96 protein-coding genes, 3 pseudogenes and 1 other annotated feature (2 of these 100 cut by a window edge) are annotated in these 115343 nt (G+C 35.5%); of the genes and pseudogenes, 12 read left to right on the top strand and 87 right to left on the bottom strand.

Annotation, left to right across the window (positions count from 1 at the left end):
- Nucleotides 1-2746: the 5' portion of an SIR2 family protein gene (locus tag AB5M32_RS10080; protein WP_368024434.1), read on the bottom strand. It extends 431 nt beyond the left edge of the window; 2746 of the gene's 3177 nt are visible here — the first part of the coding sequence; the start codon lies at nucleotides 2744-2746; the stop codon falls past the left edge of the window.
- A 75-nt stretch (nucleotides 2747-2821) separates the two neighbouring features.
- On the bottom strand, nucleotides 2822-3604 hold the full coding sequence (locus AB5M32_RS10075; RefSeq protein WP_368024433.1) for a DUF3427 domain-containing protein: 783 nt from the start codon (nucleotides 3602-3604) through the stop codon (nucleotides 2822-2824).
- Between the two features lie 265 nt (nucleotides 3605-3869).
- Between AB5M32_RS10075 and AB5M32_RS10070 the strand changes: the two genes are divergently transcribed.
- Nucleotides 3870-5534, top strand: a complete 1665-nt coding sequence (locus AB5M32_RS10070; RefSeq protein WP_368024432.1) for a DNA/RNA helicase domain-containing protein — start codon at nucleotides 3870-3872, stop codon at nucleotides 5532-5534.
- A gap of 375 nt (nucleotides 5535-5909) precedes the next feature.
- Here AB5M32_RS10070 and AB5M32_RS10065 read toward each other — a convergent pair.
- The 9 genes and pseudogenes from AB5M32_RS10065 to AB5M32_RS10025 form a co-directional block, all read right to left on the bottom strand.
- Nucleotides 5910-6098, bottom strand: a pseudogene (locus AB5M32_RS10065) (tyrosine-type recombinase/integrase); the annotation flags it as partial.
- A gap of 154 nt (nucleotides 6099-6252) precedes the next feature.
- Nucleotides 6253-6654 (bottom strand): type II toxin-antitoxin system death-on-curing family toxin, encoded by a 402-nt coding sequence (locus tag AB5M32_RS10060; protein ID WP_053766865.1) that lies wholly within the window; start codon nucleotides 6652-6654, stop codon nucleotides 6253-6255.
- Nucleotides 6654-6896 (bottom strand): hypothetical protein, encoded by a 243-nt coding sequence (locus tag AB5M32_RS10055; protein ID WP_010718931.1) that lies wholly within the window; start codon nucleotides 6894-6896, stop codon nucleotides 6654-6656. Before AB5M32_RS10055 ends, AB5M32_RS10060 begins: the two co-directional genes overlap by 1 nt.
- A 58-nt stretch (nucleotides 6897-6954) precedes the next feature.
- A complete protein-coding gene (locus tag AB5M32_RS10050; protein WP_178286104.1) occupies nucleotides 6955-7290 on the bottom strand; it encodes a hypothetical protein in 336 nt (111 codons plus the stop codon).
- A gap of 168 nt (nucleotides 7291-7458) precedes the next feature.
- Entirely contained in the window at nucleotides 7459-7590 is a 132-nt protein-coding gene (locus tag AB5M32_RS10045) for a hypothetical protein (RefSeq protein WP_010718929.1), read from the bottom strand.
- 1386 nt (nucleotides 7591-8976) lie between these two features.
- On the bottom strand, nucleotides 8977-9138 hold the full coding sequence (locus AB5M32_RS10040) for a hypothetical protein (protein WP_143354163.1): 162 nt from the start codon (nucleotides 9136-9138) through the stop codon (nucleotides 8977-8979).
- A pseudogene (locus AB5M32_RS10035) lies at nucleotides 9131-9282 on the bottom strand (zeta toxin family protein); the annotation flags it as partial. The pseudogene AB5M32_RS10035 and the gene AB5M32_RS10040, both read right to left, overlap by 8 nt.
- A 706-nt stretch (nucleotides 9283-9988) precedes the next feature.
- Nucleotides 9989-10465, bottom strand: a complete 477-nt coding sequence (locus tag AB5M32_RS10030; protein WP_231105498.1) for a hypothetical protein — start codon at nucleotides 10463-10465, stop codon at nucleotides 9989-9991.
- 821 nt (nucleotides 10466-11286) lie between these two features.
- Entirely contained in the window at nucleotides 11287-12771 is a 1485-nt protein-coding gene (locus tag AB5M32_RS10025; protein WP_256736374.1) for a hypothetical protein, read from the bottom strand.
- Nucleotides 12772-14903: 2132 nt separating this feature from the next.
- Between AB5M32_RS10025 and AB5M32_RS10020 the strand changes: the two genes are divergently transcribed.
- Nucleotides 14904-15050: a putative holin-like toxin gene (locus tag AB5M32_RS10020; RefSeq protein WP_081186522.1), complete on the top strand. Its 147-nt coding sequence runs from the start codon at nucleotides 14904-14906 to the stop codon at nucleotides 15048-15050.
- A 460-nt stretch (nucleotides 15051-15510) separates the two neighbouring features.
- On the opposite strand, the gene AB5M32_RS10015 is transcribed toward AB5M32_RS10020, so the two are convergent.
- From AB5M32_RS10015 to AB5M32_RS09960, 12 genes are all read right to left on the bottom strand, one after another.
- Entirely contained in the window at nucleotides 15511-16533 is a 1023-nt protein-coding gene (locus tag AB5M32_RS10015) for an HNH endonuclease signature motif containing protein (protein WP_178286100.1), read from the bottom strand.
- 401 nt (nucleotides 16534-16934) lie between these two features.
- Nucleotides 16935-17126: a hypothetical protein gene (locus AB5M32_RS10010; RefSeq protein ID WP_010718919.1), complete on the bottom strand. Its 192-nt coding sequence runs from the start codon at nucleotides 17124-17126 to the stop codon at nucleotides 16935-16937.
- Nucleotides 17127-17721: 595 nt separating this feature from the next.
- Nucleotides 17722-18417: a hypothetical protein gene (locus AB5M32_RS10005; RefSeq protein ID WP_256736373.1), complete on the bottom strand. Its 696-nt coding sequence runs from the start codon at nucleotides 18415-18417 to the stop codon at nucleotides 17722-17724.
- Between the two features lie 227 nt (nucleotides 18418-18644).
- Nucleotides 18645-19397 (bottom strand): restriction endonuclease, encoded by a 753-nt coding sequence (locus AB5M32_RS10000; RefSeq protein WP_053766763.1) that lies wholly within the window; start codon nucleotides 19395-19397, stop codon nucleotides 18645-18647.
- Nucleotides 19398-19900: 503 nt separating this feature from the next.
- Entirely contained in the window at nucleotides 19901-22855 is a 2955-nt protein-coding gene (locus AB5M32_RS09995; protein ID WP_178286096.1) for a discoidin domain-containing protein, read from the bottom strand.
- Between the two features lie 16 nt (nucleotides 22856-22871).
- Nucleotides 22872-23789 (bottom strand): hypothetical protein, encoded by a 918-nt coding sequence (locus tag AB5M32_RS09990; RefSeq protein ID WP_161651420.1) that lies wholly within the window; start codon nucleotides 23787-23789, stop codon nucleotides 22872-22874.
- 543 nt (nucleotides 23790-24332) lie between these two features.
- Nucleotides 24333-25760 (bottom strand): alpha-L-fucosidase, encoded by a 1428-nt coding sequence (locus AB5M32_RS09985; RefSeq protein ID WP_178286095.1) that lies wholly within the window; start codon nucleotides 25758-25760, stop codon nucleotides 24333-24335.
- Between the two features lie 12 nt (nucleotides 25761-25772).
- On the bottom strand, nucleotides 25773-25952 hold the full coding sequence (locus AB5M32_RS09980; protein ID WP_094940596.1) for a hypothetical protein: 180 nt from the start codon (nucleotides 25950-25952) through the stop codon (nucleotides 25773-25775).
- Entirely contained in the window at nucleotides 25945-28104 is a 2160-nt protein-coding gene (gene gnpA / locus AB5M32_RS09975) for a 1,3-beta-galactosyl-N-acetylhexosamine phosphorylase (RefSeq protein ID WP_178286093.1), read from the bottom strand. The genes AB5M32_RS09980 and gnpA overlap by 8 nt, the downstream gene beginning before the upstream one ends.
- Nucleotides 28105-28120: 16 nt before the next feature.
- Entirely contained in the window at nucleotides 28121-29002 is an 882-nt protein-coding gene (locus tag AB5M32_RS09970) for a carbohydrate ABC transporter permease (protein ID WP_094940598.1), read from the bottom strand.
- A 19-nt stretch (nucleotides 29003-29021) separates the two neighbouring features.
- Complete coding sequence (locus tag AB5M32_RS09965) at nucleotides 29022-29927, bottom strand: carbohydrate ABC transporter permease (protein WP_240274102.1); 906 nt, start codon at nucleotides 29925-29927, stop codon at nucleotides 29022-29024.
- Between the two features lie 64 nt (nucleotides 29928-29991).
- A complete protein-coding gene (locus AB5M32_RS09960; protein ID WP_178286089.1) occupies nucleotides 29992-31341 on the bottom strand; it encodes a carbohydrate ABC transporter substrate-binding protein in 1350 nt (449 codons plus the stop codon).
- 140 nt (nucleotides 31342-31481) lie between these two features.
- Between AB5M32_RS09960 and AB5M32_RS09955 the strand changes: the two genes are divergently transcribed.
- The gene (locus AB5M32_RS09955) at nucleotides 31482-32297 is read left to right on the top strand and encodes an AraC family transcriptional regulator (protein ID WP_178286087.1); all 816 of its coding nucleotides are present in this window, start codon (nucleotides 31482-31484) and stop codon (nucleotides 32295-32297) included.
- Nucleotides 32298-32554: 257 nt separating this feature from the next.
- On the opposite strand, the gene AB5M32_RS09950 is transcribed toward AB5M32_RS09955, so the two are convergent.
- Nucleotides 32555-33925, bottom strand: coding sequence for an MFS transporter (locus AB5M32_RS09950; protein WP_368024431.1), 1371 nt, complete (start codon nucleotides 33923-33925; stop codon nucleotides 32555-32557).
- A 163-nt stretch (nucleotides 33926-34088) separates the two neighbouring features.
- On the bottom strand, nucleotides 34089-34619 hold the full coding sequence (locus AB5M32_RS09945) for a PadR family transcriptional regulator (protein ID WP_010718914.1): 531 nt from the start codon (nucleotides 34617-34619) through the stop codon (nucleotides 34089-34091).
- A gap of 274 nt (nucleotides 34620-34893) precedes the next feature.
- Between AB5M32_RS09945 and AB5M32_RS09940 the strand changes: the two genes are divergently transcribed.
- Entirely contained in the window at nucleotides 34894-35271 is a 378-nt protein-coding gene (locus tag AB5M32_RS09940; RefSeq protein ID WP_010718913.1) for a YccF domain-containing protein, read from the top strand.
- A 175-nt stretch (nucleotides 35272-35446) separates the two neighbouring features.
- On the opposite strand, the gene AB5M32_RS09935 is transcribed toward AB5M32_RS09940, so the two are convergent.
- The 11 genes and pseudogenes from AB5M32_RS09935 to AB5M32_RS09885 form a co-directional block, all read right to left on the bottom strand.
- Complete coding sequence (locus tag AB5M32_RS09935) at nucleotides 35447-36505, bottom strand: family 20 glycosylhydrolase (protein ID WP_251849160.1); 1059 nt, start codon at nucleotides 36503-36505, stop codon at nucleotides 35447-35449.
- A 17-nt stretch (nucleotides 36506-36522) separates the two neighbouring features.
- Nucleotides 36523-37875: an alpha-L-fucosidase gene (locus tag AB5M32_RS09930; protein WP_063627232.1), complete on the bottom strand. Its 1353-nt coding sequence runs from the start codon at nucleotides 37873-37875 to the stop codon at nucleotides 36523-36525.
- A complete protein-coding gene (locus AB5M32_RS09925) occupies nucleotides 37844-40081 on the bottom strand; it encodes a glycoside hydrolase family 3 N-terminal domain-containing protein (protein ID WP_063627233.1) in 2238 nt (745 codons plus the stop codon). The genes AB5M32_RS09930 and AB5M32_RS09925 overlap by 32 nt, the downstream gene beginning before the upstream one ends.
- Nucleotides 40074-40277: a glycosyl hydrolase-related protein gene (locus AB5M32_RS09920; RefSeq protein ID WP_368024452.1), complete on the bottom strand. Its 204-nt coding sequence runs from the start codon at nucleotides 40275-40277 to the stop codon at nucleotides 40074-40076. Before AB5M32_RS09920 ends, AB5M32_RS09925 begins: the two co-directional genes overlap by 8 nt.
- A 288-nt stretch (nucleotides 40278-40565) precedes the next feature.
- Nucleotides 40566-42415 (bottom strand): annotated as a pseudogene (locus AB5M32_RS09915) (alpha-mannosidase); the annotation flags it as partial.
- Nucleotides 42416-43210: 795 nt separating this feature from the next.
- Entirely contained in the window at nucleotides 43211-44650 is a 1440-nt protein-coding gene (locus AB5M32_RS09910; RefSeq protein WP_034866998.1) for an ABC transporter substrate-binding protein, read from the bottom strand.
- A 16-nt stretch (nucleotides 44651-44666) separates the two neighbouring features.
- Nucleotides 44667-45584 carry a carbohydrate ABC transporter permease gene (locus AB5M32_RS09905; RefSeq protein ID WP_010737756.1) on the bottom strand — a complete coding sequence of 306 codons (918 nt, stop codon included), beginning with the start codon at nucleotides 45582-45584 and terminating at the stop codon, nucleotides 44667-44669.
- Nucleotides 45585-45597: 13 nt separating this feature from the next.
- Complete coding sequence (locus AB5M32_RS09900) at nucleotides 45598-46566, bottom strand: sugar ABC transporter permease (protein ID WP_010718906.1); 969 nt, start codon at nucleotides 46564-46566, stop codon at nucleotides 45598-45600.
- Nucleotides 46567-46792: 226 nt separating this feature from the next.
- Nucleotides 46793-48310 (bottom strand): response regulator, encoded by a 1518-nt coding sequence (locus AB5M32_RS09895; RefSeq protein ID WP_010737757.1) that lies wholly within the window; start codon nucleotides 48308-48310, stop codon nucleotides 46793-46795.
- The gene (locus tag AB5M32_RS09890) at nucleotides 48307-50028 is read right to left on the bottom strand and encodes a sensor histidine kinase (protein WP_178286081.1); all 1722 of its coding nucleotides are present in this window, start codon (nucleotides 50026-50028) and stop codon (nucleotides 48307-48309) included. Before AB5M32_RS09890 ends, AB5M32_RS09895 begins: the two co-directional genes overlap by 4 nt.
- Nucleotides 50021-50704 (bottom strand): hypothetical protein, encoded by a 684-nt coding sequence (locus tag AB5M32_RS09885; protein WP_063627239.1) that lies wholly within the window; start codon nucleotides 50702-50704, stop codon nucleotides 50021-50023. The genes AB5M32_RS09890 and AB5M32_RS09885 overlap by 8 nt, the downstream gene beginning before the upstream one ends.
- 409 nt (nucleotides 50705-51113) lie before the next feature.
- Here AB5M32_RS09885 and AB5M32_RS09880 point away from each other — a divergent pair, with 409 nt between their 5' ends.
- Nucleotides 51114-51878, top strand: a complete 765-nt coding sequence (locus tag AB5M32_RS09880; protein ID WP_202606086.1) for a LytTR family transcriptional regulator DNA-binding domain-containing protein — start codon at nucleotides 51114-51116, stop codon at nucleotides 51876-51878.
- Between the two features lie 59 nt (nucleotides 51879-51937).
- On the opposite strand, the gene AB5M32_RS09875 is transcribed toward AB5M32_RS09880, so the two are convergent.
- The 6 genes from AB5M32_RS09875 to AB5M32_RS09850 form a co-directional block, all read right to left on the bottom strand.
- Nucleotides 51938-53200, bottom strand: a complete 1263-nt coding sequence (locus AB5M32_RS09875) for a sensor histidine kinase (protein ID WP_368024430.1) — start codon at nucleotides 53198-53200, stop codon at nucleotides 51938-51940.
- Nucleotides 53201-53712: 512 nt separating this feature from the next.
- Nucleotides 53713-55470 (bottom strand): hypothetical protein, encoded by a 1758-nt coding sequence (locus AB5M32_RS09870; RefSeq protein ID WP_178286077.1) that lies wholly within the window; start codon nucleotides 55468-55470, stop codon nucleotides 53713-53715.
- Between the two features lie 8 nt (nucleotides 55471-55478).
- A complete protein-coding gene (locus AB5M32_RS09865) occupies nucleotides 55479-56519 on the bottom strand; it encodes a DUF916 and DUF3324 domain-containing protein (RefSeq protein ID WP_096708956.1) in 1041 nt (346 codons plus the stop codon).
- Entirely contained in the window at nucleotides 56516-57226 is a 711-nt protein-coding gene (locus tag AB5M32_RS09860; RefSeq protein ID WP_178286075.1) for a WxL domain-containing protein, read from the bottom strand. The genes AB5M32_RS09865 and AB5M32_RS09860 overlap by 4 nt, the downstream gene beginning before the upstream one ends.
- Nucleotides 57227-57243: 17 nt before the next feature.
- Nucleotides 57244-57912 carry a WxL domain-containing protein gene (locus AB5M32_RS09855; protein WP_178286073.1) on the bottom strand — a complete coding sequence of 223 codons (669 nt, stop codon included), beginning with the start codon at nucleotides 57910-57912 and terminating at the stop codon, nucleotides 57244-57246.
- Nucleotides 57878-58219: an LPXTG cell wall anchor domain-containing protein gene (locus tag AB5M32_RS09850; RefSeq protein WP_063627244.1), complete on the bottom strand. Its 342-nt coding sequence runs from the start codon at nucleotides 58217-58219 to the stop codon at nucleotides 57878-57880. Before AB5M32_RS09850 ends, AB5M32_RS09855 begins: the two co-directional genes overlap by 35 nt.
- A gap of 508 nt (nucleotides 58220-58727) precedes the next feature.
- Nucleotides 58728-58965: a binding site (T-box leader), on the top strand.
- Between the two features lie 133 nt (nucleotides 58966-59098).
- On the opposite strand from AB5M32_RS09850, the gene brnQ reads away from it, so the two are divergent.
- Entirely contained in the window at nucleotides 59099-60457 is a 1359-nt protein-coding gene (gene brnQ / locus AB5M32_RS09845) for a branched-chain amino acid transport system II carrier protein (RefSeq protein ID WP_034698322.1), read from the top strand.
- Between the two features lie 147 nt (nucleotides 60458-60604).
- Here the strand turns inward: brnQ and AB5M32_RS09840 are convergent, their stop codons facing one another.
- Together AB5M32_RS09840 and AB5M32_RS09835 are read right to left on the bottom strand one after the other, a co-directional pair.
- Nucleotides 60605-60868 carry a hypothetical protein gene (locus tag AB5M32_RS09840; protein ID WP_053766748.1) on the bottom strand — a complete coding sequence of 88 codons (264 nt, stop codon included), beginning with the start codon at nucleotides 60866-60868 and terminating at the stop codon, nucleotides 60605-60607.
- A gap of 14 nt (nucleotides 60869-60882) precedes the next feature.
- The gene (locus AB5M32_RS09835; protein WP_178286072.1) at nucleotides 60883-62100 is read right to left on the bottom strand and encodes a radical SAM protein; all 1218 of its coding nucleotides are present in this window, start codon (nucleotides 62098-62100) and stop codon (nucleotides 60883-60885) included.
- A 788-nt stretch (nucleotides 62101-62888) separates the two neighbouring features.
- On the opposite strand from AB5M32_RS09835, the gene AB5M32_RS09830 reads away from it, so the two are divergent.
- A complete protein-coding gene (locus AB5M32_RS09830; RefSeq protein ID WP_096708954.1) occupies nucleotides 62889-63344 on the top strand; it encodes a helix-turn-helix domain-containing protein in 456 nt (151 codons plus the stop codon).
- 359 nt (nucleotides 63345-63703) lie between these two features.
- On the opposite strand, the gene AB5M32_RS09825 is transcribed toward AB5M32_RS09830, so the two are convergent.
- The 11 genes from AB5M32_RS09825 to AB5M32_RS09775 all read right to left on the bottom strand — a co-directional run bounded on the left by AB5M32_RS09825 (nucleotide 63704) and on the right by AB5M32_RS09775 (nucleotide 77266).
- Nucleotides 63704-64489: a glucose-1-dehydrogenase gene (locus tag AB5M32_RS09825; protein ID WP_126343682.1), complete on the bottom strand. Its 786-nt coding sequence runs from the start codon at nucleotides 64487-64489 to the stop codon at nucleotides 63704-63706.
- Nucleotides 64490-64688: 199 nt separating this feature from the next.
- Entirely contained in the window at nucleotides 64689-65624 is a 936-nt protein-coding gene (ribF, locus tag AB5M32_RS09820) for a riboflavin biosynthesis protein RibF (RefSeq protein ID WP_010718889.1), read from the bottom strand.
- A gap of 2 nt (nucleotides 65625-65626) precedes the next feature.
- Nucleotides 65627-66550: a tRNA pseudouridine(55) synthase TruB gene (gene truB, locus AB5M32_RS09815; protein ID WP_178286070.1), complete on the bottom strand. Its 924-nt coding sequence runs from the start codon at nucleotides 66548-66550 to the stop codon at nucleotides 65627-65629.
- Nucleotides 66551-67212: 662 nt separating this feature from the next.
- The gene (gene rbfA / locus AB5M32_RS09810) at nucleotides 67213-67560 is read right to left on the bottom strand and encodes a 30S ribosome-binding factor RbfA (protein WP_010718887.1); all 348 of its coding nucleotides are present in this window, start codon (nucleotides 67558-67560) and stop codon (nucleotides 67213-67215) included.
- A 19-nt stretch (nucleotides 67561-67579) separates the two neighbouring features.
- Nucleotides 67580-69934 (bottom strand): translation initiation factor IF-2, encoded by a 2355-nt coding sequence (gene infB, locus AB5M32_RS09805; RefSeq protein ID WP_053766744.1) that lies wholly within the window; start codon nucleotides 69932-69934, stop codon nucleotides 67580-67582.
- A gap of 12 nt (nucleotides 69935-69946) precedes the next feature.
- Nucleotides 69947-70258, bottom strand: a complete 312-nt coding sequence (locus tag AB5M32_RS09800) for a YlxQ-related RNA-binding protein (protein WP_010718885.1) — start codon at nucleotides 70256-70258, stop codon at nucleotides 69947-69949.
- A complete protein-coding gene (locus AB5M32_RS09795) occupies nucleotides 70255-70548 on the bottom strand; it encodes a YlxR family protein (RefSeq protein ID WP_010718884.1) in 294 nt (97 codons plus the stop codon). Before AB5M32_RS09795 ends, AB5M32_RS09800 begins: the two co-directional genes overlap by 4 nt.
- A 23-nt stretch (nucleotides 70549-70571) precedes the next feature.
- Nucleotides 70572-71759 (bottom strand): transcription termination factor NusA, encoded by a 1188-nt coding sequence (nusA, locus tag AB5M32_RS09790; RefSeq protein ID WP_010718883.1) that lies wholly within the window; start codon nucleotides 71757-71759, stop codon nucleotides 70572-70574.
- A gap of 21 nt (nucleotides 71760-71780) precedes the next feature.
- Nucleotides 71781-72254, bottom strand: coding sequence for a ribosome maturation factor RimP (rimP, locus tag AB5M32_RS09785; protein ID WP_010718882.1), 474 nt, complete (start codon nucleotides 72252-72254; stop codon nucleotides 71781-71783).
- A gap of 143 nt (nucleotides 72255-72397) precedes the next feature.
- Nucleotides 72398-76750, bottom strand: coding sequence for a PolC-type DNA polymerase III (locus AB5M32_RS09780; protein WP_178286068.1), 4353 nt, complete (start codon nucleotides 76748-76750; stop codon nucleotides 72398-72400).
- Nucleotides 76751-76900: 150 nt separating this feature from the next.
- Entirely contained in the window at nucleotides 76901-77266 is a 366-nt protein-coding gene (locus AB5M32_RS09775; protein ID WP_010737776.1) for a helix-turn-helix domain-containing protein, read from the bottom strand.
- A 131-nt stretch (nucleotides 77267-77397) separates the two neighbouring features.
- On the opposite strand from AB5M32_RS09775, the gene AB5M32_RS09770 reads away from it, so the two are divergent.
- The gene (locus tag AB5M32_RS09770; RefSeq protein ID WP_178286064.1) at nucleotides 77398-78240 is read left to right on the top strand and encodes an aldo/keto reductase; all 843 of its coding nucleotides are present in this window, start codon (nucleotides 77398-77400) and stop codon (nucleotides 78238-78240) included.
- A 16-nt stretch (nucleotides 78241-78256) separates the two neighbouring features.
- Nucleotides 78257-79051 carry an SDR family NAD(P)-dependent oxidoreductase gene (locus AB5M32_RS09765; protein ID WP_053766742.1) on the top strand — a complete coding sequence of 265 codons (795 nt, stop codon included), beginning with the start codon at nucleotides 78257-78259 and terminating at the stop codon, nucleotides 79049-79051.
- A gap of 196 nt (nucleotides 79052-79247) precedes the next feature.
- Here the strand turns inward: AB5M32_RS09765 and AB5M32_RS09760 are convergent, their stop codons facing one another.
- The 8 genes from AB5M32_RS09760 to rpsB form a co-directional block, all read right to left on the bottom strand.
- Nucleotides 79248-80951 carry a proline--tRNA ligase gene (locus tag AB5M32_RS09760; RefSeq protein WP_368024429.1) on the bottom strand — a complete coding sequence of 568 codons (1704 nt, stop codon included), beginning with the start codon at nucleotides 80949-80951 and terminating at the stop codon, nucleotides 79248-79250.
- Between the two features lie 69 nt (nucleotides 80952-81020).
- Nucleotides 81021-82289: an RIP metalloprotease RseP gene (gene rseP / locus AB5M32_RS09755; protein ID WP_010718876.1), complete on the bottom strand. Its 1269-nt coding sequence runs from the start codon at nucleotides 82287-82289 to the stop codon at nucleotides 81021-81023.
- A gap of 384 nt (nucleotides 82290-82673) precedes the next feature.
- On the bottom strand, nucleotides 82674-83474 hold the full coding sequence (locus tag AB5M32_RS09750) for a phosphatidate cytidylyltransferase (RefSeq protein ID WP_368024428.1): 801 nt from the start codon (nucleotides 83472-83474) through the stop codon (nucleotides 82674-82676).
- On the bottom strand, nucleotides 83471-84280 hold the full coding sequence (locus tag AB5M32_RS09745; RefSeq protein ID WP_010718874.1) for an isoprenyl transferase: 810 nt from the start codon (nucleotides 84278-84280) through the stop codon (nucleotides 83471-83473). Before AB5M32_RS09745 ends, AB5M32_RS09750 begins: the two co-directional genes overlap by 4 nt.
- A 229-nt stretch (nucleotides 84281-84509) precedes the next feature.
- Nucleotides 84510-85067, bottom strand: a complete 558-nt coding sequence (gene frr / locus AB5M32_RS09740; protein WP_010718873.1) for a ribosome recycling factor — start codon at nucleotides 85065-85067, stop codon at nucleotides 84510-84512.
- A 3-nt stretch (nucleotides 85068-85070) separates the two neighbouring features.
- On the bottom strand, nucleotides 85071-85793 hold the full coding sequence (gene pyrH, locus AB5M32_RS09735; RefSeq protein ID WP_010718872.1) for a UMP kinase: 723 nt from the start codon (nucleotides 85791-85793) through the stop codon (nucleotides 85071-85073).
- A 221-nt stretch (nucleotides 85794-86014) separates the two neighbouring features.
- On the bottom strand, nucleotides 86015-86896 hold the full coding sequence (gene tsf / locus AB5M32_RS09730) for a translation elongation factor Ts (protein WP_010718871.1): 882 nt from the start codon (nucleotides 86894-86896) through the stop codon (nucleotides 86015-86017).
- Between the two features lie 96 nt (nucleotides 86897-86992).
- A complete protein-coding gene (rpsB, locus tag AB5M32_RS09725; protein WP_010718870.1) occupies nucleotides 86993-87775 on the bottom strand; it encodes a 30S ribosomal protein S2 in 783 nt (260 codons plus the stop codon).
- A gap of 387 nt (nucleotides 87776-88162) precedes the next feature.
- On the opposite strand from rpsB, the gene AB5M32_RS09720 reads away from it, so the two are divergent.
- Nucleotides 88163-88642, top strand: a complete 480-nt coding sequence (locus tag AB5M32_RS09720; protein WP_178286058.1) for an arginine repressor — start codon at nucleotides 88163-88165, stop codon at nucleotides 88640-88642.
- 150 nt (nucleotides 88643-88792) lie between these two features.
- On the opposite strand, the gene argS is transcribed toward AB5M32_RS09720, so the two are convergent.
- The 4 genes from argS to arcA form a co-directional block, all read right to left on the bottom strand.
- A complete protein-coding gene (gene argS / locus AB5M32_RS09715; RefSeq protein WP_034698338.1) occupies nucleotides 88793-90484 on the bottom strand; it encodes an arginine--tRNA ligase in 1692 nt (563 codons plus the stop codon).
- Between the two features lie 416 nt (nucleotides 90485-90900).
- Nucleotides 90901-91851: a carbamate kinase gene (gene arcC, locus AB5M32_RS09710; protein ID WP_010718867.1), complete on the bottom strand. Its 951-nt coding sequence runs from the start codon at nucleotides 91849-91851 to the stop codon at nucleotides 90901-90903.
- 116 nt (nucleotides 91852-91967) lie between these two features.
- Nucleotides 91968-92987: an ornithine carbamoyltransferase gene (argF, locus tag AB5M32_RS09705; RefSeq protein WP_010718866.1), complete on the bottom strand. Its 1020-nt coding sequence runs from the start codon at nucleotides 92985-92987 to the stop codon at nucleotides 91968-91970.
- A gap of 88 nt (nucleotides 92988-93075) precedes the next feature.
- Nucleotides 93076-94305, bottom strand: a complete 1230-nt coding sequence (gene arcA / locus AB5M32_RS09700; protein ID WP_010718865.1) for an arginine deiminase — start codon at nucleotides 94303-94305, stop codon at nucleotides 93076-93078.
- Between the two features lie 474 nt (nucleotides 94306-94779).
- Here arcA and AB5M32_RS09695 point away from each other — a divergent pair, with 474 nt between their 5' ends.
- Nucleotides 94780-95481 carry a Crp/Fnr family transcriptional regulator gene (locus tag AB5M32_RS09695; protein WP_010718864.1) on the top strand — a complete coding sequence of 234 codons (702 nt, stop codon included), beginning with the start codon at nucleotides 94780-94782 and terminating at the stop codon, nucleotides 95479-95481.
- A gap of 92 nt (nucleotides 95482-95573) precedes the next feature.
- Here AB5M32_RS09695 and AB5M32_RS09690 read toward each other — a convergent pair whose 3' ends face one another.
- The 15 genes from AB5M32_RS09690 to galE all read right to left on the bottom strand — a co-directional run bounded on the left by AB5M32_RS09690 (nucleotide 95574) and on the right by galE (nucleotide 110361).
- Nucleotides 95574-96362 carry a glycosyltransferase family 2 protein gene (locus AB5M32_RS09690; protein WP_010718863.1) on the bottom strand — a complete coding sequence of 263 codons (789 nt, stop codon included), beginning with the start codon at nucleotides 96360-96362 and terminating at the stop codon, nucleotides 95574-95576.
- A complete protein-coding gene (locus AB5M32_RS09685; RefSeq protein ID WP_178286056.1) occupies nucleotides 96355-97635 on the bottom strand; it encodes an O-antigen ligase in 1281 nt (426 codons plus the stop codon). Before AB5M32_RS09685 ends, AB5M32_RS09690 begins: the two co-directional genes overlap by 8 nt.
- 79 nt (nucleotides 97636-97714) lie before the next feature.
- Nucleotides 97715-99544, bottom strand: coding sequence for a nucleoside-diphosphate sugar epimerase/dehydratase (locus AB5M32_RS09680; RefSeq protein WP_178286054.1), 1830 nt, complete (start codon nucleotides 99542-99544; stop codon nucleotides 97715-97717).
- An 81-nt stretch (nucleotides 99545-99625) separates the two neighbouring features.
- Nucleotides 99626-100294 carry a CpsD/CapB family tyrosine-protein kinase gene (locus AB5M32_RS09675; RefSeq protein ID WP_178287265.1) on the bottom strand — a complete coding sequence of 223 codons (669 nt, stop codon included), beginning with the start codon at nucleotides 100292-100294 and terminating at the stop codon, nucleotides 99626-99628.
- Nucleotides 100295-100322: 28 nt separating this feature from the next.
- Nucleotides 100323-101120, bottom strand: coding sequence for a YveK family protein (locus tag AB5M32_RS09670; protein ID WP_178286052.1), 798 nt, complete (start codon nucleotides 101118-101120; stop codon nucleotides 100323-100325).
- 19 nt (nucleotides 101121-101139) lie between these two features.
- Entirely contained in the window at nucleotides 101140-101994 is an 855-nt protein-coding gene (locus AB5M32_RS09665) for a hypothetical protein (protein ID WP_368024427.1), read from the bottom strand.
- A 212-nt stretch (nucleotides 101995-102206) separates the two neighbouring features.
- On the bottom strand, nucleotides 102207-102875 hold the full coding sequence (locus tag AB5M32_RS09660) for a class D sortase (RefSeq protein WP_088744932.1): 669 nt from the start codon (nucleotides 102873-102875) through the stop codon (nucleotides 102207-102209).
- Nucleotides 102876-102906: 31 nt separating this feature from the next.
- Entirely contained in the window at nucleotides 102907-103488 is a 582-nt protein-coding gene (locus AB5M32_RS09655; protein ID WP_034698353.1) for a hypothetical protein, read from the bottom strand.
- A gap of 493 nt (nucleotides 103489-103981) precedes the next feature.
- Nucleotides 103982-105010, bottom strand: coding sequence for a tRNA (adenosine(37)-N6)-threonylcarbamoyltransferase complex transferase subunit TsaD (gene tsaD, locus AB5M32_RS09650; protein ID WP_010718855.1), 1029 nt, complete (start codon nucleotides 105008-105010; stop codon nucleotides 103982-103984).
- Nucleotides 105007-105474 carry a ribosomal protein S18-alanine N-acetyltransferase gene (rimI, locus tag AB5M32_RS09645; protein ID WP_063627253.1) on the bottom strand — a complete coding sequence of 156 codons (468 nt, stop codon included), beginning with the start codon at nucleotides 105472-105474 and terminating at the stop codon, nucleotides 105007-105009. Before rimI (AB5M32_RS09645) ends, tsaD begins: the two co-directional genes overlap by 4 nt.
- A 9-nt stretch (nucleotides 105475-105483) precedes the next feature.
- Complete coding sequence (gene rimI / locus AB5M32_RS09640; protein ID WP_010737793.1) at nucleotides 105484-106023, bottom strand: ribosomal protein S18-alanine N-acetyltransferase; 540 nt, start codon at nucleotides 106021-106023, stop codon at nucleotides 105484-105486.
- Nucleotides 106007-106729 (bottom strand): tRNA (adenosine(37)-N6)-threonylcarbamoyltransferase complex dimerization subunit type 1 TsaB, encoded by a 723-nt coding sequence (gene tsaB / locus AB5M32_RS09635; protein WP_010718852.1) that lies wholly within the window; start codon nucleotides 106727-106729, stop codon nucleotides 106007-106009. The genes rimI (AB5M32_RS09640) and tsaB overlap by 17 nt, the downstream gene beginning before the upstream one ends.
- A 131-nt stretch (nucleotides 106730-106860) precedes the next feature.
- Complete coding sequence (locus AB5M32_RS09630) at nucleotides 106861-107841, bottom strand: LacI family DNA-binding transcriptional regulator (RefSeq protein WP_178286048.1); 981 nt, start codon at nucleotides 107839-107841, stop codon at nucleotides 106861-106863.
- A gap of 38 nt (nucleotides 107842-107879) precedes the next feature.
- Complete coding sequence (gene galT / locus AB5M32_RS09625) at nucleotides 107880-109364, bottom strand: UDP-glucose--hexose-1-phosphate uridylyltransferase (protein WP_178286046.1); 1485 nt, start codon at nucleotides 109362-109364, stop codon at nucleotides 107880-107882.
- A 7-nt stretch (nucleotides 109365-109371) separates the two neighbouring features.
- A complete protein-coding gene (gene galE / locus AB5M32_RS09620) occupies nucleotides 109372-110361 on the bottom strand; it encodes a UDP-glucose 4-epimerase GalE (RefSeq protein WP_034698360.1) in 990 nt (329 codons plus the stop codon).
- A gap of 233 nt (nucleotides 110362-110594) precedes the next feature.
- Here galE and AB5M32_RS09615 point away from each other — a divergent pair, with 233 nt between their 5' ends.
- Entirely contained in the window at nucleotides 110595-110762 is a 168-nt protein-coding gene (locus AB5M32_RS09615; protein WP_010718848.1) for a DUF3042 family protein, read from the top strand.
- Nucleotides 110763-110888: 126 nt separating this feature from the next.
- On the opposite strand, the gene AB5M32_RS09610 is transcribed toward AB5M32_RS09615, so the two are convergent.
- From AB5M32_RS09610 to AB5M32_RS09590, 5 genes are all read right to left on the bottom strand, one after another.
- Nucleotides 110889-112706: an FAD/NAD(P)-binding protein gene (locus tag AB5M32_RS09610; RefSeq protein WP_368024426.1), complete on the bottom strand. Its 1818-nt coding sequence runs from the start codon at nucleotides 112704-112706 to the stop codon at nucleotides 110889-110891.
- A complete protein-coding gene (locus AB5M32_RS09605) occupies nucleotides 112703-113068 on the bottom strand; it encodes a DUF488 domain-containing protein (RefSeq protein WP_025480161.1) in 366 nt (121 codons plus the stop codon). Before AB5M32_RS09605 ends, AB5M32_RS09610 begins: the two co-directional genes overlap by 4 nt.
- A 150-nt stretch (nucleotides 113069-113218) precedes the next feature.
- Nucleotides 113219-113929, bottom strand: coding sequence for a hypothetical protein (locus tag AB5M32_RS09600; RefSeq protein ID WP_178286042.1), 711 nt, complete (start codon nucleotides 113927-113929; stop codon nucleotides 113219-113221).
- 435 nt (nucleotides 113930-114364) lie between these two features.
- On the bottom strand, nucleotides 114365-114760 hold the full coding sequence (locus AB5M32_RS09595) for a rhodanese-like domain-containing protein (protein ID WP_010737800.1): 396 nt from the start codon (nucleotides 114758-114760) through the stop codon (nucleotides 114365-114367).
- Between the two features lie 14 nt (nucleotides 114761-114774).
- Nucleotides 114775-115343, bottom strand: partial view of an ROK family glucokinase gene (locus tag AB5M32_RS09590; RefSeq protein WP_010718843.1) — the 3' portion only. The gene runs 397 nt beyond the window's last position; the window shows 569 of its 966 coding nt (coding positions 398-966); its start codon lies beyond the right edge, outside the window — the gene reads right to left on this strand; it ends in the stop codon at nucleotides 114775-114777.

The following is a 115343-nucleotide window of genomic DNA, read 5'->3' as shown; positions in this document are numbered from 1 at the left end:
GAATAATAATATCAAGAATTTGCGAAAAATTAATTTCACTCCAGTTAATATCTATTGTTTTATCGCTAGGATCTATAGCACTTAAACAAAGCAAAAAGAGATTAGTTTTATTAAAATCATTAACATACCCTTTTTTTAGTAACTCTTTTCCAACAAAAGTAAATTTGTCTAGATCTTCCTTTTTAAACCCTTGAGCGGAGAAAGAATATCCTTGAAATGTATTTATAGTAATATTTCCAGCATCTATAGGGCTATTTAATGTCGTTAAAGCTCCTTGAGCAAATTCCTTAAACTGATTCGATTCTACATTATCTACAATTTTTTTAATTTCACTACGTCTAGAGTTATCATTTTTATTCCACTTTATAAGGATATTTAGATATCTTCCCAATTCTGTATTAATAAAATCATTTACTTCAATCAATTCTGGTCTTTCTTGGTTTGAATACATATAGTCATAATTAAGTTCATTTACTTTTACTTTTAATAAAATATTGAAAGCCGAGTTATCAAACTTTTCATTATCAATTAAGTTATCAAATAGTCTCTTCTCTTCCCAAGTAAAACTATCTCTTTGAAAATTTTTCAACAATACATCTTGAGACTTAATTTTCAAATCAGAATCATTGATATCATTGATGATCAACTCTATGAAAAGCTTTTCATATTTTGGATATAAGAGATCCCCTTTAGTAATAATCACTTCTTTAATTTTTCTTGATATTTCATTATCTTGAACTAAAGTACTAATTAAATAATCAGACGTAGCTGCAATAGTTTTTTCAGTGAAAAAGTCTTCTGATGCAGAAAAAGATTCATTTCCACTGTTTAATAGTAATTCTGCAACAGTGTTTATATCTTCATTTAAAACCTGAGCATCATCAATAAAAGACTTTTCACTTACTATTCCAAATTTACTTTCTCCAAATCCATCTTTATAATCATCTAAAATCTCTATTCCTAATTTATCAATTATATCTCCATTGTTTTCGATAAATTTATTTAGTTCATTACCGAAAATAGAATTTTTAAAATCAATTTTGTCGATTAATTTAAGCAAAAGTCTTTTGTTAAGATTTTTTTCATTACTAATATTTACTAATATTCTTTGAAATAATCGTATTTCTAACAAAGCATTAGGGAAATCCTTTAAAATGTTGTTATCCTCTAAAAATATTTTTTCATTGGTCAAAGATCTATATATGATTTTAATTAATGTATCAGAAATAATATCTTTGATAGGTGAATAAAGATAAGTTGCTTCATCCTTTGTTGATTCAGCAATTATAGGTATCATCTCTTTAGTTAACCTTATTGTAAATATTGTATTTTCTTCATAGAAGATGTTTCTATCATATGGATTTTCTTGTCTAAAACGTTCAAGTAACCAATACCCTAACAAATCTGGATCGCTCGAAAAAGATGTAGAAATAAGTTCTGGGATTTTTGCTAAGTTCATCCATATTTCTTCTAACGACCCCTGATCATTTTCTATTAATTTTTCATAAGTATTAAAAATTAAATCCCATCTAATATTCAATCTATACTTTTTAAAAACCTCTATTATTGTATCAATTTGTTCTTTTTCTAATTTTTCAAAATTTGCATTAAGCATATTCCAGAAGCTGCTAATATTGATAACTCTTTCTACTAAAATTTTACTATTAAAAGTATTCTTCAATAATTTTATACTTAATTCTGCATCCTCGATTTTGAAAAGATCATATAAATAATGTTCATCTTCTACATATTTTTCAAGAATTTCTTGATAGAGTTGATCGTCTGTCAATGTGCTATGAAGGGAACTCCAATCATCTACTCTTTCTGGAATCTTCAATTTCTCTTGAACTGCAGTTACAATTTCATTTATTCTGTCAGGTAAATCTTTATAATTATCTCCATACCAAAAAATTGTTGTATTATTATTTTTTTGATATGTTTGATTATATATTTTTCGAAATTCATTTGTTTCATTCGAATTTGCTTTCATCAATGCAAAATTCTTCGTAGTTGCCGGAAGTAGAGACAAAATTTCTTCTTCTTCCATACTACTTCCTAAAAATAAAACCACCGGATTTTTCTTTTCAAACCACAACCTTAAATTATTAAAACCTTCTGTCTGTTTTAAATATTGACGAGAGTAATCGTTTGATGAATTTACAAAAAAATCCCACTTTCCAGCAGTAGTTCCATGCAAGTGTAAAACATCATTTGAACGTAGAACATTATCTAAATCTCTAAATTCTTGAATATTATTAATTGGATTAAATGCTCCCTTTTGTTTAGAACGCTTTAAATGTCTCTCAATCTCAAAATCATAATTTGAAGTAACAAAAATAGGGTTTAACATTATTAAATCAGTTAAAATTTTATTTTCATTAAAATCTGGTACCACCTTATTAAAAAAGTAGTCTTCAAATTCTAATTTCACATCAGAGAATTTTGGTCCTAGAAGGTCATATAGAAGGGTATGCAATAAGTCAATTTTTCTTTTATTTGTATTATTAGATTTTAATATTTCATCAAAACTATTCAACAATTGATTACTTACTTTAACTTCATCATAATTTCGTATATTGAACTGCCAAAAATGTATTAATTTTTCAATGTAACCATCCCAATTAGGATAACCTTGAGAAAGTGAAATTCCAGCCCCTATAAAAACAACTAAATTAAAATCTTCAGCTGCACTTGCTAATGAACTTACCAATGTACTAAATTCTTTATCTGTATAGTATTCTCCCATACTAGTCTCCAATCGTATCTTGTATATAATAATTAATAGACTTAATGAATATAACTTTTCTAGTTAGATTATTAATTATATTTTTGAATTTAACTGAACTCTAAGCTCATCAATCGTATAAGCAGGTCTCTTTCTATGAATCATTGCATGACAGTTTGGACAAACAGGCTTCATGTCCTCAATAGGATCAATTTCATAGGATTCATCGATCATGCTTAATTCTTTTTCATGATGAACATGAATAAATTCTTTACCAATTTTCCCATATGTTTCTTCAAAATTGAATTTACAGACTACACATCTATATCCATAATGAGCTAAACATGCTTTTCTTGCTTTTGGATCTCTTTCGTAAATATTTACATATCTGCTAATTTTTCTTCCTTCTAAAAATTTTTTTCTTTTTAAAGTTTGTTCTTTGATAATTACTGAGTCGGTTGGCACAACCATCTTCCATGATATGACAGCTGTTTTTCTGTCTTCATAATCCACCATAATTCCTAATCCTTTATATTCAAATTTAGGGTCGTTACTATTTTCTCTAATAAAAATATGAACCGGATATTCACCACTTACCATCTTTTGAATGGTTGGAGTATTAAAAGTAGTATTTTCTTTCGCGTACCAATATAAAATATCCCCTTTTATTCTATTTCCATAATTATGTCCAGTTCTCCCCGCAGACAATATATTAGTAAAAATAAAAAATTCATCTTCATGACGAACATACCCCGTGCTCCAAATTCCACCAATTTTTTCAGGTTCAGAATATCCTAGGAGCTTACGTATTTCTTTTCTAGAATATTTTTGCTCAATATTAAAGGAATGCATTGTGTCTCCAATCTGATTATAGTACATTTAATTACTTATTGAACTTACTTGTTGTCTAAGTCAACTGTTATTAATAAGTCACTGTTATTATACATCAGTTTGATTAATATATACTATTTTATCAGAAAGTTTAAGTTTAACATCATTAATGCATATTAATTAATAAAAAAAACTTAGGATAGTGTACTAAAAAGTAACACAATCTTCTATAGTAATTTTTAAAATTAAATTATAAGAAAAGTTCTATTTTAAATAACCATACGGTATACTTAGTATAAGAAAGGAAGTTGAATTGACTTTGCTTAGAAAGTATAACGTTATTACCATGGATATAGAATTAGATGGAAAGTTAAACACAAAAGAGTTATCCGGGACAGAAATACATTTGTTGTCTAATAGAGACGTTGTATATGTTTATGTTGGAGAAAAGAAATATTATATAGGACAAACTAAAAATTTGTTAAGACGTCACCAACAGCATAATAGTAATTCTAATAAAAACTTTGTCATGAAAAATTATGATAGACTAATTGTTATTTATGGAAAATTGATTGATAAAAATCTTGATTATCTTGAAAAACGTTTGATTACTTTATTTGTAACTGATAACGAAAAAAGAAAAAAACAAGTTGTCATTGATAATCGTACAATGGGTAATAATTCTAATTACTATCAAGATGTTAAAGAACTAGAATCATTAGTAGTTTGTCCTCTATGGGAAGAAGAATTAACAAGATTAGGAGTAACGAACAATACAAAAATAAGTACTTTAAAACAAAAAATACTAGCAAAATACTCTCCTTTTATGGATCTCACAGATCAACAACAAGCAATAATTGAACAAATCACAAGCAATCGTAACAATTATATAATTGAAGGCGGTTCTGGAACTGGCAAAACAGTGTTAATGACTAACTTAGTTGCGCAAATTTTTGATAAATTTAATGGTACCAAAAAAATTGGAGTTGTTATAAAAGCAAATTGGAGAGAAAATGCTAAAAAAATTTTCAAGGACTATGGTATTAATAAGAATGTACAAGTAGGTACTTGGGGATCTCTATTAACAAGTGAACAATACTTCGACTATATTATTGTCGACGAGGCACATCGTTTGCCTAGATTCTATGGAAAGCTCCACCCATCTGAACTTAAATACTTTAACAATAAAAAAGACAAAAATAGTTTAGAACTTTTGAGGGAATGTACACCCTCCCTAGTCTTATTTTATGATCGATATCAGACAATTAGACCCTCTGATATTCCGGTATATACCTACGATAACTATATTCTTAATAACAAGTTTAAGAAAATTGTACTAAAAACACAGTTTAGAATTAATATTCACGATGAAGGAAAGACATATACGTCTGATGATTATTTAAAAGGAATAAAATATGCTCTTCAAATTTCTAATGATAATTCTTTTGATCACTCACTTTTTAGAAATAATGATAAAGACAGTTATTTTGGTTTTGTAAATTCAATATCAGAATTATTTGATTATATTGAGCGAATGGATAATTTACTTCAAGATAGTCAAAACCGTGTGATTGCTGGATATGCAAGAGAGTGGCTAAGCAAAAAAGACAAAGATGCTTATGATTGGTTTGAAAGCGATAAAAAGTGGCACTGGAATAGCACACATGAAAACTGGATAAACAAAAAGAACAGTTGTGAGGAAATTGGTTCTATACATGCTGTTCAAGGAATTGATATCAATTGTGTAGGTTTAATAATTGGAAAGGATCTAACTATTTCTAATGATAAAATTATCGGTTTAAAAGATAACTACTATGATAGAAATGGAAAACCTATACAAGAAGAATATACAGAAGAACAGTTTACAGAGTTTATAAAAAATATTTATTACACTTTGATGACTAGAGGTATAGATGGTATCCGTATTTTTATTGAAGATGAAAAACTTCGCAATTATTTTATTAGTGTGCTCTCTTAACTTTTAAAAATTTTAATATAATTATTATGACTTAAATTTAAATTTTTACTACCAGATAGATTTAATTTATTTAAATCAAAAGAATGGATATAGTACATCAATGCACACTTTCGATGTACTATGTTTTTTTATATAGATATGAAAATGAAATTAAGTTAACTTTACCAATTAATAAAAATATATTACTCAAAACTTTTCAGTCACAGTAATAACAGATATGCTCACAAAACGGGATATGGATATACGCAGAAACCTTTTGTTCTGCGGGATTGGTTGTTTCATTCATTAAACTAAATTCTCCTTACGTCGAAAAGTCGTACCTGTTTTCGACCACTCTTATAAAAGCATACTAACTGTATTTTCCAAACAAATCCACTAAAAAATCCAAGAATCGACTTCTTGGACTAGTTTTTCTTTGGTTGTATTGGTTACTTGGTTATAAATTTCTAAAGTTGTTTTCATGTTGGAATGACCCACTCGCTCCATGATTGCTTTGATTGGAACGCCTGCTTCTGCCAAGAGAGAAATATGTGTGTAGCGAAAAGTATGCGTAGTCACATGTTTATTAGAATAATTGAAATGGAAATAACATGAGAAAAGAAGTAGCTATAATTAAATACACAATTTTTTGCATTTTTCACCTCTGTTACGCAAAAAAAGAAGACTGATTTCCTCATCAATCTTCTTTCTTTTTTATAAAACACTTAATTATAAATTTTTAGTTCATCATATGATCATTAATTGTGTCGACAACACTTCTTTTTAATTGATCAAAATCTTCTGAATCATGCGTAGCTATCTTAACAACAAAATCAATGGCTTCGTTTTGTTTAAAGGATACTTTGACCTGATTTAACCGTAAAAAGACATCCATCGCCATAAAAGCGGTACGTTTATTTGCATTTTGAAAGGGGTGTTTCTTAATAAGATTAATTCCTAAGATGGCTGCTTTTTCTTCAATCGTTTCGTACAACTCTTGACCAAATATTTCCTGACGCGGCTGGTTTACAGCCATAGCTAATGCACTTGCATCTCTTACACCGGTCATTTCACCTGGTGTTTGCCAGCTGATTAAGTGGACATTCATTTTAATGATATCTTTTTCTGTCAGGTAGTTGATCAATGGTTTGCCAACTCCTTGTACATCTGTTCATAGTCATGAAATGAATCATTAATCAATTGGTCTATTTTTAAGTCGTGTGAAGATTTTGGCTCTTTTTTACTGATGGCTTCAATTAACTTTTCTTCATCTACATAAACAAAATCATTTTCTTTTACACCAATTTTTTCCAATACTTCTTTTGACAAAGTCAAAACGATTGAATTTCCACTTTTTCTAATTTTTCTTTCCTTGATTTCCATCTTAAACGCCTCCTTAAGTTATACCGTATATACAGTATAGCTTAAACCAGAGCGTATATCAATTTAAGGAATTTTTTGTGTTCTCTTTCTCATTTTCTTGTTCTGCGATTGAACTAAATAAAAGTTTTTCTGATTCTTCCAAACTTCTAAAATCTGGTTCTAATTGTTCCATTCCATTCATAGGTAGCACATACTTCGTTAGTAATTCTTGATCTTGTTCTTGATCAAAATAAGCTTTTCCTGCTTGGGTTAATGCAAGTTCTTCCAAGTTATCCACGGTCACATTTAGATTATCCATCTCTTCAGGATTCTGTGGTTCATCAAACTCCTCTTTCGCCTCTTTCTCATCTAGTGATAGCTCTTGTTCGAGAGTTAGCTCATCTGATTCTGCCAATGAACGATCTTCTGGATTTTCTATAGGAATTTCCGTTTACATATCTATAAAGATAATTTGATAAAACCTTCTTCTTAGATTTCTTATTTATTTTTGTACTTAGCTAATTGACCCACCTGTTTGGATAGTTGATCAAAATTAGTTGTCACAACATTTGCTCGAATTACTTCAATAGTTGAAGCCAATCACTAGCAAACAAACGCCAGTAAAAACCACTTTATTCGCTTTTTGTTGTGACAATTTTTTCACTTTCGGATGTTTCTCTTTTTTCTCCTTTTTCTTGATCTTTTTTAAATTCATAGTTCCTCCTGATTTCTTATTTTTAGGCAAAAAAATAGACCTAGTTATACTTGAATTTCCAAGGAAATAACTAGGTCTATATGCTATAATAGTTGAGACAGTAAAGTTTATGCGGTGGCTAATCCCAATAGAAATGGGGTGATGCCTATGTTGATTTGTGGCTTGATCCCTAGAAAGGAATAAGCTTGTCTGTTTTTGAAGCGCTAATGTTTGCAATAGCTTTTGCAACGTTAGTTCTGACAATCAGCAATCACAAAAACGACAAAAAATAACCGCAATTTAAACTTAGGCAGTTTGAACGGTTATTTTTTGTAACTATTATTAAACTGAGCCACCGTCTTAAACGGTGCTGTCAAAAGGGAACTGTTAGCGCAGTTCCTTTTTTCATGTTCATTATAGCATATCCTTTCTCTTTTGTTCAATTGTTTCATCATTCTACATTTAACCTTCCACAAAGAGCAGACATTTTTTGACAAGATCTTCTCGATTTGAGTAAATTCTCAAAATCAACAATTGTTTTTCTACCTCAGTCTTATAAAGAATTATATTGTAATCTATCTGTCACTCTAATTTGAAAAACTATCAACTATAATCCAACCTCTTCCACCATCTCTTTATTGCACACTACCACTTTGCTCCGCTTTCATTAATTCTTGTGAAACTTGTTTCGCTATTTTATAATTTTCGTATTCTTCCTACTCTTTAATATCAATTACCGCAAATTTTCCATACCCATTTTTTATTAAAAAAAGTAGTAACAGTAAAGAATAAGATATCTACAAATACATATAGCGACGTTTGGACATTTCCTGTTTTAAGTAATTTTTTTAATTCTCTACTTTATTTATAATGAACGCTCAGATGAAGTGACTTATTACTATTCAAAATAACTTAAGTAAGAAATGCTTGGATCAATTACGAAAGTATATGGTGAGCTTATTACCACCATTAATCAAAATATAATGCTTGAACGCCAAAACTTTATAAAAAATGCATGAGATCATCCATTACTATAGGGATATACCCTATCTTGGAGAATCTCATGCATTTTTTGATATGAATTTAGAAGACACCTGTTTACCAGAAGACTATGAAAAAGAACTTAGAGCCAATATAGGCGTCAGTATTCTTATGGCGAACGATCAAGCGCTTTCCTATGCACTAAGAAAATTTAGAAACTTTGACGAAGTAGCCAACTACTTTTTTATGAGTAAATCAGCGCTTAGAAAAAGAATCCTCCAGTATTTGAAGTTTGCTAGAGGATATTCTTCATAAGAACTGAAATATTTAATAAAGGGATGATTGATTTTTCCATCAAAGGTTAAAATGAATATTAATGAGTAAAAAGCCATATACACGTTTCAGATATGACTTCACTGTTCAAAATTATTTATCCAACCCAACTAATTTTCGTTGCTTGCGATTGGCTTCATCTGCTACATATTTCATCACTGTTTTAAATTCTTTTGCTGTAGCATTTTCTGATAAATCAGCAATACTTTTATTATACTTTTTCACGATTTGTTGCACTTGTTCTTTCTCAGTCATGTAATCTCTCCTCCAACTCTTTTGAAGTATACTGTATCGGTAGGACTAAGCGGATATTATCTGCTGCATAATGCACTTCAGAAATATTATTTGGTAATCTTTGATCATTATATGAAGGACTACTTCAGGATGCCTTTCCTTCACTAATACACTTATATCCATTATACGACATTTATAAAAAAGCGTAATGATAATTCTAATAACTGTAGTTTAGTTAATAGTAACAACAGATATACTCACAAAACGGGGCATTGATATACGCAGAAGCCTTTTGTGCTGTGGAATTGGTTGTTTCATCTATTGATTGTTTTATCCGTGCACTGCTTCTTATTAAGTAATTCCCTATGCTATAAAAGTGTTTTCAAATAATAGCTTTATTACTTCTATCTTTTTAAACTAAATAATAATTTTGAATGAAATTAATACTAATATATACAATGACTTTTGGTATATTGTATCCAATTTTTATGCAAGAAAATCACTTCTACGTGTAATTCTGTTTTATATTCGGTTACCATAACCTTTTTTAAGTTTGAGTAGTCTTTCGAATCTGTTAATTTAGATATTTTAGTTACATTATTCGTCAATTTCTCCGATTCCTCTACCCCCTACACTTCAACGTTTTTTTCTTCAGATTTTATGTTCTTTGTTTGATTTGTATAAACAGATACATTCACTTTTAATTCGTCACAGTTTGACAAATTCTTTCTCTTATAAAGTTCTACTTTAAAAATTTTTAGAGTGAATCTCTTTCTTCTAACGTGTAACTGTTTTTTCCTTTGGACCTAAAGACAGAAACCTACCATTGAATCAAGCGATAATACTTCATGATCCAATGGTAGGTTTATAATTAATATTTATTTATTTCATTTCTGTGTTCAAAAGCAGAAATATAATCCATGAAATAGATATCTTTTTTTTCAACATTCTCATGTGTAATACCAGAAAGTATACGAACATCAGACTCCAAAAGTGAACTATTTGTTTCAATTATCCCAACTGATTCATCAAAAAAGACATATAACTTGTCATCTTCTAGCAACGAATCTGTTCCATCTGTAATAAAAGATGGATGTTGATAATATTTTCTACTCTTTTCATTATTTATCACATAAAAGAGCTTTATTGATACTTCTTTTGATTGATCAAAATAGATTGAATTCACGACATTTGTTACTAACAATTCGATGCGTTTTTCTGGTAAAAACTCAATCGATTTTTCTTCAACATCAACTATTTCTTTCAAAACATTCATTGCTTTCTTACGTTCATTAACATATATAAATGAATCTTGATACCTTCTCAATAACTTATGAAAATCTAACAAATTTTTCTCCTTTCATCAATTAATAGCGACTGTTTCCTTATTAATTATACCTGAACGCCACCCATGTAAAAGATAATAGGCTTGCAAGTTTGACACAGAAACTTTAGCTTTAGTTTATTTGTGGGTATAGTCACAGTAATGAACAGATATGCTCACAAAACGGGATATGGATATACGCAGAAACCTTTTGTTCTGCGGGATTGGTTGTTTCATTCATTAAACTAAATTCTCCTTACGTCGAAAAGTCGTACCTGTTTTCGACCTTCTTTAAACGGTGTTCAAGCGATTGCTTCTACGGAATTAAGTTCAAAATATTCAAAAATATGGAAAGCTATTTTCGATTTTTCGCTCTTAATTCTTGAAGCATACCATCGCTTTCACAACCTCTCATATACGCATACTAACCGTATTTTCCAAACAAATCCACTAAAAAATCCAAGAATCGACTTCTTGGACTAGTTTTTCTTTGGTTGTATTGGTTACTTGGTTATAAATTTCTAAAGTTGTTTTCATGTTGGAATGATCCACTCGCTCCATGATCGCTTTAATCGGAACGCCTGCTTCTGCCAATAAAGAGATATGAGTGTAATGGTAAAGACAGTAATGTTTATACAGTGACTAATCAAAAAAGACCAGGCACATGGTAATTCAACAAGTATCTCCTCAATTGCTGAACTTATTAGCTATTTCATTCTGTCTTTTATGTTGTATGTACGTTTTAAATCTAATTCTTTTAATCATTCTTTTCTTTAGGTTTATCCATTTGAAAAACTCTGCATCACTTGATACAACCTCTGGGGGTTTACACACTTTTTTATAGACTACCTTTCAAAAGTTGACTCTCGTTTAGTTCTTGAAAATTCTTTGTTATTTTTTATAGCAGTATTTGTTAGTTTTTCTGAAAGAGTAGGTTTCATTGACTGGCCTCTTTTATTTCTTCTGTTATTAGATTGTTCAAAGTTATTAATGAGTTTATTGTATTCATCAGTATACTTTGTTGCTAACGAGGGGCTTAATTTTCCTTTTTTTACAAGCAACTCTATACAATTTTTCTCATTAATTATTGCATATTGAATATTCGTTTTTTCACACTTTAATGTTGGAAGGATGATATTCTCAAAAATATTAAGATTTTTTTCTGTCTGCTGAATATCACTAGGAGACATTTTCTTATTCGAGCGTAACTGTAAATGGAACTCATTAATTTGTTCACGTAAATATTTTATATTTTTAGTTGCCATGTTGAAATTGCTTGAAAGATCTTCAAATCTTATTGCTATAGATTCTTCTTGTGGAGAAAGAGTAGGTAGCGCTGTTGTAGGTTTATTCGTTATTTCAGGCATACTTATCGTTGTTTTATAAGTGCTATCCAAATGGGTTCCTTTTGATTTTGTAGACTTTTGTGAAAAAATAGTAGGACTTTCTGTTTCAAGAGAATGCACTGCAGGGGTTCTCAGGTAGTTTATCTCATTTTTTAGGAATCTTGTTAGCTTTCTACAATTCGCTAAAAAACTATTGGCCTCCCTTTTTTTGTTTTTTAGATTGTCTAAGTCCATTATGTAACGAAACTCATATTCTTCTACTTCTGTTCTATTCTCTATTCCATCATTTTTTAAATATTTTTCAAGCGATTCCAACTTCTGTTCTGTCTTATTCACAAAAGTTTTTAAATCATTCCTCACAAGACGTAATTCTTTGCATAATTCTTCAGACTGCTCACGGTATGATTTTAATAGATTAATTTCTGCAGGTTTTTCAGTAATATATCCGTTTAAGAGTTTGATAAATTCTGACTCTTTTTCCACTAGTTGATAAATTGCTCCGTCATGAGCTTTTTGATCCTCGAGATGCTTTGAAAATTCTACATCAATTTCTTTTGATTGTTTAGATTTTTGAGCTGAATAGGGGTTTGGATCATCGACTTGCATTTCGTCTAATAGTCTTGAGGTTTGGTCAGTGTTCATCACATTATTGTGTTTCGAGTGTCGAACTTTGTGTGGATGAATTTCACCATTTTTTTTAGATTTTTTTTTAGATATTTGAGCTGAATAGGGGTGTCTTGGATCATCTCTTTGCATTTCGTCTAGTAGTCTTGAGGTTTGGTCAGCGTTCATCCCATTGTTGTGTTTCGAGTGTTGAACTTCGTGTGGATGAATGTCATCAGGTAAAAAATTAATTCTACCCAAGTTTTCTACATACGGATTTCGTTTTAATTCCCTTCCTTGATTTTGGTGTCCTAAACTACGTGCTTCATTTGCTATGCTCGCCACACCAAGAGCAGCAGTAATCAGTTTACCTATTTTCATATAGTATCCATCTCCTTTTCATTTAATGCTTTTTACTTATCCTATGGAAAGTAAAAAGCTAGACAAAAAACACAACAACTATAAAATCTATGCCAAACAAAGAAAATGCTTTCTAGTCGTCGCAAATGTAGAGTACCACAACGACAATTTAATGCCATAAAAAGTTTCATTTGGATGTGAGACATTATCTTTAACACATTTTAATAGTCACAGTCATATCTACGTTTAAGATATGACCTTGTTCAAACCATTTTTATCCACATTAACTAATTTTTATTATTTACTGCTTATCCCATTAACTATGTACTTCATCATTTCTTTTGTTTTTTGGCCAACAATTGTTTAACCAATCAGCGATAATTCTGTTGTCTTTTTTTCATGATTTTATGTAACAATCTCTTTATTGCTTATGATTATAACGATGTTTTTTTAATGGCTTACGATTATTTCATATCCCCAAGCATTGAGAACAAGTATTACAATTCTCACATAAATAGGAAAACGATAAATAATAAATATGTTAATCAATTCAAAAATCACTAGTAATATTAAATATTGAACAAATAGCCATATTTTAGATAAATAATTCATATAAAACACCAGCCAATCAAGATTTCTTTACTTTATTGGCTGCGTACACTTATGATTACTCAACAATCAATATTCGAACCCCTTTTCATCCTGGGTGTTTATTTACACGAATAATCATTCTTTTACTTGTATGAATCGTAGTTCCGATAGAACCAGTAATAGCTTGAGCTATCCTAAACCTACATAATGTACAATCACTGCAAGCCCAACAGTTTTTGCAGTAGTCGCAATATAAGAGTTCAAATAAATATCTTTTGTTTCGTTATTGAAATTAAATACTTTATTTACCCTAGCCCTAAGTAGCTCTTTTCTTCTTTGTAATGCTATTTTGCTAGCAGTAAAAATTGTATATGGATCAATTCCTTATTGTTTCAAAATAGTGATTAAATCGTCAATATTTAAATTAAATAATTGCCTGAATCCTTCAGTAAGCTTTTATTCAGTAATAGTTCTGTCTATTGATTGATTCAACGAAATTTCTGTATTTTCATTAGCAAATACATTTGATCCTATCGAGATTGATGGAGTAATAGAGACAACCAAATCAGATGTAAGTAATACTAATTTTCATTTAAAAATATGTATCCTCCCAATTATTTTATTTGTCTTATATGACGATACAACTGTAAACTAATAACGATGTTATTAGTTTACCTCATCATAAAAAGCGTTTTTAAAGTCATAACTGTTTGAATTTTTTAAATAAAAGAACTAATTTTAGTCAGCCAGTTACAGTAATGAACAGATATGCTCACAAAACGGGATATGGATATACGCAGAAACCTTTTGTTCTTCGTGATTGATTGATTCATTCATTGATTTTTGTTCCCCTTAATCTTATTTTATTTTGTTTCTTTCTTATGTTATAAAGCAACTTTAATTTTTCTTATTTGACTAAATAACTTTAACTTCCATCAATTCTAATATACTTACGTTTTCACGGATAAAAAGTTTTTGTTTTTGTCCTTTTTCTTGATCTTTTTTCAGTTCACAATCCCTCTTGGTTTCTTATTTTTAAGCAAAAAAATAGACCTAATTATACTTGAAATTTCAAGAAAATAACTAGGTCTATATGCTATATATAGTTGAGACAGCACAGTTTATGTGGTGGCTAATCCCAATAGAAATGGGGTGATGCCTATGTTGATTTGTGACTTGCTTCCTAGAAAGGATAAGCTTGTCTGTTTTTGAAGCGCTAATGTTTGCAATAGCTTTTGCAACGTTAGTTCTGACAGTCAGCAATCACAAAAACGACAAAAAATAACCGCAATTTACACTTAGGCAGTTTAACGGTTATTTTTTGTAACTATAATTAAACTGAGCCACCGTCTTAAACGGTGCTGTCAAAAGGGAACTGTTCGCGCAGTTCCTTTTTTCATCTTCATTATAGCATACGCTTATTCTTCTATTCAATTTTCAAAACAAAAGAACAGTTGTTTTTCATTTTTAAGGTAATAATAACAAATCCTATATGCTATAATCAGTTATGACAGTAAAGTTTAATGACGGTGGCTATCTAATCTGAAAGTGAGGTGGTGCTTATGCACATAATCTCAAACTTTAGAGAAAGGAGACGCCTTTTGTCTGTGGAAGCAGCGTTAGGGCTAATGATCAGTTTTGGATCTTTGATCGCAACACTGATTTTTGGCATTCTAACCTTAGCCCACAAAAACGACAAAAAGAAGTAACCGTCACTTTAGCGAGAGATTGGTTACTCCTTTTTGAGATAACTATATAACTTGCCACCGTCTTTAGCGGTGCTGTCAAAAGGGAACTGTTGACGCAGTTCCTTTTTTCATGTTTATTATAGCATACCCTTTCTCTTTTGTTCAATTGTTTCATTATTTTATATTTAAATATCCATAAAGCGTAAAAGTTACTTTATTTGACAATGACTTTCCGATCCTAATACTCGAACCTAGAACTTTACAAAAATGTATGAGCTCCTCCGTTACTATGAAGATATTCCCTATCTTGGAAAATCTCATGCATTTTCTAATATGATTCTAGAAGACGCCTATTTACCAGAAGACCATGAAAAAGAACTTCGAACAAATATTGATACAACCCAGTCTTTTTATAGCGAACGCTCGCATAATACAGTACCTATAAAAGTATAGAAGGTTTAACGAAGTTGCTAATTTTTCTTTATATGTGATTCAGTTTATACTCTCTCTCCGCAACAATCTTAATTAGTTTATCTTTATCATCTGGCAACTCAAGTTCATGAATTCTAGCGTGACAGTTTGGACATAATGCAATACAATTTTCAATTACATCTTTCCCCCCTTCTGATAAATACTCTATGTGATGACAATGCAAATAAGGTACACCGTCTTTTATAAATGGTGCTTTTTCTTGACAGAGTTGGCAGATACCTTTTGCAAGTCGCTTAACGTATTCGGATATGAAAACATTTCGTTTATATACTTTTGTTTTTGAAAATAAAAACTCTTCTTTATTACCATATTTAACAGCCATTTTTTTGTTATAACTGCTAATTTTTCTTGCCTCCTCTTCTATTTTAATATTAGACAAATTACGAACATATCTAATTTGATTCTCTTCATGACTGTATATCTCTTTATCTTCTATCAATTGCTTTTGATTTATTAAAGCTAAAGGAAATTTATATACTTTCCTCATTTTACCGCTATTATCTTGCTCATTATCAGTATATATTTTTCCTGCTAAATATACTTCTCCTAAATATGTGTGTTCTTTTGGTTTAAAGGTTTCAAATAGATGAAGCTTTACAAAATTAGATTTTGAATTAGCTAAAACTTTATTTTGAGCTTTATCTAATAGTTGGTCACCATTCAAACCCATACCTGTGTATTGTAAAATACCATTTAACCATTTATCTTTATAAACATTGCCTCCTGTTTGATCACTAAAGAGTACAAGAGTATTAGTTTTATGAGATCTTCTCATTCCGCCTTGCATAGAACATTTAAATTTCTCTGCAATTTCTTTATTAGTAAAAACTTCACCCACTTCTATATTACCCAATATTTTTTTTGACCATTCTTCTCTCCATGAAATCACTTTGGCAAAATCAAACATTTCTTCATCTTTTGGCATACCATGTCTAACTAAATAATTTAATACTTCTGTAGTTATATCTAATTTTTTAAGTAAATCTTTTTTAGTAATTAGTGTTGTTCCCATAACAATGTATCCCCTAATGGCATCAATATAATTATGATCAAAAAAATTCAAAAGTTTAATAAAAAATATCTTATTGTTCAAGATATCTATAACATATTAAAACATCTTTATTATACATCGTCTACGTTTACTTTTACTAGCCATATTTCTGAAAGATTACTTTGTAGATATATACTATTAACTAAACGTTATAAATAAAAAATCATTTTAAAAAAACAAGATATTTGTATCCACAGATAATTTTTCTTCTGCAAAATTAATCATTTTCTTTATACTGTTCAAAAAATCTAAAAGCAAAAAAGTCATATCAAATTTCAGATATGACTTGAATATTTATTATTTAAAATTTTAAATCTTGTATTACTTAAACTCTCCTTACCCCGACACTTTATTTCAGTAAATTATTTCTTATTTTTCTTTACAACAACTATCTGCCCGATAATCAAAATCAACGTTACTCCAAAGCCGCTTCTTAGAAAGTCTCGATTCAGTAAATATTCGATAAAAATACCTATTAAACTGGCTACTAACGCCACAATGATAATACTAGCGTATGGATGGTTTTTCGTATACTTTTTCCAGTTTTTATACAAGAAAACTCACTCCTCTATATTATTCCGGCTATAGCTATTCCAGCATCATTATAGCTAGTTCTCGTAGGAAACCAGCCTAACCTTTTTTAATTCTATCTTATTTTCTTGAAAATGCTGTATTAAGCGCTGATTCTAAAGTTGCTCAACGTAAATCAGAGATAATCTTATAGTATTTTTTCATGATGTTCTACCATAGTTTTTTATAGTTAATGTTTTAAAAAACGTCTTATGATTATTTCATATCCCCACCCAATGAGCATAAGTATGCCTATTCGTAAATAAATAGGAAACTGATAAATAAGATATGTGTTAACTAATTCAAAAATGATTAATAAGATTAAAATAGAAATAAATGACCAACTTTTAGTGATATACTTCATCTAATATCCCTCTCCTTATGAATTTATTCCGCGCACTCTAGCCTTAGTCGTATTCCAGATATTTACTAATAAGTTGACCCCATATCATTGTGAGGATGAGTTTGAGCTTTAGATTGAATATAACCTATCTCTAAAATTACGGTTTTACTATTTTGGAACAGATTAGGTGCTGTTTATTTTTCTATTGATTGAGTGAGACACATAAATACCGATTTTCAACGTTTGGTCTTATTTATTTTGATTGTCCTCATATATTCTAATTCTTTTTTTACATGAACAAGCATATAATAATCTTCAACATAAAGGCTTTTTACTAATATAAATAAATTATTCGATTTAAAAATCCCAAAAATGAATGTCAATGGAAAAAGACTGATTAGAAAAGTACTAAAATTTATACTGCCTTTCTCAAAAAAATTTTGGATAAGATAGATCGTGATAGGAAAACACAAAGCTACGATAAAGTTTTGGTAGATACTTAACATACTGGTTCCGTGGTTTTCTTTCTTTTTGATCAAGTATTCCACATCAAAAATCAATTGATTGATACTTCGTTCGTCGAGCATTCTTTCGGCTTTTCGTTTATATAAATAATTATGGTATTTTTTAGGACGACCATGCTTTGTTCGATATCTTTTATAGTAACAGAATAACAGAAACGCAGTCGCCACGATGAATTGGTAAAAGATTGTTTCAATATTATTATAAGCATGAGGATTTCCAGTTAAATATAAAAAACTACTACCCAAAATAACTAGAATAAATAACGTATTAATCCATAGGCTAAGAACATATAAAAACAGATAAAAGGGTTTGATTACCCACATGTTTCTGTATGAACTTGCTTCTCGATAAATATCCGTATAAAATTTCATTGCTTCAATTTGCTTTACTTTGAGTATTTTTGTCATTTATCCATTCTAGAGTCCTTTCTTAATCACTTGTTTGAACTGTTTATTCTTTCTATTGAAAAATTGACGGGGAATTATTCCCAAGTATGGCTGCATCACATATTTTTTGTGGATTTTTTAAACTATAACGCTGTCTTAGCGTCCATAGTATTGAATAGCATTCAATCGAAGTATCACTGTATTAGTATATGTAGAGATTTTGGAAAAAGAATCGCTGACTAATGTAATCATTCCGTTGTGTTGAACTTTTCTGTATGACCACAATGTAAGGAACATGCTTTAAATAGATGGCCGGTTTTTCCATTCCGACAATTAATTATGATTCCTTCGCTACATTTGGGGCATATTTTTATACCCATTGGCAAAGAATTTAAAAGCTGAAATTTTAGCATCGTATCTGGTATGATTTGATTTAATAATTGTAATAACCCGTAGCGATCATACCACTCGATTTCTTTTGCTTTTTCATTTTGTTCAATTTCTTCATAGACCTGTTGATAAAAAAATGAAGTGGTGATAAACATTTTTTTATCCCAATTTTTATTTGAAATTCCTGAAAAATTAGTGATATCTTTACGTCCAATCAGTGTCGGCGTGGGTTTTGCGTTTAAGCGATTGGATTTTGCTTGTACCGCGATCCGCTTTTTTTCTTTCGTCAAAATTAAATCGACACCCCCATCTCCCACATACTTACGATGATCTTTGACATAACTTTTCTTCGTTATCTCAACCCCGTATCCTGCTAATCGGAAAGCTGCTGCTAAAAATTGCTCAAAATGTTCTCCTTGCCTCACTCGATCATCTTGGCTACTACCGAAATCTTTATCCATGTCACTTAAAAAGTCGATTACGATCTTCTCATCTTTCTTTTGCACAAAAGACGTTTTTCTTATTTCTAAGTATTGTTTGGAAACCACTTCTTGGGCGTTGCTTTCCAGTTGATTGGCTTCTTTGAATTTTTGTAAGAATTTAAAAACCATTATTTTCTCCTCTCGCTTATCGTTCTGACAATTACATTGTAAATCAATAACAAGAGTATTAATTTGTTATATAATAAAAATTTTTAAATAATTTTTATTAAAAGAATCAATCCGTTGATACTTCGCTTACTAGAACTATTGTGAAAATTACAGATTTTTTTAGGCGTTCTCGTTGATTATCATTGGTTTGAACTATCGTTTACTGGGTATCATTCCTCTCCTATGCTCAAAGAAACTTTATCAAAAAGGCTCGATTATATTTTAAGGAAAGCTAACTTGTGTCCGAGTCACACAAAGGATTTTTCCTATTTGGAAAGATTGGTTTGTTACTTGTTCTTGTGTTGATCAAAAATTTAGATCTACAACAAACATCCGAAGAACCTCGAAAATAACTTACATCATTTTCAGGTTCTTCGGATGAACTTGGTTATAGTAGTGGATGGCTGTCTTGCTTTGCAAGGTTTACTCTAAAAAATAACCATTCAGAGTTTTTAGTCAATTACTTAAAACAACTGCGTGTATTGACTCGCTAATCTATGACCCTTGATTTGCTTATTGGTAATAGGGTTGGCGTTTGTTTGAATCGAAGTGTCGTTGATATTGTGAGATTCTGTGATCGCTTTTGCTAGTGCCATTTCTGCTTCAACAACTTCTTTATGGGTTACTTGATCATTGCCCATTGCAGTGGTCTCACGATTGACTTTAGCTAGTACTGTTTTTGCTTCAATCAACGCTTGTTTGAGTTGGTCATTTTTAGCAGAAAGTTTTTCACCTTCATTGATTCGTTCGCATAGCATGGTAGTGTCTGTTAACTCCATCGTTGTTTTGATTGCCTTACCTGATTTAAATTCAAATTGCAATCCTGCTGAACCAACCTCTTTAGAAGTTAAAAAAGTCGACGAGATATTCATTACTTGACCATCAAATTGATAATCGACTCCTTCGTTTAAGCTTCCTAAAACATTCCCTTCAGAGCCAATGTAGCGGATACTGGTAAATTCATCATCGGCTACATCAACTAAAAATTGAATTTGGTTATTGCTATCTTGCCGCATCGCAGGATTTTGATCATAAACAAAAACATGAGGTGATATGCTAGCTTCAGATCCGATTTGACTGTTTGATGAATAAACTTGAATTTCCGTCATACTTGGAGTGTAATATTCTGTCGGTTTTTGACTCGTGATCAATAACCGTAGCTTTGCTGATTCGATTTCCCCAAAATCATTTAACGTTAAGTCGTGACCCATACCATCATCTCGCTTGGTAAAGGTTTCCCACTCTCCATCTCTAGTCAACTTTTGTAGTTCAAAGGATTGAATACGTAAATTGGTACCTGAATCAGAAAATTCATCAAGATAAACTTCGTCAAATTTAGTGTTTTTTTCAAAATCAATTTCAATTTTAATAGGATAACCTTCAGTCATTAGCTCTGGATCTGGGGCTGCCCATCGAGTGGTTGTATCGTGATCAACTAAGTTATCTGCACTATAATAGTAGTTATTGTGTGGATGCGTATAATTGGCAGTGATGGGTTTCTTGTAAGCTAAGTTTTCTTTTTCTCGATCCTTTTCTATCTCAATTGGCTGATCATCGATCGGGTTTTCCACTTTTTCTCCTTGGATATATTCATGGATTCCGATATCTGGTGCTGTACCATAATACAATTGTGTTTCAAAAAAGTCAGTTGTTCCTAAACTACGATGGTAACGTCCGGCATCAATCAGTGGTGAAGTTTCTTTTAATTTAAAAATAGCTGCTGAATTGCTAATATTTTGAACTCCGTTGCCTTGTTTATAATTTAAAGGATTGCCCACAAATTGCGGATTTGCCGTTATTTTTTTAGGATCATTTGGTTCTTGTGGTGAGTGTTCCCCGCCTGTTTCAAAAAACGCGTTATTAGAAAAAACTGCATGATTTAATGCCCCGTCCTTACGGTACCATTTTGTTGGTGTAGTAGTTGAAGTATTATAAAAAACATTGTTCATAAAATAAACTTTATCTTTAAAAACTTCATCGTGGAACCAATCCATTTTTTCTGCATCATAGACAAAAATGTTATTGGTAATAAACGTAGGCGAATAATTAGTTGACAACATATTTTTCATGATCACGCCATTATCATTGACACTTAAATTGTAACGTGCGATGGAATTAGAGCTGTTGCCCATATAAGCCATCCACCCAGCCGCATTATCATGAGAATAATTATACTGGTACGTTACATTGAAATTAGTATACTCTAAATCCCAAGGAGTTCCATCATACTCATCCCAAGGTCCATCATATACTTCATTGTATTGCATGACGGTATCTGCTCCAGCCCATAGATATAACCCGCAGGAAACAGCATGATACCTTTGTAAAAATCCATTTACTTCATTATATTCGACTACCATATCTTTTGTATTTGCAAGTTGAATGGCCCCTTGACCGATATCTTCACAATAGTTATTAGTTATTTTGACATCTCGACTATACAAATCTCGATTTCTGACCCAAAGTTGCTCCCAGCCTTCATGAAATTTACCTGTTTCATCGTATTCTCCTGATTCATAATCCCGATCGTAGAACCAATTAAAAGCAAATTCAATCGCATGAAGTTCGGTCTTTTTAAATGAATTATTTTCAATAACGATATCTTTAAAATAATACTGCCCTTCGTCATATTCCTTATAACTTTTTTCTCCGAATACTTGAAAAACGATCCCACCATAATGGATCTGTTGCCAATCAGTCGGACCATCGATATCGTGGATATAACAATTAGTGATCTTGATGCCGTGCATGATCCGATTGGTTTCTTCCGGAGCGAACTTATCCGCATTGATTGAGACAGAAATCCCATCTCTCACTACTGACTTAATCTTAGCAGATACATTAATGTCTTCGTTGAAATCATCATCATTGGAAAGCTCTAAATTATGGATTTCCCAGTACTGCTGATTGCGAAGAACGACCGCTCCAGTCAAACCAACTTTGTCTTTATCTTTTTTGAACGTACCTGCGACGTAGTTCACAGGATTTTCAACATTTCCATTAGTGGCGATATAAGGTCGACCTAAATCAGCATCACCATAACAATCGATGGTAATTGGCTTTCCTTCTTCACCAGAACCCTTTGGCCATAATTGTTGATCTTGCCATTCTTCCCCATTTTTTAAAAGAATGCGATCGCCTGCTTGAAAAGTCACTTTATTCGCTCTTGTGACATTTTGCCAAGGTTGTTCTTTTGAGTTCCCTGTATTTTCATCGTTACCTAAAGTGGCATCAATATAGTAATCTGTACCGCCATAAGGGTTTGTGCTATTTCCTGGTAAGGGAAGATACTCTTCTTGAATGACTTTTTGTTCATTTACCAACGATTTGATTTCTTTTGCTAACCCTTCTACCGGCAAAAGCAATGGGACAAGTAAACATACCAAACAAAGCAACACTTTAAATTTTTTTGTTTTCATTTGTTACTCCCTTCTTCTAAATAACCTGGAGAATCGCTTCTTTTAATCGTCGTTCGCTTTTAGTCGTACGACTCGAAGAAATGACGGATTGGACATATGCCTCAAATTTTTCATTGATGATCGTTTGTTTGATTTTTTCATAATTTTTTTCCAATGCTTCGTCTTCATTAACAATTATTTCCTCTAATCGATAAAAATAAACATTGGCTCCGTTATCAATCAGAGCAGAACATGAACCTACTTGTAAATCAGCAATCTTATTCATTTTTTCTTGCTGATAAGCGTTTAAACTTTGCACCTCAGCCAATGAAATATATTCTTCATTCTGCTTTGCTTCTGGAGTATGTTTTAACCACTCCTCTGGTGATGGATATTCGCTATTTTGAAATAATGAATACTCTTTTGAATCTTTGGGTAAACTTACTTTTGTTAAGCGATAATTTGTACCAGCTCGCAACCACTCCTCTTTGTTGGTTTGAAAACGTGTATAAACATCCTGATCAGAACAAAACAGTGGGCCATTCTTTTGTGACAGCTTTTTGATCAGACTTGTTTTCGTTTCAGCCAAAAGATGACCATAAAACTCATTCAATCCAAATCGTGATAGACCGTAGACGATTTCGCCTTTGGAAATTTTCTCCTCTCTCTGTTTATTTTCATCTGCCATCGTATTCACGATTTCAGCATATGAAGTAAAATCTCCGATCCCCTCCTTTTTTGCAATAAAAAAAATGGCTTTATCCCAAATCGCACGCTCCCAAGAAGCCGTTTGTAATTCTTCGATTGCTTTTTTATTTTCAGCTAACGATCCAGTGATTTGCTCATTTTTATATCGATTCTTAACGTTTGCCAGATGATTTTTAATTTGCATGTGAAATTCAGTTTGCGTGATAGTCAAATCTTCAAACTTACCTACGTTTTGATTTCTATTCATTACGTTTCCTCCTAAAAATAAGAGAATACATATACCAAAAAAGAACCCACCTATTTTTTTCATCTCTTTTTACCTCACTTAAAATGTGTCATAAAAGAAATCTTCATCCACTTTTGATTGATCCCCTATCAATTGTTTCATCGTCTGCTTTTCCAACTGACTTTTAATGAAAGTTGTCCATCGGAAATTAATAAAAAACCTATAATTAAAAATAACAACCTCATTATTTTTCAGTGGAGATTTATCAAAAAAACACACTCATTTCAGATAAAAAAGCACAACACAAAAATTGTTTGTGCTTTTTAACCTATTCCTGAATATTAAAATACCTTTCCATCTTTAGATTTAGCTAACAACTATTTTTTCTTGGAATTAGTGAGTCATTTCCTTTCTTGCTTAGCATTCCACAATCAATTACCTTCACTCATCCACCATAGCTGATCACTTAGTAACTGAAACAGTTCTTCTATTTTATTCATAAGAGATCAGTGCTTGGATGGATGAATGCTTTTAGTTTTGTAAAAATAGATTTTAAACGGTTAGTTATTTGTTCACCAATAGTGCATAAAGTCCTGATAAAGTAGGATACTCTCTGTAAGCAACAAACTCTAGCTTGATTTGTGTGGTGGTGATTTTCTCAAAATCAATGATACGTTTATATCCAATTGATTCAATCTTCGCCAAAGGTTGATAGCCTTCTTCTGTCAAATAGGAAATATTGCATCCCTCTACTCGTTGACTAACTGAAATGTCTTCTTGCAAAATCAATGTATTGAGCGTTTTTGCAGTTTGCCAAGACAATGTCATCATTGGGGTGGAATCATCTGCAGCTGGTTTCCAATTGCTTTTCTTTTGTTCTTTTTGTATTTGAAATTCGACTGGATCTACTACTTCACAGGAAGAAGAAAAAACTAATTCGCCTTGTAACTCAGGTTGATTTGTTTTGATTTCTTCAATCATCCTTCCTAGTTCTGCTAACACCTTTTTATCAGGATCAGCTAGCTGGCCTGCTGGTGTTGGTGGAAGGTTTAATAAGAAAGTACCATTTCCGCCTACAGAACGTCGATAGAGTTCAAATAATTCGTTACTACTTCGCACTTTCTGATCTTCATTTTGATGATAAAACCAACCTGGGCGAATCGAAGTATTCACTTCGGCTGGGTACCAAACTAACTGACCAGTATAATTTCCCAACGCAGTACGACTACCTAAATCTTCGTCAACGCTAGAGACTTTCTGAGAAAACAAACCATCATCAACTTGCTGTGAATCCTTGGCAATTTTTTCAGCATTTCTCAATGTGACTGGAACCACACTCCACTCGTTTTTTCTTGTTTGACCCGCTTCGTTGCCAACCCAGCGAACATCTGGTCCACAAACAGCAATCACTGCCTGTGGTTGTAGACGACGGATCACCTCATAATAACGATCCCAATCGTAAACCTGTTGTTTGCCATTATCCCCTTCACCGTTGGCACCATCAAACCAGACTTCAAAAATTTCTCCATACTGTGTTAATAATTCAGTTAATTGATTGACATAAAAATCATCATAGCTTTTTCCTTCACCGTATGTGGCTTCAGTTCGATCCCATGGAGATAAATAGATGCCAAACTTCAAACCTGTTTGGCGACAGGCATCAGCAAATTCTTTAACCACATCTCCTTGTCCATCTTTCCACAGACTTGAGGCAACGGTATGTTTCGAATAAGCACTTGGCCAAAGACAAAAACCATCATGATGTTTACAAGTTAAAATCGCACCTTTCATACCGGCTGACTTCATGGTTTTTGCCCATTCCAAACAGTTTAATTCTTTCGGATCAAACAGGTTGGGATCTTCGTGACCCAATCCCCATTCTCTGTCCGTCATGGTATTCATGCCAAAATGGATAAATCCATAAAATTCCATTGCTTGCCAAGTCATTTGACGCTGGCTTGGGTAAACTTGTACTGCTTTACTAATATCCATGTTTGTCCCCTGTTATTTAAATTTTCTATTGTAGTTCCATAATTGTAGTAGAACTCCTGCTAAACCGAGTAACTCAATAAATAAAAAGTGATAGCCAATCGTTCGTTGTCCATAAATAACTAAAGACACACAAAAGAAGAAAAATAGCAGATTCCCAATAATATTTAGTATAGTTTTTGCCGATTCAGTCATCTAGTTCACTCCAAATCATTTCATAAGGTTGTAAAGTCATCTGTTCCACCTGTGCGTTGCTTAAGTAGATGTTCGTTGTTTGAACTTCAGCAGAATTGTTGATCACACAATAACGTTGTACTTCTGGGAATAAAGAGACTTCGCAATAAATGTTTTCTGCATAGCCATTATAAATTTCGTCTTCTTTATTCGCTGCATAATACAAGCAGCGCATGAGTAGTCGAGCATTTTGAAAATCAAATGGTAAACCAGCTAAATAGACACTACGACCTTTTCCAAATTCATGACAAGCTAAATGGACTTCTTCTTCGCTGTATTCTAAAATTTTAGTTTCTTCGGACAATGCATAGACACTCTTGACCGTTTCACCGAATTTGAATGCTGGTATAGACTCTGTAATAAAATGGTTCGATGTGACTTGTTTAAAATATTTATCACTTGAAAGTGACAAGCCTCGTTCTTTCTCTACCCCTAACACATGAGCCAACTGGAAAAAGCGTCCTTGATGTGGATAACTAGCTGGTTCGCCGATTCCGATGAAGCCTCCACCTTGTGCGACCCATTCTGTAATGATTTGTGGTAATGCTGTTTCGGTCCAAATCTTTCCTCCAGAAAAAGCTGTATCTGTTAAACCAGCGTTGATGATCACATCAATACTCGGATCAATTCCATGATTTAAAATATCCTCAAAGCTGATAAAACTTACATCCACATTCATTCCACTCAAGGATTCTAACACGCCATAATAAGAATAGGCTTCTTTACTGTAAAGCGCATGTGCAACAGTGAAAGCTTGCCATGTTCGTAATTTCCCCCAATGATTTAAAATAGCTACTTTTAACCCAGAATATGGTCGAGTGTGGTTCATCTGTGTATGAATCATTCGAAATTCTTCGGTAATCATCGCTACGGTATCGATGAATTTAGGAAACTTATTTGCTAAACTTAAATATCCGCCATACCCCATGCGTTGAATCGGACTACGCAAGATTGCTCTTCTTGCTTGAACCCAATTAGTCATTGCTTCAATCGATGGATCATTTCCTTCATAAAATGTATCAGGGAAGAAATAAGGTAAAAAACGACCTTCTGTATAATTCACGTGTGGGATATCTGAGATCATCCGTAGTGTCGTACCGTCACCCACACTACCAACCACTGCATCAAGTTTCATTTTTTCTGCTAAAGGTCCATAGGGCTCCGCCCCGATCCATTGATCCCCTAAAAACATCATGGCTTCTTTTCCTGCTTCGTGAACCATTTCTGTTAGTTCTGCCACAAAATCCACGACGAATGCTTGAACCAACGACATATAATCTTTATAACGTTGATTCGGAATACGAAACGAAGAATTATAATATCCTTCATCAACAAAATCCTCAGCTGTGAGGGAATACCCATAGGTTTCTTCAAAGCGAGCAAGCATTTTAGGTGAAACACTTGCACCATAGCCAAACCAATCGACAAACTTCTCTTTTCCTTGATGATTGAATACTAATGAAAATTGATAAAAGAACGTGGTGAACCTGACGACATCAACCTCTGGATTATCTTTAAGCCAACTTTTCATTGTATCTAAAATAAATTGGTGGGAATGAGGCTGAAGTGCATCAAATGGAATCTCGTGTTCCTTATCTCCCCAATCATTGGTTAAATGATTGTACATTTCTACTGGATCCCAAATGATATATGCTAAAAATGAAACGGTATATTCATGCCATGGGGTGGTTTCTTTGATCATCACACGATGCTGTTCTTGATCAATTGTCCATAAACTAGCATCGATCACCTCGCCAGTTGTCCGGTCAATTACTTCCCAATATTTTTTAGGATTATCCCGATAATTAGGAACCAATTGGTCCGGATAGTAAGTTTTCATAAAGGCTATCGTTAAAGAAGTCTCTTTTGATAAGATTCGGTCCGACATTAAATAAATTTGCGGACACTCTTCCATATGTTCTTGTATAAAATCGTTATGTGCGCGGGTAGGAAAATACGCATTATAGATTTTTAAACCACTGTTTTTTATTTGTTTGTCTAATTTTGTACCGTCGCTATCACGGATGGCATCAGCCTTCCATTTTTTAGCTACCGCCATTGTTTCATCATAATAATTTTCTTCGCTGGGTAATGTCACTCGTCCCTTTTCCATGTCGTTTTCCTCCTTGTTATTCTTTGGATCCGCCTTGAGCCATTCCTTCGAGCATTTGTTTTTGAATGAAGGCATATAAAATCAAAGCTGGTATCATGACAATGACCATCCCCGCATAAAGCCGACCATAGTTTGCAGCTGCTTTTTGTGCGGTCATCAAATTCAGTAAACCAACTTGCAATGTGCGTTTTTCGCCTGGAATTAATGTCAATGAAATAATATAATCATTCCAGTAGGATAAAAAATTAAATAGGATAACTGTGATTACTGATGGTTTTGCCATCGGGATAAAGATTTTTACCATAATTTGAAAACTTGTCGCACCATCAATCATCGCAGCTTCTTCATAAGTAGCTGAAATGGTTTTGAAATACCCTTGTAGCAGATAAATCGTAAATGGAACCGTCGTTGATGCGTAAGTAAGTGCTAAAATAAAAAGATTGTCAATAAAAAAACCATTAGGTAACCACTCAATCAATGCTCGATCGCCATTGACCAACATTAGAAAAATTGGTACTACAATATAGTTCACATTGATGAATAAACCAGCCATGAAGAAAGTTTGTAAAAACTTCTGTGCTTTAAATTTAAAGCGTGAAATGACATAAGCCGCTGGCAATGAGATCACTAAATTGATTCCTAAGGCGAGAATCGTAACGAAGACAGAATTCAAAAAATAATTTCCCATATTCGCTTCTTGAAACGCATCGATGAAATTTTGGAAGTTCAGTCCTTTCGGAAGGGTCCAAGGATTGCTATAAAATTCACTTTTGTCTTTTAAAGAGGCTAAGAACACCCAAACGACTGGAACAAACACCGAAAGTGCAATTAATCCTACTAAAACAATCGTTAAAAATCTTAATATCTTGGTATTTCTATGTTGTTTGCTCATCTCCATGATCGAATTCCTCTCATCTTTAATATTGCAAAACGTCGCGATCTGTAATTTTACTTACAATCAAAGAAAGAATGAATGAAAATAAGAAGATCACAACACCTATCGCCATACCATACCCATAAGAAGAATTAGTATAGGCTTGTTTGTACATATAACTTAATAAAACTTCTGATGAGCCATCGGGACCACCACCAGTCATTGCTTTAACCAATACAAAACTTAAGTTGATCGAGCTGATAATATAAAAAGTCAATGTGTTCCGAACGTTTTGCCAGATCAAAGGGAGAGTAATTTCAAAAAATTGCTTAAAGGGTGGTGCTCCATCTAAAGCAGCCGATTCGTAAAGACTTGTTGGAATACTAGCCATACTTGCTGCATACATGACCATATAATAACCAACGGATTGCCAAACCATTGCTATAGCAATACTGTAGATAATGATTTTCTGGTCTCCTAACCACATCTGTTTCCAATGATCGAGGTGAAAAAGACCTAAAATACTATTGAGTAACCCATGGTTCTGATCATAAATAGCGGAAAAGATCGCTGCAATTACAACGATAGATAAAATATTCGGTATATAAATGATAAATCGATAAATCGACTTGCCTTTAAGCTGATGACCAGACATAATCGTTGCTAATAAAAGAGCGAATGCCATGGTGATCGCAGTAACGATTACTAGTAATAACACGGTATTTTGAAAAGCTCGAATAAAATTGTTGTCTCTCAATAAAATGTTGAAATTATCTAGCCCCACAAATTGTTTGACCGCCGAAAAACCACTCCATTTGAATAAAGACATTTGAAAAATATTAAACGTTGGAATAATCATAAAGACTATATATGCGATCAAAGCAGGCATCACACACAAGGTGACAAAGATCGTATTGTTTCTTTTACGAGAAGGTTTCTTTCGTTCCACTTCCTTTTCCTCCTTTTAATATAGGGTCAGGCATTTTTTACCTGACCCTTGTTTTCCTCGCAAATCAGTCTTTCGTAGCCCGCAATTTTTCACTTGCTTCATTCAATTCACTTTGCCATTGTTTCAATGTTTTATCACCAGAGATGATACTGTTTGCTGAATCAAATAGAATTTCCTTGATGTTCACACCTTCTACTGGTTTTGTACTCGCAAAACCACCAACCAAAGCTTCCACATCCTCTTGTTGATAGATTTCGTAAAATGCTTTAGTTTCTCCTTCAATTTTCTCTTCAATCCCTTTAATTGGTTGGATAGCATTTGATTCTAAGAAAATTTTGGCAGCTTCATCAGAGTAAAGATAGGCCATGAACTGTTTAGCTAAATCTGTATTCTTTCCTTCTTTAGGTACCCAAACGGATTCGACTGATGTTGTCAAGTAACGCTTACCTCCTTCTTCTACTGAAGGTAGTGGCATCAGCCCCCAAGTAAAGCCATCTGCGCGAGGGGCATCTGCCATTTCGCCAACAATCCACGTACCATTTGGCATAAACATATTTTTATCATCTAAAATCGATTGTTGATTTTTAGTAAAATCTTGCTCATTTGCATGTCCAACAGTCGCTTTATCAGTATATTGTGTCAATAATTTTTCCGTATATTTTAAAACTTCTGTGGCCTTTTCTGTTTTCCAAATATCTTTTTTATAAGTCATCACATCGTTATAAAAGTCTGTTCCGCCCACACCTGCTAGGATAGAAAAGAAATAAGAATCCATGTAACCTGCGGTTGGATAAGTAAAGAGATTGATGTCTTTCTTCTTAGCTTCATCCCCAAGTTTAAATAATTCCTCAAACGTTGTAGGTACTTCCCAATTGTTTTGACTTAACAAGTTTTGGTCATACACTAATCCAGTAGGAGCGTAATACATTGGCATTAAATAAGTTTGATCGTCCCCATATGGATTGGTATTCAGATTGCCGACAATGCCATCAATCAATTTGTCTTTTACTTTGACGTCTTCAGTAGGTACCGTCATTTCTAATACATCTGTTACATCTTCCAAAGCGTTATCTTTGATCAACGATTCAGTTAATCCCGCTGAACGTCCTTGGCCTAATACTACTAAATCTGGAAATTTCCCAGCTTTCATATTGGGTGTGATTTCATCTTCTAAGCTTTTACTGATTGTCAAATTTACTTTTACTCCTGGATTGGCTTTTTCAAATGCCGAAATAACTTCGCTATACATCTCACGACCATAGCCGCCTTCTAATGCTGCAATCGTTAATTCTTGATTCGTTTTCCCATTTACTTCTTCCCCATCAACGTTGCTTTTGTTTGATTTTCCACATGCTGTTAACCCTAGTGTTAGTGTACTTAAAAAAATTAGCGAAGTTACCATACCTTTTTTCATTTGTGTTCCCCCCACATTTTTAATATAATTTGATTATAAATGGAATGTAAGCGGTTGTATTTTGTTTTTTTGCTATTATTTTTATAAATATTGTCTTTTTCTTCAATATTTATAAAACCAAAAAAAGGAGTAGACTTTTTATGACAGTGCAAAATCTAGATTTGATCCAACAAAATAATTTAGAAATTATGTATGTCCATCGTTCAGAACGTAACAATAGCAATTGGCTTCACTTTAAACATGCACATCCTTTTGCTGAATTATTTTATATCACAAGTGGTAAAGGATTATTTATCATTGGTGAGGAAGAAGTCGAAGTGTCCGAAACTGACTTGATTTACATCGCACCGAATGCTGAACATACCGAACTGTCTAAATATGATACGCCAATGGAATACTTTGTCATTGGGTTAAGCGGGTTTACCGTAAAAAATAAGACGCACTTCACTCTCCCCTATTTAGTCATTCAAGATACAAAACGTGAATACCCTTTTTATTTTTACAAGTGTTTTGAAGAACATACCCAAAATTATGAACATCATGATCAAATCATCAAAAATCTCATCTCATCGTTTTTACTGATCTTACAACGAGAGAACCAATTAATGATCGCTACTGAAATCCCAGAGATTAATCTTAAGAGTACTGTTCTTATCAAACATTATATCGATGTCAATTTTAAAGAAGATCCCTCGTTAGAAGATTTGGCTAAACAGTTCCATATGAGTAAATATTATTTAAGCCATCAATTCAAAAAAGATTATGGGATTTCACCGATCAAATATTGGAACACTATTCGTTTGGAAAACGTCAAAGAACTATTGCTATCTTCTAATTTTTCCATTGCAGAAATTTCAGAAATGCTTAGTTATACCTCCCAATCCTATTTAACTCAAGTTTTCAAAAAAAGTACAGGTATCAGTCCCGCACAGTATCGGAAAAACCATTGGCGTTGAGCTATGAAAGAAGCATCATTAAAAAACCTACAAATAGCTCAGAAAAATTTTGAAAGATAAGCTTTGTTCTTATACATAATGCTGCTAAAACAATGATTCACTTACTAATAGATGCTATTTTTCTATAAAACAATACATAAACTAGCCCCTCGCTCAATCAAGTCAGCGAAGGGCTAATTTTTGAATAGTTTTTTGATTGTAAAGTACGTTTAGTTCAAATCTTTCTTCAATAAGTCTACCTGTCTACTATTTTAGATTTACTTTTTAATTGTTGCTATACCCATTGTTTTTGGAATTTTTAGGATTTCAATGATTGGCAGAAGCATTAGCGCTCCTAAAACCGCAAAACCTAAGCTATAAGCCAGTGGGATCGACAATTGGATTTCCAATAAATGGATCACCAATGTAATAAATGATACGCCTAACCCTTGAGCTAAAGATTGGACAACTGTATTCAATGTATTGGCGCTATTGCGTTCTTGTGGTGGAATTTCTGATAAACTTAATCCCATAAACGCTGTGAGTGCGAGCGAGCGTCCGATTCCTGAAGCAAAAGCTAGTAACATAATAATCGCTGGAAACGTGGTTGATTCAATGAAAACTAAACAGAAAGAACTACTCAAAATCATTAAGAATGACGCAATCAACGCCCCTTTGTAGTTAAGTGAGCGAATAATCGATGTCGTGAAGGGTTTGATCCCAATATTTCCAATAAAAATGAAAATAACATAACTTCCTGCAACGACTGCTGACCAATGAAAAATATTTTGTAAATAGATCGTCAACAAGTATGGCATCGCTCCGACAGATAACCATAGGATTGCCCCACTGGTTTGGCCAATTCTAAAAGAAGTCTTTGAAAGAGCCTTTAATGAAAATAAGGGGTGTTCGACTTTATTTAAATGTTGATATGTGAACAAAAGAAATATTATTCCACTCACGATACACACAATTCCTGCTATCTCAAATGAAAGACCGTCTCGTGAAGATAATTCTGCACCGACTACCAGTAAGGTGGATGCCGTTGCCATTTCCAAAAAACCGAGCCAATCAAATTTATTTTTGATCAGGTCATGGTCTGACGGAATCAATGAATATCCTAGAATCAAGATCGACATACCGATTGGCAAATTGAACAAAAAAATCCAATGCCAACTTAAATAGGTAATGATTGCTCCACCCATTATAGGAGCGATCGCAGGTGCGATTAATGCTGGCCAAACAAGATAACTCGTCATTTTTAATAGTTGGTCGACTGGCGTTTTTTCAAAAACGATCAATCGTGCAGTAGGTGTCATCAACGCTCCAGAGAAACCTTGTAACATTCGCATTCCTAAAAGAACCCCAAAACTAGGCGCAAGGGCGCTTCCTAATGAACTAATGGTGAATAGGAAAACAGCCAGAAGCAAGATTTTTTTCTTACCAAAATAATTGGCTAACCAACCACTCATTGGGATAAAAATCGCCACTGTGACTAAATACGCACTGATTAAAAGTGAGATTTGTGACATACTTGTTGAAAAAGTGGTCGCCATTTTGGGTAAAGCTGTTGTAACAATCGTACCATCTAATATTTCCATAAATAAACTCATTGCCATTACTAAGGCAATTTTGATTTGTTGAGACATGTTCTTCCTCCAAATATCATCCTTAATATATCTTTTAGATATATATTTTTTTGTATAAAAGAGACTGTAACTAATAAAAAGTTACAGTATCGTTGCTTTTTTATGACGTTTTAAAAAGCGCTCCGTTGATAAGGACTGTCACGTCTTGTTCTATTGATCAAGTCTATTCTTCCCTATAAGGTAGTTCTGATAAAAAATCTTCTGCCCACTGGATTGCTAACTGGGCTTTTCCAAGTAATAATTCTAATTTTTTAGTCGCATACCAATGATCAATTTTTTTTACTTCGTCTAATTTTTTTAAATAGCCCTTGATTTCGTCAACCGTGATTTGTTTTTCACGTATGTAGACCATTAATAATTCTTTTTGTTCGTCTAATGAGAGATGTTGCATCGAATCGAGTTTGATTAAATAAATTTCTTCTGTATGAGCGCCACTGGGAACATCTTGTTTCATTAATTCAAAAAATCGTTGACGTCCTTTATCAGTAATACTGGCAGTCTTTTGTGTACGGCCTTCTTCATTAACAGTAATAGTGATTAAGCCATTTTTTGCCAACTTGTCTAACAATGGGTATAAAACACCAAAACTGACTTTGCGATTTTTGCCTAAAGAAGCCTGCATTGCATTTCTTAAGTGATAACCATTTTGTGGTGATTCCATCAATTCTCCTAGAACAAACAGTTCATTCATCATGTTTCTTCCTCCTTATCTATCTTTTAGATACAAGAATGATATATCTAAAAGATGCATAAGTCAATCACTTTTCTTTATTAAGATAATTAAGCAAACTCACTTTGCCATTCACATTCTTTCTGTTCTTAGTTCACCATTAAATAACTATTTTTATATATAATTAATATTAAAAAACATTTATTCAAAACAAAAAACACATAATTAAATAACTTTAATAAAGGAACTCTAAGAACCATTACATGGTATAATGGGAAAAAATTTAGTAGGTGTTAAAATGAGAATGTTAGGAAACTTGATTTGGTTTATTTTTGGAGGCTGTATCGGTGGGATTGGTTGGTTTTTAGCAGGAGTCATTTGGTGTATAACGATCATTGGTATTCCAATCGGGTTACAATGTTTTAAGCTGGCAACTCTTAGCTTTTTCCCATTTGGTAAAGAAGTGATTTATAGCGATAGTGGGACTTCTTTAATTATCAATATCATCTGGTTGATTATCAGTGGACTCCCATTAGCGATTGCCCACGTGATTAGTGGTCTTATACTCTATATTACGATCATTGGTATTCCATTTGGTAAACAGTCGTTTAAATTAGCTAAATTAGCGTTGATGCCTTTTGGTACGAGAATCGTTCTAACCAGATCTTATTATTGATTAGATAGTTAAGAACCTGGTAACAATTTCTAGATCTAAAAAAGCCGAAGAATGTCAAAAAAGAAACAATTTTTGAAATCTTCGGCTTTTTTGTTTGGACAACTTTTAAGAAACACCAGGATCAATTATTGAAGACAACATCAACTATAGATTCACCTCTTTGATCACTGATTGTTCATATTGTTTCGTGCCAGATGATTTGCTGTTGTGCAGCTAATGGTTCTTTAATCATTGTTAAGACTTCCTCTTCAGTCAAAGCATCAGGGTAGTCACTCCAGATAGCAAAATAGGCACCTTGTACTTTTTTCATTTGTTCGTTTGTTAATCGTTGATTTTCAGGAAATTGATCAATCGTCCAGTTGTCTTGAATTTTTTGAGCTGTAGGATACTTATAACTGGCACCTTCTCCTAAAACAAAATAGAAAAATTGATCGTTGACATTGATCAATTGATGGTCACGAGTGAGAAATTCCCCCGCAGTCGCCATTGTTGCTTGATGTTTTGTCCAATACGTAATTTGAATAGAAGGTTTTAATTTACTTTTCATGAGCAGTCCTTTTTTATAGACACCATCATTCCAAATTCTAGCTTTTTTACCTAATGTTTCGACATAGTCTGCTAACTCATTGATGTAGTCGATGAAAACATCATACTGACGGGTTGGATCGTGGTATTTAGCGATTGCTTGTGCTTTTAGTGCCGGATATTTATCCAACTCTGAAAATTCAATGTATTCGTCAGCCCCTAAATGGAAATAATCGGAACGATGAAATAACTCTGCATATTCTTTTATCATCTTTTTGATCATGGCGACCGCATCTTTTTTGGTGATATCAAGGGCTCGATTAGTCGGAAAAATCAAAGAATCTTCGCCTTCTCGCTCCATTTGCCATTGTGGATAGATTGCCAACAACCGTTGCAAATGACCAGGACTATCAAACTCTGGAATCACAGAAATCCCCTTTTGCTCCGCATAATCAATCAAATCCGTCATTTCCTGTTTCGTCAAAAATTTCTCTGATGTGATTTCTGGAATTGTTTCGCATTCCAACCGAAATCCTTCATTATCAGAAAAGTGAAGTTGCAAAGCATTCATTTTCAATGAAGCCATGTAGTCTACAAGTTTTTTCAGAAAATCCATTGAATAAAATTTACGTCCAATATCTAAAATCACGCCACGCTCTTTTAAAGAAGGTGCTTTTGTAACAGATATTGGCTTGTTTGATTCATTCATCAAGTAGCATCCACTCCTTATTCTGCCATTAGTTGCCAACAACCAATGCCCTCTATCGTTTTTCCTGGTACTAAAGTTTCTGATCCCATTACCTGATTTTTTTCAGACAGTTCTTGAATGGTAAAGTTTCTATAATCCAATCCTACCTCAGACAGCAATAAAGATGAAGCGTTTTCTTTATAAAAAAAGTAATAATCGCCATTTTTCTGGGTCACATACCAGCCTTCAGGGGAATCAAACGGTACTGCTCTTGTCTCATAGATTCCTTCGCCATATTTTTCCAACCAATCGCCTAGTCTTTCTAAAATCGCTACCGCTTCTGTAGGTAACTCTCCATTTGGTTTAGGTCCGATTCCTAGTAGTAGATTTCCTCCTTTTGCAACGATCTGGACGAATGATAGAATAACTTCTGCTACTTCTTTATATTCATCATTTGGCCAATAGCCCCAATTTTTGGTTAATGGGATATTGCTTTCCCATACTTTGACTGGTGGTTGTTCAGGTATTTTTCTTTCTGGTGTCACATAGTTCTCATAGGCCCCGCCAATGGTTCGATCGACAATCAAGAGATCTGGCTGAGAATGCCTGACTTCACTCGCTATTCTTTCCATATCGAGTTGTTCATTGCCCTGATTCACCCAGCCTCCATCTAACCATAAGATATCAAGTTGGCCATAATTTTGGCTAATTTCAGTGAGTTGATTCGTAACAAACCGATCATATTTCTGCCAGACTTCAGGCAACTCTTTTGGGTCATAATTTGCGTATCGCCCAGTCGCTTCTCTTTCTGGCAACCAATAATAAGAGCTATGCCAATCTGGTTTTGAATAATAAGCACCTGTCGCTAGTCCTTCCTTTCTAAAAGCGGTGACAACTGCCTTAAAAATATCTGCTTGAGGCGCTTTATGGTAGGGACATGTCGCTGCAGTTACTTTATAATCCGAATACTTTGTATCATACATTGTAAAGCCGTCATGATGTTTTGTTGTAAAAATCATGTAGCGAAAACCAGCTTGTCGGCACAGCTCTGCCCACTTAGTTGGTTCAAACTTATAAGGATTGAAACTATGGATCAACCCCCAATAATCTTCTCGTAATTCGACCATGTTCGTGCGCCAAGGTATTTTTCTTGCCCAGCTGTCTTCTTGTGACAATTGCCAAGACTCTACAATACCGGGAATACTATACAGCCCCCAATGAAAGATCACTCCCAGTTTTTGATCTTGAAACCAATCGAGTTTTTTTTGGATATTAGCGGGTAACTCCTGGTAATGATCTGTTTCGCTTTGATGGTTTTCGACAATGTCTTTTCGCAGCTTACGGTCTTCGTTTTCCTGTTCAACTGCGGATACACCATGTGCTTTTTTCATGATCATCAACCTTTCTAAATAATTGAATACTTTGTTTAAAGGTAACTGTTTCAACTGTCAAATGAACTTCTCTTGGCAATACTTCTTTAAACGTTTCATCTAAATAGTATAACTGTTCTTTTGTTAGGATAATTTCAATCATTCGTTCTTCCAATGGGGTTAGATGTACTTTTTTAAATACCAGCAATTCTTTTTCTCGTGGGGGAATAAAACCTTGTTGTTTTTTCCCGTAAATTTGAATCGTCTCTGCTCCACTATGATTACCTGTGTTTTTCAATCGACAAGAAACCTTAATCGAATGATCTTGATGATCGGTAAAGAGTACATCGGTCAATTCAAACGATGTATAGCTTAAGCCATAGCCAAAACGATAGATTGGCTTTTCAGGATAATCGGTATACGTTTCTTTAAATTGAGTATTTCGATAGTTATAATAAACGGGTAATTGACCTGAATGCTCGGGAATCGTAAACGCTAATCTACCATTCGGATTTTTCCCAAAAAGAACATTCGCGATCGCTTTTCCTCCGTATTGTCCTGGATAGCCAGCGAAAAGAATCGCTGAAACATGTGGTTCAATCGCTGAGATACTATGAGGTCGGCCTTCAATCAAAACGGCAATGACTGGTTTTCCATGTTTTGCTAATTCCTTGACTAGTTTAATTTGGCATTCCGGTAGTTCGATCGAGGCTAGGTCAATATTTTCCCCACTAGTCATTTCTTGTGATCCCTGTAATGCAGCGCCATTTTTAGCAAAAGCCGTTGAAAAATCTCTGGCACTGGACCCACCTAAAGTCACGACAATGACATCTGCATTTTCAGCTACTTGATTTGCTTCGTCTAGTCCTTGAGGTAGATCAGTTGTGATCTGACAGCCTTGAGCAAAAGCCAATTGGGTAGTTGAATTTGCCGTGTGCTCTTCGATCCCCTGCAATAGATTGCAACATGATGCTATTTTTTTAAAAGGCGTGTAATCACCTAATAGATGATAGATATTATTCGCATGAGGTCCTACAACTCCAATTTGATTTAATTTCTCTTTTTTCAAAGGTAATATATTGTCATTTTTCAACAATACTAGACTGTCTTCTGCCAAAGCTGTACACAACGTTTCTTTTTGTGCCGAAGTAAAAGAAACTTTCGGTGAACTTTGGCTAGAGAAAAGACCTAATTCGCTTTTCAACTCAAGAATTCTTAAAACAGAACGATCAATCACTTCTTCACTTACCAGCCCAATAGCCACTGCTTGTTCTAGATAAGGAAACACCTCGTCCCATAAGCTAAGATCAACTCCACTAGAGATGGCTTTGGCTGCAGCCATTGATGGATCGCCACAAGTTTCTGCCACTCGATCTAATGCACAACCATCGGCCATGACGATTCCAGAAAACCCGTATTCTTCTCGTAAAATTTCTTGTAACAAATGGGGATTCGTGTGACAAAACACACCATCAATATCGTTATACGCTGCCATACAGCCTTTTGCGCCAGCTTTAATTCCTGCTCGAATGGCGGGTAAATGGATTTCCCTTAACTCACGCTCTCCGATTGCCACTGGACCAGAATTATGTCCTCCCATGACGTTTCCTTGACCAGCCAAATGTTTTAACACAGCTTTAATTTTTTGTTCTTTTTGTAAACCAGTTACAGCTGCTTGGGTAAAGGCTGCTGTTAGATACGGATCTTCACTAAAACATTCTTCTGTTCTGCCCCAGCGTGGATCTCTTAATAGATCTAAAGTCGAAATCAGTCCAAGATGAGCCCCTTTTTCCTGTAACTCAGCAGCCACGACTTCTTGCAATTGTTGGTAAAGTTCTGGATTCCAACTACATCCCACTGAAAAATTCGTTGGCAAAGTGGTGGCTTCTAAGGCTTGATGCCCATGAGGACATTCTTCGGATAATAAGACCGGTATTTTTAAACGGGTCTCTTTTTTCATGTATTGTTGGATCATCTGACTGACTTCTTGTGCCTCACTGGTTGTTAATCCAGTCAGCTCATTTCTTTCAGACCAAGGATCGGCACGAAATACCCCATAAATGACACCGACCGTGCCATATTTTTTCACTTCATTTTTGAAATAGTCCGTCAAAAAAAGCTTTCCGTCTTTTTTTTCGTAGACTTGCCAGCCATACAATCGTTGATTCAATTGTCCAACTTTTTCTTTTAGTGTCATTTTTTGCAACAATTTTTGCAAATCACCCATCGTTCTGCTCCTTTAATTGGATTTTGAAGGTATGGATCTCGTAAGGTTTGAACACCACTGTTACCTCATGCTCACTGTCTAAAGCGACTGTTTCAATCGGATTTTCTAATAGATCGCAAATCTGTACATGTTGAATTGGCTGAGAAAATTTTAAGACCGTTGTTGTTTGGCGATTTTCAAATTCATAAGCCCGCATAATGATGGATCCATCCGTTTCAGCTTTCTTTAAGGTTTCCAGACAAATGTTTCGTTCTTGACAGTTCACCCACGAACCTTCTGGTAAAGTTTTCTGTTCTTGACGAACAGCCAAACAAGGGATATTTAATTGACGAGCTTCTTCTTGGGTCTTCGCTTCCTTCCACGTTTGAGCATGGCAATAAAGCGAGTAGGTGAACTGATGATTGCCTTGATCTGCTGTTTCATAAGGATCTGTGGCGGATTTGATCAATGAGACTCCTAAATGTTGGTATTGAGCATCAAAGCCATACTTTGAATCTGTCAATAATGAAATCCCATAGCCATCATCGGATAAATCGACCCATTTATGTCCACATACTTCAAACTTTGCTTTGTCCCACGAAGTATTTTTATGCGCCGGTCGTTGTAGATTGCCAAACTGGATATCATAAGTCGCTTGACAGGCACTGGAAACTCCGCTCGAAGGAGACTATGATTTTGCTGCCAATCAACCTTCGTTTCAAAATCGATTCGTGCTTTTCCGTGAATCAAATGGATGTATTGCGTAATAGTCGAATCATAAAACTTTCTAACGATTTTCAACGTATCCCGAATCGGACCTTGATCAACAATCAATGCTTCTTGAATATCGGTAATGATTGTTGGTTTATTTTTATAGTAAAAATCAATGTCCCATGCATCATAATTTAAAGGCAGATCTTCGTAAACCAGTAGTTCGTTCACTGCTTTCTTACCAGCGATTTCTCGTTGGTTCTTTTTATCGAATGCACTGATCATACGATAGTGTTCGTCGAATAAAAGACTAAAGTCTTGTGTCTCGTATTGCTTAGTTAAAGGAGTGGTTTCCGTTTTAGTCGTGACTTCACGATCTGATTTTACAATAGTGTAATAACTCCCACCGAGAGCAGGTAAATGATCGAATCGTCCTAAGAATTGTCCATCATACGTTTTTTGGCTGACAATCGACTGACCTTGATGTTCCAGACATTCTCCTGACTCCAGTGGTAATGGAACGATGACTTGTTCACTTACTCCGCTAGGGTTGAACAGATAAAGAAACTGTCCTGCATCGTGACTTGGCAACACTGTGTCAATTAATTGGTTCATTTCAGTGAAAAGTTCGTGATAATCAATATCTGTCTGATCATAAACTTCTTTGATTCCGCTTCCTGGAAGAATATCATGGAATTGATTTAACAATAATTGTTTCCATGATTTTTCCAACATTTCAGCTGGATATTTTTCTCGGGCAAAGATACTATATAATTTTTCAACTGTCTGTAATAACGTTTCACCAAATCGATTGTTGCGCTTGTTTTTCCCGATTGAGGTGTATGTTCCTCGATGGTATTCAAAATACAGTTCTCCGAGCCACTCTTTTTCCTGATGTTTGGTCATTTTTTCTGAGAGTTCTTCAAAAAAATCAATCGCTGTGCTTTCAATGACTTGGGGCATACTCGGCAAACCTTTTTTCATACGCTTCAACGTTTCCAACATGTCTCGTGTTGGTCCTCCACCACCGTCTCCATAACCGTAAGCGATCAAAATACTGTCATTGACATCCTTATCTAAGTAGCGTTCCCAACTTCCTTTCACCGTATAAGGATCGAGTAGTCCATTGTAAGTCGTATAGTAAGGTGTCGGGCTATAACCGTCACTGATTGTCGTAATAAAATGAGTTAGCGCTCGGCTACCATCGATTCCTTGCCAAAAAAAGCTGTCATAAGGAATCTGATTGAATTGATTCCAAGAAAGTTTTGTTGTCATGAAATAGGGCGTGTTTGTTTTTTTCAAAATTTGCGGTAAAGCTGCAGAATAACCAAAAACATCTGGTAACCACAAAATTTGACTTTCTTGACCAAACTCTTCGCGTATAAATTGTTTCCCATAAAGAAATTGACGGACCAATGATTCACCTGAAGCAAGATTACAATCTGCTTCTACCCACATAGCCCCTTCTGGAATCCACTTGCCTGCAACAATTTTTTCTTTGATTTTCTCATATAGTAGCGGATAGGTATCTTTGATCAATTGATACATTTGTGGTTGACTCTGAATGAAAGTCAGTTCATCATATTCCTCCATTAATTTCAATACAGTCGAAAAACTACGTTCTCCCTTTTCAACCGCCTGCATCACTGTCCATAACCAAGCCAAATCGATATGTGTATGACCAACAACTAAGGCACGAGGAGCATTTTTTACTAAGCCTGTTTGATAAAATGCACGTTCTAAGTGTTCTTTTGCTTTCATTAATCCTTGATAATATTCTGAGCTATAAGGTTTATAAAAATTCAATTGATCAACTACTTGTCCTAATTCTCTTTCATAATAGATATAATTCGAGTCATGCTCGTTTAGCGATCGCCAACTATCCAATATCACGAACAAATCGTAATAGAGTTCATAAGTCAAAGGATCGATCAACCTTAGCTCAACCGTCAAAGGATATTTTTTTTCCTCCCGACCTGAAAAAACCTCGATTTGCAATGGAATCCGATCTCTTGAGGCATATTCTTTGGGTAACCGCAAAGTCGTATGGTTAACATCTAACCCTTGGATCAGCTGATCATCAAAATACACTTTTATTTGAGGGTTTGTCGTTGAATCCCATTCAGTTAGTGAAGAAAAGATTGCTAAATCGACTGTTTGATTTTGAAATTCATTTGGTAAACAGAGTTCTCCTGCAATTGTATAGTACTGATTTTTTTCGCCAAAATAAGCACCTCTTTCAAATTCTTTTGTCCCCGTTTCAGAATGAAAAACTAAATTCTCAACAGGTATCGCAGTTTTGATCATGTTCTTTTTTAACTCTATGATGATTCGTTGCACACGTTCAAATTCTAGTAATTTTTTCACACTATTCCTCTTTTCTAGTGAAAAGCCAGGAAACAACTAAAAAAATTGAGCTCCTGGCTTGTACTATCTGTATTATTTTTGTTCTTTTTTCCAACTATCATATTGTGTTTGCATTTCCGTGATAATTTCATCTAGTCCAGCCGCATTCATTTTTTTCTTCATATTATTCAAATTCTCTTGTGTTTCAACTGAGCCAGTGTTGATCAATGCTTTAAATTCTTCTTGTACGTTATTCAAAGCAGCAAGTTGCGTTGTCACAGCTTTCGTGTCAAAGTTGAATCCAAGTGCTGGGGATGCTTCTGCTTGCTCATTATAAGATTTCAACACTTCCCATTCGTCTGTTGGCGCACCTTCTTGGTGATAAAGATTGAAGTAATTCCCAAACATATAAAATGGCATCGTATAATTACTATGAGCATCTAACCATTTGATTGTCTTCTCCCCAGTTTTTTCATAATGTGTTCCTTCAATACCATAGGATAAGAGATTCATCAATTTTTCGTCGGTATTCACAGCTTCTAATAGCTTCATCGCTTCTTTTGGATGTTTCGAGTTCGCACTGATCACCGTACCGCCACCCATTGCTGAAGCATTCGTCACAATTGAATCTACCATAGGCGTTACCACTACATCTTTTTTCACTTGGTCTTTGACTGTTGCTGTATCAAGTGGTCCCATCACGGTTGAAGTAACAAACCATTCTTTCCCAACAATATCGGTTTGTTTTGCCAGTGCTGCATCTTTATTCACATAGCCTTTTTTCATAAAATCTCTCACTTTTTCAACCCGTTCAACGTATGGTTTCTCAAAATAATAATTGACGATCTTCCCTTCATCTCCTTCAAGGTTGATCCCAACGGATGTTGATAATTCATCGAATTTATAAGGGTTTCGGTAACCTTCAGACATGTACCAAGGATTGATTCCTTCTTTTTCCTTGATCGTTTTGAGCCATGGTTCAAGTTCATCATAGGTTTTGATTGATTCATACGGAACATCATATTTATCAACTAGTTCTTTATTGAAGACAAAATATTCCGTAGCAGCGATTTCTTTTTGCGCTGGTACCCCATATATCTTTCCATCAATGGTGGAACCTTTCCAAAAATTCTCGTAGATTTCAGCTTTTAATCCTTGGTTTTCATTATCAAGTAATTCTGTGATATCGTACAATGCGCCCTTTCGAGCATTGGTTAAATAATTAAATCCTCCTAGCCAAGAAGCAGTAAATGCGAGATCAAAGCTTTCTCCGGCATTGACCAGTGCGCTCATCTTTTGGTCATATTCACCCCAGTCAATTTGATTAAGAGACACTGTGACATTATATTTGTCCTTTGTATACTTATTGACCGCCTCATTCACTTTTGCCACATCTTTTTGTGGAATACCCGTTATGTACCAAGTAAGATCCACCGTACCAGACTCACTCGCATTACTGGTTTTGTTACTTGAACATCCTGTTAAAAGACCTCCTGCTAATAATGCAGCTCCTAGCAATACAAATTTTTTCATTATTTTTCCTCCTATACTATTCTTTCACTGCGCCAACAGTTAAACCACCAATAAAATATTTTTGAAAAAAAGGATATGCAATCAAGATCGGTAAAGTAGCTACTACTACCACCGCCATTTTGATCGTTTCAGTGGGTAAAGCACCGGTTTGGGTCATCCCCATTTTTCCAGCATTGTTTGCAATAAATTCAATATTATTCTCCATCTTCATCAACAAATACTGTAACGGTACCAATTGATTATTATCGGTATAAAGTAATGCTGAAAACCAATCATTCCAATAGCCTAAGGTTAAAAATAAGGCAATGGTTGCGATACCTGGTAACGATAACGGAAGTACGATTTTAAAATAAATCAACCACTCACTGGCACCATCGATATATGCTGATTCAATCAATGCTTCTGGGACAGACATTTGATAAAACGTTTTCAAAACCATGATTGAAAATGTGGACATACACAAAGGTAAAATCAATGCCCAGATAGAGTTCCTCAACCCTAAAACATTCACAACCACAATGTAATTACCAATCATCCCACCGCTAAACAACATGGGTATCAAAGAATACCTTGATAAAAACCCTCGATAAGCGTAAGTCTTTCGAGAAAGGGTATACGCAAAGGTCGACATTAAAAACACACCGATGACGGTCCCAATGATCGTAATGAAAATCGTTGTACCGAAAGCGGAAAAAATCGCTCCTTCTTCAAAAATTGCTTGAAACGCTGCTAGGCTCCATTTTTCAGGTAGCAGTCGGTACCCGTTTCGTTGGATCGATTCTGAATCAGTAAAGGCGATAATACAAACTAAAATAAAAGGAACAGCAGTTAAAAAGGTCAATATCCCTAAACCCAGACTAATCAAAAGGTTATTTTTTTTACTGATTCGTCCAAATCGGTTCAAAGATTCACCTAGTGTTTTTTTTGCTTCCACTCTTTTTCCTCCCTTAAAAGATTCCTTGTGTTTTATCGATTTTTTTGACGATCATGTTGGTTCCTAACACTAAAAAGAAGCCAACTACTGACTGCAACAGTCCACCAGCAGCCGATAAACCGATATCTCCCATAGACGACAATCCGCGATAGATATAAGTGTCAATGGTTTGTGTCACATTGATAAGCGCCCCTGAATCTTTTGGCACTTGATAAAACAATCCGAAGTCTGTCCGAAAGATCCCCCCTACTGCTAAAATCGTCAACATAATGATCACCGGTTTCAACATAGGAATCGTGACATACCAGATTTGTTGGAATTTTGTTGCTCCATCAAGATTAGCTGCTTCGTAATAAGATTTATCAAACCCGCATATTGCGGCTAAAAAAATAATCATATTGTAGCCCATCGTTTTCCACATTTGTACAACGACTAAAATATAAGGCCAATACTTTGCTTGCATATAAAATTGGATCGGCTCTTTCCCAATACTTATCAAAAACTGATTGATAAACCCATTTGTCGGGTCCAAAAATGCAAATACGATATAACTGACAACGACCATCGAAAGAAAGTAAGGAATAAACATGACACTTTGATACAATTTTGATAGTCGCTTACTGAAAATTTCATTTAACAATAATGCAAGGATCAATGGCACGATGATTCCCATAACAATGAACAGCACATTATAACCAACCGTGTTGCGAATAATCAGGCTAGCATTCCCACTTTTAAAAATAAATTCAAAGTTTTTAAAAGCGACCCAATCACTCTTCATAAAACTCTCAAAAAAATTACCACTTAATCGAAAATCTTTAAACGCCACTAAAATCGCAAAAAGTGGAAAATAGGAAAATATCGCAAACCAAATGATTCCTGGTAAAGAAAGGAAAAATAAAGGTCGGTTTTTTTTAAATGTTTTTAACACACGATTTTCCTGCTTCTTTTTGACAAATGTTGCTGCTAATTTTTCTTCCATCCTGTTCAACTCCTTATCTACGTTTATCATAAAGTAAATAAAGCGCTTTCTCAATTTGCGATTTTATAGATTTATTGGCAAAATTATAGACAATATTTTTTGTATGTAATAAAGACACAAAAAAGAAGAGTCTGGAATATCACTCTTCTCGAAAAATGATTCATGATTTCATTATTGGTTTTGCTACGCCTTTATTAGTCATAAAAAATGATAAAAGAATGATTTTTCATTTTAGGTTCAACGGCTCTCTTTCATTTTCGAACTTGCGTGCTTTATTGGGGGTTATTCCGTATTCTTTTTTATAATGACGATAAAATAAACTGATATCATCATATCCTAAGGCTTTTGCGATCACAGTAATTCTTTCCGTACTCTCTTTGATTCGCTGATTGGCTTCTCTCATACGAATTTTTTTATCATATTCACTAAAACTCATATTCAATTCTTTTAAAAAAAGCTGTCCAAGATAGGCTGGATTCATATGAAATCGCTCAGCTAATGATTTTAAAGAGTAGCGTTTCGTGAAATCCTGATTGACTAGATATAAGATTTGGTCAATCACTGGAGAATGACTTTTTGTGGTACAACTTATTTCAGTCAGTTTTGAACAGATCGTACCTATCTTTTTCTTAAAAACTGATTTGTCTGCTGTCTTTAATGCGTAGATCAATGGTTGTAACTCTTGATAAGCTTGTTCTTGTTTTTCCAGAGTAGCAATCCCTTTGTGAAGTGCGATCAGCAAGTAATGACATACTAACGACTGAATCGGATGGTCTTTCCATTGATCAATATTGGCAATAGCTAATTGTTGGAATGCTTCAATCGATTGGTTTTCAAGATAAGCTAAACTTTTAAAATAAATTTTCTGCGTTAGTTGGTATTCGTTGATCAATGTAGTTTTAGGAAATAGATCAATGACTAATGGGTTTTCCAAAATATTTTTACTTTCCATAAATGGTTCAATACTTCGATAAGAATGCGTGATCTCAATTAATGAATGGCAGCCACTACCGATGACCGCAAATAAATCAAATGTCTCACATAAATATTGAATACTTAACCGATAATGTTGTTCTTCTTTAGGAGAAAAAAACAAAAGAAGTTTATTCGGTTCCAATAAAAGGCTATAAGGTTGGACGAATAATACCGATAACTGCTCAGAAACACGTTCAAAAAGTTTATCATTATAAAAAGCACCTTCTAGGTAAGTGATGGTATAATTTTGCCAATCCGTGATTGGTTCAAGGATGTCCTGCCATTTTGCTAATTCCGTTGACGAAATTTCTTGATGCAGCAATTTCCGCAACAAATTGACACGAAACACATCAATCTGTTGATTGTTCTTCAAATGCTGAAAGAGTTTTTCTTCTTTTATTTCTCTTGTCAACTTCCCAAAAGTAGTGGCTAACTCAATAGGATCGACTGGTTTTAAAAGATAATCACTGCTTCCAATGAGAATGGCTTGTTTCAGATAACTAAAATCATCATAACTACTGATAAAGATGATTTTTATTTGTTTTTGTACACAACGTGCCTTTTTAGCAAGTGCCAATCCATCAATATCAGGCATTCTGATATCTGTTAATAAAATATCAATAGCTACCTCATTTAGGATTTTCAATGCTTCAATACCGGAAGTTGTTTTAAATGTCGTGAAATTTTTTGTGTTACCGGTTGTTTTTTTTAGCAGTTTCTCAATTCCTTCTGTGATTAACGGTTCATCATCAACTAGTAAAACATTCACACGATCTCCCCTCCTCTTTTTTTAGGCATGGTGATTTGAAATTTCACATAATCTTCTTGCGTAGTAAATGTTACGCCATACTGATGACCAAAGCGTTGTTTGATTCGATAATCTACCCCAAATAAGCCAGTAGAAGCAGTCATCTCCAGATCATGACTGTTTTGAGCAAGTTGTTTTTGGATTCTTTGTTTTTCTACTTTTGGAATTGGCTTTCCGTTATTTACTACTTCAATGTATAACCGATCATCCTTTTCAAAACAATGGATCTCGATGAAGTTATCTTGGCGTTGCGAATCAATCCCGTGATGAATAAAATTTTCGATGATTGGTTGGATCGTAAATTTCTCAATCAGCAAAGATTCAAGACTTGGATCACAAACGATATCATAAAATAGTGCATCTTCAAAACGTATTTCAAAAAGACTAAGATAAGCATCACAATATTCCAGTTCTTCCGCTAAACAAATGACATCTTTCCCCTTGATCAATTTACGGTATAATGTTGCAGCATTTAAGAGCATTCCTGCCACTGCGTGATCTTCATTTAGTTCTGCTTTCATTCGAATTGCTTCTAACGTATTGTAAAGAAAGTGTGGATTGATCTGAGACCGAATACTTTGGATCTGATAATCCTTTTGTTTAATCTTACTTTTATAAACTTGATGAATCTGGTCATTTAACTGATACGCTAATTCATCAATACTAGAAGAGATCAAAGAAATCGCATCATCACTTTTATAGTCGTCTGATTGAGCGAACTTTTCAGGGTCAAAATTCCCTGTTTTTACTTTGGTAATTTTTTGAGTTAGTTGAGAGAGTCTTCCCTCTATTTTTTGCAAATACTGAAATAGAAATGGGAAAAAACCTAAAAACACAAGGATGGCAAAAAAAGAGTAGACAGTATAGATCAAAGAATATTCTGTAAAAACATTGGCATACTTTGTCGTGGCTGTAACCACGTAATGTTCTGCTTGACGTTGGTCTAGAACATATTTTGATTTTATCTCCGGTGGAATAGGGTTGTTTTTGTAGAAAACTTGAATATTGCCGTTGTTTCTTAACACTTGATAATGAATCTTTTCAAATAATGGAGAAATATCATAATAAAAATAGACATCTGCTGCGTAACTTAAATCTGTTTCTTTATGTAATTCTTTGTGAAATCCAATCAGATTTCTATTCTTATTTATCTTAAAAATTTGCTTTTTTGTTTTTTCGATATCGTTTGGGTCTGCTAGATGAAATTTATCCACTTTTTTCATCGTGGTTGTCTGATCTTTTTGAAAGACTACGCTACGTTTCGTTTGCGCATGATAAATAACTACAGTTGACAAATAATCATTCATTTTAAAGGACTGATTAACAAAATTTTGGGTTCCATTATACTTTGAACCGGCATGTTTCATGTAAGTAGTCGTTTTGTATTCATAGTATTCCGCGAGTGATAAATTAGTAATTTGCCTCAAATCTTCCAAATCAGGTTGTTCCGCATACAAAAGCGCCAACATATTATCTGTTGCATTTTTCATCATCATAATTTCTGTATAAAAATTTAAGTTGATTTCCTTTAGATTTTCATCTCTTTTTTGATGGAAAGAAACTGTGATGAGATAAATAATAAAGAATAACACTAATAAACTAACGCTCATCCACAACATGTAACGATTAAAAGCGTGTTTCAAAAGGTTATGTTTAATCCTCGTTATGCTTTTAGTCATTTCTCTGATCCAATCCCTTAATACTCGCTATCCGAGTTTGTAAAAATGGTGCATAAAAAGTTAAAAACAAGTAGCAGTAGCCACTAAAACCGACAAAAAAGAAGATAGCTGGCGAGCGTGGAAACAATAAAAGAACAAATAACAGATAGGCAATCGTAAAAAGCTGTAATTGCCATTTCTGGAAAGATAAAATCATCGCATTCAACAACGTTTTTAAAAAGGTGTTTTGGAAAAGGATCGTTTCCATGATAGCAAAAGGAAGGATCAACATCCCGTAGACCGCTAAAATAGCATAGATAATGACAAATATAGAAAAAATTGGAGAAAGTTCAACCATAAAAAAGAGAAATCCTATTGAAGCAATCAAACTGATGAGCAAATAGACAGGTAAACTATCCCAAGAACATGCCTTAGCGATGCTCCGCCAAAAAAATCGGAGATTGCTTTCCTGTTTCTTAATAATAAACTGATACAGCGATTCAAATAGTGCGATCAATGAAATAGCAAACAGAATCATAAAGAGACCCATTAAGATTAGATATAAAGTAACTCCTTGATAAATCATCAAATAAAGGTAACTAAACAGCGGTAAATTTACAACAATAAAAAAAAGATTGTTCACGACTACATAAATGATCTGGGATGCTACATCATATATTTTTTCTTCCCTTGTCAATTGAATACCCTCCCTAACCAATGTACTATTTTACGTATCTACCTTAACATAAAAGCGTTTTCTTGTAACGGCTATTTCAATTAATTTTTCTCTTTTCTCATTCTTGCTTTTCTTCATATGACCAACTAATATAGGATGTTCTTTCTTTTTACGAACAAAACCGTACGCATTGGTTCAACTTTTAAAAAAGGTATCCCAGCTTTTGTCTGTAGACTATTTCCAGATGATTTTTAGACTTTCAAAATAACCGTTTTCTCTCTGACTCTTTCGTTCATATTTTACTTCAACATCTATATTTCCTTTCAATTATTTAAATATTAAATAAAAAAAGTCTAATAATTTATTCTTTTATTCTCTTTATCCACACATTGATTCTTGCTATACTAAGAACGATTGAAAGTTGGAGGTGATGTGTGTGAAAGTGTACTATATTGAAGATAATGTATTCCATCAAGAAGAATTTCGTAAACAATATAATCGTAGTGCTAATTTAGCAGCAATTTCGTTAACCATCCCCTTGCCTTCTCAATTAGAAAAATTCTATGCTGACCTTGATTTTATGCCTATCCAAGACTCAGATATTTTTATTGTTGATATTGAATTGAACCGTTTTCATTCTGGGATTGATTTTAGCAAAAAAATTCGTCAAAGAAATCATTCTTGTTACATCCTGTTTTTGACGAATGACACAACTAAAGGAATGGAGATTATCAATCAAAATATTCGAGCAGATAAATATTATAGTAAAAAAGACATCACGGAAGCTGTAAATGGCTTGGAAGAATTATTGTTCAACCATTCGAATTTGCCACAAGGACAAAGTAAACTCATTAAAATCGAATCACTTTCTAAAATCTATTTAATCGACCCTAAAGAAGTCAATTACTTAAGTAAGATCACAGGTTCTCGTTCGACCATTGAATTTTTCTGTCAAACAGAATTTTTTTTGATTCATGGAAAAATTGAAGAACTAAAACAAACGTTTCAAAACTTTCATTTTTTCAATGATTTGAAGAGTTACTCCATCAATCCAGCTAATATCAAATTAGTAGATAAAAAGAACAATGAAATTGTGTTTAAAAACGATGATGCCTTGATCCTTAGCCGAAGAAGTATAAAAAAATTAGTTGATTTTATGGAACATCTGAAAAATGAAAATCATTTGGTTCAGTAGTCCTATACGTACAACAAAAAGCCACTTGCCTATTCAGTAAATAGGCAAGTGGCTTTTTTTTAATGGACTGTTTCCTTTTTCAAAGTTAAGATACAGTAAAAACGTTGCTCTTGTTTATCATACTTTAAATTCAATGCAAGATTCTCATTCTCTTCTACGATTTTTTTGACACTGTATAACCCAATTCCCTTACTACTTTTCTGACTGGTTGTTCCTTTTTGAAACAATTCAGTTAGATTTTTTCCAGTGTTTTTGCTGGGATTACTAAATTCAAAATAAAAACAATTCCACAAATGTTCAACGATGATCGTGATTTCTTTTTTTTCTTTCGCCATCGTTTGATCATAATGAACAAAAGCATTTTCGATAATATTTGTAAATAAGCGAATCATGTCATAGGAATTCATTGAAAGCTTGGGTATGATATGATTGACTTGGATTTTATAAGGTATCCCAAGCTCTTCTGCCCGCTTAACAAATTTGACAAAAACTCCTTGCAACAGTGGATCATAAATTTTTTGTAACTTCATGTGTAAAGCATCGTTGAGTTGCGTTTCAAAAAACTCTTTTTCTTCCCCTACGATGGCCTCTATTTCGTTATGAATTTGTTTATTCTGTACAAGATCTTCCATCACACTAACATAATTTTTATAATCATGACGAAATTCTTCTAGCTTTTGATAATATTCTTCATTTTTTTTCATGCTTTCCAAATAGATCTGATAGTATTCTTCCTTTTTTTCATTCAATAAAATCAAAAGCATAAGTAGTCCATAAAAGGAATTACTAGCAACTAAAATAAAAGAGGTTAAAAGGAAATCCAATGAATCCACCGAAAAAAGCAAATGATACCACAAAAGTGACATGAACATACATATAATCAAAAATGTCGAAAACAGACGATTTTTTTTATATGCGTATAGATAATTACTAATTCGAAACTTTTTATCTAATTCTTTCATTACAATTAGGATTGCCACTAAAAGCAAAATTTCTAGGATCGCATTCGCTAACAAGTCATAATTTTCTAAAAATCGTGGCACTTCAATTGTCAAAAAAACAGAAATACCGATAAAATTTACACAAAAAGTATTTAATAAAAAAACAATAAATAGATTTCTTGTTTCCTGAAAAATATATTTTCCATTATAAAAATAAAGTAAAACCAAAAATACTGGCGTCCATTCAATCAGCCATATATTAAGTAGCGTTAATCCCAAACGAATGAAGCAATCCATAAAAATCCTTTTTTTTGCAAATAAAATGAGACCTATCAGTGCAAAATTAAGATGAACCACTATAATATAAATAATCACTTCCATTAACCCATCCCCCTAAGCAAACCAGTTTATCATTTTCAAACATACCACTTTTCATTAATTGGTGCCTCCCCTTTTGACAACCAATAACATTACTGTTATAAGATAACATGAATAATAAAAAATACTAGAAAAATCGCAAGCATATTTAGAATATTTGAAAAATTTAATTTTTATTTAACCACCTTAGAGCTTAACTGTAAAACTGAATCTCACGTTACCTTAACCTTCTCGATTAGATGGAAATCCAAGTTTCATTTATTCATCTTTTTTTAGTAGCATAGAACTATCCAAACTATTTCCACTATTTCAACCAATGAACAGTCTTCTTTGATCAGCATTTGCACCATCCTTAATAAAACAATACAAAAAAATAAGCCAAAGATAGCTTAAATACAAAAAGTAATTTTGGCTATCTTTGGCTTATTTCGCTAATTTCAATATTAAAAATCTGGATTTCAATCATTTGAATATCCCTGTTAACCAGCTCCACTATATTTTATCAATAAAAGTAACTAAGGGGCATTGACAATTGTCCATTCCACCTGTGATGAATATTCCCCAGCATATCCACCGGGTTGAACATTTAGATAAAAATAGTTTTCTGAATTTTGTAGAATGCTGTAATTCCGGACATTATTATTAGTTGTTACTTCAGTCATAGGAAGTGTGATCGGATGTTCTTTTTCGATGACTTGTGCCGTATCACCATTTTGATAAAAAAGAGTGGCTGGTAATACTTGTTTACCATCTTTAAACTCTTCAGTTTGTGACACATTAAGTTTCCAATTAATCGGTTTTCCAGTTGTATCTTCTACTAAAAGATTGGCTGCCTGTGTCAAATTTGTTTGAATCGTATGACTAGCAACGGGGATTGACATGAAAGTCAGAAGATCTGGTACGTTTACAAATCTCACAACCCCCGCTTCTTTGATCACCTTAAATGTTTCAATATTTGATTGTTGTTTTTTTTCATTTTTAACATAAACTTCAAATTGATTTTCTCCTGCTGCTAAGTCTGCAAGTGTGAAATTCTTTGAAAAATCAACCATATTTCCAGGTTGTGTATTCGCAATCGAATCTGAATCATTCAGCTTTTTTTCAACACCATTTAACTTATAGTAAATATTGATCCACGAACCACTATCGGCTTTCCACTTGCCACTCAAGGTAAACCCTTGATCCCCCGGGTAAAGAACGAGCGTTTGATTAGCAAGATTATTTGCCAGTTCAATCGTAGGAGGTGAAGCAGGTTTGGTCATTCTTAAGACCGTTGAATCTTGTGCTGACTCACCATTACTTTTTTGAATCATCAAAGTCACATTATTCACTTCTGAAACTGATGGTAGCTGACTCAGGTCAACAGGTACACGAAATGTGCCATCACTCTTGAAGCAAGACAATAGTTCATCAGTGTTCATTATCATCCCATTGATTGTTAAGTAAGCTGTGAGATCGTCCAAAGGACCACTCCATTTACCTGTTAGCGTGATCTGCTCGGAATCTAATTCTAGATTTTTGCTCGTATCATCAAAAGATAAGGCTAACTTTTCTGATTGAAAGCTTGGCATTTCAGCAGATAAAAAATGAGTAAATCCAATATCTTTTTTCATACTATCCCAAACAGATGCACGCAAGACAAATTTATCCTTAGTGACTGCTTTTTCTGTGACTTTGGCACGATAGGTGATCGTCATTGAATCACCCGTTTTTTCCAATAATCGATAAACCGAGTAATTGTCACTATAAGGACCATCAGAGATACCGTCTGAAGCGAGCGGCAATATTTCTGTAATCCGCCCATCATAGGACTTGGAATCTCCAAATTCTGTATGTCCATAAAAGTTATAAGCCGTTATGATGTCATAGGCAACTTCCTTAGATGGAGCCATCAAATTTCCGTTACCTGTTACACCACCATGTTTATAAACAAGTTCGGGTTCTCCTAATAATTCCAACCCTTGCTCTTTATCAGGAAAAACCGTCACTAACGTTGATTGCTTATACTCTTCTTCAAGGTTTGTATCATCTTTTTTTTCTAAAACTGTTGTAACTGTTATCGTATCCCCAATCGCTGTATAATTTGGATTCCCATCTTTTACATAGGTGATTTTAGCATGGATATGTCCACCATAGATGTCAGCTTCTGATTGTCCATCAGGCCATGAATCCGCAACAACTGACTTAGTAGAGAAGGCTAGCTGAAAGAGACTGAACAAAGCAAAATAGGCGACTAGAAATAATAATTTTTTATTCACTCTTTGCTTTTTCATTTCTTTTCTCACCTACCTTTTTGCTGGAACAATTTATAACTTAAGAATGCAATGATCCCTAATAGCAAACTACCTATACCAATGATCATCGGCAAATAAGACACTTCTGCTTTTTCTTCTGTAATTGCTTCATCATTGATTTTTTTGGCATTGTCTGGTTTGATCGTAAATGTTTTTGCTAAATGCCATTTCTTTTGATTATTTTCTGTTGTCGCATCCACTGTTAACGTATAAGTTCCCGGATCGATTTTCTTCTTGTTGACACTGATCGGAAAGTCAAAGTTCGTATTGGGTGCGATCGACATATGATCTTTGTTTGCTGTATACAACACTTTTGATGAACCTTTTTTTGTGATCGTCGCTTCCGTATGAACTTGGCTGATGATTGTTGATGTAGGATTTTGTAAATGTGCGAAAATCGTTGCATACGAATTTTGTAACCCAGTTCTTGCAGAAATCAATTTCAAATCTGGTGAGACAGGTTTACTGTTGTTCCTAAGCTCAACCCCAATAACATAAGCATACTTATTTCGAATCGCTGTTCCAGAAACTTTTTCACTTTGGTTCTCTTTTTTCGTTACATGGATACCTCCTAAAAGAATCCCGTCAAATGATTCTTTTGGCATTTTCAATTGAAAATGAACGTCTTTTGCTTCTCCAGCTGGAATTGTTACTTCCTTTGCATCAGTGGTTAAGCAATCACTGACTTGGTATTTGGCAGAGGTATCCTTTTTAACTGTTCGTTGATTATAATCGATCACACCGTTTGTGTTGGTCGCTGCATTGTTGATCTCTATTTCAAAGACACTTTCTTTTTCTCCGACATTGGATAAATGAATGGATAGGTCGCGCGTTTCATTTGGTGCTTCAGTTAAATCAAAATAAGATACATCTTTATTTGTTTGTTCTTCAGGTATATTTGCACTTACACTATATGCAGATTCAGCTGAATCTGCATATGAGGTAAGCGAATTGACATCAAGGATTCCCCAAACTCCGATGATGCCTGTGACTAAACAAATAAAACGATGATGACGTTTATGCATCATTGTGCATCAGTTGGACCTGCAGTAAGGGTCCAAGTAATCGTTGCGGTATACTCTTTTGCTTGAGCAGAACCAGCAGGAACAGTCAATTGAACATTTGTATTGTTTCCTTCTTCTCCTTGAAATACATCTAACCAAGTGCCCTGACCATTCAGACTTTTTGCCGTCATAACTGGTTGAGCTTCATGATTGTTAAAAGTGAAATCAAAAGCATCAGGTTTGCCGCTGATGTTATCAGAAGTCGTTCGAGTATCTCCATTCGCAAATGATAGGATTGCTCCTTTTAATTCAGTGCTGTCAGCTGCTGAAAATTTTGAAGCAGTCGCAGTTAGTGACCAGCCACCAGCTACTCCTCGTTTATCTGTAATTTGAACAAATGGTTTTGCATTTGCTGCGACATAGACTTTTTTATTTTGTGAAATTTCTTGTGTACCAAAACTGATATTGGACACATAGTCAATTGAAAGTGGTCCTTGATCGCCAGTTCCATGATTGTTAGGATCATCTGGATCTACTTCGTCTGGTTTGTCGATTGGATCATCTGGATTATCTGGATTCACTGGTTTGTTGGAATGGGTATCATTCCCTTCGAATGTGATCTTTGCTGTTGAAGTTGCTGAATCACTCATTTCTTCTGCATAGATGGTCATACTCATGGTATTAATGGCTAACACACTTAATAATGTAGTTGCTAGAATATTTTTTTTCATGTTTCTTCTCCTTTAGATTAAGCTGGTGCGTCTGTTAATGTCCAAACAAGTGTGGCAGAATAAGTTCCTGCCAAGTTACCAGAAGGTACTTTTAATGAAACAGCTTCTGCTGACATCTGATCTTCCCAAGTCCCTAGACCGGTTGTTGCGGCAGCAAACATAATATTTTGTGCATCTTTATTTACTGTTACCGTTGCCGTTTCAGCTGTCGGAGATTGATTCTCTGTCACCGTTTTTGCTGTCCCTGCTGGCAAGCTTAGTTCAGCCCCAGCTAACGCAACACCATTTTCAGTATAAAATCCTGCTTTTTCACTATCATAGCTAACTTGTAAGTTCCACCCTGCACCATTTCCTCGTAGATCAGATATTTGTGTTTCAACAAATTCATCTGAATTCCCAGCTGTATAGTTTTTTGTTTCACTAGCGATTTTTTGTGTACCGAAGTCAATATTTGAGATATAGTCAATACGTAAAGCACCGGTGTTTCCTGTTGGAATATACGTACCTGGTACATCTGGTGGATCAATTGGATCCGTTGGTTCATCCGTTTCATCTTGTTTCTCTAACCCAACTTTAGCGATACTTGTGCCATGAGTATCATCGGCTATTTCTGCATAAACGGTTGTTGCTTTCGCACTAATAACGAATGTGCTAAATAGTGCGATTGTTAAAACTACTTTTTTCATTTTTTTCCTTCTTTCCTTTTCTCAGTAAGAGGAAACCTCCTGCTGCTGTTACAATGAGTCCACCACAGATCATCAAAGAACTACTCTGCTGATCAATTGTTTTTGGGAGCTTTCTTTGCATCATTCTTTTTGTCTGCCCGTCTTTCTCTTTTGCCAGATCTTTTGATGATGCATTTGAAGGATTTGGTACAAAGCGGATCCCCGCTGTGCTTTGTACAGATTCAGCGTAGACAATCATTGTTCGCGTATATGCCTCAATGGTCAAAAAAATAAGGAACAAAAAGAAAACAATCGTCATCTTTCTCATCCACTTACCCTCACCTTTCTCTTTACAGCAAATGTAACAAAACCTCCTTTTTTTAATCTTCGCTCAATTGGGTAAATCCTATTTTACTTATATTCATTCTAAAAAAAGGCGTTTGAAACCGTTTAACCTTACAATTTTTGCTTTTTTTGCCTTAAAAGATGAATCGAACGACTGACTGATAACAAATCGGTGTGATAGATCAAATTTCAAAATTGTTGTAGAGACAGTCAAATAAATACTTTGCTAACAATAGTTGGCTGTTTCTAACAATCTCAAAGAATATTCCACCACATTTTTCAAGCCATTAAGCATTCGTTTCACTATTTATTATGTAGACACTTAACTACGCTTGTGTCCTTAACGAAGACTCTTACAGCAATAAAAATTGACCGTAATTAAGAAGAAAGAAAAAAATCAATGGTGAACGTTTCACCCAAATCTATTGACAGAAAATTCAATTTTTTACTTTTTTTGTCTTGACACTGTTCATCATTGCTTCTATAATGAACAAAAATCATTGATAGAGAGAGTAACGAATAATAAGCATTTTAGAGAGCGATTGGTTGGTGGAAAATCGTAGGTCTATTATTTGTGAAAGTAACTCTGGAGATGCACAAGTGACGTTAGAAGTTTGTGCCGGCGATCCCCGTTATCGGATAATGCGCTTCACTATTAGTGAGTCGCTAAGAGATTGTTTATTCATAAACAAAAAAAACGGTGGTACCGCAATGTCAATTGCCCGTTGGAATAATTATTCCAACGGGCTTTTTGTGTTTTTCACCAAAGAAAGGAAAAGATTTATGCAAATTTTTAGACAAAGACGAGTCAGACGTTTAGCTTCATTTCATTTATGTTAACTAAACGATTAAGGAGTTATTTATGATGGAAAAATTATCAACAAAGAAATTATTTTTATTAGCTTCACTCATTTTCGGAATGCTTTTTGGAGCAGGTAACCTTATTTTCCCTGCTCATTTAGGTCAACTTGCAGGTAGTCATTGGTTATCTGCTGGGATTGGTTTTTTGATCTCCTCTACTTTATTACCTTTAGCTGCACTGATTGCCTTAAGTAAAACACGCTCAAGCGGGTTGTACGATTTTGCTAAACCAGTGGCTGCGTGGTATGGTACCTTATTTCTCATTATGAACCATATGGCCTTAGGACCTTTATTCGCCACTCCCAGAACTGCTGCATTAGGATATCAATTTAGTTTAGGAATGATTTTACCAGAAAAGTATACAACGATTGGCTTATTTATCTTTTCGGTTATTTTCTTTGGCTTAGCCTATTATTTATCAACTCGTGAATCAAATTTATTAAAAATCATTGGAAAATATTTAAACCCATTATTTTTAATTTTACTATTCGCTGTGTTTATCGTCGCTTTGATTCTTCCCTTAGGACCATTGGATGCCAAGCCTGTACTGGATTACCAACAAGCAGCAACTACCAACGGCTTTATCGAAGGATATAATACAATGGACGCATTAGCCTCATTAGCTTTTGGAATTACGATCATTCGTGCGCTTCAAGGAATGGGGATTCATGATGAAGATCAGATTGCTAAAAATACTGTAAAATCTGGTCTATTAACGATGGTTTTATGTGGTGGTATCTATTTGGGGATTATTGCATTAGGTACGATGTCTTTAAATCGCTTTGGTATCTCCGAAAACGGAGGGATTGCATTAACTCAAATCGTCCAATCCTATTTTGGTAAAGTGGGATTGATTTTTATGGCCTTGATGACGCTGTTAGCAGTTTTCACTTCTGCGATGGGGTTGATTGCCTCATTTGCCCAAGATTTCTCTGTCCGCTTCCCTAAGATCGGCTATAAAGGATGGCTTCGAATCACTACATTACTTTCTTTTATTACCGCAAACTTTGGACTTGACACCATTATTGCTTGGACCATGCCATTTTTAATGATTCTTTATCCTCTTTCCATGGCAATGATCATCCCAGCACTTTGCTCTGCCTTTTTCCAAAATCGCAGAATCGTTTATCAATTGACGACAATCTTTACAGCCATACCTGCTTTATTTGATGGTATCAAAGCATTACCTATTCAAAATCATTTGACAACAAATTTAACCAATTGGTATGTTCATACGATTCCATTTGCTTCCAGTGGTGTTGGTTTTATCCTGCCAGCAATCAGTGGCTTTATCATAGGCGTACTGTATTGTTTAATTTTTAAACAAAGAACTGAGTTAGACCCTTCTCTATCTAATTGAGTCTTGTAACGGACAAAGAGAAGTTTTACCGAAATATGACGCTTCATTTGATAATTTGAGTGAAGCCAGAAGAAAGAAGCAAAAAAGAACAATGTTGATTATCTTTTGATAAACGCATTGTTCTTTTACTAGTTTTCATTGATTGACCTAATCTTGTAAGAGAATTTGATTGTTGATCAGATCTGAGATAAACTCTGTGATATATTTTTCTTTTTCTTCATTAGAATAGTCACCAGAATCAGCAAATCGTATTAATACTTTTTCTTTTACATGACTAAGTGCTACATTTGTTTTTAATAATTCAAATATATAGATCGATACTTCATTATCTAAAAGATAGATTTCATCATTCAAGGAAAGATAGAGGTCGTTCCCTAATTTCTCATAGGCCAATTCGCCGTTCAGTCTCACCTAATCACGCTCCTTCAGGTCATTTCTGTCTGTTTCCAGATACGATACATTTGATTTTTTATTAACTCTTGCAATAATTGACATTCAGAGCGATCCACTCCATAAACATCATTGGTATGATAATAATGTTGCGCACGACAACCACCACCGCATAAATAGCGAAAAGAACAAGTTTGACAACCAGATAAATGATGGATATTTTGAGATTCAAGCAATTCTATCTCTTTATGGTTATAAATATCAGCTAATTTGTTTTTTCTGATATTACCTAATTTATAGTCATCTGTCTCCAATAATTTACATGCAAAAATATCCCCAACTGGATTGATAACGAACTCTCCCAAACCCAAACCACAAGATTCTTTAATTGTAAATGGCTTTAAAAATGCAGATCGTTGAGCACTTTTTTCTTTGCACTCGATTTCTTTTCTTTCTTCAAAAGATAATGAAATATCTGCCATACTACCTCTTCCTAATTCGCTAAATCCACCTAATTTATAGGAGATTCCATTCTCTTTAAAAAATTCAATCGTTTGATCAACTGATTTTAAGTTATAGTTGGTAACGGTTGCATTAACGTAAATATTATGGAAACCGATATCTAAAAGATTACGGATACCTCTCATTGCTATTTCATAACAACCTCTACCACGGTTCTTGTCATTTTCTTCTTTATCAATCGAATCCAAGCTGATGGTCATTGATTCGCATCGATCTGCCAAGAATTGTGCATTCCTTTTTTTTCCAATCAAGGTTCCATTAGTGATCAAACCAACCGATAAGCCTAGTTGATAGGCATAATCGATATATTTTAAAGAATCATGATTCAGTCCTATTTCTCCACCAGTAAAAATGACTTTTTTTACACCACAGTCTTTTAATTGATCTAATAGTTGGAACCATTCAATTAAAGACAATTGATCCGGATAGTTCTTGGTCATATCTGCTTCTGCGTAACAATACACACATTTTAAATTACATTGATGTGTCAACGCCAAATAAGCGGTTTCAGGAATGGTGACTTCATTTTTTTTTACTTTTAATGGCTCGTCTAATAGAAGCTGAAAGATTTTTAGTTTTTTTTGCGTAGACTCGGATAACGCTGAATACTTTCGTAGCTTCACCAACTCTAACTCTTCTTTAGAAATCACTAGCCAGCTGCTTCTTAGAACATTATGGAGAATCATTTCATCAAGAAAAGGATACGCGTATAAATTTTCCTTGATTTTCATAGATCACTCACCTCTTTTATTAGCATCACAAACGAATAATAACATTTTGACTATATTAAATAGGAAAATAAAGTCGCCTTTTTAACAGGGGAGTTTTGTAGGGCAACTTTATTTTCCAATTAAAAATGGACATCGGAAGACTAGATTAAGAACCGTTACCAATCAATAACCCACAAGAACATGGGGACAAAACATTGCCAGAGATTTTTTTTAGTACAGGTTTCGTAAACATAACAAGTCTCCTTTCTGAACTTTTAGGAAAAAGCACGATAATATTCATTTTTTTTCCTAAATATAGTATAAACTTTGAATGAAAATATTGTCAATGACGGTTCGAGAGAAAAATTATTAAAACCTTAGTTATAAAATAAAAAAAATTAAACAATTTATGCGTTTCTTTTATATAACGCTAAAATTTCTAAGACACGTTGATTTGTTCTTCTGACTTATTTGATTGGATTCATTACTATCTATAAGTAAATTTGTTTTTATTTTATTTCATCACCTCAAATTTCCATAGTGATCATAAATTTTTATTAAGTTATTTTAAATAACGTTTTTTTAAGTTTAAATTTGAAAAACACTGCTTTATCTGTTTATTTTATTCTAAACATAACGATTATTTAACGAACAAATCTATTTTTTTCATAAGAATTTTAGTATAATTACAATCTATAAAGTATATTTAATTCCTCATCAATCTGAAACTAACTTTTGGGTCATAAGGACTTTATTTTAATTCGATACCACGGTGTTTAAATAGTGGTTTAATTTTTAGGAGGGATATATTGAAAGGTTATTATTCAGTACAAGAATTAGCCGACCAACTTGGTGTGACAACTCGTTCAATTCGAAACTATCTGCACGAAGGGAAATTAAAGGGAACAAAAGTTGGAGGAAAATGGAAGTTTTCTGAACAAAATTTGTTTGATTTCCTTTACGGTGACAAGGAAAATCTAATGATCCAAAAAGATTATCAAGTGACGCTTGATGTGCCTGTCACATTAAAATTATCTCTTGTAACAGATGATTTTCACGAAATGGATGCCTTTAAAGAGCAACTTTTTAACTATCATTCAGAGGTTTATGCTAATAAAAAGGATCGATTGATCCAATACACGCATTTCAAAGAAAATGAATATGATATCTTAATTGGTGGTAACTTTAATTATGTCACTAATTTCGGGTCATGGATCTATGAACAACTACAAAAACAAACATCCATTTCACTAAAAAAGAATTAGTTTTTTATTTTGAAAGAGAGACTGTGAAAGAAACGATCTGCTCTGATGACAATAAGCCTGAATTTTTTGAAACAGCTTCCCATGTTTCAAAAAATTCAGGCTTATTTCAAGAACTGGATGCATAAGCACCGTGCATAAGAGATTGCGAAAAGAGCGTTTGACCTGAATACTCACCAAGTAAAAACTAAGACGAATAAACGTAGGAGCAATCAAGATAAAAATCTCGAAACAGCTCCCCCTGTTTTGTGGATTTTTGTCTTATTGCCGAAGGTCAGCTCTTTGAATGTCGTTTACTGTTTTTTTAGATTCTAAATTTATTTTTTTCCTATTTCTTGTTTCTATAATAATGGTAAGTAGCTTTAACCCTTACCCCCTTGAAAGGATGGATATAGTTTCATGCCACCATCTACAAATAAAGTAATTCCTGTCACATAACTGGATTCATTAGAAGCGAGCCAAGCAGCAGCGGCGGCGACTTCCTCGGGTTTACCCACTCGTTCCATCGGTATCATGCTTTCTAGAATTTCTTTTTCTTTTGGATCTTCAAATTTTTCTGCATTAATCGGAGTTTTGATCGCCCCTGGTCCAATACTGTTGATTCGAATATTTTCTGGTGCGTACTCCATGGCTACTGTTTCTGTAAACAGCTTGACACCGCCTTTTGATGCTGCGTAATGAGCAAATGTCGGCCAAGGGATTCGTTCGTGAACGGAGGACATATTGATAATATTACCTTTGATCTGATGAATTTTAAAATAATTCAACGCTGTTTTTGTCCCTAAAAATACGCCTGTTAGGTTCACCTTTAACACTTTCTCCCAATCTTCTAATTCCAGCTCATGGGTTGGTTTTTGCGTTTCCATACCAGCATTATTGACCCAGATATCTAAACTTCCGAATGTTTCGATTGCTGCTTTGAGCAGACGATCCATCCCTTCTTCTGTACTGACATCCGCTTCGACAGCTACTGCTTTGCCACCATTTTTTTCGATCTCGGCTACTGCTTCTTGTGCCCCTTCTTCATCCGAATGATAGTTGACAACCACACACATTTTTTCTTTACCAAAGCGTTCACAGATTGCTTTACCGATCCCTTTTGATCCTCCAGTTACTACTGCCACCTTATTTGTTAGATCTTTATACATATACTTTCCACCCTTCTTTTTCACCTACTGCATACTTCCTGTATTAAGTGTACAATAGCACCCTGTCTTTTAGGCAAACGATACGCTTATTCGATCGATTTACTTTTTTCTATAATAAAAGAGTCAGCATGCTACTTGCTGACTCGAATGATTTCACCAAAAAAGGCTTTTTTATTGTCTTCAGTTAAATTCAATACTTTTATTTAAAATAGTCCGCTGTCGCTTTTTCGTCTGCTTTCAGTTGTTCAATCAATGATTCAACGTTTGGAAATTTCACTTGGTTTCTCAAAAAATGATGCCAACGGACTTTTACATGCTCTCCATAGATATCTTGAGCAAAATTTAAAATATATAATTCAACGGTAAGTTCACGATCATCACCAAAGGTATCATTATGACCGATTGATCCCATTGCTTGATACCACGTTTCACCAACTTTGATCTCTGAAACATAGACACCTTCTTTTGGAAGATGAACAGTACTTTTAACTTTGATGTTAGCTGTTGGGAATCCTAGCAGGCGGCCACGAGCATCGCCATGGACTACCACCCCTTCGACCTCGTAAGCAGCCCCCAATAAACGTGTTACTTCATTTATTTCTCCTGCGTTTAATAATTCACGTATCCGTGTCGAACTAATCTTCTCGCCACTGTCTTCTTCTTTTGGTACAGTGATGATTTCAAATCGATTTTTTGCATAACTTGGTAAGTGCGCTACATCTGCAATTTCTTTAGGTCCGTAAGTATAGTCAAAACCAGAAACAGCATATTTTGCATGAAGTCCTACGATATATTGATCAACAAATTCTTGTGGAGCTAAATGAGCAAACGATGACGTAAAATCGATTTCGTATAAATAATCAACACCCAATAAGGCCATTTTTTCTTCTTTTTGTTCCAGAGTAGTCAAATATTTTACTTGACTTGGATTTATTTTTTTGAAGACGATTGAAGGATGTTGGTTGAAAGTCATCAAAGCTAATTTTAATCCTTCTTTTTTAGCAATTTCTTTTCCCCGATTGATAACACGTTGATGGCCTAGATGTACCCCGTCAAAAAAGCCTAAAACAAGTACAACGTCTTCTGGTGGGATCTGATCTGCTTGATAAGGATGTCTAATTTTGATAATTTTCATTTTTATACCTCATTCCTCAACACTTTGCTTGGTTTTAATTTATTTTTTTCTTTTGGATTTGGCTGGTAAATACTTACTACTTTGTCTTGGTAAAAAAGTGCGATCTCTTCTGTCGGCATTTCTGCTAAGTTAAATACCTGATAATCTAAGCGCATACCATTTTTAACTTTTTCCCAAACACGATCACTAATGTCTACTCTCTTAAAACGAGCAACACCAGCTTCTAGTGGCAATAAATGTTCTTCAAAGGTTCCTGCAAGCCTATAATCTGCTACTTGCTGTAAAGTGATTGCCTGCTCCTTCTTCATTCCTCCACTAGCTGTTCGAGTTAGATCGGACATGTGAGCAGGATAGCCTAATTTTTTCCCAGTATCAACAGCAAGCGTTCGTACATAAGTCCCTTTCCCGCATACTACCTCAAAACGCCAAGATAGCAACCCCTTCTCTTGGTCCCAATGCACGTCACTTGTTCTTTCAAAACGTTCAATCTGCGCTTTACGCACGGGACGTGTAACTGTTTCATTGTTTCTGGCATACTCATAAAGACGTTTGCCGTTCACTTTGACAGCTGAATACATCGGTGGTATCTGAGTGATTTCCCCGATAAAACTTTTCATCGTTTCATCAATTTCTTCATCACTGATTAATCGATCAACTGTTTTACTTTCGACGACCTCACCAGATTTGTCTTCTGTCGTTGTACTAAATCCTAATGTAATCTCTCCTTGGTATACTTTTCCTGCATCGCTTAAATATTCGATAACTTTAGTCGCTTTTCCAAGGCAAATCGGTAACACACCATCAACATCAGGGTCTAACGTACCACCATGACCAATTTTTTTCATATGTAAGATTTTTCTTAATTTAAATACACAATCATGACTTGTCATGCCACGTTCTTTCCACAAAGGTAATAATCCGTCCATGTTTTTTCTCCCTATCCAATAAAATATCAACTTTGTCATTATAACACATCCCACAATAATGTGACGATTTTACCTTTTTTCGCTACGTTTTTATTATTTGGCAACAAACTTGTAATAAAACTTCACAAACCTGTAAATACAATTCATGTTATTCTCTTAGACAAAGGCAAGCTTGAATCCTTCATTTGCAGCCTTTGATTAAAACGAGTCGCAGCTTTTAAGGAATAAATGATCCTAGTCTTCCCCAAAACAAAAAACTGAGGATCATATACGAATCTCGAAAAGAGTCTGAAGTATAAATCTAACTCTTAATAAACGGTGTCCAAGAAGCCACTTCTTAAAAATAAGAGAGAATTTTTCAAAATAAGAAAAGCTATTTTAAAAGATTCTCTCTTATTCGTTCGGAGTTGACCGCTTCTTTCACAACCTGTTCGAGACACGTACAAATTGCTCATTTTTTTCTCATGTATTCTGTACAGTAAAATTACGGTACTGTGCGTTTGTCATTTTAAACTACTTGCATTGTGTAGTTTGAACTTTTTTTCTAAAAAATTGGATGATGGTGTAACTGCGGTATCTCTGCTTTATAAAAAGCTAAAACTAAAAAAACTGCTAAAAAAGAGCTATAACCCCACTTCTTAAGGTTTATAGCTCTTTTTGTTTTAATCTTTATTTAAATTACGAAGCAACTCATCAATGTGGTTACCATACCCCACTGACTCATCTAATTCAAAAGTTAATTCAGGCGTTTTATAGATGCTTAAGTTGTGTCCTAATTCACGGCGAATCAGTCCACTTGCTTTTGCTAGGCCTTCCTGTGCTTTTTTCTTATCTGAAGCTAAGTCAGATAAAATACTATAATAGATGGTTGCTTGTTGTAGATCTCCCGTAACGTGGACATCAGTGATTGTCACGTTTTCTACACGAGGATCACGAACTTTTTTGCGTAAAATATCATTTACTTCTTTTAAAATTTCTTGACCGACTCGGCGGTCTCGATAGTTTGCCATATTGAGCGGCCTCCTAAAATTAATTTGTTTTGATTTCTTCCATAATGAAGCCTTCGATGACGTCATCGACTTTGATGTCATTGAATTTTTCGATCATTGCACCACATTCATAACCCATTTTAACTTCTTTTACATCGTCTTTGAAACGTTTCAAGCTAGCTAGTTGTCCTTCGTAAATGACGATACCATCACGGATCACGCGAACGCCACTATCACGTCGAATGTATCCTTCTGTGACATAAGCCCCAGCGATCGTTCCAACTTTTGATACTTTGAATGTTTCTCGAACGATCATTTGACCAGTGATTTTTTCTTCAAACTCTGGATCTAGCATCCCTTTCATCGCTGTTTCGATTTCTTCGATTGCTTTATAAATGATTCGGTGTAAACGAATGTCCACTTCTTCATTATCCGCTTGAATTTTAGCTTGTGGTGTAGGACGAACATTGAACCCAATGATGATCGCATTACTTGCTGCTGCAAGGGTTACATCACTTTCATTGATGGCACCAACTGCAGAATGGACGATTTTCACACGTACGCCTTCTACATCGATCTTTTGCAATGAAGCAGCCAATGCTTCTGCAGAACCTTGTACATCAGCTTTAATGATAACATTTACTTCTTTTAATTCGCCTTCTTTTAAGCTTTCAAACAAGTTGTCCAATGTTACCCGACTAGTGATCGCACGATGTTCTAACAACGCACGTTTGGCACGTTCTTCACCGGCTGCACGAGCAGTTTTTTCATCTTCAAAGACAACAAAGCGGTCACCTGCTTGTGGCACATCGTTTAACCCAGTGATCTCAACTGGTGTTGCTGGTCCAGCAGATTTTTCACGACGACCTAAGTCGTTGACCATCACACGCACACGTCCATAGGTATTTCCTACTACAATTGGGTCACCTACGTTTAAAGTCCCTTGTTGAACAAGTAATGTAGTAACAGGTCCTTTTCCTTTGTCTAGACGTGCTTCAATTACTGTACCAATTGCTCGTTGTTTAGGATCTGCTTTTAGATCCTCTACTTCCGCAACCAGCAAGATCATTTCTAGCAATTCGTCAATATTTTGACCAAATTTAGCAGAGATTTCAACGAAAATCGTTTCTCCACCCCAAGCTTCTGGAATCAATTCATATTCACTTAATTCTTGCATCACGTGTTGAGGATTTGCCCCTGGTTTATCAATCTTATTAACAGCAACGATAATTGGTACGCCAGCTGCTTTCGCATGGTTGATTGCTTCGACTGTTTGTGGCATAACACCGTCATCTGCTGCTACAACTAAGATCGTGATATCAGTGATACTTGCTCCTCGCGCACGCATACTTGTAAATGCAGCATGCCCAGGTGTGTCTAAGAATGTAATTGGTTTGCCATCGATATCGATTTGGTAGGCACCGATATGTTGTGTAATCCCACCAGCTTCGCCACTTGTTACTCGTGAATGACGTAATGTATCAAGTAATGTTGTTTTCCCGTGGTCGACATGTCCCATGATTGTTACAACTGGTGGACGAGAAACCAATGTATCAGGATTTAATTCTTCTGGTTCAAAGAATTTGTCGATATCTGCGATATCTACTTGAATTTTTTCTTGTGGTTCCATCCCATAATCTGTTGCTAAGAGTTCAATCGTATCTTTATCTAGTGCTTGGTTTTGGTTGACCATTACGCCAAGCATAAATAATTTTTTGATGATCTCTGCTGGTTCACGATGGATTTTCTTCGCAATATCCGCAACGTTCATGCCTTCAGTATACTCTAATACTTCTGGTAACTCACGGAATTTACGTGGTGGTACAGCAGGTTTATTGGAAGTTTGTTGTTTTCCTTTTTTCCCTTTTTTGTTAAAACGATTGCGGTTGTTATTGTTAAATTTACCACGATTATTATTGTTGTTACGGTTTTGGTTACCACCTTGGTTTGATCCTTGGCGATTTTGGTTTCCGCCTTGTGTTGATCCTTGGCGGTTTTGATTGCCACTTTGTGTTGCTCCTTGACGGTTTTGGTTATTTCCGCCTCCATTATTACTTCGGTTTTGGTTTGTTGATTGGTTTTTTCCTTGATTCACTTGACCGCTCCCTTGACCGCGATCTTGATAGTTGCGGTTATTTTTTTGTTGTTTCGTTTTTGTTTCTTGTTTCTTTTGTTCATTCGGCTGGTTTGTGGCTGGCTTTTGGCTGGCTTGCTGTGCTGGTTTTTTATTCGTCTGTGGTTTTTTGAACGCTTGTTGCAACTTCTTTTCATCACCAGTTGTGATTGCTCCCATGTGATTCTTCACATTAATCCCAAGTTGCTGCGCCTTTTCCACAACGTCTTTACTAGGCTGATTTAATTCTTTTGCTAGTTCATAAATTCGTTTGTTGCTCATGCAATCACCTTCCTAACCTTCAATTAGCTCCTTGGTTTTCTTCGCAAAACCGTTATCTACGATTCCAAATACTTTGCGAGGCTTCCCAATCATCTGCGTGATTTCAGCTTCGGAAAATAGTTCAAAGCAAGGAACTTCATAATATGAACTCTTATCTTTCACTTTTTTCTTCGTATTCTCACTCGCATCATTTGCTACAAACACGATCTTTGCTTTCTGTTTACGAATGTCTGCAATGGTCAACTCCTCGCCGGTAATCAACTTACCAGCGCGCATCGCTAACCCAATGAGATTCATGGCTTTTTGCCGATTTCCTTCATTCATTTACCGAATAGCTCTTTTCGTGCTTTTTGATGGGTTACATAATCGAGTAACTCTTGGTAGAATTCATCTGTCAAAGTCGTTTCTAACGCCCGATCAAGAATCTTCTTATCCCAAGCTTGTTGTACTTCAGCTGGCTCAAGTGAGACATACGCACCACGGCCTGGCATTTTCCCAGTGGGATCAATCGATACTTCCCCTTCTTTGGAACGGGTAATTCGAATCATCTCTTTTTTGGGTTTCATTTCACCTGAAACCACAGATTTGCGTAAAGGAATCTTCCTTTGTTTCATCTCTTCGCCTCCTAAGCTAATTGTTAAGCATCTTGATCCGTATTTTCAACTGTTTCATCGTTGAAAGCAATCGTTTCATATTCATCATCTGTATAATCAGATTGAACGATCGCTTCATCATGAGCGACTTCTTCAGAAGCTACTTCTTGATCTTGCGCTTGTTTTTCATAATATTCAGCCATATCTGATTCTGACTTGATATCGATTTTGTGATTTGTTAGTTTGGCAGCCAAACGTGCATTTTGTCCACGTTTACCAATCGCTAAGGATAATTGGTAATCTGGAACGACAACGGTACAAGCTTTAGGATTTTCTTCATCAAAAATCACATCGATCACTTGCGCTGGATTCAGAGCATTCGTGATAAATACCGCTGGATCTTCGTTCCACTCAACGATATCCATGTTTTCACCCTTTAATTCATTCACGATCGCTTGCACACGCTGGCCTTTTGGTCCAACACAAGTTCCAACTGCATCAATATTTTCATCATTTGAACGAACGGCTACTTTTGAGCGATCGCCTGCTTCTCTAGCAATGCTTACGATCTCAACGATCCCATCGTAAACTTCTGGCACTTCTTGTTCGAATAAACGGCGTAATAGATCTGGATGGCTACGGCTAACGAAGACTTGTGGACCTTTTGACGTATTTTCTACACGAGAAACGTACACTTTGATACGATCATGCGGTTGATAAAATTCATTAGGCATTTGATCTTGTTTCGATAAAACAGCTTCGATCTTTCCAAGATTTACATAGATATATCGTTTATCTTGACGTTCAACGATACCTTGCATAATGTCTTTTTCATAAGCGCTGAACTCATTGTAAATGATGGTTCTTTCTGCTTCTCTGACACGTTGTAAAATAACTTGTTTTGCTGTTTGTGCAGCAATTCGTCCAAAGTCTTTTGGTGTCACTTCAAAACGGATGGTATCACCAATCTCATATGCCGGATTAATCAAAAGTGCATCTTTTAATGATACTTCTAATTGTGAATCCATTACTTCTTCAGTAACTTCTTTCACAGCATAGACGTGAATTTTCCCTTTCTTTTGATCAAATTCAACTTCAACATTTTGAGCTTGACCATAATGGCGTTTGTATGCAGAAACTAAAGCAGCTTCTAAAGCGTCGATCACGATTTCTTTTGAAATCCCTTTTTCAGCTTCTAATGCATCTAATGCGTTTAGCATTTCTTTACTCATTTTTCTGTTTCCTCTCCGTGATTAAAATTGGATCGCTAAGCGAGCTTTGGCAATATTTTTTCGGTCAAGAATTAATTCTTTTTCCCGTGTTTTTATGCGTATTTTCAATATCAGCTGTTCAGCATCAACTGATTGAAGAAATCCTTCATATTGTTTTTCTCCATCAACTGGTTGATAAAGAGAAACATGGATATATTCTCCAAGCGCTTTTTCGTAATCTTTCTCTTTTTTTAATGGGCGTTCTGCCCCTGGAGATGATACCTCTAGAAAATAAGCTTGTGGGATAGGATCTGGATCTGCTGCATCAAGTTTTTCGCTAAGTTTTTCGCTAACCCATGCACATTCTTCGATATCGATTCCGCCATCTTTGTCAATGAATACTCGTAAGAACCAACTTTTGCCTTCCTTCACAAATTCTACTTCGACAAGTTCAAAATTTTGTTCCTCTAAAATCGGAGTCACCATTGCTGTGACTGTTTCAACGACGCTACTCAAAAAGTTCGCCTCCTTAAAATTGCTTCCGTAATTCCATTAAAAAGAGTGAGCGAAAATTCCGCTCACTCACAGTTAGTATCATTACCTATAAATAACTATACCATATTTCATTTAAAATGACAAGCTTCCACGCTAACCCTTGATTAGAACATATCAAACAAGGAAAGTTGGTTTTCATCTGGAAGGTCTTTCAATACCCCGTTGTCGTTCATATACTCAATCAACGTTTTAGAAACTTTTCCTCGTGTAGCAAGATCTTCTTTTGATAAGAATGGTCCATCTTTTCGTGCTTCAACGATTTGTTTTGCAACGTTTGTTCCTAAACTTGGGACAGCTCTAAATGGTGCGATCAATGTGTCTCCTTCGATCACGAAGTTCACGGCATCTGATTTATATAGATCGATCATGCCAAAATGGAAGCCTCTTTCCAACATTTCATTCGCTAATTCAAGGACGGTCAACTGATTTTTCTCTTTGACTGAGGCATCCAAACCTTTATCTGTGATTTCTTTCATCGCTTGTTTTACCGCATCTTTCCCTTTACACATAGCCACAAGATTAAAATCATCCGCTCGAACTGAGAAATAGGCACAATAGTATAAAATAGGGAAATAGACTTTAAAATAAGCTACACGTAAGGCCATCAAAACATAAGCCGCTGCATGGGCTTTTGGGAACATATATTTGATTTTAGAACAAGAATCAATGTACCAATCTGGAACATTGTTTTCTTTCATGGCGGATAGATAGGTTTCTCGTAATTCATCAGGGATCTTGTTCCATAGCCCTTTACGAACGGTTTCCATAATCTTAAAAGCCATCCCACTATCTAATCCAGCATGGATCAAGTAAACCATGATATCATCCCGACAACCAATTACTTCAGCCAAAGTTGCATCCCCACGTTTGATCAATTCTTCTGCATTTCCTAACCACACATCGGTCCCATGTGATAATCCAGAAATCTGTAAGAGTTCAGCAAAAGTCGTTGGATGTGTTTCTTCCAACATTCCCCGAACAAAGCGTGTCCCAAACTCTGGGATACCTAGTGTCCCTGTTTTAGAATAAATCTGTTCACTGGTAACGTTCAAGACATCTGGACCGGCAAAAATTCTCATTACTTCTGGATCGTCAGTTGGGATCGTTTGTGGATCGATTCCCGATAAATCCTGCAACATACGGATTACTGTCGGATCATCATGTCCCAGAATATCAAGCTTCAGTACATTATCATGGATAGAATGGAAATCAAAATGCGTTGTTTTCCATTCTGAATTTTGATCATCTGCTGGATATTGGATCGGTGTAAAATCATATACGTCCATGTAATCGGGAATAACGATGATCCCCCCTGGATGTTGTCCAGTCGTTCGCTTCACGCCAGTCGCACCTTTGGCTAATCGATCAACTTCAGCACTGCGAAATTGTAAATTATGATCTCGCTCATAACCTTTAACAAAGCCATAAGCTGTTTTATCGGCAACTGTACCGATTGTTCCTGCTCGATAAACATATTCTTCCCCAAACAAAACTTTCGTATAGTTGTGCGCTTCTGCTTGGTAATCACCTGAAAAGTTCAAATCGATATCTGGTACTTTGTCTCCATGGAACCCTAAGAACGTTTCAAAAGGAATATCATGGCCATCTTTATTTAATCGTGCGCCACATTTCGGACATTTTTTTTCAGGCATATCAAACCCCGAACCGTAAGTACCATCTTCAAAGAATTCTGAATACTGGCAATCAGGACAATAATAGTGAGGGGCCAATGGATTTACTTCAGTGATCCCAGTCATTGTCGCAACAAAACTAGAACCAACTGATCCACGTGAACCAACTAAATAACCATCTTCGTTACTTTTATGCACCAGTTTTTGCGCAATCAAATAGATCACAGAAAACCCATTCCCGTTGATCGAATTCAATTCTTTTTCTAATCGTTTTTCAATGATTTCTGGTAATGGATCACCGTACAACTGTTTAGCTCTGGTATAACTCAAATCAGAAATCTCTTCTTCAGATCCAGGAATTTTTGGCGTATACAAATCATCTTTCACCGGAATGACCTCTTCACAAAGGTCAGCAATCTTATTCGTATTGTCAACGACGATTTCTTTCGCTAGATCTTTTCCTAAAAAGTTAAAAGCAGTCAACATCTCATCTGTTGTTCTAAAATGCACATCAGGCAAACTATGTCGGTTCAACGGATTAGCCCCACCCATTGAATTAATCAAAATCTTCCGATAGATTGCATCTTCTTCATTAAGGTAATGAACATTCCCAGTAGCAACGACGATTTTGTCCAATGATTTTCCGATTTCCACTAGATTTTTGATGATTTCTTCTAAATCATGTTCATTTTTGACTAGTTCTTGCTCAAGCAATGGTGCATAGACCGCTTTTGGCATCACTTCAATATAATCATAAAATTTTGCTCGATTTCTAGCTTCTTCAATTCCCTTTTGCATCATTGCTTCGAAAATCTCACCTTTATCACAAGCAGAGCCAATGAAAAGATTCTCACGTAATTTCTTCAGTTGTGAACGAGGAATACGTGGGACACGTTCAAAATATTCCACATTCGACATCGAGATTAATTTGAATAAATCTTTTAATCCAGCTTGATTTTTCGCTAAGATCGTCACATGAAATGGCCTTGCTCGTTTATACGAATCGCCTTCTCCCACATGAGCATTGAGTTGATCATGGTAGAGCATCTCATGGTTTTCCATTGCTTCTTTAACGAAAATCCATGCTAAATGACCTGTCGCTTCAGCATCGTAAATCGCTCGGTGATGCTGTTCAAGACTGACACCAAATTTTTTAGATAACACACCTAGACCAAATCGTTTAAATTGAGGATACAGATATCTGGCTAATTCCAGCGTATCGATGACTGGATTCGTCGCCTCTGGGATTCCATATTTTGCATAACTTGTATTCAAGAATCCCATATCAAACGCGGCATTATGGGCGACCAGAATCGAATCTTTTGAAAACTCGAGAAACAGACGTAGGACTTCTTCTTCTGATTTAGATCCTCGTACCATTTCATCCGTGATTCCAGTTAGATCAATTGTTGTGCGGGAAAGTGGGTGTCCGGGATCAATAAATTCATCAAAGCTTTCAATGACATTCCCTTTATACATCTTGACCGCAGCTAATTCGATGATCGTATCATAAACAGCAGATAGTCCAGTGGTTTCCACGTCAAATACGACATATGTTCCTTCATTCAAAGAAACATGTTCATCATTGTAAGCAATCGGCACACCATCATCTACAACATTGGCTTCAACCCCATAAAGAATTTTTACGCCTGCTTTTTTACCGGCACTATGCGCTTCAGGAAATGCTTGTGCCCCTCCATGATCCGTGATCGCAATCGCTTTGTGTCCCCATTTTCCAGCTTGAGCCACAAGGTCAGAGATACTATTGGTTGCATCCATCGTACTCATATTACTATGAACATGTAATTCCACTCGTTTCTCATCGTCAGGAGCATAGTCTTTACGAGGTGCATGCTTCACCTCAATGATATCTTGTGCATTCATCACCAGGTCTCGCACAAATGTATCTTCTTGGATACTTCCTCTAACTTTTAACCAGCTTCCTACGCTGATTGCATCAAAGATTTGTTCATCTTTTTCATTATTTGAAAATTTCTTAACAATAAAAGAAGAAGTATAATCGGTAATTTTTAACGTTAGGATCTTACGTTTTGAACGTAGCTCACGCACTTCTTTATCAAATACATAGCCTTCCAAGGTCACACGACGTTCTTCTTCAACGATATTGATCATTGGTATTGTCGGTTCATCTGCTGGAATATTACGACCTAACTGGATCGGTCCATCTAGTACAGGAAGTTGCTCTTTTCTTTCTTTTTTCTTTTGTACATGGACAATCAAACTTTCCGCAGCTTGCTTCATGAACGCTTCTGCTTGTTCTTGCTTCCGCTCTTCAAACAGTTTTAGCACACGTTCTGCTTGTTCTTCATCAATTTCAGGTTCGATACGAAATTTAGGGAACCCGTAGCTGACAAACAGCGTTTCAACTAAAGGTAGATATTGTTGCTTTAAATAATTAATAGCGCCATTGCTATCGACTGGCAAGACAATTTTCTTTTCCTTCAATATAGGGACTTGTGTTTTTAAAACTTGTTGAGCCAACGGCGTATCGCATTGTTGGCTTTCTAAAGCTTGTGCCCAATAATCTTGTAATAATTTTTCATCAAACTGCTGATCATCAGCTTTGATAGTTAATCTGATCTGTGCAATATCTTTAAATGCCAGTGTCAAATTTTGGAGCAATGATCGATAAAGCATGATCGGTAAAATTTGAGTAAAGTGTAGGGTAAACTCCCACAATCTTGATTTGCGGTGAACCACTACACGCTCCATTTCGCCAGCAGAGATTAGTGGATGATTTTTTTCCACTTCTTCTAGTTGGATTTGTTCCAACAATTTTTCAAATAACTCTCGTTTTTCTGACAAAACCATACGCCCTTTCTGACGAGGACAAATCAATGCTATTTCATTTGAACCTCTTCTTCTTTCAGTACTATTTAGTATACCCGTTTTTACATGGATTTACATTAAAAAAACGACAAAGAATTTTCTTTCTCGTTCTAAACCGTTGATTACTTAGCTAAATGAATCCTCACAACGTAAGCTGATTGGTACTCCTTGCTCTTGCAACGTAGTTACATGCAGTTCGCCCCAATCACATAACGCATCTAACACACTACTTAATGTTTGACCATATTCACTTAAGGAATAAACAACTTTTGGTGGAACCTGATGATATGAGGTTCGTACAACAATACCGTCTGCTTCTAATTCACGCAATTGTTGAGTCAACATCTTTTGGCTAAGATTAGGAATTTTTCGTTTTAAGTCGCTGGGACGAAGCGGACTGTGACGCAGGTTGCATAAAATAATCGGTTTCCATTTCCCACCGATAACATCCATCGTGGCTTCTACACCAATATTATACGTTTTTTCAATCATATTTCCCTCCTAAAATCCTTTTACTATCCAATAGTTACTTTTTAGACACTATAGCACAATAAAGTAGGTACTATCTATTAGAGCCTATCTAGTATACATTATATCTATTGAAAATTAAAGGAGGAGTATAGATGATCCATTCATTGAATGATCGAATCATGTTAAATAACCAAATAGAAATTCCAGGGATAGGACTTGGTGTCTTTCAAATCCCTGATACCCAAACTGCTGAAGTAGTCAAAGAAGGCATTGTAAAGGGCTATCGATTGATTGATACTGCTCAAATATATGATAATGAAATTGGTACAGGAATCGGAATCAAAGAAGGGCTGAAAGCTGCTGGAATTTCTCGAGAAGAACTATTTGTAACCTCCAAAATCTGGAACGATCATTTAACCTATGACGAAACGATCCAAGCTTTTGAAAACAGTTTAGCACGTCTAGGACTAGACTATCTAGATCTTTATTTAATCCATTGGCCTGGCGAAGATGCTTTCTTAGAGTCTTGGCGTGCTTTGGAACAATTATATCAAGCGGGGAAAATCAAAGCGATTGGTGTTAGCAATTTTCAAATCACTCATTTAGAAAAATTATTGACACATGCGAATGTCATTCCCGTTCTCAACCAAGTGGAACTACATCCAAAGTTATCTCAAATTGAACTACGCAATTTCTGCGCAAAACATGCAATAAAGATCCAAGCGTGGTCCCCTTTGATGCAAGGGAAACTATTGAATCACCCAACTATAGTAGAGATTGCTGAAGCGCATCATATTACTCCAGCCCAAGTAATCTTACGTTGGGATGTCCAGCAAGACATCTTATTAGTGGTCAAGTCAGTTAAGCCCGAACGAATGAAAAGTAATGCTGACATTTTTGATTTCGTTCTTTCTGAAGATGAAATGACGGTTTTGAATGCACTGAACGAGCATTTTCGGGTAGGACCAAATCCTGATACATTCGATTTTAAATAAAGGAGGAAGATGTAAGATGGAACTAGGTTTATCTCATAAGGTTGCGTTAGTCACTGGCTCAACAAAAGGCATCGGAAAGGCCATTGCGATTGAATTGGCAAAAGAAGGTGCAGATGTCATCATCAATGGTCGTCACGCACCACTTGTTGATCAAGTGGTCACTGAATTAAAAGAAAAATTCCCCCAAACTAACCCTCAGCGTGCGCCATTTGATTTAGCAGATCCAGAAGCACGGCAAGAACTGTTTACGCAATTTCCTACAGTAGATATTTTGATCAATAATATGGGGATTTTTGAACCGATGGATTATTTAGCTATCACAGATGATATTTGGGAACATTTTTTCCAAGTCAATGTACTTGCTGGAAATGCATTAGCCAAAAATTATTTACCTAAAATGTTGAAGCAAGATTTTGGTCGTATCCTTTTTATTGCGAGTGAAGAAGCAGTGATGCCTTCAGGTGAAATGGCTCAATACAGTATGACCAAAACGATGAATCTTTCTTTAGCAAAAAGTTTATCCAAATTGACTGTTGGCTCTCAAGTGACCGTCAACACGATCATGCCTGGCTCCACCTTGACAGAGGGCGTTCAAGAAATGTTAACAACAATGTACGCAGACAGCCAATTGCCTGAATCTGAATGGGAACAAGATTTTATGAAAAATCATCGTCCACTCTCACAGATCCAACGCTTGATTCGACCAGAAGAAATCGGGCGTTTTGTTGCATTTGTTTCTAGCCCCTATGCAACTTCTTTTTCTGGCGCTGCCTTGCGACTTGATGGAGGATTGGTGCCAACAATTTATTAAGAACGATTTTGTAACACAAATCAATTTCTTCTTATTAAAGAGCCAGTATGATTTTTCATTCGAACAAATGTGAGAAACAAAAAACGAAGGATACCGAGCCAAAACTTGCCTCAGTCTCATTAGAAAAAAGACAAGCCCAACTATTTGTTAGGCTTGTCTTTCATTTCAAGCAAGAATTTTCTTTCTTAACTGTATTTTATTGATTTAAAAGAATGGGTAACGTATTTGCTAGCTCTTCTTTGCGAACTTCAACCATTTCCCCAGTTTTCTTAATTTTGACTTCAACGATACCATCCACCGCTTTTTTACCTACTGTAATTCTAATTGGACAGCCAATTAAATCGGAATCTGCAAATTTCACACCTGCACGCTCATTACGATCGTCAACGAGTACTTGATAACCAGCAGCCAACATCGTTTGTTCGACTTCTTCGGTTAATTTCGTTTGGTTTTCGTCTTTTAGATTCATTTGAACAACATGTAAATCAAAAGGCGCGATTCCTTTAGGCCAGTTAATGCCATTTTCATCTGAATTTTGTTCAACGATTGCTGAAAGCAGACGACTTACGCCAATTCCGTAACAACCCATAATGACAAATTTTTCACGTCCATTTTCATCTAATACGGTTGCGCCCATTGATTCACTATAGCGTGTGCCTAATTTAAAGATATGTCCGATTTCGATTCCACGTGTAAATGCCAATACACCATTATTATCAGGTGATGGATCTCCTTCTTGAACAAAGCGAAGGTCTTCATATGAGATCACTTCAAAATCTCGTTCTGGGTTGACATTCACATAATGGAACCCAGTTTCATTCGCTCCAGTAATAGCGTTCGCTAAGTCTTGGACATGACGATCAGCGTAGACTTTTACTTCTTCTGCTACACCAATTGGACCAACAGAGCCGAAATCTGCTCCTAGGTATTTTTGAGCATCTTCTTCTGTTGCTTCTTCTAAGAAATCAACCGCTAAAAAGTTTTTCAGTTTCACATCATTGACATCGTGGTCCCCACGTACTAATACCAATACTGGGTTTTCGTCAGCCATAAATAAAACAGATTTGATGATTTTTTGTGGCTCAGTTTCAAAGAAGTTCGCTACTTCTTCAATCGTTTTTACATCTGGTGTCGCAATTTTTTCTAATTCAAGTTGTGTTTCATGTGATTTTTTAGGGACATAATAACTTGTCGCCATTTCTAAGTTAGCGGCATAATCGCTTTCTGTTGAGTAACAGATCGTATCTTCACCGATTTCTGAGATCGCCATGAATTCTTTTGAATCTTTACCACCCATTGCGCCACCGTCACCAATGATTGCTCGGAAATCTAACCCACAACGTTTGAAAATCTCAGTATATGCTTTTTCATAATCTTTATACACTTCATCTAAACTTTCTTCTGATGAATGGAAAGAGTAAGCATCTTTCATAATAAATTCTCTGCCACGTAATAACCCAAACCGTGGACGTTTTTCATCACGATATTTTGTCTGGATTTGGTAAAGGTTCAACGGCAATTTTTTATAGGAATTGACTTCATTGCGAATCAATTCAGTAAATGTTTCTTCATGAGTTGGACCTAAGATCATTTTGCGATCATTACGATCATTGAGACGATATAAATTTGGGCCGTAAGTTTCATAACGACCAGATTCTTCCCACAATTCCGCAGGTAAGAGAGCTGGCATCAACATTTCGACAGCGCCAATCTTTTCAAATTCTTCACGCATGATCGTTTTTAATTTTTCCAATACACGATTAGCAAGAGGCAAATAAGAATAAATACCAGCTGAAACTTGGCGAATATACCCTGCTCTTAATAAAATTTGATGACTTAGTACTTCTGCATCATTTGGAACTTCTCGTAATGTTGGAATCAACATTTTTGATTGTCTCATTCTATATACTCCTTCATTTCTCATATAATCATTTATCGTTTGTAATTATACCCTATTTATAAACTTTTTCTAGAAAAAGAATCGTTGGATATCATTCCATGTGACTAATACCATTAAAAGCATCAATAAACCGAAGCCTGCTAATGTGATAAAGCCTTCTTTTTCTTGGCTGATTGGTTTTCCACGAATCCCTTCCACGACGTTCAAGACAAGCTTTCCTCCGTCAAGCGCTGGAATTGGTAATAAGTTAACGATTCCCAAATTCATCGAAAGAATGGCCATCAAGCTAATGACCGTTAATATTCCTTGATCTGCAGCTTCTGAAGATAATTGGAACATCATTACAGGACCGCCCAATTTATTTAAACTAAAGTTTGTAAATAATGAGCCTAGTGCTTTAAAAATTTCTAATGAACTACTGAAAGCTTGTTGTGTTCCTCCAATGATTTTGTCAAAAAATCCCGTTTTCATTGGTGCTTTGATTCCTAATTGCCCATATTTTTTCCCATTCGATTCTACCACGCCTGGTGTTACTGAAAGGGTTTGTTTCTGACCATTGCGTTCGACTTCAACATTGAGTTTTTTCCCAGGATTCTCGGTGATCGTAGCCGTTAGATCTCCCCAAGAATGAATGGCATTACCATTGATCTCCAAGATTTTATCATTTTCTTTTAAACCAGCAGTTTGTGCTGCACCATTAGGTAAGACTTCGCCAATTTGATTCGTGTTAGTGACTTGAACTCCGCCATGCATAAAAGCAAGCAGAATAAATAACAAAATAGCTAACAAGAAATTATTCATTGGTCCTGCGAAATTCGTCAACATCCGTTGCCATAATTTGGCTGATTGGAACTGCACGTCTTTTGGAGCGATTCGAAGTTCTGTGCCATCGGCTTCAATGATCGAAGCATCATGCGCGACAGAATAAGTCACTTCTTGTTCTTCCTCGCCATTGACATAGCCAGTAATCGTTAATTCTTCTTCAAGATCATAACGAATCAATTCCATCGGGATACTATTTGTAAGCTGTACTTTTTTACTTAAATTGATTTTCTCTACGATACCATCAGAATTTAATAAAAGAGATAACGGCATTCCCGGAGCCATCTCTGTTTCATCGTCCCCGTTTCCTGCCATCCTCACATAACCTCCGATTGGCAATAAACGTAGTGTATAGGTAGTTCCGTCCTTAGCTTGATGCCCATAAATTTTGGGTCCCATACCAATTGCAAACTCTCGAACGAGAATTCCTGATCGTTTCGCAAAGAAGAAGTGTCCAAATTCATGAACAATGACCAAAATGCCAAAAACAATAATAAATGTAATAATTGTTTTCATTTTACATTCTCCTTTACTTTTTTTTAGGTTAAATAAAACATCTTAATTTTACCATATTAATAGCTATTCACCAATAGCCCTAGTTTTTTTAAAGAAAAGAGGTGGCGCTGGAAATAATCAATTTTTAGAAATAAGCCGAATAATCCAAAACTATTTTTCTTCTGGATTATTCGGCTTATTTTCTGAACGAACAACTTCTAAGACACCACGTATTCTTTTTTGAGTAAGATGTGAACATAAAGCTCGCATATTGATTTGAAAAAAGATAATGCTTCATTCCCATGCCCATATTTAGTTAACAACTCATTGGCATCCTATTAAACTATTGTTATTTATAAATGAGTAGACGATTAGGCAAGTGCTCATTCAAGTCTTTGATGATCACTAAATCAATCCAAATAAATGCATGATTGGAAAGACAAAAAGCAAACTATCAAAACGATCTAGTATCCCGCCATGCCCTGGTAAGATATTCCCAGAATCTTTGACATCGTAATGACGTTTGATCGAAGATTCAACGAGATCACCAAATTGTCCCACGATCGATAAGAGCATCGTTACAAGGAGCATGAAGAACAGCCCATGTCCAAATAATTCTTTGGCTGGATAGAACAAGAGGTACAACAAAGCAACGACTAATGCACTAGCAATACCACCTAATGCTCCTTCGATTGTTTTATTTGGTGAAACATCTGGACTTAACTTATGTTTTCCGTATTGTCTTCCAACCATATAAGCACCGATATCAGTTGCCCAAACGACAAATAATCCAAAGAGCAAGACTGCCAAACCTTCTGTTCTTGCATTGACGAAATTTTGAAATCCAATACCTACATATAAACTAGTAATTACCGGGAACCCCGCTTCATCAATCGTATAGGTATTCTTTGAAATAACTGATGTCCCTAACAAGATCATGACGATCAAGTAAAAGAGCATAAACGTGCTTGTCTTCTCCGGTAAAAAGAAAAACCAACGTTCTTTTGGTAGAACTAAAATAACTGCTCCAATCGCTGATAATATTCCTTCAAAACTTAACAACGTCAAGCCCTTCATACGGAATAACTCATAGACACCGACGACTGCTAACAAAGCTGCTACAAATTCGATTGTGATTCCACCGATCCATATAATTGGTATAAATAGGACCAGGGCAATAGCAGCTGTGATCACTCGTTGCTTCATGACTGATCTCCTTCTTTCTCTGTTTTCTTCACGCCACCGAAACGACGGTCTCTGTTTTGAAATGCTGCGATTGCTTCTTCTAGATGCGCCCCATCAAAATCAGGCCACAAAGCTTTTGTGAAATACAATTCGCTGTATGCAAGTTGCCAAAGCAAGAAGTTACTAATTCTTTCTTCCCCACTTGTTCGAATAACCAATTCAGGATCCCGCCATTCGGTTGGCAAAAAACCAGTCATGAGATGATCTGCAATCAGTTCTTCGTCAATAGCTTCAATCGCAGTTTCTTCATTTTTGACTTCTTCAGCAATTTTTTTGACTGCTGTCACAATCTCTGCTCTGCTTCCATAATTCAAAGCAAAGTTAAGGATCATTCCAGTATTATCTTTTGTTTGCTCAATTGCTCGACGAACAGCATCTTGTGTATGTTCAGGTAATACTTCTTCATAGCCCATGACACGAACCTGAACGTTTTCTTTGATCAATTCTGGAACAAATGTATCAAAAAAATCCACTGGAAGTTGCATCAAAAAACGGACTTCATCTTTTGGTCGTTTCCAATTTTCTGTTGAAAAAGCATAGAGGGTTAAAACTTTCACACCTAAACGAGAAGCTTGTTTGGTTACTTTTTTAACTGTCTCCATCCCTTCTTTATGTCCAGCAACTCGAGGTAAACGTCGATTTTGGGCCCAACGACCATTTCCGTCCATAATGATTGCGATATGCTGAGGAATGGGACCTTCAGCCGCAAAATGAAAATCACTTTTTTCTTGAATATACTTGTTTTTTTGCGGAAAAAAACGTAACATTCTTTTTCCTCCTATACTTAAAAGTTACCACTATCTTTAGTATTATATCAATTTATCACGTGATTTCCTATGCTGGATTACTTTTTTTAGTTATTTCTACGACTTTTTTCTTATTTTTTAACTTTTGCTATAAAAAAAGCCTTGGACAAGAAATCGTCCAAGGCTTTTTAGTAGGTGTGAAAATACATAAACGGCATTGATAAAAGACTGATTCTACCAAGCTTTATGATTAAACTTCCAGTAATTCTTGTTCTTTGTCACTAGCGATTTTATCTACTTCTTTGATGCTTTCATCGGTTAGTTTTTGTACTTCTTTTTCTAATCCACGTAGATCATCTTCTGTGATATCGCCATTTTTTTGTTGTTTTTTGTATTCATCAATTGCATCACGACGAATGTTACGAACAGCGATTTTTGCATTTTCTGCTTCTTTTTTTACATCTTTTGCTAATTCTTTACGACGTTCTTCAGTTAATTGAGGAATAATTAAACGAATGACATTCCCATCATTGGTTGGACTGATTCCAATATCACTTGCCATAATTGCTTTTTCAACATCTTGTAAAATGCTCTTATCAAATGGAGTGATCATTAAAACACGTGCTTCCGGGATTTGGATTGAAGCCATTTGGTTCAAAGGTGTTGGTGCACCATAATAATTAACTGTGATTCGATCAAGTAAACTTGCATTGGCACGTCCTGCACGAATTTGTCCAAGCTCACGTTGTAAATTTTGTGCTGCTTTTTGCATCTTTTCTTTTGCTTCTGTCATAATTGCATCTGCCATTTTTTATTTCCCCCTTACAGTTGTTCCGATATTTTCGCCTAAGATTGCACGACGGATATTTCCATGTTCATTTAAATTAAAGACAAGCAATGGGATGTCATTGTCCATGCTTAGTGAGCTAGCGGTAGAGTCCATTACTTGCAACCCTTTTGCAATCACTTCTAAATGAGTCAATTCTTCAAATTTCACAGCATTTGAATCTAATTTTGGATCAGCTGAATAAACACCATCAACATTGTTTTTAGCCATTAAAATAACATCAGCGCCAATCTCAGCTGCGCGTAATGCTGCAGTGGTGTCTGTTGAAAAGTATGGATTCCCAGTTCCACCTGCAAAAATCACGATTCGGCCTTTTTCTAAATGACGTTCTGCTTTTCTGCGAATATATGGTTCAGCAATTTGTCGCATTTCGATTGATGTTTGGACACGTGTTGGCACACCAACATTTTCCAAAGTATCTTGCAACGCTAAAGCATTCATTACAGTTGCCAGCATCCCCATGTAATCAGCTTGAGCACGTTCCATTCCCATCTGAGCACCGATTTGTCCGCGCCAAATATTGCCGCCGCCTACCACGATTGCCATTTCAACGCCTAATTCGTGTACTTCTTTGATTTCTTGGATGATTTCTTTAATAACAGGCGGTTTAATTCCAAAGCCTTCATTCCCAGCTAAAGCTTCTCCACTTAATTTTAAGACAACACGCTGATATTTCGGTGTGACCATGTTCATTCCTCCAATATTTTCTATTGCTATTTTACCATATTCAGGTAATTTAGCCACTAAAAGTCTAACTATTTGTACCTATGCCTAAAAAAAAGAGCTGTGACATACGTCGCTGCTCCTTTTTAATTCCAAATAAGCATACTATCTAATGTTGATCCAACATTTAAAAAGTGACTCGCAAAATGAATCAACATTAGATAACATATACTCGATTTTAAGAATTATTTTTTCACTTGGTTCATAACTTCTTCAACAAAGTTGTCTTCGCGTTTTTCGATTCCTTCGCCAACTTCAAAGCGTACAAAAGTTTTCACTGTAGCGCCTTTAGAAGCAACATATTTTTCAACAGTCATATCAGGATCTTTAACGAATGGTTGGTCAACCAAAGCGATTTCTGCTTTAAATTTCTTCAAGCGTCCTTCTACCATTTTTTCAACGATATTAGCAGGCTTACCTTCGTTTAAAGCTTGTTCTGTAAGAACAGTTTTTTCATGTTCTAATTCAGCTTCAGGAATTTGAGTTTCGTTTACATAGCGAGGATTGATTGCAGCTACGTGCATAGCAACGTCTCTTGCTACAGATTCATCAGTTGTTCCATCTAAAACAGTCAATACAGCGATACGTCCGCCCATGTGTAAGTAACCACCGAAAGCAGCGTTATCTTCTTTTTCAACTACTTCAAAACGACGGAAGCTGATTTTTTCTCCGATTACTTGTGTTGCTTCGATCAAGTCAGATTCGATCGTACCTTTTTCTGTTTTGATCTTCATTGCAGCTTCCATGTCTGCAGGTTTGTTTTCTGCAACAAGTTCAGCGATTTCTTTCACTAGATCTTGGAACATTTCGTTTTTAGAAACAAAGTCTGTTTCTGAGTTAACTTCAACGATTGCTGCAGTATTTCCTTTGATTGCTACTGAAGCTAATCCTTCAGCTGCAATACGATCATTTTTCTTAGCTGCTTTAGCCATTCCTTTTTCACGTAAAAGATCTACTGCTTTTTCCATATCGCCTTCTACTTCAACTAATGCTTTTTTCGCATCCATCATACCTACGCCTGTCATTTCACGTAGTTCTTTTACCATTTTAGCTGTTACATCTGCCATTATTGTATCCTCCTATAGTTTCTTTTTAAAAAAAGCTGTTTCAAAGGAGAGTGAGGCTTGTCGCCTAGCCTTTGAAACAGCTCCATCATTTAAAAATTATTCTGCTGAAGTGTTGTCGCCTTCTACAACGTCAACGATTTCTTCGATTGAAGTAGCATTGTTTTCTACTACAAAGTCTTCTTCAACTACTTGGTCTTCCCCTTGGTTACCTTCGATAAATGCATCAGCCATTTTTGAAGTAATCAATTTAACGGCACGAATTGCATCGTCATTTGAAGGGATAACTACGTCGATTTCGTCTGGGTCGCAGTTTGTATCAACCATAGCTACGATTGGGATATTTAATTTATGCGCTTCTTGAACAGCAATGCGCTCTTTACGTGGGTCAACGATGTACATTACATCTGGAATTCTTGGCATATCAGCGATACCACCCAAGAATTTTTCAAGACGTTCACGTTGTTTGTTCAAACCAGCAACTTCTTTTTTAGGTAGAACTTCAAAAGTTCCATCTTCTTCCATTGCATTGATTTGTTTCAAACGGCTGATACGTTTTTGGATTGTATCCCAGTTAGTCAATGTTCCACCTAACCAACGATGGTTTACAAAGTATTGTCCAGCACGTGTTGCTTCATCTTTGATTGCTTCTTGTGCTTGTTTTTTCGTACCTACGAATAAAGCCACGCCGCCTTCTTCTGCAACGCTCTTCATGTAGTCATAAGCTGCATCTACTAACTTAACAGTTTTTTGTAAGTCGATGATGTAGATTCCGTTTCTTTCTGTGAAGATATATTTCTTCATTTTTGGGTTCCAGCGACGAGTTTGGTGACCAAAATGTACGCCGGCTTCTAGTAATTGTTTCATTGAAATTACTGCCATTTTTGTTTCCTCCGATTTGGTTTTTATTTTTCCTCTCCCTGTCTTTTACCTCGCTGACAAACTTTTTCAAGCACCTATCAACGATCCAACAGGAATGTGGATTTATTGATACAAAAAGCATCTTCAAACATTATACAAGTAACCTACCTGTATAGCAATAGCTAAAGAGACATTCTTGCTCAACATTCAATATTTTACCTGACTTGCTAGTAAATATCAAGAGAAATCTCTAGTTGCCTCTGCATTTATTCTCATCTTTTATGCTTTACTCTCTCATTAACAAATGATCATAATTCCTAGAGTTATCTCATAAATCAGAATAATATTGGGCAACTCGATTTTTTTTTGATATGATACATGTGAAATCTTTCGTAAAGGAGAAAGAATATGCGTAAATCTGAGCGACATTTACTTATTAAACAAGTGATCGGGGAATTTACGATCCGTACACAAGAAGAACTCTTGGCCAAACTGGAGAATTATGGTGTGACAGCGACACAAGCTACGATTTCCAGAGATATTCGTGACTTAAAAATCGTAAAAGTACCAGATGAAAATGGCGTTTCCCATTTTGTTCTTTTTCAAGGAAAAAAAGGACTCGAAGCAAAAACAGATGATGAAAAACGGTTAGTCCAAATGATCGAAGACATCGTGTTAAAAGTGGAACGGGTCCATTTTCTGACGGTTGTCCATACCTTACCAGACAACGCACATCTTTTCGCTGCCGTTTTAGACGATATCAAACCACCTCATATCGTCAGTACGATTGCCGGATTCGATACAACCATTATCATTTCCAAAGATGAAGAAGAAGCAAAATTGGTGGAAGCCTTCTTAAATGCTCCCAAAGAAACAACACTTTTTTAAGCCAATTAAATTTGATCAACGCAGCATGAATCAATGAATGAATGATATCTGTCCCAATCACTTCTATATAAAATAAACCGCCCCTCACGAAAGCTACTATTATAAGTAAGCCTTTCGTAAGGGACGGTTTATTTGTGTACGTTACTTTTCTTACATTTTATCTGGTGCGTGTAAGCCAAGCAAACGTAAATCTTCTTTTAACAAGACTGTTACAGCATAAACTAATGCTAAACGCGCTTCTTTTTGGTCATCTTCAACTAAAATTTTAGTATGTGCATAATATTTATTAAATGCTTGAGCTAACTTGATTGCATGTTTCGCAATAATAGAAGGTTCGTATTTTTCACCTGCTTGTAAAACAGTTTCTGGGTATTTTTGAATCAATTTTACAACTTCCCAGCTGTTTTCATCATTCAAGGCGTATTCTTGATCTGTCGATGGCGTAAAGTCGGCTTTTGCTAACAAGCTGACAGCACGAGCATGTGTATATTGTACATAAGGTCCTGTTTCACCTTCGAAACGGACAACTTCTTCTAAATTAAAGTCAAATGTATTTAGGCGATCGTTTTTTAAATCATGGAAGATAACTGCGCCAACACCGACTTGTTTAGCTACCACATCTTTATTTTCTAAATCAGGATTTTTCTCACTGATCTGTTCTTTAGCAGAGTCAATGGCTTCATTTAGCACTTCTTCAAGTAAAACAATTTTCCCTTTACGTGTTGATAGTTTTTTACCACCTTGAGTAATCAATCCGAATGGGATGTGATGCATATCATCTGACCAATCAAAGCCTAATTCTTTAAGAACAGCTTTCAATTGTTTGAAGTGATAACTTTGTTCGTTTCCGACAACATACAATGATTGTTTAAAATCATAGGTGCGTTTGCGGTAAAGAGCTGCTGCTAAATCACGAGTGATATAAAGTGTTGCACCATCTGATTTCTTGATCAACGCTGGGTTCAAATCATAAGCTGATAAGTCAACGATTTCAGCACCTTTATCTGCTTGCAATAAATGTTTTTCTTCTAAAAGTTCTACGATTTCATCCATTTTATCGTTATAGAAAGCTTCACCATTTAAAGAATCAAAACGAACTTCTAATAGATCGTAGATTTTATTGAACTCTTTCATAGATTCGTCGCGGAACCATTGCCATAATTCAATGGCTTCTTTGTCGCCTTCTTCCAAACGTTTAAACCATGAACGTGCTTCATCATTCAATTCTGGTTCTGTTTCAGCCACTTCATGGAATTGAACATACAGACGCAACAATTCATTGATTGGTTCAGAACGTACTGCTTCTTCTGAACCCCATTTTTTATAAGCCACAATCAGTTTCCCAAACTGTGTGCCCCAATCTCCTAAATGATTGATACGAATCGGGTTGTAGCCTAATTTTTCCATGATAAATCCGATGGAGTTCCCGATAACTGTAGAACGCAAATGCCCCATTGAAATCGGCTTTGCAATATTAGGAGAAGACATATCGATTGGTACGTTTCCGTTATTTCCGATGGAGCTGTCGCCATAATGTTCTTTTTCTTTCACGACAGAAGCCAAAACTTCTTTACTGATCATCGCTTTATTCATAAAGAAGTTTAAGTAAGGACCAACCACTTCGATTTTTTCAAAGTTTGTTGAATCGATTTTTTCTGCTAGGTCAGCTGCAATTTGTTGAGGGGCTTTTCGATAGATTTTCGCTAATGAAAAGGCAGGAAAGGCTACATCCCCATGGTCTGCAGATTTTGGATTTTCTAATAGTTTTTCTACTTGTTCCATTGTAAGATCGTCTTTGACAACGTCATAGATCGCTTTTGATACAATATCTTTGTTATTCATTTACATTCCTCCTATAAATACTTTTGTTTGCTGAAAACAAAAAAATCTCTAGTGATCATAGATAACTACGATCACTAGAGACGAGATATCCCGCGGTACCACTCCAGTTGTCCTATTTGCTAGGACCAGCTTCATCTGATATCGGTTGATAGCCGTCTGTCTTAGACAGAGTTCTCCAAGTGCGCTTCATTGTATCCTCTCGTTTGGCTTTCACCACACCCAAACTCGCTTTGATCAAGTAAATACAATTACTCTCTTGTTCAACAAACTATGAAATTATTATATTAATTGAATTATAGCAGAAAAAAAAACTGCTGGCTAGGGATTTCTTATAAAAAATGTCCAGAAGGTCTAAAGGAGAAGAAATACCAACTGGACACTTTTTAACATAGTTCATTTCCTAAGAAAAAGAATTCTTAGTTATCCGCTACGATGATCGTTCCTTCTTCAGATGCGAGAAGGTTCTCGATATTTTCTAAAGAAGTAATAATCGCTTTAGCTTTTGGTTTTGCCTCAACAAAGGCAATTGCCGCTTCGACTTTTGGCAGCATACTTCCTGGTGCAAATTGATTTTCATCAATGTATTGCTTCATTTCTGAAACTGAAACAGTTTCTAGTTTCTTTTGATCTGGTTTTTGATAATTTACATAAACATTATCTACTCCAGTTAAAACGATCAATAGATCTGCATCGATGATTTCCGCTAATTTTTCAGAAGCAAAATCTTTATCGATGACCGCTTCTCTACCTTCTAAACCAGTTGCCGTTTCCACAACAGGAATTCCGCCACCACCAACAGAGACTGTAATCACGCCTTGTTCTACTAGCGTTTCAATCACTCGTGCTTCTTTAATTGAAATTGGTTTAGGAGAAGCCACTACTTTACGCCAGCCACGACCAGCATCTTCTTTAAAGGTTACTGTTGAATCAGCTTTCATTTGTTCATTGGCTTCTTCTTCGGTATAGAATGGTCCTACTGGTTTGCTTGGGTTTTTAAATGATGGATCGTTTTCATCAACGATGACTTGCGTAACAAGTGAAACCACATCTTTATCGATGCCTTTTTCTTTCAACACTTCACCCATTGCATTTTGTAACCAATACCCAATTGATCCTTCTGTCATTGCAACACAAGTATCTAAAGGCATCGCTGGTGTCTTTTCTGAGTCAGCTGCTTGTTGTTGGATCAGCAAATTCCCTACTTGTGGTCCATTCCCGTGAGAAATGATCAACTCATCCCCTTGTTCAATGAATTTTACTAAGTATTTTGCTGTTTCCATCAATGCCTCTTGTTGTGCTTTTGCGCTTGCATCTGTTGATAAAATCGCATTACCACCTAATGCGACAACTACTTTACGATTTGCCATATTTGTCTTCCTTTCTCCAGAGAGTTCTGAATTTTCTCAATGACAAAACAAGCCAGCCCATGATGAGGTCCATTAAAGCTGACTCGTTTTGTTCTTGAGATGAATGTGATTAACCGTTATACACGAGGAATAAACAAGTTACCAAGTGTTGCTGCCATGATTGCTTTGATTGAGTGCATGCGGTTTTCTGCTTGGTCGAATTGACGTGCATATTTACTGCGGAAGACTTCATCAGTAACTTCCATTTCAGTAATGCCGAAGCGTTCTTTCATTTGTTCACCATAGATTGTGTTAGTATCATGGAATGCTGGTAAGCAATGTAAGAAAATCAAACGGTCAGTATTGTGCGTTTTTTCGATCATTTCCATGTTGATTTGGTAAGGTTTCAACAATTTGATTCGTTCTTCAAATTTATCTTCTTCACCCATTGATACCCAAACATCTGAATAAAGTACGTCAGCACCGTCAACACCTTTATCCACGTCATCAGTGATCATTAATTGTGCACCAGATTTAGCAGCAAATTCTTCTGCCATTTTGACGATTTCTTCTTCTGGTTGTAATTCTTTTGGTGCTACGATACGCATGTTTGCACCTAAAATAGCCCCAGTCACAAGTAAAGAGTTCGCCATGTTGTTACGTCCGTCACCACAATATGCCACTGTGATTCCTTCAACTGTTCCAAAGTTTTCTTGGATTGTTAAGAAATCTGCGATCATTTGTGTTGGATGCCATTCGTCTGTTAAGCCATTCCATACTGGAACACCAGAAAATTCTGCTAGTTCTTCCACCATTTTTTGGCTAAAGCCGCGGAACTCAATTCCGTCAAACATTCGACCTAATACTTTAGCTGTATCTTCTGTTGATTCTTTTTTACCTAATTGGATATCATTGGCACCTAGATATTCAGGATGCGCACCTAAATCGATTGCTGCAGTTGTAAAAGCTGCACGTGTACGAGTAGACGTTTTTTCAAATAAAAGTGCAATGTTTTTACCTTCTAAGTAGTGATGTGGAATGCCACGTTTTTTCAAATCTTTTAAGTGCTCAGAAAAATCGATTAGATATTGTAATTCTTCTTTTGTAAAATCTTTTTCTGCTAATAAACTTCTTCCTTGAAATACTGACTCTTTCATAACTAAAATTCTCCTTTAGGTTGTTTGTTTTTGTTTTAAAGAGGAAATCTAGTGGCAGCTGACAGTTAGACTGCCACTAGCATTCATATTATTTTAAATCTTCACGTACTAATGGTTGGCTCATGCAGCGTGGACCACCACGACCGCGTGACAACTCACTTGAATTGATTTCCAATACTTTGATGCCATAGCTACGTAATAATTCATTGGATACATAGTTACGGTTGTACGTTACGACAACACCTGGTGCGATTGCCAGAGTATTAGAACCATCATTCCATTGTTCACGAGGAGCAACGATCGCATCACCATTACCAGTTGGGATCAAGACTAAATCATCTAAACCTAACGCAGCTTTTAATGACGCTTGTAAGTCATCAGAATGAGCGATCTTGATGTCATCGCCTGCTTGTTCGATCGTAAAGACATCCATTTTTCCTTCTTTACTTTGGATTGCTGGATGGATCGTGAATTTATCATGATCAACCATGGTAAACACAGTATCTAAATGCATCATTGCTCGATTGTTAGGAATCTTGATTGCTAGGACTTTTTCAAAGCCTGCATGTTTAGCAAATAAATTACGTGCTAATTTTTCGATTGCTTTAGCGCTTGTTCGTTGTGAGATACCTACAGCGACGACTTTGTCACTTAGGATTAATTCATCTCCACCTTCGATGTGATCAGGGTTTTCACGATCTAACCATACTTCAACCCCTTTGTTCGCAAAACGTGGGTGATGTTTCAAGATGTATTCAGTAAACATTGATTCACGACGACGTGCTTCAAATGTCATCATGTTAACAGTCATCCCATTTCCCATTGATGCGGAAGGATCACGTGTAAAGTAAAGGTTTGGCATTGGGTCCATATAGAATGGATAGTCGTCATCTGAAGAAAGATCATACAGACTGTTTGAACGAACTGAAATATCTTTCGTGCGGACACCCGCCATAATTTTATCTACCATTTCTTGGGTTTCCATTGATAGAAGGAACTCATGAAGACCATCTCTTACAGCAGAAGATGCAATGTGGGATTCGTCTAACATTTTATTTAAAAATTGTTCTTTGACATTGCCGGCATCAATTGCTTCTGCAGCTAATTTTTCTAGATATAAAGTTTCGACGCCTTCATCTTGCAATGTCTTTGCAAAATAGTCATGCTCTTCTTGTGCGATTGGCAGATATGGAATATCATCAAACAACAGACGGTCCATAATATCTGGTGTTAAATTTTCCACTTCTTGTCCAGGTCGTTTCAATAAAACTGTCTTTAACTTCCCTATCTCAGAGAAAACGTGAATAGGTTTATCCATGTTGTGTTGCCTCCTTCGTTTTGATTACATACATAGAATACCGCCTTTTTGTAACCACTTTCATAATTTCTTCTCATCTAAAACGAGAGCAATTTCACATTATTAGAAGACAATTAAATAAATACACGTTTTTACATTTTTTATTAACTTTTATCACTTTTTTTATACTGAAAACTCTCTCAAAAAAATATTTATTCATTAAAAAATTATTTTTGAATATTTTCTTTTTCGATATTTCACAAGGTTGATAGCGCTTGCTTTATGTAATAATTGTGTTTTTTATACAAAAATACCAATCATTAAAAAGAATTATGCAATCTATCTGTATAAATTATTCATAATAACAAAAAAGACTGATCACAAAGAATAAAATTGCTTTTTTAACCATGATTTTTCTTCTAGGTTAAAACTTTACATTTAAGCCAAAACCAGTCACAATATAGTATGTAGCTGAAAGTAAGGAGTGGGAGTTTTATGCGTATAAATAGAATTGATTATCATTTTTCAAAGTTACGCTATCAACCTGATTTTGAAAACTTTACTGACGAGGAATTTGAGCTCATTAAAGAGCATACGATCCTTCGTTCTTATAAAAAAGGACAAATTTTATTTGATGAAGGAGATGAACGACAACGTCTCTACATTTTAACATCAGGATTGGTTCGTCTAGAACGATATGATGAAAGTGCTACTTATTATTATTATGATTATGTCAATCCAAATAACCTTTTCCCAATGTCTGGTATTTTTGAAGAAGGAATTTATTCATACACTGCTCAAGCAATGACAGACATCGAAACTTTCTCTTTCCCAGTATCTTGTTATGAAAAAATTGCGAAAAACAATCCAAAACAATTACTCTATATGATCCATAAAATCTCAAAAGTAGTAGCGATGCACGAACTGCGGATACAGATCGGTTTAACTTCTAGCGCTTTTGATCGAGTGAAACAAAACTTATTCATTTTAAAAGAAGAGCTTGGCATACCAACCACAGATGGCCATGTCGAAATTCCATACCCTATCACACTAAAAGAATTAGCGGTTAATAGTGGGACAACGAGAGAGACTGCTGGACAAGTAATCAAACAGTTAAAAGATTCTGGTTTATTAGATTACCAAAAGAAACGGTTTACTTTTTGTAAAACTGCTGTGACGCCTGCTTTAAGAGAATAAAAAAACATACTAAGATGAGGCTGCCCTTATCTTAGTATGTTTTATTTTTTGTCTAAGCCTGATTTATTTGTAAAGGAAACAAAGAAACCTTTTCATCCTTGTTTGCGGTGCTGATGCCAAAATAGGAGGTGTCTAGGAATCATTATCGCTATTAGTGGTTTCAAGACATACAGATAATGAACTTTAGCAACCTGTAATTCTTTGAAATTACGATATTTCAACCGACTTTCCCCAAGGCGATTTTTCCAGGAAATTTTTTTATAATACTCTTTATCTTGATAGTAATAAACTAAGTTTTCTTGTAAATTATAACCTTTGTGTCCCTTCGCATATAACCGCATATATAGGTCATAATCTTGTCCTCTAACAGTATCTTTTGAAACTCGATAACCCGCTACAGATTCTAAGATGTGTTTTCTAAACATAGCCGATGGATTGATGAACGGACTCGTTTTCAAGAGATCTTTTATTTCAGGTCGTTCTTTGACCACCCGTTCACCATAGACACCCTCTTGGTCCCATAAATAGGCATTACTGCCAACAAAACCAAATTCTGGATGAGCCTCTAAAAACGCTACTTGCTTTGCCATACGTTCCACGTGACAATAATCATCGTCATCTAGTTGCATAATGTAGTTCCCCCGTGCATGTTTGATTGCCTGGTTGCGAGTATAAGCACTTTTAGAATTTCTAGCGTTTTGATAGATTCTGATACGTTGATCTTGTTTTTTTAATTTCGTTAAAAGTTCCCAAGTATGATCTGTTGATCGATCATCGACAATAATGATTTCAAAATCTTGATAGCTTTGTCTTAGTACAGAATTGACTGCTCGCTCAATCGATTTTTCTGCATTGAAAGTGGGGATAATCACACTAATCATTTGACTGCTCCTTTTTTCCATTTACTAGAGATCCCTGTTCTTTCACAACGAGTAAACCTACTAAGATCCATAGTAATCGTGAATTTTGTAAAGAAATACTAAAAGAAAAAATAATATTCGCTAATATTAAGAGACACAGCAACCATTTTTTCAGCAATAATTTTCTGACAAACTGACCAAATACCAACAACATTCCCATCATTGCTGGGACTATTCCCCATTCAACAGCTATTTGTAAAAAAGTATTATGAGCAATCGTCGGGCTTCCACTAACTGATAAAGCAACTGAAGAGTAGTCAACGAAACCGATACCCATGAAATGAGTCCGCGTTAACAAAAGTTGTGCTGTTTTCCAAGCTTCTGTTCTACCGGAACCTCCAGCAACGATTGCGCCATAAAAATTAGTGAAAACTCCCTCAAATCGGACAAATTGCGGAATGGAAAGAAAACGTGCAATTAAATTACTTACATAATCAGCAAAAAGAAAATGCGTACCGATAATCAATACACTCGCTGTCATGATTGTCATTACAAGATGTTTGACGTTGATATTTTTCCTAAATAATTTTTGAATTAGAAATAACAAATTGATTACTAAAAACGCTACAACCCCTGTTTTGGAAGCAGATAACAAAATACAGAATGTATAACCCATGAATGCAATCAGGTTCTTCCACTTACCTTTAAATGGTCTTAAGTACCAGATACAGTAGCCACATGTTTGAAGATAAGCAAAATAGTTAGGATCATTCATGAATCCTTTCAAACGTAGATCACCGAACAAAACAAATGATTTCAAACTTGCTGGAGCTACTAGAAAAATGAACATACTAAGACAGCCAAAAAAAAGTGTTCCGACTTTTACCCCAGATAAAAAATCTTTTTTCAACTCTGGATTTATATGAAGGATCGAGATCGTTAGAATCAAATAAAGGAGATTGACGAAAAATTTTTGTCCCGTCATGATGACTGAAAAAAGCGAAACAGAAGTATCCACCCATGAACTTAACAATATCGTGGACAATAACCGCCAACAAATAACCCCAATAAAAAATAGTACTAATTGTTTACTGAACACCACTTTTTTCATTAGTAGAAGGTAGCCAACTAATAGCACCATAAATACATCACTTATTGACATATTGATCCCGAAAAAAACACGCGAAATACAGAGTGTAAATCCCAATAGGTAAAATAACCTTCCTAAAATTTTTTGGTTGCTTTTCGTTAATTCATCAATTGATGAGTACCCATTTGCTTCCATTGTTTTCATTTTCTATCTCCCCGTGCGCCTTTAACAGCAAAAATTCACTGATTGATTTATTTTTCCAATCATCATTTCTATCTTTTCTTCATTCATTAGAAGCATTTGCAAACGCTATAACTTTCTTGGCTGCTTCGCTTTCATCTTCTGGTAACTGTTCAATTAGCTGGGTGACTTCTTTTAAAGAAAAGCCTTTAATGTCCCCAACAAAAATCTTCTCAAAAATTTGCGTTTCTTTCTTTTCTTTTTCTAATAGCAATTCTTCATATAATTTTTCCCCAGGACGTATCCCTGTTTCAACAATCTCGATTTCTTCTTCTGTATAACCACTCAAATGGATCATATTCTTAGCTAGATCCACGATCTTGATCGGCTTATCCATATCCAAAACAAAAATTTCTCCTCCCTTAGCCAATGCACCTGATTGAATAACTAATCTGCTCGCTTCAGGGATCGTCATGAAGTAGCGGGTCATCCGAAAATCGGTGACAGTGATCGGTCCCCCTCTTAAAATCTGTTCTTTAAACAGTGGAATAACACTACCTCTAGACCCAAGTACATTCCCGAAACGGACAGCCGAAAACTTGGTCTCACCAGATTGGTTCAGACTTGTGATTAACATTTCTGCGATTCTTTTTGTTGCTCCCATCACATTTGGCGGGCGATTTGCTTTATCAGAAGAAATCATCACAAAGTTCTTAACATGATTTTTTTTAGCTGCTTCCGCCACATTTTTTGTTCCGTTAATATTATTCTTAATTGCTTCTGTGGGATTATATTCCATCAGCGGAACGTGCTTATGTGCGGCTGCATGATAAACAATCGTGGGATGGTATTTTTCCATCAAATAAAAGATGCGTTCTCTATCTTGAATATCAGCAATGATTGGTAGAATCTCTACTTTCCTCTGAGGATCTAATGTAGTTAGTTCTCGATGAATCGAATAAATCGAATTTTCTCCATGTCCAAGTAAGATCAACTTTGCTGGTTCAAATGCCAAAACTTGCCGACAAATCTCTGAACCAATCGAGCCCCCAGCCCCAGTTACTAAAATCGTTTGTCCTTCTAATTGATGGCTGATACTTTCTAGGTCAAGGGAAACTTCCTCTCTTCCTAATAGATCGATCACATCTACTTCTTTTAATTGCGAAACATTGATTTTTCCGGTAGCTACTTCTTCAAAAGAGGGAACCATATTTACCTTGATATTCTTATTTTCAATGGATTGAACAAGCTGTTGGATCTTCTTTTTTGGTAACGAAGGAATCGCTATCGTAACCATATTGATACGGAATGTCTGGATCAATTGATTTATTTCACGGGTATTTCCCAGTACTTTTTTACCTAAAAGATAAGTTCCCCATTTGTTACAATCATCATCGACAAAGCCCACAACTTCAATATTATTCACAATTTGAGAACCTAAAAAACTTTGATACAGTAATTGTCCACCCTCTCCAGCACCAATGATCAAGATTCGTACTTTTTTTTCATTCGAACGACCATTTTTATTTTTCAATTCAACCCAGACCCGCCAGCCTAACCGACTACTAGCAATCAATAAAAGTGCCATTATGTAAGAAAAAACAACTAATCGCAAACTAATCTGGTACATGAGCTCCTGGTTAAACAAGTAAAACAAAGGAAAAATTGAAAATAACATAAAAGTGAGTGCCGCAAAGATCCCTAACAACTCATTAAGATTCGTATAACGATTGATTCTTGTAAATACTTTAAAGATCCCACCATAGAACAGATAACAAATAACTGATGAAATGAGTGTTATTGCCAAATAATCTCTATTGATGATAACAAATGGAACCATAAATATAAAACTGATGTAATTAGCAAGTATGATTAGAAAACTATCGAGTAGCACCAAACTAATCGCTTTGATTTTTCTAGTTGGTTTAATCAATAAATCACCTTCTTTAGTACTTGATATGCACGATCTTGATCAACATTTTCTTTCAATCATTTTAACACACCATCTACTACCTCAATAATAGTAGTTGATATCTTTCGACTTCTTTACTCCATTATAGACAATCCCTAAGATATTTGCCTGAGCGATCGTCAATAGTTCCTTTGCTTTGAACAATTCTTTCTTTAGCGTTTTTCGTTCTCTCACGACAATGATTGTACCATCTGTTTTTGAAGCTAGTATCTGTGCATCCGTCACAGGCACAACAGGCGGTAAATCAAAAATGATCAAATCAAAATTTACGCTTAATTCATCAATGATTTCATTCATTCGGCTTGACTCGAGTAATTCAGAAGGATTGGGAGGTTTTGGTCCACTGGTCATCGTCCACAAATGTGCAATATTTGTTTCATGAATGAATACGAAAGCTGATTCATTTCTTTTTTTTAACAGGTTAGTTAGTCCGTCACTGTTCGAGGTTGAACGAAATGTACTTTCTACACTTGGCTTTCTTAAATCTGCATCAATTAGGAGTGTTTTCTTCCCGCTATTTGCAAAAACAATCGCTAGATTCGCTGAAACAGTTGACTTCCCTTCCTCTGGACCTGCTGAAGTAACGACGATTGTCTTTATATCCTGATCAAATGAGCTAAATTGGATATTTGATCGAACCGTTCGATACTGTTCAGAGATCATGGACGATTGTTTACTAGCACTAATCAGAGGAACACCCTTTTTTTTCATATTATTTTTCACGTATTAGTCTCCTCATCTATTTTCGTGTGAACCGATTTTCTCTGCTTAGATGTGTACGCGCTCGTTGTCTATGTGTATGAGTTCCTTGTCGAGAGTATGTTGTGAGTTGAATCGATTGCCCATTTTCAATTTCCTTATTACTCATTTCACTAATTATCCCTAAGACTGGATACCCCATCGTTGCGAGAAAATACTCATCCTTTACTGTTTTATCCAATATTTCTAACAAGACAGCCATCCCGATCCCTAGAAGTAAACCTAAAAATGCACCAAGAAAAAGATTCAACCGTTTATTGGGTGAAACCGGTAGCTGATTTGCTTGCGCAATTGATGTGATCGTTACTTTATTTACGTCTAAAACTTCTTTTACTTTTTCTTCAAAAGTATAAGCAAGAACATTTGCTATATTCGCAGCTTTTTCAGCTTCATCTGACATCACCTTGATATGGAACATTTGTGAATCTGAAGATTGAATAATCTGAATATTCTTTCTCAATTGATCTTTCGTTAAGTAATAAGCAAATTTATTTTCTAAGTATTCGGTTGCTTCATTAAGTACGATATCTCCTAAAATCATGTCTTTATATGTATTAATCAAGAGTACATTTGCATGTACTTCTGATTGTAAATTATGGTTGACGATTTCGTTTTTCGATTGAACAATCAATTCAGCCGATGAACTGTATGCTGGAGTAATAACAAAATAAGTTACTCCAGTCGCAACGGCGAAACCGCCGATTAATGAACAAATGATCAACAGTATCCGCTTTTTTAACCAACTTAGTATCTCATTCAAATTAATAACCGCTTCCATCTTTTCGCCCCTTTCTATTCTATTTTTCACGTCGAACTATTTTCTTTCTGAAAAACTCACTTACGCCAAATAGGAACAAGCTCAACAGGATACTGAAAAGACCAAATTTCATAAACATAAAGAGAAAATTTTTCAAATAAGTCGTTAAAAATAAGTATAGAGCTTCAGAATGAATACCCAATCGTTCAATCAATCGAGTTACATACAAATAGGTCGGTAAAGCCCCTACCATTAATCCAGCTCCACCGATCACATAAGCAAGGTAACGGATAATTAAATGAAAGAAAGGTTTGTTAAGCGAAATGATTGCGGAAAATAAGATTCCAAAAAAAGCGACTGCAAAAATGAGCAACAGGTTAAGAGTGGATGTATAAGCCATTATTTTTTTGCCGTATAACGCAAAATAAGGGATTTCGATATCACGCCGAACTGTTTCAATACTCACTTTTTTTAGTTTATTTACTGTGGTTTCAAATTCTGCATTTCTTGGGTAATTCTTTTCTTTTCCATAACTTTCTAATTGGCTTTGGACTGTCTCTTCTATTTGCTTCTCCCCTTCTAATTGAAAGGTTGAGCCAGTATAGATACTATGAATATATTGTTTGATATTATCATTTACTAAGCTTTCTGAAACTGTCTGATTCAACCATTTTTGGGAGATATTGGCACCTCTTCCTACATCAGCAATTGTGTGATTGATCTCTTTAGTGATCGGTTCCCCATAATGTGAGGATTCCACTGCACGGATCATAAAATTTTGATTGAATAAAGTAATCTTAAGAATGCCCAAGAAAAAAATTGCAAATAAACTAAGCGAACAGATAAAAGCAAGAATCATTTTTGGCACTTTTCGCCATTGTTTTCTTTTTTTCATAACTATTTTTACCAAATGTAAGAAAAGACCATAAAATTTCACAAACTCATTGCAGCTTAAATTGCCCCACTTCGAAATTTTTTATCCACTAACTTCATTTTTAGTGAGCCAAACAAGCGATTATTCGATTGATCATTTGATTCTTTTTTGGTAAATCCACCTCTTTTCAAAGCGTTTTGCTTAACACATGAGTAGCGCAATTTTTCAATTCATTATTTATCTGGTTGGATCATTGGCCCCTTAATGAGATCGCCTAGAATAAATAATCTTTGATCCGTCATTCCAATACTATCGACTGGATAACAAGTATACAAAATCAGTTTTCCTTGCTGTTTTTGAATTAGAAGTTGACTAATCAATTTCGCATTTTTATCTAAAATCTTTGTTTCGTATACTTGGTAAACATACTCACCATAACTAGTGGAAATGTTAATCTTATCCGTAATTTTGACAGCACTTAATTTTCCAAATTCACTACTATTATGCCCACCAATCAATGTAGTCCCATGTTCACCTGGATACACAGACCCCATGTATTGTCCAGCACCCTCTCGTAAAATATCATCTGAGTCTCCATAATATAAGGGCACATTCAAATTTACAGAAGCAACATCAACCTGTCCATATTGATACCCACTTCTTGGATAATCGATTTTACTGGAGGGAATGTTCTCTCCTTCCAACTCAATTGTTTTCCGTTTTTCTTCTAACTCACTAGTTGACATACCTTTAGCTGATGGTTGTGTCTTTTTTTCATATTTTGGAATATCCGAAAGCAGAAACAATCGCAAGGAAGAAGTCGTAAACTGAATGACAGGTCGCCCAATAATATACATTAGCGAATAACCCATGATCAAAAAAAAGATAGGGGTAAAAATCATTCCGCCTATTCTTTTTATTTTTTTCTTTTTTTTATGCAAGTTTGACTTTCTTTCCTACGATGAATGCACCTGTCGCAGTCATCATTAAACATCCAATTGCAAGAATGCTTGAGATAGGGAATGTTCCCGTTTGTTTAATCGGTTGTTTCGAGTTGAACACTGCTGAAATCGAGCCATCAGAGTTTTGTGCGCCTAGCTCAACATACCCTTTATTCCAACTTAAAACGACTAATCCTAAAGCATCCGCTGTTGATGAAATCAATTGCTGAATTTCCAAAATTGTTTCCCTAGGGATAATTTTTATTAAATCATTTATCGTATGAACCGATGACAAATCAATGTCTAAATTAGTCAGTTTTTGCTTCACATTTTGGATATTTTTTACTGCTGTATCCACTTGTGACTTGGATAAATCATTTTGTTTTAAATAATTTTCAGTTTGTGTAATATATGTTTGAGGCATTTGAAATTCTTTGCCTTGAATTAAAATAGGTTGAGTCAATTCTTGGATGATCATTTGCTCATCTTGCGAAATCGCCCCGGCAGCATCAACATAAGACGTAAAAAAGAAACTACATAAAATTAAAACCATACTCTGTAACACATATTTCATCTTCTAACTCTCCTTTTCCTATCAAAATAATTAAACAACCATTAAAAAATAACACATAAAAGCATTTCTACCATCCATATTAGCATATGTTATTTCTTAAGACAATTAAATAAATGCCTTCAAAACAAATAACCATTGTAATAAAATCACTACTCGCAAAATAACAATTACTATTTAGAAATAGTTATTATAATAAGCGATTTTGCTGAGAACATAGTATTTACGTCATTTGTATTCTTAATCTCTAATCCATATTATCGCGAGATCTCTTATTAATATAACGATTTGAACAATAGAACAAAAATTTCCAAATTTAGAAATTTTAAGTCAAAAAAAGCTTGGAACAAATAAAAGATTGTCCCAAACTTTTTAATAGATGTAAAAATAAAAATGATATTCTAACTTTCATATTTCATTAATTAATCGATTTCACTTACTACAAAGTAAGTTTTTCTCAACCGCTCTTGCCATGTATACGAAAATAAGGTGAATTTTACTCATTTCCTCCTTGATTCAATACCACACTAGGTTTCGCATTTAAACGAAGATCAGCGAAATTGGCTTGTTTCAACTCTACATGCGCAGCTGCTCCAATCATTGCTGCATTATCACCACAAAGTTTTAATGGAGGGATCAGCAGTTCAATTTCTGGATGTTCTTTTTTCAATGCCTCTTCGAGTGTTTCACGCAATCCTTGATTGGCTGCAACTCCACCTGCTACAATCAATTGTTTGACTGGGTATTCGTTACAAGCACGAAGGGTTTTATTGACTAAAACGTCCACAACGCTCGCTTGAAAACTAGCAGCTAAATTATTTGTATCAAGAGTTTCTCCACGTTGTTGGGCGTTGTGTACTAAATTGATAAAGGCGCTTTTTAAACCACTAAAGCTAAAATCATAATTACTTTCATGGATCATGGCTCTTGGAAAATGGTAGGTATCTTCACCACGATGCGCTAACTGATCGATTTCTTTTCCGCTTGGATAACTCAAACCTAAGACACGACCAACTTTGTCATAAGCTTCTCCAGCGGCATCGTCTCTCGTTTCACCGATGATTTGATAGTTCCCGTCTTCCTTCATATAGACCAGCTCTGTATGTCCACCACTGACAAGCAATGCTAGTAGCGGAAATTCAAAAGGCTTTTGAAAGCGTGCAGCGTAAATATGACCTGCCATATGGTTCACAGGTATCAAAGGCAAATTGTTCGCCCAAGCAAAAGCTTTAGCGGCAGAAATACCAATCAGTAACGAACCAACTAAACCAGGACCATAAGTAACCGCTACAGCACTCAGTTGTTCAACAGAAGTTCCTGCCTCCGCCAAAGCATCTTCGATACATAAGGTGATTTGCTCTACATGATGGCGACTTGCTACCTCTGGAACAACACCGCCAAATCTTTTATGGCTGTTAATCTGTGAAGCAATGACATTGGCTAAAATCTCATCACCATTTTTCACAACTGCGACACTCGTTTCATCGCAACTTGATTCAATTGCCAGGATCAATTCTTCTTTCATTTCATCGTCTCCGTTTTTAACTTTGTACTCATAATGATCGCATCTTCTACTGGATCATGATAATAAGATTTTCGTTTCCCTAGTTCTCTAAATTTCTCTGATTGGTAAAGATGACGAGCTGCTAGGTTAGACGTTCGTACTTCTAAATAAACATTATATGTTCCTGCTTGTTTTTCTCGGTCTAATAAAAAGCGTAATAACTGACGTGCATACCCTTTTTTTTGCAGTTTTTTTGCCACAGCAATATTCGTGATCTCCGTCTCATCGATAACTTTCGAATAACCAATGAATCCTTGGAGTAGCGAATTTTCCACCAATAAGTAATATTGCGTATGTGGTTGTTGGATATCCATTAAAAATTGGTCTTTGGTCCAAGGAGAACCATGTTCATATGCTTCCTCACAAAGCGCCCATAAACAAGACGCTAACTGTTCATCTTCAAAGTCATTCTTAGTATAAATCAATTGTACCTCTCATTTTTCTAAATATTTGATCATTTCTAATCCATCTTCATTTGTTTGGGTATAATACCCTTTTTTTACTTTGTTCGATTGAAATCCTAATTTCCGATAGAGTCTTTGGGCATCTTGATTACTCATTCTCACCTCTAAAGAGAGTGTGTCACAGCGATTCATTATAGCAAATTTTTCAATTTCGTCAATTAACAATGTACCGATATTTCTTCGTTGGTACACAGGAATAACCGCAATATTTGTAATATGGCAATCCAAGCCAAAAATTCTCGCACCTATAAATCCAATTAACTGTTCACCGTCTAGTATTCCTAAGTATAAATTTTGAAAAGGTGAATTTAATTCAGAAAGGAAGGCACTTTTTGTCCATGGTAATTCGCCATTGTATACCTGGCGTTCAATCGATAATAAATCTTTGATATCTCGAGGTATCAGCTCTTTTATTCGATAGCTTTTCCCTTGATTTTCAATTATCTTAGTAGCAAATTCTTTTTTTTCATAGAATAAACTTCTAGCATATGCTTTAAATTTTTTCAACATATCTTTCGTCTCCAGGAGTGTGGGTTTCCAACCACTTTTCCTCTGCTTCTACTTTTTTCAAATAACGTGGTACAAAATTGGTTAAATCTCTTACTGGTTCACGATTGGCCCCTAATGTTGCAATCGTACAGCCATTAGGAAGATCCCATTCAAGCACCTTATTTATTTCTGCTTCATGTAATACTTCCTTTATTTCATTCGTAAATTTTTGCGTATCTGTTCCGACAAATAAGATAGGTTCATCGAACTGAGACAGTTGCTTAAGCAGTTCTTCAATTGAAATATGTACATCTTCAAGAACTGTTTCTAATTTTCCATTTTGTCTTCGGTACACACCAGCATAAACATTTTTTCTTCTTGCATCAAATAAAGGCACGATCAACCCATTTACGTTCCGGCAATTAGCAGCAATTGCTTGTAAACTTGAAATCCCCACAAGTTCTTTACCCAATGTATATGCAAGTGTTTTTGCAGTAGTTACACCGATTCTTAGACCGGTGTATGAACCTGGTCCATCGGAAACAGCAATTCGATCGATAGCGGTTGGTGCTAATCCGAGTGCTGAGAATAATTGATCGATAGCCGGCATCAAACTAACGCTATGATTTTTCTGTTTATTGATTTGGATTTGCCCTAAGACAGTATCATCTTCAATCACGCCGATCGCTAAAGTTTGATTAGCGGTGTCTATCCCTAATGTAATCATTTTGATGCATCCTTTCTACTAACTTCTATCGTTTTATATTGTAGCATACTTCTTGCTAAGAAAAAGACAATTCATTTCAGAAAAAAAGAAAAAAAGTTGCAATCATTCGCAACTTTCTCTTGATTTGTTCTTTAGTTTTTTGTAGACTCACGCAAGATAAGATCCGTTTCTACAATGATTTTTCTCGAAACAGGTGCTTTTTCATTCATCATTTGTAACACGGTCTCTACCGCCAGTTCCCCCATCCATTCCGTGTGAACTTTGACTGTCGAAAGAGCTGGGGAAACATATTTTGCTACACTAATGTCATTGAATCCGATCAATGAGATATCCTCAGGTACTTTCAGACCTTTTTCGTTAATTGCCTTCAATGCACCGATCGCTAGTGTGTCATTTGCTGCAAACAGCGCCTCAAACGAATACTGTCCACTATCTAAGTATTCTTTGACTTTCCGATAGCCAGATTCAACTGAAAAATCTGCTTCAATGATCGTTGTAGTCAATCCTTTACCAGCCATGATTTGTTGGTAGGCGGCAATCCTTGGGTCATCAATCCGTTGATGTCCTTTTTTGGTGTATTCCCTACCAGCAAGCATTGCAATCGCTTTTTTATCCTGGTTAAAAAAATAATCGATCACTTTTTGGATACTTGTTTGAAAATCAACGATTAATGAATTAATGTTATAGGGTGTTCCATCAAAATCAACTAATAACAGATTGCTTTGTGTCTGCTTCAATTCAATCAACTGCTGATCATCGAATTTTCCTAGAGCAATCGTTCCATTTGTCGGTCTATCACTGATAGCGTCCCACGTTTCCTTTAGCAAAGTCACATTTGATTCCTCTGCCTTTTTCTCTATTCCCAAACGAATAGCAAGATAATAGAGATCCTCTAATTCTTCTTGATCATTGTACCATTGGATCAAACGCAACGACTTTTGATTCAACGATGTGTTTCTATGATGCTTCGTGTAATTCAACTCTTCAGCAGCCTCAAAAATTTTTCTTTTCGTTGCTAGGCTAACTGATAACTCCTGATCATCATTTAAGACTCTTGACACAGTAGCAGGAGAAACCCCTGCCAACTTTGCAATATCTTTAATCGTTGCCACTTGTTTCTCCTCCTATCTATTCCACTCGGGCATTCTTCTTAAAGCGTTGCAGTAAAGCGTTGGAAAGCTTCTTGACCTTTTGTATCGCGTTTGAATACCCCTGAATCTTCCAACACACGAGCAAAAACTTTACCAATAGCTTGCTGAACGATCTCGGTTACTGTTTCAGTTGTCACATTTGGATGGTCGGCTTTCAAGCCCTTCGCCCATTCCATGTGATACTCAGCTATCTTATTTTCTTGTCCAAGCAAATACTTTTCTACTTCTGCCATTTCTGATTTTAAACGAGGTGGTAAAACAGCTAATCCCATGACTTCGATCAAACCGATATTTTCTTTTTTAATATGCTGGATATCTCGGTGAGGATGGAAAATCCCTTCTGGATGTTCGTCAGAGACATTGTTATCTCGTAACACTAAATCGAGTTCAAAATAATTTTCGCGTTTTCTAGCAATTGGTGTAATCGTATGATGGGGCGTACCATCTTTAGAAAATGCCGTCACTGCTACCGCAGGATCTGAATATTGTTGCCATTTTTCTAAAATACTATTAGCAGCTTCCACTAGGATTTCTTTCCTCGTCGCTTGCAGACGAATGACAGACATTGGCCATTTGACAACACCTGCGATTACTTGAGGATAATCCGATAATTTGATTAATCGTTCGATTGGAGCTTTAGCCATTGGAAATTCATGGCGCCCTGCTTGGTAATGATCATGTGACAGAATCGATCCTCCAACAATTGGCAGATCTGCGTTTGAACCAACAAAGTAGTGTGGTAAAACCTCTGTGATTTTTAATAAACGTGAAAATGTTTCTTTCGTAATCTTCATAGGACGATGCTCTTCTGACAAGATGATCGAATGTTCATTGTAATAAGCATATGGAGAATACTGAAATCCCCAACTTTCCCCATCAAGATTCATTCTGATGATTCGATGATTGGTGCGAGCTGGATAATTTAAACGTCCTTTATAGCCTTCATTGTTCATACAAAGCATACACTCAGGATAATCAACTTTTTTGGCATGTTTTTCGGCAGCAATTTGCTTAGGATCTTTTTCAGGTTTGGATAAGTTGATCGTAATCTCTAATTCGCCATATTCTGAAGGATACGTATACCTGATATTTTTCGCAATCGCTCTGGTTTTGATATAATCATTTTTTTTACTCAATTGATAAAAGTAGTCTGTTGCTTCTTCTGGATTTGTTGCGTAATGTTGTGCAAAAAACGCATTGACTACTGATGGTGGTGGTGTTAAAAAATCCATTAATTGTGCTTCAAAGATTTCGATTTCAGCTGGTAAATCAGTAACCACTTCATTTTTTTTGGCTTGTTCGACTAACCGATCAAGTAACACCACCGATTCTTCTGAAACAGGGCGCACTTCAGTGTTTTCCAAAGCCTCTTCGCCGATCATTCCCAAAATTCGATTTTGTAAATAAATTCGATCCATTTCCATCCAGCCACCAGCTTCAATTGCTAGTGTCGTAAAATCACAAATCGTTTGACTGATTGTCATCTTCTCTCTACTCCTCATAACCATGGGGATGACTCACATGCCAATCCCAGGCTGTTTTAATGATTTCTTTTACATCTGTGTAAGCTGGTCGCCAACCTAAGATTTCTTCAGCTTTAGCACTGGAAGCGACCAACCGGCTTGGATCTCCGGCTCTACGTGGTGCCACCTTAGCTGGAATTTCTCGATTTGTTACTTCTCTAGCCGCTTCAAGCATTTCTTTGACGGAGTAGCCTTGATTGCTCCCTAGATTAAAGAAGTTACTTTCATTCCCCGCGCTTAAATATTCTAAAGCTAAGATATGGGCATCAGCCAAATCTTCCACTTGAACATAATCTCGGATGCATGTTCCATCGGGTGTATCGTAATCATCACCATAAATCGCCAAAGAATCACGTTGGCCTAGAGCTACTTGGAGGATAATAGGAACTAAATGCGTTTCTGGTGTGTGATCTTCCCCAATCGATGCATCTGCTTTTGCACCTGCTACATTGAAATAACGCAATGCTACATATCGCATGCCATAGGCTTGGTCACACCATTTCATCATTTTTTCCATCATCAATTTGCTTTCACCGTACGGATTTTTTGGATTCGTAGGAGTTGCTTCGGTAATTGGTGATTCTGTAGGTTCACCATAAGTGGCTGCTGTAGATGAAAAGACAATATTCTTCACATGATATTCATGCATCACTTCTAACAATATTTGCATACCATAGACATTGTTATTAAAATACTTCAATGGTTTCTCAACAGACTCTCCCACTAATGAACTAGCTGCAAAATGAAGGACTCCTTCGATCGTTTCTTTTTCAAAAACAGACTGTAAAAAAGATTTATCCCGAATGTCACCTTTGTAAAATTGTGCTTTAGGATGAATTGCTGCTTGATGCCCCGTTAATAAATTATCCACTACTACCACTTGATAGTTTTGATTGATCAACCGATCAACAGCATGTGAACCGATATAACCTGCGCCACCCAATACCAAGATTGCCATGAAAACACTCCTTTTTTTACAAAAGCAGCAAAAAGTACGTTTTGAATCGTTTGAAACTATGACCCTTTTGTTTCTGTTGCCTTTGCTATTTATTTAGTAAATTTATAATAAAACATTTAGTAAATATTTTCAAGGAAAATTTGTAAAGGTTTCCAATAAATAGACGTCAGACTAGCCTTTTTTTTCAATTTGTTACATAATAGAAGCAACAACTAATAAACGAGGTGGATTTAATGAAAAAATTTGTATCTGGAATTTTAGTCGGTAGTCTTGCAACAGCGGCAGCTGTTGCTGGATTGGTAGCTTCAGTTAAAAAAACAGTAATCGATCCCATTGATGAAAAAGAAACAATGATCGAAGAAAATCGTAAAAAAGCGATGCGTAAACGTGTAGCTCGCTAATCTTTAAACGATTCAAGAAAATCATCCCTTTTATAACCCAAAGAATCATTATTAATTAGTAAAACACAACCGATCTTAAAAGTTAGATGAATGATCTAGCCTTTAGAGTCGGTTGTGTTTTTTGCTTCAATTGGTTGTCCTTCCAAGAATCAGCTGTGCCACTTTATCGATTTGCCTCAAATTCCAAGCATCGGTATATGGTCGTGAGACTGTAGCTGTCAACCAATCCACACCTTCGACCGGAATCCCTAAACAATATAAATTTTCTTCTAGCTCTCCCTGTTTGTTCCAGACTTGATTGGTGCTTAGTTTGATATCAATTGCACCAGTTTCATACACGCCAGTCGTGTCCTGATAAGTAAAAGGACGAATCAGCTGATGTTTTTTCAAGCTATTTAATGCTGGATTCTTTGTCTGTGTCAAATCAGTCTGCGGGAGTCGGGCTTCAATCAAGTAGCGACTTTCAATCCGTTTTCCCTCGTTTTCTACGATAAAGAAACCGGCTTCTGTTTTGATTTCCAGCGGCGGGGAAACGATTGTGAAAATACCCGCATCAATCAGAGCGGCTAATTCTCTTGTCCGAACAACTGGCGGACCGATCGTGAGAAAAGCATTGAGCTTAGTAAACCACCCCCATAACACTTCTCTGTATTCTTTGGCAGTGAAGATGCCCCATTCAATGACCAGATGGACAGGATCACGCCAATCTTTTAACGCATCAAAAGCTGAAGCAAGCGCCCCAGTACAATTTCCTTTCATTGATTCATTGATTTGATAATCAATAAACCTTCGACTTTCTTTTTGAAAGTCATGCTTCTCATGATAGATAGGCGTTTCAAAAAAATCCCACTCCCATTGATAAGGCTGTAATTCAGGAAATTGTTTTTGCCAATCACTTTGATCACGTGTTAAAAAGATTTGTTCAAATAATACTGGTGAAATAGCTAGATGTTTTTCCTCAATTAATTTCTTATAATAAAAAAGTTCGACATCTTTTTTTAGCAAGTCGAAAAATAGTTTCCCAGTTAATTGTTGATTTTGATAAAGCTTTGCTAAATTTTCTTTGGTGATCAATTTAGGAACAGCCATTGCTCCTCCCCGTTTTTCATTTTTTCCTCGAGGAAAATAGGGCAACCCTTTTCTAGACCCGCAGTATACGATCGGCTCACGTCCAGACGGCAAATATACCAATTTCTCTCCTTGTTTTTCAAACTTACCTCCTCTATTCTCGGTAAGTAAACCTACATAATCAAAAAAACTTAGACCTAATCCTCTAAGAATCACTGTGGCTTTTGGCGGAATAGTTTCTACGGAAACATCAGCTGGATTTGCTGGCGGTTGGTAGAACAATTGCTCTTTTTCAGCATAGTCATAAAACCTTTTCTCGTCTTTGGATACTTTATTTTCCCAATGTCCCGTAGTCATCACTAACTGATCTACTACTAAATGCTGTTCGTTTGTTTTCAAGTAAAAACCTGTCTTTATCTTGTCAATCTCTTTCACTAAGGATCGAACGATAGTGAATGAATGCGGTGCTAATTTTTTTAATTGTTCATAAAACCACTGCTGGTACAAGCCATAAAAACATCTGGTGGCTGGTTCATTGGCACGTAAGCGCTTGGCTTCTGCCAAAAAAAATTCTTTATTCACAAACTGTTGCTTTTCGATATACTTTTTCGCCTCTGTTTGGCTCCATTGATATAAATTAGGCCCCGGTGAAATCTCTCCGCCACTTGTTAATGTTTCATCTGTAAAAAGCGTAACTTGCTGAGAGACTGAGTTCATCAATAACTCTGTTGGTTGATCGAGCCGCCAGACTCGACCACCAGGCCCATCAGGATCGAATAAACAGATCTGGATATGTTGGTTTTTCCGATTGTTTCGGATCAATCGTTCTACCATGCTTAGTCCTCTGGGGCCTGCCCCAACAATGCCAATAATCATCGATTCAGCTTCCTTTCCATCAACCCTTTTAGCACCACGGCTTGATTTTGCTGTTCATTCTTTGCACCATAAACTAAGGTCACAATTGGATAGTTTTGACAGAGTTCAGCTAACTGCTTGACTGCCAATTGCTTTTCTTGATCTGTCATTAACTCTTCTAGGTATTTTTCTTCAAAAACAGGAAAACGCTCAGGAAGATGTCCAAAGAATTTTCTCAACTCAGTACTTGGTGCAATCTCCTTTAACCATAGATCAATCTGTGCTTTTTCCTTTGATATCCCTCTTGGCCATATTCGATCAACTAAAATTCTAAAGCCATCACCCTTTTCGCGCGCACTGTACACTCTTTTCAGTTTGATCATTTTCTCCACTTCTTTCATTGCTTATACATTGATCATAGCATAAATGATTAGATTCTCCTTTGATTATGTCATAGCAAAAAATCGTGGCTTGATTTCCGTTAGTACTCCCTAAATGCTAAATTTCAATTTTGCACGCTCTATGGATACTTGCTAGTGATTCCTATCTCTTTTTTCTAGAGGAACAATGTGTTGGCATTGATTATTATAATGACAAGCATCATTAGTTTCGCTCGATTGTCGTCTCAATATTTTTTTTAAAGGTACCCCACCCTTATCCATTTCAATTCCTTGACAATTTGTTATATTCTCTGGTTTATCTGTGTTACTCTTTCTGAAAATGTTTAACGATTGACCCCACTTCTTAATCCTTTTCCTGAACGTTAGCTTTTCAGTTGTCAACTTACTTGTTTTTTGTTCTTGAATGTTTTCTGGTTTTGAACTATCTTTTTGTTCGACCAATTGATCTTCTATTATTTTTTGTGGAGAATCTAATACGCTCTCTATATTTTCTATAACCACAGAATTGGTTATAGAGACTCTACTTTGGCTTGGACCATCATGGCTGATTAAGCGTTTTATGTTATAGTCCTTTACGACCTGCTGATATAATTGGGCAGAAAGATCTAGTGAGTATAATACTCTCCCAAGTTCAGATTGCTTTACCTTCTTATTTATAATCTTAGACACAACCGATTCAACGATCTCCTCATATGTCTTTCCTTTTAATTTACCAGCTAGTGAAACCTCAATCGTTCCAACAAGTTTATCAAGTTCCTTTTTTCTTTTTTCTGTTATTTCTTCTTTTTTTACTACTCCTGCAGGTTGTTGCTCAGTGAAAGTTTCATTAGATATTTCTGGCATTGTCTTTTCTCCCCCATTGTTTGATTTATCATTGAATCATCATACATGACGTACGCAATGGAGATAGAACTTTTATTTCTGGAAAGAATAAAATTTAGTATTTTATCTTGTGCGATCTAATGAATTCTTTTTATTCCCGTTGCCTAATCGAATAATCAGTCATGCAATTTTCTAAAAAGTATCTGTTACTTTATATACAAAAACTTCTGATAAATTGGCTCTATCATTTGTGGAACTGATGAATGTATCAATCCCAAAAAGTAAGACCAAAATCTAACTTCTGGTGGTTACTACAGAATCAAAGTTGATCCTTCAGCCCCATTTTCCTTCCAAATGAAATAACAAAAAATCTGAGACAGAATGAGGTTCATTCTGACCCAGATTTGACTTTACACGACTCATCAGGATTGACCGATAATTTGACGTCATGACGTTCTATACTTTTTTACTTTTAATCTTGCCAGACCAGCCATCATATCCACCTTTTAAGATATAGATATCTTGGTAGCCAGCTTTTCTTAACTTATTCGCTGTACGAATACTTAAGCTTTTCTTTTGGTCGTAGATATACACCGGTTGATCTTTTCGGATAGATCCTAATGAATCTTTTAAAACAGTATAAGGGATATTTCTTGCCCCTAAAATATGTCCTGCATCAAACACGTCTTTTTCACGAACATCAATGACTTGTGCCTTACGCATCCCATCACGAAATTCTTCTTCTTCCAGTGTTTTTGCAGAACGTTTTGCCATTACTCGTAGATAAACTTCCCAAAACACAATAGCAAGAATAATCAATAGCAAAATGATGTTAATTACCCATAAAACCATGTCATTCCTCCACGTTATTCCGCAAATTTCAAGGCTAATGAAGCAGCACCGATCACGCCAGCTTCATTTCCTAATTCTGCTAATTTGATTTTTGTTGATTGTTGTACTTGAGGGAACGTAAATTGGTTGAAATATTTTTCAACACGACTACGTAAAAATTCCCCGGCAGCAGATACTCCGCCGCCTAAAACAATACTTGATGGGTTCATAGTGTTCCCTAGATTACCGCAAGCTAATCCTAAGTAGAAACAAACACGATCAACGACCATCAGACCAAATGGGTCGTCTGCTTGTGCCATTTCAAAAATATCTTTACTTGTTACTTCTTCTCCATTATCAAGCATTGCTTTTAATTTTGAATCTCCGGCATACTCTTCTGCTAAGAAACGTGCTAAGCGAACTACACCTGTTGCACTTGAAACTGTTTCTAAGCACCCTCTTTTACCGCATGTACATTCAAAACCTTCTGGGTCCACTGTAATGTGTCCAATCTCGCCACCTGCACCAGCAACGCCGTGGATCAAGTTCCCAGCAGCAACGATTCCGCCACCGACACCCGTTCCTAAGGTAACAAAAATAACGT

The organism is Enterococcus sp. C57, assembly GCF_040887305.1.
GTDB classification, from domain to species: domain Bacteria; phylum Bacillota; class Bacilli; order Lactobacillales; family Enterococcaceae; genus Enterococcus_B; species Enterococcus_B hirae.
Note: the sequence above shows the minus strand (reverse complement) of the source record. Positions and strands in the feature narration are given on the sequence as shown.

Excerpts from the sequence above, each read along its gene's own strand:
- AB5M32_RS09685 (WP_178286056.1), bottom strand. The coding sequence starts at position 97,635 with ATGAAAACAATGGAAGCAAATGGGTACTCATCAATTGATGAATTAACG.
- tsaD (WP_010718855.1), bottom strand. The coding sequence starts at position 105,010 with ATGAAAGAAGAATTGATCCTGGCAATTGAATCAAGTTGCGATGAAACG.
- AB5M32_RS09860 (WP_178286075.1), bottom strand. The coding sequence starts at position 57,226 with ATGAAAAAAAATATTCTAGCAACTACATTATTAAGTGTGTTAGCCATT.
- AB5M32_RS10045 (WP_010718929.1), bottom strand. The coding sequence starts at position 7,590 with ATGAATTTAAAAAAGATCAAGAAAAAGGAGAAAAAAGAGAAACATCCG.
- tsaB (WP_010718852.1), bottom strand. The coding sequence starts at position 106,729 with ATGATTACATTAGGGATAGACACCGCTAATCAAACTTTAGCGATCGGC.
- AB5M32_RS09795 (WP_010718884.1), bottom strand. The coding sequence starts at position 70,548 with ATGAAACAAAGGAAGATTCCTTTACGCAAATCTGTGGTTTCAGGTGAA.
- AB5M32_RS09910 (WP_034866998.1), bottom strand. The coding sequence starts at position 44,650 with ATGAAAAAATTTGTATTGCTAGGAGCTGCATTATTAGCAGGAGGTCTT.
- AB5M32_RS09720 (WP_178286058.1), top strand. The coding sequence starts at position 88,163 with ATGCGTAAATCTGAGCGACATTTACTTATTAAACAAGTGATCGGGGAA.
- AB5M32_RS09935 (WP_251849160.1), bottom strand. The coding sequence starts at position 36,505 with ATGAATGAATCAAACAAGCCAATATCTGTTACAAAAGCACCTTCTTTA.
- AB5M32_RS09990 (WP_161651420.1), bottom strand. The coding sequence starts at position 23,789 with ATGAATAGAAATCAAAACGTAGGTAAGTTTGAAGATTTGACTATCACG.
- AB5M32_RS09880 (WP_202606086.1), top strand. The coding sequence starts at position 51,114 with ATGTGTGTGAAAGTGTACTATATTGAAGATAATGTATTCCATCAAGAA.
- AB5M32_RS09930 (WP_063627232.1), bottom strand. The coding sequence starts at position 37,875 with ATGAAAAAAGCACATGGTGTATCCGCAGTTGAACAGGAAAACGAAGAC.
- AB5M32_RS09960 (WP_178286089.1), bottom strand. The coding sequence starts at position 31,341 with ATGAAAAAAGGTATGGTAACTTCGCTAATTTTTTTAAGTACACTAACA.
- AB5M32_RS09875 (WP_368024430.1), bottom strand. The coding sequence starts at position 53,200 with ATGGAAGTGATTATTTATATTATAGTGGTTCATCTTAATTTTGCACTG.
- AB5M32_RS09775 (WP_010737776.1), bottom strand. The coding sequence starts at position 77,266 with ATGATTGAAAAAACGTATAATATTGGTGTAGAAGCCACGATGGATGTT.
- tsf (WP_010718871.1), bottom strand. The coding sequence starts at position 86,896 with ATGGCAGATGTAACAGCTAAAATGGTAAAAGAACTACGTGAAATGACA.
- AB5M32_RS09890 (WP_178286081.1), bottom strand. The coding sequence starts at position 50,028 with ATGACTAAAAGCATAACGAGGATTAAACATAACCTTTTGAAACACGCT.
- AB5M32_RS09870 (WP_178286077.1), bottom strand. The coding sequence starts at position 55,470 with ATGAAAAAGCAAAGAGTGAATAAAAAATTATTATTTCTAGTCGCCTAT.
- brnQ (WP_034698322.1), top strand. The coding sequence starts at position 59,099 with ATGATGGAAAAATTATCAACAAAGAAATTATTTTTATTAGCTTCACTC.
- gnpA (WP_178286093.1), bottom strand. The coding sequence starts at position 28,104 with ATGGAAAAGGGACGAGTGACATTACCCAGCGAAGAAAATTATTATGAT.
- arcC (WP_010718867.1), bottom strand. The coding sequence starts at position 91,851 with ATGGCAAATCGTAAAGTAGTTGTCGCATTAGGTGGTAATGCGATTTTA.
- AB5M32_RS09750 (WP_368024428.1), bottom strand. The coding sequence starts at position 83,474 with ATGAAGCAACGAGTGATCACAGCTGCTATTGCCCTGGTCCTATTTATA.
- AB5M32_RS09940 (WP_010718913.1), top strand. The coding sequence starts at position 34,894 with ATGAGAATGTTAGGAAACTTGATTTGGTTTATTTTTGGAGGCTGTATC.
- rbfA (WP_010718887.1), bottom strand. The coding sequence starts at position 67,560 with ATGGCAAACTATCGAGACCGCCGAGTCGGTCAAGAAATTTTAAAAGAA.
- AB5M32_RS10000 (WP_053766763.1), bottom strand. The coding sequence starts at position 19,397 with ATGGTTTTTAAATTCTTACAAAAATTCAAAGAAGCCAATCAACTGGAA.
- infB (WP_053766744.1), bottom strand. The coding sequence starts at position 69,934 with ATGAGCAACAAACGAATTTATGAACTAGCAAAAGAATTAAATCAGCCT.
- AB5M32_RS09900 (WP_010718906.1), bottom strand. The coding sequence starts at position 46,566 with ATGGAAGAAAAATTAGCAGCAACATTTGTCAAAAAGAAGCAGGAAAAT.
- AB5M32_RS09955 (WP_178286087.1), top strand. The coding sequence starts at position 31,482 with ATGACAGTGCAAAATCTAGATTTGATCCAACAAAATAATTTAGAAATT.
- rpsB (WP_010718870.1), bottom strand. The coding sequence starts at position 87,775 with ATGGCAGTAATTTCAATGAAACAATTACTAGAAGCCGGCGTACATTTT.
- AB5M32_RS09970 (WP_094940598.1), bottom strand. The coding sequence starts at position 29,002 with ATGGAGATGAGCAAACAACATAGAAATACCAAGATATTAAGATTTTTA.
- AB5M32_RS09825 (WP_126343682.1), bottom strand. The coding sequence starts at position 64,489 with ATGTATAAAGATCTAACAAATAAGGTGGCAGTAGTAACTGGAGGATCA.
- AB5M32_RS09850 (WP_063627244.1), bottom strand. The coding sequence starts at position 58,219 with ATGAGAAAGATGACGATTGTTTTCTTTTTGTTCCTTATTTTTTTGACC.
- AB5M32_RS10055 (WP_010718931.1), bottom strand. The coding sequence starts at position 6,896 with ATGGAAATCAAGGAAAGAAAAATTAGAAAAAGTGGAAATTCAATCGTT.
- AB5M32_RS09660 (WP_088744932.1), bottom strand. The coding sequence starts at position 102,875 with ATGATTTTTACCCCTATCTTTTTTTTGATCATGGGTTATTCGCTAATG.
- AB5M32_RS09835 (WP_178286072.1), bottom strand. The coding sequence starts at position 62,100 with ATGAAAATCAAGGAAAATTTATACGCGTATCCTTTTCTTGATGAAATG.
- AB5M32_RS09655 (WP_034698353.1), bottom strand. The coding sequence starts at position 103,488 with ATGAAATATGTGTTACAGAGTATGGTTTTAATTTTATGTAGTTTCTTT.
- AB5M32_RS10015 (WP_178286100.1), bottom strand. The coding sequence starts at position 16,533 with ATGGGAACAACACTAATTACTAAAAAAGATTTACTTAAAAAATTAGAT.
- AB5M32_RS09800 (WP_010718885.1), bottom strand. The coding sequence starts at position 70,258 with ATGAATGAAGGAAATCGGCAAAAAGCCATGAATCTCATTGGGTTAGCG.
- AB5M32_RS10020 (WP_081186522.1), top strand. The coding sequence starts at position 14,904 with ATGCACATAATCTCAAACTTTAGAGAAAGGAGACGCCTTTTGTCTGTG.
- frr (WP_010718873.1), bottom strand. The coding sequence starts at position 85,067 with ATGGCAGATGCAATTATGACAGAAGCAAAAGAAAAGATGCAAAAAGCA.
- AB5M32_RS09770 (WP_178286064.1), top strand. The coding sequence starts at position 77,398 with ATGATCCATTCATTGAATGATCGAATCATGTTAAATAACCAAATAGAA.
- AB5M32_RS09615 (WP_010718848.1), top strand. The coding sequence starts at position 110,595 with ATGAAAAAATTTGTATCTGGAATTTTAGTCGGTAGTCTTGCAACAGCG.
- ribF (WP_010718889.1), bottom strand. The coding sequence starts at position 65,624 with ATGAAAATTATCAAAATTAGACATCCTTATCAAGCAGATCAGATCCCA.
- AB5M32_RS10040 (WP_143354163.1), bottom strand. The coding sequence starts at position 9,138 with ATGACTGAGAAAGAACAAGTGCAACAAATCGTGAAAAAGTATAATAAA.
- AB5M32_RS09610 (WP_368024426.1), bottom strand. The coding sequence starts at position 112,706 with ATGATTATTGGCATTGTTGGGGCAGGCCCCAGAGGACTAAGCATGGTA.
- AB5M32_RS09995 (WP_178286096.1), bottom strand. The coding sequence starts at position 22,855 with ATGAAAACAAAAAAATTTAAAGTGTTGCTTTGTTTGGTATGTTTACTT.
- AB5M32_RS09925 (WP_063627233.1), bottom strand. The coding sequence starts at position 40,081 with ATGGGTGATTTGCAAAAATTGTTGCAAAAAATGACACTAAAAGAAAAA.
- AB5M32_RS09985 (WP_178286095.1), bottom strand. The coding sequence starts at position 25,760 with ATGGATATTAGTAAAGCAGTACAAGTTTACCCAAGCCAGCGTCAAATG.
- AB5M32_RS09605 (WP_025480161.1), bottom strand. The coding sequence starts at position 113,068 with ATGATCAAACTGAAAAGAGTGTACAGTGCGCGCGAAAAGGGTGATGGC.
- AB5M32_RS09665 (WP_368024427.1), bottom strand. The coding sequence starts at position 101,994 with ATGAAAAAAAGAAAACAATGGCGAAAAGTGCCAAAAATGATTCTTGCT.
- AB5M32_RS09980 (WP_094940596.1), bottom strand. The coding sequence starts at position 25,952 with ATGACTGAATCGGCAAAAACTATACTAAATATTATTGGGAATCTGCTA.
- AB5M32_RS09855 (WP_178286073.1), bottom strand. The coding sequence starts at position 57,912 with ATGAAAAAAGTAGTTTTAACAATCGCACTATTTAGCACATTCGTTATT.
- AB5M32_RS09600 (WP_178286042.1), bottom strand. The coding sequence starts at position 113,929 with ATGCCAGAAATATCTAATGAAACTTTCACTGAGCAACAACCTGCAGGA.
- AB5M32_RS09690 (WP_010718863.1), bottom strand. The coding sequence starts at position 96,362 with ATGATTAGTGTGATTATCCCCACTTTCAATGCAGAAAAATCGATTGAG.
- arcA (WP_010718865.1), bottom strand. The coding sequence starts at position 94,305 with ATGGATAAACCTATTCACGTTTTCTCTGAGATAGGGAAGTTAAAGACA.
- AB5M32_RS10005 (WP_256736373.1), bottom strand. The coding sequence starts at position 18,417 with ATGACAAAAATACTCAAAGTAAAGCAAATTGAAGCAATGAAATTTTAT.
- AB5M32_RS09760 (WP_368024429.1), bottom strand. The coding sequence starts at position 80,951 with ATGAGACAATCAAAAATGTTGATTCCAACATTACGAGAAGTTCCAAAT.
- truB (WP_178286070.1), bottom strand. The coding sequence starts at position 66,550 with ATGGACGGATTATTACCTTTGTGGAAAGAACGTGGCATGACAAGTCAT.
- pyrH (WP_010718872.1), bottom strand. The coding sequence starts at position 85,793 with ATGGTCACACCGAAATATCAGCGTGTTGTCTTAAAATTAAGTGGAGAA.
- AB5M32_RS09695 (WP_010718864.1), top strand. The coding sequence starts at position 94,780 with ATGCGTATAAATAGAATTGATTATCATTTTTCAAAGTTACGCTATCAA.
- AB5M32_RS09670 (WP_178286052.1), bottom strand. The coding sequence starts at position 101,120 with ATGGAAGCGGTTATTAATTTGAATGAGATACTAAGTTGGTTAAAAAAG.
- AB5M32_RS09945 (WP_010718914.1), bottom strand. The coding sequence starts at position 34,619 with ATGATGAATGAACTGTTTGTTCTAGGAGAATTGATGGAATCACCACAA.
- AB5M32_RS10025 (WP_256736374.1), bottom strand. The coding sequence starts at position 12,771 with ATGAAAATAGGTAAACTGATTACTGCTGCTCTTGGTGTGGCGAGCATA.
- AB5M32_RS10075 (WP_368024433.1), bottom strand. The coding sequence starts at position 3,604 with ATGTACTATAATCAGATTGGAGACACAATGCATTCCTTTAATATTGAG.
- galT (WP_178286046.1), bottom strand. The coding sequence starts at position 109,364 with ATGACAATCAGTCAAACGATTTGTGATTTTACGACACTAGCAATTGAA.
- AB5M32_RS09865 (WP_096708956.1), bottom strand. The coding sequence starts at position 56,519 with ATGATGCATAAACGTCATCATCGTTTTATTTGTTTAGTCACAGGCATC.
- AB5M32_RS09595 (WP_010737800.1), bottom strand. The coding sequence starts at position 114,760 with ATGGTTTTATGGGTAATTAACATCATTTTGCTATTGATTATTCTTGCT.
- AB5M32_RS09765 (WP_053766742.1), top strand. The coding sequence starts at position 78,257 with ATGGAACTAGGTTTATCTCATAAGGTTGCGTTAGTCACTGGCTCAACA.
- rseP (WP_010718876.1), bottom strand. The coding sequence starts at position 82,289 with ATGAAAACAATTATTACATTTATTATTGTTTTTGGCATTTTGGTCATT.
- argF (WP_010718866.1), bottom strand. The coding sequence starts at position 92,987 with ATGAAAGAGTCAGTATTTCAAGGAAGAAGTTTATTAGCAGAAAAAGAT.
- AB5M32_RS09675 (WP_178287265.1), bottom strand. The coding sequence starts at position 100,294 with ATGAAAAAAAAGGGTGTTCCTCTGATTAGTGCTAGTAAACAATCGTCC.
- galE (WP_034698360.1), bottom strand. The coding sequence starts at position 110,361 with ATGGCAATCTTGGTATTGGGTGGCGCAGGTTATATCGGTTCACATGCT.
- argS (WP_034698338.1), bottom strand. The coding sequence starts at position 90,484 with ATGAATAACAAAGATATTGTATCAAAAGCGATCTATGACGTTGTCAAA.
- AB5M32_RS09745 (WP_010718874.1), bottom strand. The coding sequence starts at position 84,280 with ATGTTACGTTTTTTTCCGCAAAAAAACAAGTATATTCAAGAAAAAAGT.
- rimI (WP_010737793.1), bottom strand. The coding sequence starts at position 106,023 with ATGTTGAAAAAATTTAAAGCATATGCTAGAAGTTTATTCTATGAAAAA.
- AB5M32_RS09950 (WP_368024431.1), bottom strand. The coding sequence starts at position 33,925 with ATGTCTCAACAAATCAAAATTGCCTTAGTAATGGCAATGAGTTTATTT.
- AB5M32_RS09920 (WP_368024452.1), bottom strand. The coding sequence starts at position 40,277 with ATGCGGGCTTATGAATTTGAAAATCGCCAAACAACAACGGTCTTAAAA.
- nusA (WP_010718883.1), bottom strand. The coding sequence starts at position 71,759 with ATGAGTAAAGAAATGCTAAACGCATTAGATGCATTAGAAGCTGAAAAA.